This is a genomic window from Paenibacillus sp. SEL3, assembly GCF_054602585.1.
In genome coordinates, this window is record NZ_CM137725.1 from 1,673,186 (window position 1) to 1,788,528 (window position 115,343).

A 115,343-nucleotide genomic window follows, 5' to 3' on the forward strand; every position below is an offset into this window, starting at 1 on the left:
GGCTGATCGCTTCGGCCATCGCTTCGATGGTCGAGTGCCGGAACACATCGCGCAGCGGCAGGTCCACGCTCAGCTCCTTGTGCACCTTGCTGACCAGCGTCGTCGCCCGCAGGGAGTGCCCGCCGAGGTCGAAGAAGTTGTCCGTCACGCCAATCGTGACCGGCCCGAGCACGTCCTGCCAGATGGCGACCAGTTTCGCCTCCAGTTCGGTGCGCGGCGCCACGTATTCGCGGCCTGCGCTTGCTCCCCCTTCCGGCGCCGGCAGCGCCTTCCGGTCGATTTTCCCGTTCGGCGTCAGAGGCAGGCGCTCCAGCTCGACGAAGTACGACGGGATCATGTAACCCGGCAACTCGCTGGAGATCGCCCGTTTCAGGTCCGCCGCCGTCAAGCCTTCTTCCGCTGTATAATAAGCGCACAAAGCTTTCTGACCTTCTTGATCTTCCCTGACGACGACGACCGCTTCCTTCACGCCACCTACACTCAGCAGCTGCGACTCGATCTCGCCCGTCTCGATCCGGTACCCCCGGATTTTCGCCTGGTTGTCGATCCGGCCGATGAAGTCCACGTTCCCGTCCTCCATCCACCGCGCCAAGTCGCCCGTGCGGTACAGCCGCTCGCCCGCGGCGAACGGGCTGTCTACAAACTTCTCTTCCGTCAGCTCCGGACGGTTCAAGTACCCGCGCGCCACTCCGACTCCGCCGATGACCAGCTCGCCCAGCACCCCGACCGGCACCGGGTTCAGATGCGCGTCCACGATGTAGAATTTCGCATTCAGCCACGCTTTGCCGATCGGCACATGGCCTGTCTGCGGCAGCTTCGTCAGCGGCTCGTCGTAGAAGCTGGAGTCGATCGCCGCTTCCGTCACGCCGTATGCGTTGATGATCCGGAACAACGAGCCGAAGCGTTCCTGCAAGGTCCGGTAATCCCCCACGCTGCAGCTGTCCGAGCTCGTGATCAACAGCTCCATCCAGCTCATATCCAGTTGCTGCTCGTGCACGTACTCCAGGAACGGCACGATCAGCGCCGGCGTCGATTCAAAGATGGTGACCCGTTCCCGCTCCATCCAGTGGTGCAGACGAGACGGATCGATCCGGTCGTCCTTCGGCACAATCACCATCGTGCCTCCGTTGTACAGCGTCCGCGCGATATCTCCCACGAACACGTCGAACGAGAAGCTGGCCAGCTGCAGCAGCCGCACCGGGAACTGATCCAACCGGTATTCCCGCCGGTAGCCCGCCGCCGTGTTCACCAGGCTGCGGTGCTCGATCATCACGCCCTTCGGCTTGCCCGTCGTTCCCGACGTATAAATCACGTACGCCAGATCCTCCGGACGGGCTTCATGGAAGCTGTCGGCATTCGTCCGCTCCTCGCTGTACGACGCTTCGTCGTCCAGGTACAGCACCGCCGCCAGCGCCAGCTCCTCTTCGCCGAGCCAAGCTTCAGCACGCTCTCGCAGCGGCGTTTGCGTCAGCAGCACCTTCGCTCCGCTGTCTTCAAGCATGAACCGCACGCGCTCCGCCGGATAATCCGGGTCGAGCGGCACATACGCCCCGCCCGCTTTCCAGACGGCCAGCACGGCCACCAGCAAGTCCACCGAACGCTCGGCGAGAATGCCGACGATCGCCTCCCGGCCGATGCCGCTTGCGCGCAGCATAGCCGCCAAGCGGTTCGCCCGCTCGTTCAGCTCCGCATACGTCAGCCGGTCGTTCTCGTACACGACGGCCGCCTCTTCCGGCGTGCGCTCTGCCTGTTCCTCAAACAGCCGGTGGAATGCGACTGCAGGAGCCGCTTCCGGCTGCGCCGGGTTAAACGCGCCGAGAATTTGCTCTTTTTCCGCCGCCGTCAAAATGCCCAGCTCGGCAATAGTCGCCGACGGGTTGCGGAGAATGGATTCAAGCAGCTGCAAGTAGTGAGCGGCCAATTTCTCCACCGTTTCGGTTTTATAAAGAGCAGTGGCGTATTCAAACAGATATTCCAAGCCTTCCTCGATCTCCGTGACGTCCAAGCTGAGATCGAATTTAGAAACAATTTCTTCGCTGGCATACGTCGACAAATGGAGTCCGGGAAGCTGGATTTCCAAATTCTCTGTATTCTGCAAAGCAAACATCGTATCGAACAGCGGATTGCGGCTTAAATCGCGAGCTACGTTCACCTTATCCACCAGTTCCTCAAACGGATAATTCTGATGTTCAAAAGCGCCCAGCGTCGTCTCCTTGATTTCCTTCAAGTAGTCAAGGAACGTTTTACCGGCAGCCGGATAACTGCGGATGGCCAGGGTATTGACGAACATCCCAATCAGCGGCTGAACGTCGCTGTGATTTCTTCCCGCAATCGGCGTACCGACCACCACGTCTTCTTGCCCTGTATACTTATGCAATAATATTGTATAACCAGCAAGCAGAACCATGTAAAGCGTTGCGCCGTTCTCGGCTGCAAGCCGTTTCAGACCCTCGCTTTTCTCGCTATCCATAAACAATTGCAGCGTGCGGCCCTCGTAGCTCTGCATAGCCGGGCGCGGATAGTCCGTCGGCAATTCCAAAACCGGCAGCTCTCCGCGGAACATGTCGAGCCAGTAGGCTTCCTGCTTGGCAAGCTGAGCTTTCTGCTCGTCCGATTGCTGCCATACCGCATAATCTTTGTACTGAATGCGGAGCGGCTCCAACTGCTCCCCGCTGTACAAGCGGACGAACTCTTCGATCAGTACGTCAATCGAAACGCCGTCGGATACGATATGATGCGTATCGAACATTAGAATGTGCCGGTCCGGCGCCAGTTCGGCAAGGCCTACCCGCAGAAGTGGCGGCTTCGCTAGATCAAACGGACGAACGAATTGGCGCACCGTTTCTTCCGCCTGCTCCCCGCTGATCTGCACATATTCCACCTGGAAGGCAGCTTCTTCGTAAATCCGCTGAACCGCTTCGCCTTTTACCATCTCAAAGCCAGTACGCAGCGTTTCATGACGAGCTACGAGCCCGCGGAACGCTTCTTCAAACCGCTGCCGGTCGAGCTTTCCTTCGAGCAGCATAGCTCCCGGTATGTTATAGCTCAGCTCGGCTCCTTCCAGCTGGTTCAAGATATAGAGACGTTTCTGAGCGGAAGAGAGCGGATAATACTCGCTAGGTTCCGCAGCCGGAATAGCCGTGAACGAGCCGATCTCTAGCCGCTCCATAGCCGCGGCCATTTCCTCAACCGTCGAGTAGCGGAATACGTCGCGAAGCGGGAATTCAACACCTAGCTCCTTATGCATTTTGCTGACCAGCGTCGTCGCCCGCAGGGAATGACCGCCGAGGTCGAAGAAGTTGTCCGTTACGCCTACCGCCTTCTCCCGAACAAGCACATCCTGCCAAATGGCGGCCAGCTTCGCCTCCAGTTCGGTGCGCGGCGCCACGTATTCGCGGCCTTCGCCTGCTCCCCCTTCCGGTGCCGGCAGCGCCTTCCGGTCAATCTTTCCGTTCGGCGTCAGAGGCAGGCGCTCCAGCTCCACGAAGTACGACGGGATCATGTACCCCGGCAGCTCGCTGGCAATCGCCCGCTTCAGGTCCACCGCCGTCAAGCCTTCTTCCGCTGTATAATAAGCGCACAAAGCTTTCTGACCTTCTTGATCTTCCCTGACGACGACGACCGCTTCCTTCACGCCACCTACACTCAGCAGCTTCGCTTCGACTTCACCCGTCTCAATCCGGTACCCCCGGATTTTCGCCTGGTTATCGATCCGGCCGATGAAGTCCACGTTGCCGTCTTCCATCCACCGCGCCAAGTCTCCCGTGCGGTACAACCGCTCGCCCGCGGCGAACGGGCTGTCTACGAACTTCTCTTCCGTCAGCTCCGGACGGTTAAAGTACCCGCGCGCCACTCCGACTCCGCCGATGACCAGCTCGCCCAGCACCCCGACCGGCACCGGATTCAGGTGCGCATCCACGATGTAGAATTTCGCATTCAGCCACGCTTTGCCGATCGGCACATGGCCTGTCTGCGGCAGCTTCGCCAATTCCTCGTCGTAGAAGCTGGAGTCGATCGCCGCTTCCGTCACGCCGTAAGCATTGATGATCCGGAACAACGAGCCGAAGCGTTCCTGCAAGGTCCGGTAATCCGCCACACTGCAACTGTCCGAGCTCGTGATCAACAGCTCCATCCAGCTCATATCCAGTTGCTGCTCGTGCACGTACTCCAGGAACGGCACGATCAGCGCCGGCGTCGATTCGAAGATGGTGACCCGTTCCCGCTCCATCCAGTGGTGCAGACGAGACGGATCGATCCGGTCGTCCTTCGGCACAATCACCATCGTGCCTCCGTTGTACAGCGTCCGCGCGATATCTCCCACGAACACGTCGAACGAGAAGCTTGCGAGCTGCAACAGCCGCACCGGGAACTGATCTAACCGGTATTCCCGCCGGTAGCCCGCCGCCGTGTTCACCAGGCTGCGGTGCTCGATCATCACGCCCTTCGGCTTGCCCGTCGTTCCCGACGTGTAGATCACGTACGCCAGGTCCTCTGGACGGGCTTCATGGAAGCTGTCGGCATTCGTCCGCTCCTCGCTGTACGAGGTTTCGTCGTCGAGGTACAGCACCGCCGCCAGCGCCAGCTCCTCTTCGCCGAGCCAGGCTTCGGCGCGCTCTCGCAGCGCCGTTTGCGTCAGCAGCACCTTCGCTCCGCTGTCTTCGAGCATGAACCGCACGCGCTCCGCCGGATAATCCGGGTCGAGCGGCACATACGCCCCGCCCGCTTTCCAGACGGCCAGCACGGCCACCAGCAAATCCACCGAACGCTCGGCGAGAATGCCGACGATCGTCTCCCGGCCGATGCCGCTTGCGCGCAGCGTGGCCGCCAAGCGATTCGCCCGCTCGTTCAGCTCCGCATACGTCAGCCGGTCGTTCTCGTACACGACAGCTGCCGCTTCCGGCGTGCGTTCCGCCTGTTCCTCGAACAGCCGGTGGAATGCGGCCGCAGGAGCCGCTTCCGGCTGCGCCGGGTTAAACGCGCCGAGAATTTGCTCTTTTTCCGCCGCCGTCAAAAGCTCCAACTGATTCACGCGGATGTTCGGGTTAGCCGCAACCATCTCCAGTGCCCGGGCAAAATGACCGTGGATCAGCCTGATGTCTTCCTCTCTGAACGTCAGCGCATTGTACGTAAACCGCAGCAAAATATGCTCTTCCGGAATGACGGTAATGTCCAGGTCGTAGTTCGTTTGCTCCGGCGAATGGATATTAGCGATTTTCAGCGCTTCTTTGTCTCCGCCGACGACCTGCTCAATCTGTTCTTCCATCGGATAATTTTCAAAGACCATGATATGGTTGATCAAGTCGCGCTTTTGCTCGCTCAGCGACTGAATCTCGAACAGCGGGAACGTTTCGTAAGCTCCCGATGCCAGCGCTTGGTCCTGGGTTTTTCTCAAGATATCGGCTACCGTCTCCTCGGCTTTGCCTTGAATACGGACCGGGATCGTATTAATAAACAGGCCGATCATGCTTTCGATGCCCGGAATTTCCGCCGGACGCCCGGATACGACGGAGCCGAATACAACATCCTCGCTGTTGTTGTATACCTGCAGAACCAGTCCCCATACGGTCTGCATGAACGTATTGAGCGTCACCTGCTGCTGGCGCGCCACCCGCTCGATTTGCCCGGTCAGTTCCTTGCTGAGTTCCACATCGATTTCAGCTGCTTCAAAAGCGCCCTGCTTCAGCTGCGTTTTCTCCTGGGGCAGCTTGGTCTGCTGATCGTAACCCGCCAAATACTCGGACCAGTAACGCGAAGCTTTCGCGGCATCTTGAGCTTCCAGCCATTCGATATACCGGGAGTACGAGGTAACCGGAGGAAGCTCCAGCGTCCGCTTCTCGTGGAACGCGAAGTAGGTGTCGAACACTTCCTTGATCATGAAGGACATGCACCAGCCGTCCATCAAAATGTGATGGTGACTCCAGATCACATGGTAGGACTCGTCGCCCGTGCGCAAAACTGTCACGCGCATAAGAGAGCCTCGGGCAAAATCGAACTTGTTCGCTTTATCTGCGCTGACAAAATCGGCTATCGTCTTCTCCGGGTCTTCATCGCTTACCGAGCGAATATCTTTGAAGTACACTTCACACTTCCGCTCGCGGAATACCACTTGAAGCGGCTCGTCTCTCCAGCCAGTAATAAAGTTGGTCCGCAGCGCCTCATTCCGCTGCACCAGCGTATCCAATCCTTGGGTGAAGGCTTCGACATTCAGGCTTCCGTACAGATCGAAGGTCACCTGTTCGAAGTAAGCTTCCGAATCGGCATCCAGCAGGCTGTGGAACAACATCCCTTTTTGCAGCGGAGTCAAGGTGTATACATTCTCCAGTTCGCCGAGCGCCGCCGTATGTTCGGACAGCCGCTCCAGTTCTTCCACCGTCACATCTTGAAGCAGTACGTCGCTAGGCGTAAGCTCCGGCCGCTCTTTCGATACGCAATGGCTGATGACTTCACGCAAGCTCGATTGAAGCAGGGTGCCCAGGCGCTCTACCGTTTCCCGTTTATACTGGGTTTCCCCATAACGGATCGTGAGTTCCAGCACTCCTTCCGACACCATACCGTTAATATCGAGGACAAAATCCATCACTGCATTCGGGCTTGAATCGGAGCCCGGGCTGAACGGAGACGGCTGCGAGTCGCTGCTTTCGTAATCCTGGTCGAACTGACCCAAATAGTTAAAGCTGATCTCCGGCTCCAAAGCGAAGCGCTCGCCGTCACGCGACGCCGACAAATAACGCAGGATGCCGTAGCCGATTCCTTTGTTCGGAATGCGGCGCAAGCTTTCCTTAACCTGTTTCACCTGATGACCGAGCGCCTGGGCGTGACCCGGCTCCAGAACGACAGGGAATTGGCTTGTAAACCAGCCTACTGTGCGCGTAATGTCCACATCCGGCAAAATATCTTCCCGGCCGTGGCCTTCGAGATTCACCAGCACGCGTTCCCGGCCGCTCCAAGCTTGTACCGCGAGGCCAAGCGCAGCAAGCAGCAAATCGTTCATTTCCGTATGGTAAGCACGGTGTGCCTGCTTCAGCAGCTGTTCGGTTTCCTCTGCCGTCCAGCGAACGGTCACGAGCCCGCTGTCCTTCAGCTTGGATCTGCCTTGTTCAAAATCCTTCGGAAGCGGCTCATAGGTCAATTGCTCGATATGTTGCCAATACTCTCTCTCGCTTTCCATCGCCGGACCGTTCGCATAATCAGCGAGCTGTTTCGCCCACGTTTGGAATGAATCCGTTTTGAGCGGCAGACGGATCGGCTGCCCTTGCAGCGCCTGCTCATAGCCGGCAGCAAAATCCTCAAGCAGAACCCGCCAGGATACGCCGTCTACGACCAAGTGATGGATCGCGATGAGCAGGTGGTCGCCGTCGTCGCAGCGGAACAAGCCGAGCTTCACCAGCGGACCGTTTTCCAGATCGATGCTCGCTTGAATGTCATTCGCCTTAGCCTCTACCGCTTCTTTCACGTCGCCGACTCCTTTGAAATCGACAACTTCCAGATCGAACAGTGCTTCGTTCTCCCCGGCGCCACGGTTCCATGCGGTATAGCCGTTCTCGGTTTGGCGGTAAACCGTACGGAGAGCATCGTGATGCACAACAAGCTGACGCACCGCTTGGCGTAAAGCTTCTTCGTCAAAGCCTTGCTTGGAGAACTGCATGAACGCCTGGTTGCTGTGATGTACGTCAGCCGGATTTTGTTCAAAGAACCAGCGCTGAATCGGGGTCAAGATGACCTCTCCCGTCACTTCGGCCTGGCTTGCCGTTCTCTCCGCCGTTTGCAGATGCAAACTAAGGGCGGAAATCGTCGGGTAATGGAACAAATCTTTCATGACCAGCTTGTACCCCGTTTGCAAAAGACGGGACGATACCTGCAAGGCCTTGATCGAATCGCCGCCGAGCGCAAAGAAATTGTCCATCGTGCCGACCTGATCCACGCCCAGCACCGACTGCCAGACCGACGCAAGTGCTTGCTCGGCAGGAGTACGAGGCGCCGTGTATGCAGCCTCGGCACGAATGCTTCCTTCCGGCACAGGCAGCGCTTTACGGTCGATCTTCCCGTTCGGCGTAAGCGGCATTTGATCCAGGCGCATGATGCGCGAAGGCACCATATGGGAAGGCAGCGCGGCGTCCAGATGGGCCACAAGCCTTTCCAGATCGAAGCTGGAATCCGCTACGACATACCCGCACAAATATTTCTGCCCCCGCTCGTCCGTCCGGTCGATGACAAGCGCTTGACGCACGCCGGCAAAATTTTTCATGGCCGCTTCAATTTCACCAAGCTCGATCCGATAGCCGCGAATTTTAACCTGGTTGTCGATCCGGCCGATGAAGTCCACGTTGCCGTCTGGCATCCAGCGCGCCAGGTCGCCCGTCCGGTACAGCCGCTCCCCAGCGGCGAACGGGCTGTCTACGAATTTCTCCGCCGTCAAATCCTGGCGGTTCAAGTAACCGCGGGCCACACCCGCTCCGCCGATAACCAGCTCGCCCAACACCCCGATCGGCACCGGCTTCAGATTCGCATCCACGATGTAGAACTTGGCGTTCAGCCACGCTTTCCCGATCGGCACGCTGCCCGTCTTCGGCAGCTTCTCCAGCGGCTCGTCATAGAAGCTGGAGTCAATCGCCGCTTCCGTTACGCCGTAGCTGTTAATAATACGGAACTGCGAGCCGAAGCGCTCCTGCAAGGTGCAGTAATCCGCTACGCTGCACGCATCCGAGCTTGTGATCAGCAGCTGCATCGAGCTGAGGTCCAGACCCTCGGCATGCACATGCTCCATGAACGGCACGATCAACGCCGGAGTCGATTCGAACACCGTCACGGCGTAGTCGCGAATCCAGCCATAGAGGCGGATTGGATCAATTCGGTCGTCCTTCGGCACGATGACCATGGTGCCGCCGTTGTACAGCGTCCGCGCAATGTCGCCGACGAACACGTCGAACGAGAAGCTCGCGAGCTGCAGCAGCCGGATCGGGAACTGATCCAGGCGGTATTCCCGCCGGTAGCCCGCCGCCGTGTTCACCAGGCTGCGGTGCTCGATCATCACGCCCTTCGGCTTGCCCGTCGTACCAGAGGTGTAGATGACGTAAGCCAAATCGCGCGGCTTGTTCACATTCGCCGGATTCGATGCGAGATCCGCCGCTAGTACGTTCTTCTCGGCTTCTGCCGTGGCGGACATTTCGGCAGAAGCCGTTTCCGCTTGCGCCAAAGCCTCCGCCTCTGCGCCTGCTTCGCCCAAAGCTTGTACACCCACAGCCGCTCCGAGGCTGTACGTCGCGGCGTCGTCAAGCGCAAGCACCGTTTGCAGCACTAGAGCTCCTTCGCTGCGCCAAGCTTCCGCCTGCTCCAGCAGGCAGGTCTGCGTGAGCAGTACCGACGCCCCGCTGTCCGCGAGCATGTACTCGATCCGCTCCGTCGGATAGTCCGGGTCGAGCGGCACATAAGCGCCGCCCGCTTTCCATATGGCGAGCACCCCGATCAACAGCTCCGCCGAACGACCGGCCAGAATGCCGACCACCTGCTCCGGCTTCACCCCGCACGCCCGCAGTGCATACGCTAGACGATTCGCTTTGGCGTTCAGCTCCGCATACGTCAGCTTGCTGTCTTCGTAGACAACCGCCAGCGCTCCCGGAGTGCGCTCCGCCTGCTCCTCGAACAGCTCGTGGAAAGTTCTCTCTCTCCACGACTCATTCGCTTCCAAACCTGTACCCTCTGCGGCGGGTTGCTTCGCAAGAGCCGAAGACGACATGTCAAACCCGACCAGCAAATCATGCTTTTCGCTGTCCGTCAAGATATCCAAATCCGAAATCCGCGCACCCGGCTGAGCCAGGATCGACGCCAAAAGCTGCTCGTAATGACCCGCCAGCCGTTCCATCGTTTCCTGTCTAAACAACGAAGTAGCGTACTCAATCTTGCAAACCAGCTCGTTATCGGATTCCACGATATCAAGGCTAAGATCAAACTTTGCCGTCTTTTCCTCGATGTCGAACAGCGACCATTGCAAGCCTTCCAGGGTTAAATCCAAGCTTTCGTGCTTTTGCAAAGAAAACATGGTGTCAAACAGAGGATTCCGGCTTAAATCCCGGCTCACCTGAAGAGCTTCCACCAGCTCCTCGAACGGATAGTCTTGGTGCTCGTAGGCTCCAAGCGTCGTTTCCTTCACTTCCTGCAAGTAATCCAGGAACGTCCGCTCCGCCGCCGGACCCAAGCGAAGGGCCAGCGTATTGACGAACATACCGATAATCGGCTGCAGGTCGGCGTGAGAACGGGCGGCAATCGGAGTGCCGACCACTATATCTTCCTGTCCCGCGTATTTATGAAGCAATACGGAGTACGCAGCCAGCAGAAGCATGTACAGCGTTGCCCCCGAATCGCCGGCAAGCCGTTTGAGAGCTTCGCTTTTCTCCGCATCCAGCGTAAACGTGAGCGTTTGACCGTCAAACTGCTGAACGGCCGGGCGGGAGAAGTCGAGAGGCAGCTCAAGAACCGGAAGCTCGGAGCTGAATACCCCGCGCCAGTATTCCTCCTGCCGTTTGATGCGCTGGCGCTGCTCCTCGGATTGCTGCCAAACGGCGTAATCCTTGTATTGAATCCGCAGCTCCGGCAATTCTTCCCCATTGTAAAGCCGCACGAATTCGCGCAGCAGCACGTCCATGGAAAGGCCGTCGGAACCAATATGATGAATATCCAGCGCGAGCAGGAATTTCTCTTTCTCCAGTTCGATCAGCAGGGCGCGCAGCAAAGGCGGCTGGGTCAAGTCAAAAGGCTGAATGAAGCCTTCAAGAATGGCCGCAACCTGATCTTCGCTTGCTTGAAGCTTCTTGACCTTGAAAGCTACGAGCGGATGAATACGCTGAACCGGCTCCCCATTCACGATTTCAAAACCGGTGCGCAGCATATCGTGCCGGGCCACCAAAGTAGTCAGCGCCTTTTCCACTTTGACCTCGTTCAAAGCGCCTTCCAATTGCAAGGCGCTTGGGAGGTTATAATTCAGCTCCGAACTATCCAGCTGGTGCAGGACGTACAGCCTTTTTTGCGCGGAGGAAACCGGATAGTACGCTTTCTCTTCCGCTTTCGGAATCGAGCAGTGCCGCGTTTCTTCCAAGCTGGCAATAGCCCCGGCCATCGACTCTACCGTCGTATAGCGGAACACATCGCGCAGCGGAAGTTCGACGTTCATTTCCTTCTGAATCTTGCTGACAAGGTTCGTCGCCCGCAAGGAGTGGCCTCCGAGCTCGAAGAAATTGTCCAGGACTCCAATGCCGGAGTAGCCCAGTACTTCCTCCCAGATCTTCACAAGCTGGGACTCCGTCCGGTTACGCGGCGCTACGTATTCGACGCCCGTTTGTATGCCGCCTTGCGGCTCCGGCAGCGCTTTGCGGTCCACTTTACCGTTGGTCGTCAGCGGCATGCGCTCCAGCTGCACGAAGTACGACGGGATCATGTACCCCGGAATTTCCTGGGCCAGCGAGGTTCTCATTTCGCTGACCGTCAGCATCCGGTCCGCCACAAAGTAGGCGACAAGCGCCTTCTCGCCCCCGCCGTCCTGACGAGCGAGCACCACCGCTTCTTCCACGCCCTCGACGTTCAGAAGCTGCGTCTCGATTTCGTCCAACTCGATCCGGTACCCGCGGATTTTCACCTGGTGGTCGATCCGGCCCAGGTATTCGATGTTGCCGTCCGGCAGCCATGCCGCCAAGTCGCCCGAGCGGTACAGTTTCTCCCCCTCCGCAAACGGGGAATCGACGAACTTCTCCGCCGTCAGATCCGGGCGGTTCAGATATCCTCTCGCAAGGCCTTCCCCGGCCACGTACATTTCGCCCGCTACTCCAATCGGCACAGGGCGGCGGTTTTCATCCAGGACGTACACCCTCAGCGTCGGGATCGGCTTGCCGATATTGCTCTTCGCCGCCTCCATTTCGACCCACGTGATTTCCTTATACGTCACGTGAACCGTCGTCTCGGTAATGCCATACATATTGATCAGCTTCGTCTCCGGGTACTTCGTCTTGAAGCCCTTGAGCTGCAGCGGACTCAGCGCTTCGCCCCCGAAGATGACGTTGCGAATCCGCAGATCGTACGGATGGTCCGCCAAGACCTCACGCAGCAGCTGGTAGAAGTACGTTGGCGTCTGGTTCAAAATCGTGACCTGTTCGCGGCCCAGCAGCGCCAGGAAATCGGCCGGATTTTTCGCCGTCAGCGGCGGTACGATGACCAGCTTGCCTCCGTACAGCAGCGCTCCGTACATTTCCCAGACGGAGAAATCGAAGCAGAACGAGTGGAACAGCGTCCACGTGTCGGACGGCCCGAAGTCGAACAGGTTCTTGTCGTTGAACAGGAGGCGCACGACGTTCTTATGCTCGATCAGCGTTCCTTTCGGTCTGCCGGTCGTTCCCGACGTGTAGATGACATATGCCAGGTTGCTCGGCCCGGAAATCGGCTCCAGGTTCGAAGCGTCCAGCGCACCTTCGGAGTCCGCCCCTCTGTCGCCCCAAACGAAATCGTCCAATTCGAGGCGCGTTCCTGCGAAATCGGTCTTCTCGTGCAGATGCTTTTGAATCAGCAATAACGGCGCGCCCGAATCCTCGATCATGAAGCGGATACGCTCCTCCGGGTAGTCGGGATCGACAGGCACGTATGCTCCGCCCGCTTTGAGAATCGCCAGAATGCCAACGACCATATCGAGCGAGCGTTCGGCCAGAATCGCTACCAGCTGGTCCGCTTCTACTCCCGCCTCCCGCAGCTTCCGCGCAAGGCGGTTGGATCGCTCGTTCAGCTCGCGGTAGGTCAGCTGCCGCTCGTTCATGACGGCGGCCACGTTGTCCGGGTAAAGCTCCGCCTGTTCTTCGAACAAGCCGTGAATCGTCTGCTGCCGCGGGTAGTCCGCCTCCGAATCGTTGAAACCGCGCACCAGCTCGCGGATTTCCTCCTCCGTGAGCATTTCCAGCGAGGCAATATCCCCGTCCGGCGCTGCTGCGATGGTTTCGAGCAGCTTGTCATAATGTCTGGCGAACCGCTCCGCGGTCTCTTGTTTATACAAAGCCGTAGCGTACTCCAACCGGCATTCGAGCTGACCGTCCAGCTCCGAAATATCCAGGAGTAGCTCGAACTTGGATGTTTGGTTTTCCAGTGGATAAAACGATTGCTCCAGCCCCTCGATGACAATTTGCTCGCTCTCTGTATTTTGTAGGGAGAAGAACGTGTCAAAGAGCGGATTCCGGCCAGTCGCGCGCGGAATGTGAAGACTTTCTACCAAGTCTTCGAACAAATAATTTTGGTGCTCGAAAGCCCCGAGCGTGATGTCCTTGATTTCTTCCAGGTACGAAAGGTACGGCTTGGAACGCTCCGGACGGCTGCGAATGGCCAGCGTGTTGATAAACATCCCTACGATCGGCTGCACTTCTTCCTGCGTTCTTCCGGCAATCGGCGTTCCTACGATCAGATCTTCCTGACCCGAATATTTATGCATAAGGATGGTGTAAGCCGACAGCAGCACCATGTACAGGGTCGTCCCTGTCCGTGCCGCCAGCTCTTTCAGCTTCTCCGTCCGATCTTTCTCGATATAAAACTTCACGGTTCGGCCGTCAAAGCTTTGCACCGCAGGCCGCGGGAAGTCCGTCGGTAGCTCCAAGACCGGCAGCTCGCTCGACAGCTGTTCCAGCCAATACTCCTTCTGCGGCTGGAGCATCTGCCCATAAGCTTCGGAATGCTGCCAAACGGCATAATCTTTGTATTGAATGCGCAGCGGGGCCAGCTCCTCGCCCCGATACAGGCGGCTGAACTCATCGAAGAGCAGCGCTGTCGAAATGCCGTCCGAGACGATATGGTGCATATCGAACAGCAGAATGTGGCGATCCTCGGCGACTTCGATCAGGCCGATGCGGAGAAGTGGCGGCTTGGTCAGATCAAACGGGTGATAGTAAGCTTCCACCACTTGCTCCACTTCCCGCTCGCTCGCCTGGAAATAATCCACAGCAAACTCCACCTCGTCATAGATGCGCTGGACAAGCTCGCCTTGAACCTGCTCGATTCCGGTACGCAGCGTCTCATGGCGCTGAATCAGCGCACGGAACGCGTGCTCGACGCGCGTGCGGTCCAGCTTGCCTTCGAGAAGAAGCGCCGCCGACATATTGTAGCTGCGCTCGGCTCCGTCAAGCTGGCGCAGGACGTACAGACGCTTTTGTTCGGATGAAACCGGATAGTACTCGGCCTCAGCCGCCTTTGTAATCTCATACGTCTCCTGCTGCCTTAAACCGCCGATTCTTTGGGCCAACTGTTCGATCGTGGTGTAGCGGAAAACTTCCCGCAGCGGAACCTCGACTTGCAGATCTTTCCGAATCTTGGAAACCAGCGTGGAGGCCCGCAAGGAATGACCACCCAAGTCAAAGAAATCGTCTTGGACTCCAACTCGCGCAATACCCAGCACCTGCTGCCAAATGAGAGCAAGTCTTGTTTCCAGCGTTGTGCGAGGAGCCACATACTCACGGCCTGCTTCTACCTCTCCGGTCGGTTCAGGCAGCGCCTTACGGTCAATTTTACCGTTCGGCGTGAGCGGAAGCTTATCAAGAGACACCAGCCGGGCCGGGACCATATGGGCCGGCAGCTCTTGCTTCAATTGGGACAGCAGATCGCTCAGCTGCACGGAAGCATCCGCCGCCACGTAGCCGCACAAATACTTTTGCCCCTGCTCATCCGTACGGTCGGTCACCACAGCCTGCTTGACGCCCGGGAAACGCAGCAGGGCCGTTTCAATTTCGCCGAGTTCGATCCGGAACCCGCGAATTTTCACCTGATAGTCGATCCGGCCGATGAAGTCGACGTTGCCGTCTTCCAGCCAGCGGGCCAAATCGCCTGTCCGGTACAGACGTTCGCCCGGTACAAACGGGCTGTCCGCAAATTTCTCGGCGGTTAGGTCTGGACGGTTCCAGTACCCGCGCGCCACCCCGGCGCCGCCGATGACAAGCTCGCCCGGAACCCCTACAGGAACCGGCTTTAACGCGGCATCGACAATGTAAAACCGGGCGTTCAGCCAAGCTTTGCCGATCGGCACATGACCCGACGACGGCAGCTTATCCAGCGGCTCACCGTAAAAGCTGCTGTCAATGGCCGCTTCGGTAACTCCATAGCTGTTGATGATGCGGAATTGTCCGCCGAATCTTTCCTGCAGCAATCGGTAATCGGTGACACTGCAAGCATCCGAGCTGGTAATCAGCAACTGCATGGAGCTAACGTCCAGCCCTTCTTCATAAATATGCTGCATGAACGGCAGGATGAGCGCAGGCGTCGATTCGAATACCGTAATGTTTTGGTCCCGAATCCAGCCGTATAAGAGGTTCGGATCAATCCGGTCATCCTTCGGCACAATCACCATCGTGCCTCCGTTATACAGCGTCCGCGCGATGTCTCCGACGAACACGTCAAACGAGAAGCTGGCCAACTGCAGCAGCCGCACCGGAAACTGATCCAACCGGTACTCGCGACGGTACGCATCCGCCGTATTCACGAGACTGCCGTGCTCGATCATGACGCCTTTCGGGCGTCCCGTCGTACCCGAGGTGTAAATCACATAAGCCAAGTCTTGCGGGGCGCTGTTGGCAGATTGAAATTCCACGGCTAAGGCATCCCCGTTATAAATCTGTTCATCGTCCATGGCATAGACAGCTTGAAGCTTCAGCCGGTCATCGGCCAACCAACCTCCGGCCCGCTCCAACAGATGACGCTGCGTAAGCAGCACCGATGCATCGCTATCGCTGAGCATGTACTCAATCCGCTCCGCCGGATAATCGGGGTCCAGTGGTACATAGGCTCCGCCGGCTTTCCAAACGGCGAGCACCCCGACCAGCAGTTCCACCGAACGCTCCGCCCAGATCCCCGTAATCGTCTCCCTTCCCACGCCCTGTTCGCGAAGGAGAGAAGCCAGCCGCTCGGCGCGTTCGTTCAATTCGCCGTAGGTCAGCTGTTTGTCCATGTAGACGACTGCCGGATGATCTGGAATTTCTCGAGCAAACTTTTCAACATACCGATGAAACGCTTCTCCCTCGCTCAGCCCTGCCACCGGCGGGTTAAAAACGTTGAGAATGCGGTGTCTCTCCTCATCGCTCAGCAGAGAAATCTCGCGTACCGGCAGTTCGGGAGTCTGAAGAAACTGGTCCAGAACGGTTACATACTGTTCCATAATCCGATCAATCTCGGCCGTCTCGAACAAGCCGGTACGATAGGAAGCATGGAGAATGACATGTCCTTCATTCAGCATATGGTCGAAGCGCAGCAGCAAATCGTCCATCTCGTGCCTAGCGAAGTGAGCCTCCAGGCGTACCTTGATTTCTTCGTACTCCACGATTTTCAAAGGCAGATATTCCAGAGACGTGCGGAACAGCCCCGAAAGATCGTTGCGGCCGTGTTGTTCGCGTAAATCCTGGATCAATTGGTTATAAGGGTATTTCTGATACCGCAGATCCGCCGTATTTTCCTTGGAAACCGTTTGGATCAAGGAAAGCACGTTCCTGTCTGGATTCAGACGAATCCGCGTAGCCACGGTGCTGACGAACATGCCAATCGTTTCTTTTTCCTTCTTGCTGGTGCGATTGGCAAAAACCGTGCCGACCGGAACATCGGTGCTGTCGGTCAGCTTGTACAATAAGGCGTACATGGCGGACAGAAATAATGTATATAAGCTGACCTGATATTGTTCGCTGAAGGCCAGAATGCGTTCATACCGGGAACCGTCCAAAGTGATGGACAGTTTATTGGATTCGCTGCCGATCGAGAATGGCGGATACGATTTAATGCCGGTCGTTTCAGGCAAAGTGTTGTACTTCGTCAGCCAGTATTCCTTGCCTTTCTGATAACGCTGCGATTGCTCATATTCACGCTCCGCGGAAATATAATCTAGATAGGAAGGGGGCTGGTAACTGCTGGAGATGCCTTTGCGCAGTTCCAGGTATTTTTCCATCACCGCATGCAGCAAAGCATTGACGGACAAGCCGTCGGCGATAATATGGTTTACCGTCAAATTGAGCCATACTTGGCCGTTCGCAAAATGAATAATCGTAAATTCGTAGAGGTGTTCGTCGAACACGCTGGCCGGTTTTTCGCTTACTTCCTTCACCCAAGCATAGAATTGTTCGATTGTGCCTATTTCGAGGCGGCTTATCCTAGCTTGGACATTCTCCGGCTCTTCGAACCACTGCGTTGGATTTTGCAAATCCCCGCTAATGCGGATTCGGAAAACGTCATAGGTTTTGACGATCTCTGCCGCCGCTTGCTTCAGAAGCTGTGTGTTGATCTCGCCCGTAATCTGGTAGGTCGCGGAAAGCATCGTGATGGACGTTCCCGGATTCATAATTTCCATGAACCATATTCGGCGCTGGGCTTGCGTTAATCCATATTGCTCGTTGGTATTCTCTGTCACATCGACACACTCCCGGTTTAGAGATTCTTTATAGATAGGCTTTGTACCTAGATGTCACTTAGTCACTCTTAGAAGAACCGCGCAGGCCATTCCCGGAACGGCTCCATCGGACTCTTCCTCATTTTTCGTGTCTACGTTTTCTGGTAACTACCGGTTATAAAGTCATACCTTGGATTACTAAAAGACTCTGTCGCATTCGCGAGCAAGAAGCCGCCCGCCGTAAAGCGGGTCTAGCCGTACAGCCGGGCGTAAAAACCTCCGAGCGCCAGCAGGTCCTGATGGCGGCCCCGCTCGACGACCGTCCCTTGGTTCATGACGGTAATCAAATCCGCATGTTCCACGGTGCTGAGTCGGTGGGCGATCAGAATGGTGGTGCGCCCCTTCATCAATACGTTCAAGGCCTGCTGTACCCAATGCTGGGATTCGTTATCCAGCGCGGAAGTCGCTTCGTCCAGCAGCAGAATCGGGGCGTTTTTGAGAATCGCCCGTGCGATCGCAATTCGCTGCCTTTGTCCGCCCGACAACGACGCTCCTCTCTCTCCCACCGGCGTTTTATACTGTTCAGGAAGTTCCTGAATGAAATGGTGAGCGTACGCCGCTTTGGCCGCTTCGATCACTTCTTCATCCGTTGCATCCGGGTTGCCGTAGCGGATGTTTTCCTCAATCGTGCCGGTAAACAAGAATGGCTCCTGCGGAACGTATGCAATCTGCCTGCGGATTTCTTCCAGCGTGTAATGGCCGAACGGTTTGCCTTGGAGCAGGATTTCTCCGCTGTCCACAGGATAAAAGCCGAGCAGCAGCTTGATCAGCGTACTTTTGCCGCTGCCGCTGGTCCCCACGATAGCGGCGACCTGGCCGGGAAACACCTGCATGGAGATGTCGACAAGCACCTTTTTATCCGCCTGATAGGAAAATTCCACATCGCGAAACTCCACCGCAGCCTCCGACACGAGCTCGCTGTGAGGAGATCCCAAACGCTCCGGTTCCTCTTCCTCTCTTAGTACCTCTTGAATCCGATGAGCGCCCGCGAGCGAATTTTGGGTCATCGACAGAACCATCCCCAAGTTCAACAAGGCGTGCGTCAGATTCACTTGCAGAACCGCCAGGGCGGCGACGCTTCCCATTCCCATCAGTCCGTAGGCATAAAGAAGACTGCCGATGACGATGATGCCGCAGAACGTGACGTAGCTGATAAAATGATTCACCGCAGCCTGCATGCCATTCTTCTGCGCGGTTTGCCGAAGCGTCTGCGTCATTTGTTCGTTCAACGCCTCGTACTGGCCGTAAATCGTGCGGATGCGGAACAGCTTCACAATTTGAATGCCGCCCATAAAATCTTTGAATTTTTCGGTCATTTTACCGAGCGTTAGCAAGCCTTGTTCGGACAAGGCGCGAATATCCCGCGCAAATTTCAGGCTGACCACGGAGGACAGCAGCAGAATGACGAAGGATACGCCGGCAAACCGCCAATCGATCAACACCATGGAGACAATGGAGCCGATGCAAAAGACAACTTGAAGCAGCAAAACGAAGTAAACCTGCGAGAATGTAAACTCAACGGTCGTTACGTCGTTGTTCACCCGCGACAGCAAGTCCCCATGGTGCGTCTGCTCCAGGAATCTCGGCCGCACCCGGCACAGCTTGTCATAAAGACGTTCGCGGATATTCAGCACAGTCAGCTCGACACTGCGCTGGTTTAAGTAAATGAACCAGGGAGAAATCACATTTTCCAGGAACAAGACCGCGCCCAAAATAATAAAGGCTTCCACCATCAGGGACGTATCTCGGGACACGGCGAAATCAACCAAGTTATGTACGACCAAGCTGAAGGCGATCAGGAACAATGTCTGGGTGAGCGCCGTCACGGCCAGGCCAATGGCGTACTGGGTTTTGCGCTTGCGGTTCATAAACATCAGCAAGTAGCCGAGTTCTTTCACTTGCGAGAGCCATCCGCCCTTTTTCATGTGTACGCCACCTCCCTGCGTTCGGCAGACTCAGTAAATTCCTGATAGTACGACTGGGCGTACAGTCCCTTCATCTTCAACAATTGTTCATGAGTGCCCTTTTCAACAATACTCCCCTGTTCCATGACCCAAATTTCGTCGGCGTTTTGTACTGTAGAAAGCCGGTGGGCAATAACCATCGTCGTTCTCTGCTTCATCAATACGCCCAGCGCTTCCTGAACCGCGCTTTCCGACTCCGGATCAAGAGCCGACGTTGGCTCGTCCAGCAGCAGAACGGGAGCATCCTTCAGAAAAGCCCGGGCCATTGCAATGCGCTGGCGCTGCCCGCCGGACAAAAAGCCTCCGCGCTCTCCGACATACGTCTGGTAGCCGTCGGGAAGCTGCATAATGAAGGAATGCGCCTGAGCGGCTTTGGCGGCTTCGATAATCTCGTCCATCGACGCTACTTCCCGCCCGTAGCCGATATTTTCAGCGATCGTGCCGCTAAACAAATATGAATCCTGGGTTACCACGGAAAAATGCGACCGAAGCTGCTCCGGATCGGCGCCGTGGATCAGGCTGCCGAACACGCGGATCTCGCCCTGGTCCTCCGGAAGCGGATAAAAGCCGTATACAAGCTTAAACACCGTGCTCTTCCCTCCGCCGCTCGCTCCGACAAGCGCGATCGTCTTCCCTTCCGGCACAGAGAAGCTAACATTCCGCAGGATCGGGGATCTCTCCTCATACCCGAAGGTTACGTTCTGAAACTCGATGGGGGAGGCGCTCGCTTTCGGAAGCGAACGGCCATTTTCCGTTTCGGTCGGCTGCTCGACGATTTCGGAGACCCTTCTCAGGGCACCGGCCATTTCGAACGTCCGCGTGATGAGCTCGGGAATATGCTCCAGCGGCTCCAGACACAGATTCAGCAAGTACAGGAAGGCGATCAGCTCCCCCGCGCCTAGCTGCCCTTTGTAGATCAAATAGCTTCCGTAACTGACGGCGAAAATGATCGGGCTGATCATCAGCGTGGAAAGCAGCGGGTTGACCCAGGCTTCCCGCTTTTTCACGGCCAGCTTTTTTTGAGCCGTCAATTGCAGCAGCACTTGGTAGGAGCGAGATAACATGCCGGATAGCAGGTAGCTTTTTACAATAGGCATACCTCCAAGTGTATCCTGGAGGTTGACGTTCATTCGGCCCATGTTCGCCTGGGCTTCCTCCGTCAACCGCTCCAACTGCTTGCCGATCCATTGGGAAACCAGCAGCGCTACGGGAAATAACAGCAGGCTGTACAGCATCAGCTCCCATTGGAGGTAGATCAAATAAGTGAAACAGCCGATGAACAACAGCGGATGATAAAACCACTGGGCGAGGTCCCGAATCATAAACTGCTGGATGAGCTGCAGGTCGTTGTTGATCCGCGACAATACGTCGCCGGAGTGCTGCTTTTCCAAATAGGAGACCGGGAGTTTGCCGATATGACGCATGACATGGTTGCGGATATCCTGCACCGCAGAGGCGCTGCTTCGCTCCACGCCGAAGCTCATGAAAAACTTCGCCGGCACACCGATCAAGATGACCACAAAGACCGTGTACACGATTTGCAGAACGATTGGCCCCGCCCCCTTCTCGGCCTGGGTGGTCAGCTGCTCGATCAAACTTCCCGTCCATATCTCAATAACGGCGGCGGCAATCGCGGACAAGACACCGACGATCATCCAGCCTTTGTGACGGCTTACATAGGACATCAACCAGCGGAACGCTTTCCAGGCGGCGTAAGCGGTTTGACGCTTGGAAGGCGCCGCTGTGCCTTGTTCTAGAACAGACGGCTGGCGGTCAGCTTCCATGCAGTACCCCGGCCTCCGCTTCGATCTGCCGCTTGACTTGCTCTAAGATGTCCCGGATGACGACGGCCGTTTCTTCCACGCGCGCGAGTTCCAGCAATTCCTCGTGCGCACCCTCCAGCCGGTAATCGGCGTAAGCTTGCGTCGTTGCCCCCCGCCAGGAAGGCAATTGGTGCTCCAGGCGGAACGCTTCGCTGTCCTTCGCAATCAGTTCGTAAATCCGGGCCGGGATCGTGCCGGAATTAATAAGCTGCGCTTCGTACGCCAAGGTCGCTTTGACCTTCCGATGAACCCGCTCCCGCACGAGCGGGTTGCTCATTAATTCCTTCTCTTCTTCGTCGAAATCGGCAAGCATTTCTTCAAGCTCTTTCTCCGACGTTTCGGAAGACGTCAGCGTGTCCTTAATCCACGAGTCCACCATGAGCACGTCCGTTACGGAATAGCCTCTTTTCTCCATCGTTTTGGCTACCTCGAACGTCAGGTTGCCTCCAAAGCAGTAGCCGAGCAGCACGTAAGGTCCTTCCGGCTGGATGCGGACGATCTCGTCCACATAACGGTTCAGCATGGCCTCGTAATCGACGGCATCGTCGATAAAATCAATGCCGTAGAGCACGACCCCGCCGTCGAGCCTGCTTGCAAGCTCTCGATAACCGATGCCAAAGCCGCTGCCTGGAGGGAAGCAGAACACGTTCAGATCTCCTGCTTTATTCAACTTAATGAAGGAGTCTCCCCCTTTATCCAGGCCCTGATCCCCCTCTCCGAAAGCCATGGCCTCAACGGTTACATGATGGAATTGGCGGTTCAGCGGTATCTCAATGCCCGTTTCATCGTAAACGGCTTGAACGAGCCTCATCAGACTTAACGAATTGCCACCCAACTCAAAAAAGTTATCCTTTACGCCGACCTGCGGAACGCCAAGCGTATCCTGCCAGACGCGGGCGATCTTCATTTCGAGCAGCGTTCTCGGCGCGACATATTCCGCTCCTCCGGCCGCGGCTTCCTCCGGCGCGGGCAGCGCTTTGCGGTCGATTTTCCCGTTCGGGGTCAGCGGCATCCGCGAAAGCTGCACGAGGTACGAAGGAATCATATAACCCGGAAGCTGCTTGGCGAGCTCCTCTTTGAGTTCATTCGCCGCCAGCCTCGTTTCTGCGACGTAATAAGCGACAAGTTGCTTATGGCCGTTCGCGTCGTCGCAGTCGAGCACCTTGGCTTCTTGCACGGCGGCGATCTTCAGCAGCTGCGTCTCGATTTCGTCCAGCTCGATCCGGTACCCGCGGATTTTCACCTGGTGGTCGATCCGGCCCAGGTATTCGATGTTGCCGTCCGGCAGCCAAGCCGCCAAGTCACCCGAGCGGTACAGTTTCTCCCCCTCCGCAAACGGGGAATCGACGAACTTCTCCGCCGTCAGATCCGGACGGTTCAGGTATCCTCTCGCAAGGCCTTCCCCAGCCACGTACATTTCGCCCGCTACGCCGATCGGCACAGGGCGGCGGTTTTCATCAAGGATGTACACCCTCAGCGTCGGGATCGGCTTGCCGATATTGCTCTTCGCCGCCTCCATTTCGACCCACGTGATTTCCTTATACGTCACGTGAACCGTCGTCTCGGTAATGCCGTACATATTGATCAGCTTCGTCTCCGGGTACTTCGTCTTGAAGCCCTTGAGCTGCAGCGGACTCAGCGCTTCGCCCCCAAAGATGACGTTGCGAATCCGCAGATCGTACGGATGGTCCGCCAAGACCTTACGCAGCAGCTGATAGAAGTACGTTGGTGTCTGGTTCAAAATCGTGACCTGTTCGCGGCCCAGCAGCGCCAGGAAATCGGCCGGATTTTTCGCCGTGAGCGGCGGTACGATAACCAGCTTGCCTCCGTTCAGCAGCGCTCCGTACATTTCCCAGACAGAGAAATCGAAGCAGAACGAGTGGAACAGCGTCCACGTGTCGGACGGCCCGAAGTCGAACAGGTTCTTGTCGTTGAACAGGAGGCGCACGACGTTCTTATGCTCGATCAGCGTTCCTTTCGGTCTGCCGGTCGTTCCCGACGTGTAGATGACATATGCCAGGTTGCCCGGCCCGGAAATCGGCTCCAGGTTCGAAGCGTCCAGCGCATCGGCGGAGTCCGCCCCACTGTCGCCCCAAACGAAATCGTCCAATTCGAGGCGCGTTCCTGCGAAGTCGGTCTTCTCATGCAGATGCTTCTGAATCAGCAATAACGGCGCGCCCGAATCCTCGATCATGAAGCGGATGCGCTCCTCCGGGTAGTCGGGATCGACAGGCACGTATGCTCCGCCCGCTTTGAGAATCGCCAGAATGCCGACGACCATATCGAGCGATCGTTCGGCCAGAATCGCTACCAGCTGATCCGCTTCTACTCCCGTCTTTCGCAGCTTCCGCGCAAGGCGGTTGGATCGCTCGTTCAGCTCGCGGTAGGTCAGCTGCCGCTCGTTCATGACGGCGGCCACGTTGTCCGGGTAAAGCTCCGCCTGTTCTTCGAACAAGCCGTAAATCGTTTTCCCCCGCTCGTACCCGGTTTCGGTGTCATTAAATCGCTTCAGCAGCGTCTCCCTCTCGTCTGGGGACAGCACATCGGCTTGTCCGAGCTCCAGATCCGGCTGAAATAAAAGCACGGACAGCAGCCGAACAAGATGGTCGGCCGCCTGGTCCACAAATGCCCGCTCGTACCGCTGCCCGTCAAAGCTTATTTCCAGCTCAATGGAGTGGTTTTGACGGTCGAAGCGAAAAACTGTATCGGCCGCCACCCGGTTACCCAGCGGTTCCGGATGAATCGGGGCGAAGGATGCGACGGTGTTGACGACCGGGAGGCCGTCCCCCGTATAGTCCAGATGGAGCGGCTCCACCATTTTCCGAAAAGGCAGGTGTTGATGCTCCAGCACCTCGCCGATGGAAGCTTTGATGCCCCCGAGCAGCGTTTTCAGCGTAGTCTGGCGGCTTACGGACGTCTTGATCACCAAGATGTCATGCGGCGGCGGAGTCTCGTCGGGGTCTGCGCTATAAGAAGGCATGCCGACCAGCACTTGGTCCCGCCCGGTATATTTGAACAGCAGGCTTTTTACTCCTGCCAAAACAATCATGTACAAAGCCAAATCCGAACCGTTGGCGAGGCTAATGATTCTCTCCGAGAGTTCACTCGGCAGAGTACGGTGAAGCAAGCCCGGCTCGGCCGCAGCTTCCCCGTCGGCGGATAATTTGGAGGATTGACTGTAGGGAAGGAAGCTCAGGCTGTCATCGGCGTCAAACTTGCCGCTCCAGTACCGTTCTTCCTTTTCAAACAAAGATTTCATTTGTACCTCCCCTAAAAATGAAGTGACCGCATGCCCCGGCGCAGGTCCGAAAAAGCTTGCTTTCGGCCTGCGCGTTTACGGGCTTGGATGTTGTTCGCCGTCTTCCTTGGGATGCGCGCCGCTTTCACTTGACGGCGGAGGCGCGCTTGTAGGATTAGAACGCGAATTCGATCGTATCGACGGCACTCTTTGCGCCTGCCGCCGGTTTATGACATTCAATCCGGCTTAGCTCGAGTTGTGGATTTTCCGCAATTTGAGACAGTACCCGCAGGTAATCCTCGGTCAAGGTGCGGATCATCGCTTCTTTGAACAGCTTGGTGGCGTAGAAGAAGCCCCCGCTCAGCGCCCCGTTGTTTTCATACATAAACAGCGTCAGATCGAACTTCGCTTCTTCCAAATGGTCAAGCTCGTAAGTCTTCAGGCTGACCCCTTCCAGCTCGGCGTCTCGTTCTTCGATATTTTGCAAGTCGAAAACGGCATCGAACAGCGGGAAGCGGCCCGGCTCCCGCTTCACATTCAAACGCTCCACCAGATCCTCGAATGGATAATCCTGGTTCTCGAAAGCACCCAAAGCCGTTTCCTTCACTTCTTCCAGATAGGACAAGAACGTTTTGTCGCCCGACGGACGATTGCGGATCGCCAGCGTATTGACAAACATCCCGATGACCGGTTCCAAATCGGCGTTCGTTCTTCCCGCCACCGGGGTACCCACGACCAAGTCCTCCTGCCCGCTGTACTTGGACAGCAGCACGGTATAAGCCGCAAGCAGCACCATGAACAGCGTGCTTTCACGCTCGGCCGCCAATTCGCGCAGCCGCGCAGAGAGAGAAGCTTCGACGTCGAACTCCAGATGCGCGCCTTCGTAGCTGCGAGCCGCAGACCGTTCGTAGTCCATCGGCAGGTCCGCCGTCGGCAGCTCGCCTTCGAAGGTTTGCAGCCAGTACGCTTCCTGCCGCCCGATCCGCTCTCGGTGGGCCTTCGACTGCTGCCAAACGGCATAATCCTTGTATTGAATGCGCAGTGGCGGCAGTTCTTCCCCGGCGTAGAAACTCGAGAACTCATCGATCACAATCGCCATCGATACGCCGTCGGACACCATATGGTGCATGTCGAAAAGGAGAATATGCAGGTTCGGCTCCAGCTCGATGACCCCGGCGCGCAGCAGCGGCGGCTTGCCGAGATCAAACGGACGAACGAAGCTGCGGACGATCTGCTCGATTAGAGCCGCATCCTCTTTATCCGCTTGATGATGCTCGATAGTAAAATCGACCTGCGGGTAAATCCGCTGAACCGCTTCGCCCTTCACGATTTCAAAACCGGTGCGCAGCGATTCATGCCGTGTTATCAATTTCCGCAAGGCGGCTTCCAACCGGTCTAAGTCAAACTCGCCTTCCACCTGCACCAGCTCCGGCATGTTGTAAAGCTGATCCGCTCCATCCAGCGTGTGCTGAATGAACAGCCGTTTCTGCGCGGAGGACAGAGGGTAGTACTCTCTCTCCTCCGCTTGAGGAATGGCCTCATGCTCCCGCCGTTCCATCCGGGCGATCGCCTCGGCCATCGCCGCAATCGTCGAGTGACGGAATACGTCGCGCAGCGGCAGGTTGACGTTTAATTCCTTAAATACCTTGCCCGCCAGCGTCGTCGCCCGCAGGGAGTGGCCGCCGATGTCGAAGAAGTTGTCGTGAACGCCAATCTCCTTCGCAAGCCCCAGCACCTCCTGCCAAATCGCCGCCAGCTTCGTTTCCAGCTCATTGCGCGGTGCGATGTACTCCGTTCCGCTTCCCGCTTCCCCTTCCGGCGCCGGTAGCGCCTTCCGGTCAATCTTTCCGTTCGGCGTCAGAGGCAGGCGCTCCAGCTCCACGAAGTACGACGGGATCATGTACCCCGGCAGCTCCTGCGCCAGCGCGCCGCGCAGATCGTTCACTGCCAGCTCCGCTCCGGTATCCGGTGTGTAATACGCGCATAGCGCCTTCTGCCCGTTCGCGTCACTTCGAACCAGCACCACCGCTTCGCACACGCCTTCCACCCGCAGCAGCTGCGACTCGATCTCGCCCGTCTCGATCCGGTACCCCCGAATTTTCGCCTGGTTGTCGATCCGGCCGATGAAGTCCACGTTGCCGTCTTCCATCCACCGCGCCAAGTCTCCCGTGCGGTACAACCGCTCGCCCGCGGCGAACGGGCTGTCTACGAACTTCTCTTCTGTCAGCCCCGGACGGTTCAAGTACCCGCGAGCTACCCCGACTCCGCCGATAACCAGCTCGCCCAGCACCCCGACCGGCACCGGATTCAGGTGCGCATCCACGATGTAGAATTTCGCATTCAGCCACGCTTTGCCGATCGGCACATGGCCTGTCTGCGGCAGCTTCGTCAGCGGCTCGTCGTAGAAACTGGAGTCGATCGCCGCTTCCGTCACGCCGTAAGCGTTGATGATCCGGAACAACGAGCCGAAGCGTTCCTGCAACGTCCGGTAATCCCCCACGCTGCAGCTGTCCGAGCTCGTGATCAACAGCTCCATCCAGCTCATATCCAGCCGCTGCTCGTGCACGTACTCCAGGAACGGCACGATCAGCGCCGGCGTCGATTCGAAGATCGTCACTTGCTGCTGGCTGATCCAGTAGTGCAGACGAGACGGATCGATCCGGTCGTCCTTCGGTACAATCACCATCGTGCCTCCGTTGTACAGCGCCCGCGCGATATCTCCCACGAACACGTCGAACGAGAAGCTTGCGAGCTGCAGCAGCCGCACCGGGAACTGATCCAACCGGTATTCCCGCCGGTAGCCCGCCGCCGTGTTCACCAGGCTGCGGTGCTCGATCATCACGCCCTTCGGCTTGCCCGTCGTTCCCGACGTATAGATCACGTACGCCAGATCCTCCGGACGGGCTTCATGGAAGCTGTCGGTGCCAACATTCTGATGGCTCTCATCGCCGTCGTCCACAGTATCCGTCAGCTTGCCGGAGACTATGCCCGAGCCAATCGGCGCATTCGCCCGCTCCTCGCTGTACGACGCTTCGTCGTCCAGGTACAGCACCGCCGCCAGCGCCAGCTCCTCTTCGTCAAGCCAGGCTTCAGCACGCTCTCGCAGCGCCGTTTGCGTCAGCAGCACCTTCGCTCCGCTGTCTTCAAGCATGAACCGCACGCGCTCCGCCGGATAATCCGGGTCGAGCGGCACATACGCCCCGCCCGCTTTCCAGACGGCCAGCACGGCCACCAGCAAGTCCACCGAACGCTCGGCGAGAATGCCGACGATCGTCTCCCGGCCGATGCCGCTTGCGCGCAGCGTAGCCGCCAAGCGGTTCGCTCGCTCGTTCAGCTCCGCATACGTCAGCCGGTCGTTCTCGTACACGACGGCCGCCTCTTCCGGCGTGCGCTCCGCCTGTTCCTCAAACAGCCGGTGGAACGCGGCCGCAGGAGCCGCTTCCGGCTGCGCCGGGTTGAACGCGCCGAGAATTTGTTCTTTTTCCTCTGCCGTCAGCAAGTTCAGCTCGGCAATCTTCGCATCCGGACGGCTTACGATCGTTTCGAGCAGCTGCTCGTAATGTTTCGCCAGCCGTTCGATCGTCTCCCTTTTGTAGAGAGCCGTCGCATATTCGAAGCTGTAATCCAAGCCGCCGTTCTCCTCGCCCACATCCAAGCTGATATCAAACTTCGCGGTATCTAATACGCTCGGATAAGGAATCAGGCGAAGCCCTTCCAGCTCAAATTCCTCGTTTTCCGTATTCTGCATCGTAAACAGCGTGTCGAAGAGCGGATTGCGGCTTAAATCACGGGTGACTTGCACCTTGTCCACCAATTCTTCGAACGGATAGTTTTGATGCTCGAAGGCATGGAGGGTCGTTTCTTTGACTTCGTTCAGGTATGACAGGAATGTCTTTTCCGAAGCCGGATAACTGCGGATAGCCAGCGTGTTTAAGAAAATCCCGATCAACGGCTGCACATCTCCATGATTCCTTCCGGCAATCGGCGTACCGACGATCACGTCTTCCTGACCTGAATATTTATGCAGAAGGACGTTATACGCCGCAAGCAGCACCATAAACAGCGTCGTGCCCGTTTCCGAGGCCAGCTGCTTCAGGCCGTCGGTTTTCGAAGCGTCGAAGGAAAACTCCAGCGTTTGGCCTTCGTAGCTCTGCACGGCCGGACGCGGATAGTCGGCCGGCATTTCCAGCACCGGCAGCTCGCCTTGGAACATGTCCAGCCAGTACGCCTCCTGACGCTGAAGCCGTTCTTTCTGCTCCTGCGAATGCTGCCAAACGGTGTAGTCTTTGTACTGAATGCGCAGAGGCTCCAATTGCTCGCCGCCGTACAAGCGGACGAATTCTTCAACAAAGATTTCCATCGAGACGCCATCGGAAATAATATGATGCATGTCGTACATTAGAATATGACGTTCCGGAGCCAGCTCGACAAGGCCTACCCTCAGCAGCGGAGGCTTCGCCAAGTCAAACGGACGGACGAAACGGCGAACCATCTCTTCGGCCTCTTGCTCATCCACTCGATAGAACTCCACGGCAACATTCACGTCCTGGTAAATCCGCTGCGATGCTTCGCCGTCCACCATTTCGAACCCGGTGCGCAGCGTTTCATGCCGCGCCACGAGCTTACGGAACGCTTCTTCGAACCTTGCCCGGTCCAAAGCACCCTCCAGCAACATCGCTTCTGGCATGTTATAGCTAAGCTCCGCGCCTTCCAGTTGATTCAGGATAAAGAGACGTTTTTGAGCAAAAGATTGCGGGTACACCTCTCGGTCATCCGCCACCGGAATGGCAACGAATGTCTGCTCATCCAGCCGGGAAATGGCGGCGGCCATGCTCTCAATGGTGGAATGGCGGAACACGTCGCGCAGCGGCAGATCCACGCTCAATTCTTTATGAATCTTGCTGACCAGCGTCGTCGCCCGCAGGGAGTGACCACCGATGTCGAAGAAGTTGTCGTGAACGCCAATCTCCTTCGCAAGCCCCAGCACCTCCTGCCAAATCGCCGCCAGCTTCGTTTCCAGCTCATTGCGCGGTGCGACGTACTCCGTTCCGCTTCCCGCTTCCCCTTCCGGCGCTGGCAGCGCCTTCCGGTCAATCTTTCCGTTCTGCGTCAGAGGCAGGCGCTCCATCTCCACGAAGTACGACGGGATCATGTAGCCCGGCAGCTCCTGCGCCAGCGCGCCGCGCAGATCGTTCACTGCCAGCTCCGCTCCGGTATCCGGCGTGTAATACGCGCACAGCGCTTTCTGCCCGTTCGCGTCACTTCGAACCAGCACCACCGCTTCGCGCACGCCTTCCACCCGCAGCAGCTGCGACTCGATCTCGCCCGTCTCGATCCGGTAGCCCCGGATTTTCGCCTGGTTGTCGATCCGGCCGATGAAGTCCACGTTGCCGTCTTCCATCCACCGCGCCAAGTCTCCGGTGCGATACAGCCGCTCGCCCGCGGCGAACGGGCTGTCTACGAACTTCTCTTCCGTCAGCTCCGGACGGTTCAAGTACCCGCGCGCCACTCCGACTCCGCCGATGACCAGCTCGCCCAGCACCCCGACCGGCACCGGATTCAGGTGCGCATCCACGATGTAGAATTTCGCATTCAGCCACGCTTTGCCGATCGGCACATGGCCTGTCTGCGGCAGCTTCGTCAGCGGCTCGTCGTAGAAACTGGAGTCGATCGCCGCTTCCGTCACGCCGTATGCGTTGATGATCCGGAACAACGAGCCGAAGCGTTCCTGCAAGATCCGGTAATCCGCCACGCTGCAGCTGTCCGAGCTCGTGATCAACAGCTCCATCCAGCTCATATTCAGTTGCTGCTCGTGCACGTACTCCAGGAACGGCACGATCAGCGCCGGCGTCGATTCGAAGATGGTGACCCGCTCCCGCTCCATCCAGTGGTGCAGACGAGACGGATCGATCCGGTCTTCCTTCGGCACAATCACCATCGTGCCTCCGTTGTACAGCGTCCGCCCGATATCTCCCACGAACACGTCGAACGAGAAGCTTGCGAGCTGCAGCAGCCGCACCGGGAACTGATCCAGCCGATATTCCCGCCGGTAGCCCGCCGCCGTGTTCACCAGGCTGCGGTGCTCGATCATCACGCCCTTCGGCTTGCCCGTCGTTCCCGACGTGTAGATCACGTACGCCAGGTCCTCTGGACGGGCTTCATGGAAGCTGTCGGCATTCGTCCGCTCCTCGCTGTACGAGGTTTCGTCGTCGAGGTACAGCACCGCCGCCAGCGCCAGCTCCTCTTCGCCGAGCCAGGCTTCGGCGCGCTCTCGCAGCGCCGTTTGCGTCAGCAGCACCTTCGCTCCGCTGTCTTCGAGCATGAACCGCACGCGCTCCGCCGGATAATCCGGGTCGAGCGGCACATACGCCCCGCCCGCTTTCCAGACGGCCAGCACGGCCACCAGCAAGTCCACCGAACGCTCGGCCAGAATGCCGACGATCGTCTCCCGGCCGATGCCGCTTGCGCGCAGCGTAGCCGCCAAGCGGTTCGCCCGCTCGTTCAGCTCCGCATACGTCAGCCGGTCGTTCTCGTACACGACAGCTGCCGCTTTCGGCGTGCGCTCCGCCTGTTCCTCGAACAGCCGGTGGAACGCCGCCACAGGAGCCGCTTCCGGCTGCGCCGGGTTAAATGCGCCAAGAATTTGCTCTTTTTCCTCTGCCGTCAACAAGTTCAGCTCGGCAATCTTCGCATCCGGACGGCTTACGATCGCCGCAAGCAAATGTCCGAAATGAGTCGACAGCCGCCGGATCGTGCTTTCTTTATAAAGAGCTGTTGCGAATTCAAAGCTGCACTCCAGGCCGCCGTTTTCTTCCGTAACATCCACACTCAGGTCGAACTTGGCCGTGCCGTATTCGCTAGGGTACGGGGACAATTTCAGTCCTTCCAGCCCAAACTCTTTGTCCTCCAAGTTTTGCAGGGAGAACATCGTGTCAAACAGCGGGTTGCGGCTCAAATCCCGGCTGACCTGCGCTTTATCGACGAGCTCTTCGAACGGATAATTCTGATGCTCGTAAGCGCCTAAGGTCGTTTCTTTCACTTCTTCCAGATACGACAGGAAGGTCTTCTCCGAAGCCGGATAATTGCGGAGCGCCAGCGTATTAACGAACATTCCGATCAAAGGCTGCGTGTCTCCGTGCGTTCTGCCCGCAATCGACGTTCCGACGATCAAATCGTCCTGACCTGTGTATTTATGCAAAAGCACGGTATATGCCGCAAGCAGCACCATATACAGCGTCGTTCCTCTTTGGGCCGCCAGTTGCTTTAAGCCTTCGTTCGTTGCCTCGTCCACGAAGGACGTCAGCGTTTGTCCCTCAAAGCTCTGCACGGCAGGACGCGGATAGTCCGTCGGCATTTCCAGAACCGGCAGTTCGCCCCGGTAACGGTCCAGCCAGTAAGCTTCCTCGTGTTTCAACTGCACTTTTTGCTCGTCCGACTGCTGCCATACCGCATAGTCCTTGTATTGAATGCGCAAAGGCTCTAATGACTCGCCGCCGTACAGACGAACGAGTTCCTCGACTAACACGTCCATCGAAACACCGTCGGATACGATATGGTGCATGTCGAACATCAGCAAATAACGTTCGGCTGCCAGCTCTACAAGCTCCGCCCGCAGCAGCGGAGGCTTCGCCAAGTCGAAAGGCCGGATGAAGGCCTGCACGACTTCAGGCGCTTCTTCCTCGCTCGCATGACGGTACTCGACAGCAAAGTCGACGCTCTCGTAAATGCGCTGTATTGCTTCGCCTTGTACGATCTCAAAGCCGGTTCGCAGCGTTTCGTGCCGTGCGATCAGTCCCCGGAAAGCCTTCTCCAGCAGGCTCCGGTCAATCGATCCTTCCAGCAGCAGCACGCCCGGCATGTTGTAGCTCTGATCGGCCCCTTCCAGCTGATTCAGGATAAACAGCCGCTTCTGAGCCGAGGAAAGCGGATAATATGCTCTTGCGCCTGCCAGCGGAATCGACGAGAACGACTGCTCTCCGATCCGGGAGATGGCCAGAGCCATCTCTTCGATTGTCGAGTAGCGGAATACGTCGCGCAGAGGCAGCTCAACGTTCAGCTCCTGATGCACCTTGCTCACCAGTGTCGTCGCCCGCAGGGAATGGCCTCCCAGGTCGAAGAAATTGTCTAGGACTCCAATGCCGGAGTAGCCCAGTACTTCCTCCCAGATCTTCACAAGCTGGGACTCCGTCCGGTTACGCGGCGCTACGTATTCGACGCCCGTTTGTATGCCGCCCTGCGGCTCCGGCAGCGCTTTGCGGTCCACTTTGCCGTTGGTCGTCAGCGGCATGCGCTCCAACTGCACGAAGTACGACGGGATCATGTACCCCGGCATTCCCTGGGCCAGCGAGGTTCTCATTTCGCTGACCGTCAGCGTTCGGTCCGCCACAAAGTAGGCAACAAGCGCCTTCTCGCCCTCGCCGTCCTGACGGGCGAGCACCACCGCTTCTTCCACGCCCTCGACGTTCAGCAGCTGCGTCTCGATTTCGTCCAGCTCGATCCGGTACCCGCGGATTTTCACCTGATGATCGATCCGGCCCAGGTATTCGATGTTGCCGTCCGGCAGCCAAGCCGCCAAGTCGCCCGAGCGGTACAGTTTCTCCCCCTCCGCAAACGGGGAATCGACGAACTTCTCCGCCGTCAGATCCGGACGGTTCAGGTATCCTCTCGCAAGGCCTTCCCCGGCCACGTACATTTCGCCCGCTACGCCGATCGGCACAGGGCGGCGGTTTTCATCCAGGACGTACACCCTCAGCGTCGGGATCGGCTTGCCGATATTGCTCTTCGCCGCCTCCATTTCGACCCACGTGATTTCCTTATACGTCACGTGAACCGTCGTCTCGGTAATGCCATACATATTGATCAGCTTCGTCTCCGGGTACTTCGTCTTGAAGCCCTTGAGCTGCAGCGGACTCAGCGCTTCGCCCCCGAAGATGACGTTGCGAATCCGCAGATCGTACGGATGGTCCGCCAAGACCTCACGCAGCAGCTGGTAGAAGTACGTTGGCGTCTGGTTCAAAATCGTGACCTGTTCGCGGCCCAGCAGCGCCAGGAAATCGGCCGGATTTTTCGCCGTCAGCGGCGGTACGATGACCAGCTTGCCTCCGTACAGCAGCGCTCCGTACATTTCCCAGACAGAGAAATCGAAGCAGAACGAGTGGAACAGCGTCCACGTGTCAGACGGCCCGAAGTCGAACAGGTTCTTGTCGTTGAACAGGAGGCGTACGACGTTCTTATGCTCGATCAGCGTTCCTTTCGGTCTGCCGGTCGTTCCTGACGTGTAGATGACATATGCCAGGTTGCCCGGCCCGGAAATTGGCTCCAGGTTCGAAGCGTCCAACGCACCTTCGGAGTCCGCCCCTCTGTCGCCCCAAACGAAATCGTCCAATTCGAGGCGCGTTCCTGCGAAGTCGGTCTTCTCGTGCAGATGCTTTTGAATCAGCAATAACGGCGCGCCCGAATCCTCGATCATGAAGCGGATGCGCTCCTCCGGGTAGTCCGGATCGACAGGCACGTATGCTCCGCCCGCTTTGAGAATCGCCAGAATGCCGACGACCATATCGAGCGAGCGTTCGGCCAGAATCGCTACCAGTTGGTCCGCTTCTACTCCCGTCTCCCGCAGCTTCCGCGCAAGGCGGTTGGATCGCTCGTTCAGCTCGCGGTAAGCCAGCTGTCGCTCGTTCATGACGGCGGCCACGTTGTCCGGGTAAAGCTCCGCCTGTTCTTCGAACAATTGAACGAGCGTCTTCTCGCGCGGAAATTCCGTGGTGGTGTCGTTAAAACGTCCGAGAAGGTCGGCCTTTTCCGCCTCCGTCACAAGTTCCAGCTCGCCCACTGTAATTTCCGGGTTATCCGTCACCTGCTCCAGCAGATGGACGAGATGCCCCTTGAGCCGCTCGATGCTGTCTTTATCGAACACTTCGGCGTTAAAGTCAAACCGGATTTCGATTTCGACTCCCGGCACCACGGTCACGTTGAAGTTATAGTTCGTCTGCTCCTCCATCTGAACGTCAGCGATCGTCAGGTCGCCGTGCTGCTGGTCGCCCGCCTGCTCCATCTGCTCGTCCACCGGATAGTTCTCGAAAGCGATGATATGGTTGATCAGGTTCTGCTTTTGCACGCTGCGGGCTTGAATTTCATACAACGGATAGTAATCATAACGCCCGGACTCCAGCGCCCACTCTTGGAGCTTCGCCATCAGGTCGGCGAACACGGTGTCCGCTTCGCTCGTGACGCGGACCGGCACCGTATTGATGAACAGCCCGATCATGGACTCGATACCCGGGATTTCCGCCGGTCTTCCGGCCACGACGCTGCCGAATACGGCATCGTTTGTTCCGTTATATTTTTGCAGCATAACGCCCCAAGCGGCTTGCAGCAGCGTATTGACCGTAACTAGGCGCTGTTTCGCCACCCGGTCCATCCGCTCGCTCAAGTCCTTGCCCAGCTCGGCGGTGACGTGATCAGCCGTAAATCTGCCGTTCGGCGCTGGTTCCTTTTGTCCCGGGAGTACGGTTTGCCCTTCATAACCTGCCAGGAATGCCGTCCAATAGCCGTATGCCGCCTGATCGTCCTGTTTCTCCAACCATTCGATGTAAGCGCCATAATCCGATCCCTTATCTCCCGCTGGCTGCTTGCCGGATGCCAAGGCCGAGTACGTCTCAAACAGCTCCTGCGTCAGCTGCGGCAGGCACCAGCCGTCCATCAAAATATGCTGGAAACTCCACAGCACATGATAGCTTTGCTCTTCGGTGCGCAGGATCGTAACCCGAACGAGCGCGTCATGTTCCATGTCGAAGCCGCGAAGTTTGTCATCCTCGGCCTTTTTATCCAAATACGCTTGTTTCTCGTCCGCCTGCAAATGAAGCAGCTCTTCATATTCAAAGCCGACCGGCTTGTCGCGGTATATGATTTGCAGCGGCTCGCCCGCCGGTCCTTGCACAAAATTCGCCCGCAGCACCAAATGACGTTTCGCAAGTTCCGTCCAGCTCCTCTCGAAAAGCTGGACGTCGAGTACTCCCCTCATCGTAAATTGCGTCTGCTCGAAGTAAGCGGCCGTTTGCCGGTCAAGCGCGCTATGGAACCACATGCCCTTCTGCATCGGCGTAAGCGAGTAAATATTTTCGATTTCCCCGAGATGGCCCGAACGCTGGGCAATTTGCTCTAGTTCGGCGATGGTCAAGCCTTTAAATTGCACGTCGCTAGGCGTCAATTCGGTATTTTCTTTGCCTGCGCAGTGGATAATGAGCTCTCGTAGACTTTGCTCAAGCCGCTGAGCGAAGGCTTCCATCGTTACCTTGTGATACTGCTTCCGGCTGTAGCTAAGATCAAGCGATAAAGCGCCGTCCAGCACCATGCCGTTGATATCCAGCACAAAGCTGCGGGCCTGCCGGTCGCTGGCCGGGCTGCCGCCGGAATAAGAAGATATACCGATCTCGTCCTGGTTGACATCATCGTCGAACTGGCCGAGGTAATTAAAATTAATTTCCGGCTCTGCGCCCCAAACAAAGCCATCCTCCGATTTGGAGAGATAGCGGCATATGCCGTACCCAAGCCCTTTGTTCGGAATGCGGCGCAAACTTTCCTTGACCTGTTTAATCTGATAGGCCAAATCCCGGTCGGTTTCCGGCTCTAGGACGACCGGAAACTTGGTCGTAAACCAGCCGACTGTGCGCGTGATGTCGATATCCGTTCCGATCGATTCGCGTCCGTGTCCTTCGAGATTGATCCGCACCCGTTCGTGTCCCGTCCACTTGCGAACGGCTATGCCGAGCGCCGTTACCAAAATATCGTTCATTTCGGTGTTGTAGGCCCGGTGAACCCGCTTCAGCAGCAGCTCCGTTTCTTCGGGAGTCAAACGCACGAACAGCGATTCGCTGTCCTGCTGCGTCGTAACGTCCGCCTCCAGATCCTTCGGCACGGCCGGAACCGCAATTTGTTCCACGGCCTGCCAATAGGCCCGTTCCTTCGCCATCTCCGCGCTTTGCGCGTAAGCGGCCAGCTGCTCGGACCAAGTGCGGTACGCATCCGTTTTGGCCGGGAAACGAATTTCCTCGCTTTTGCCGGCCTGCTCGTAACCCAGAGCGAAATCCTCCATCAAAATGCGCCAAGACACGCCGTCCACCACGGCATGATGAACCGCAAGCAGCAAATGATCGTCGTCCGCGCACCGGAACAGTCCCGCCTTCACGAGGGGCCCGTTCTCCAGATCGATGCCCGCTTGAATGTCCGTTGCCTTCGCTTCCACAGCCTGCGCGGTATTCTCCGCATCCTTGAAGTCGAACACGTCCAGCGTGAACAGCCCGCCTTCCTGAATCGCGCGGGTCCGCGCGCTAAACCCTTGTTCCGTCTTGCGGAACACCATCCGCAAGGCGTCATGATGCTCGGCCAGCTTTTGCAGCACCTGACGCACCGTCTCTTCGTCGAAGCGTTCCTTCCGGTACAGCATCACCGACTGGTTGAAATGATGCGGGTCCGCAAAGGAGCTCTCGAAAAACCAATGCTGAATCGGCGTCAGCGCCATTTCACCCGTTATTTCGCCTTGATCGATGGTACGTCCGATCGGTTTCACATGCAGGCTGAGCTGTGAGATAGTCGGATATTTGAACAAATCCCGGATTTCCAGCTTGTACCCGGCTTGATGAAGCCGCGAAGATACTTGAATGGACTTGATCGAGTCTCCGCCCAGCTCGAAGAAATGATCCGTTACCCCAACGCGATCGGCGTTCAATACCGCCTGCCACACATCGGCAAGCGTCCGCTCCGCTTCATTGCGGGGAGCTACGTACGCGCCGCCGGTCAGTGCGTTTCCTTCCGGGGCGGGCAAAGCCTTGCGGTCGATTTTGTCGTTCGGCGTGAGCGGCATCCGCGGAAGCTGAACAAAATGCGCCGGAATCATGTAATTCGGCAATTTTTGCGCCAGCTCGCTTCTCAGCTCGCCGAGCGTAAGCGGGCGGCCCGCGACCAGGTAAGCGCACAGTTCTTGCCCGCTTTTGCCTTCCCGTGCGATTACGATCGTCTCCTGCACGGAGTCGATCTTCAGAAGCTGCTCTTCAATCTCGCCGATCTCGATCCGGAATCCACGGATTTTCACCTGATGGTCAATCCGGCCCAAGTACTCAATATTTCCGTCCGGCAGCCAGCGGGCCAAGTCGCCCGTCCGGTACAGTCTCTCTCCGGGCTCAAACGGGTGTTCGATGAATTTCTCCGCCGTCAGATCCGGCCGGTTCCAATATCCCCGGGCGAGGCCGACGCCTGCGATGCATAATTCTCCCTCCACTCCGATAGGCGCTAGCTGATTCTGTGCGCCCAGTATATACAAGCGATGGTTCCAGATCGGACGTCCGATCGGTATCGCTCTGCGTTCGGTGTCATACGTAGACGCCGCCCACACGGATGTGGCGATCGAGGCTTCCGTCGGACCGTACGCGTTATAGTACTGTACCTTGTCTTTCCACTGCTGCACGAATTCGGCTGAAACGGCGGAGCCCGCCGTGATGAGCCTGCTCAGACTCGGCAGGCGGTCTGAATTCAAATAAGCCGCATAAGTTGGCGGCAAAGTGGCGATCGTAATTGCATGCTCGTTCATGAAACGTTCGAACAGCTGATCATCCAAAACCGTCTCGGTTGACGGTATATATAAGGTCGCCCCGAAATACAGGGCGTTGAACATCTCCCAGCACGACGCATCGAACGATAGGCTGGCGAATTGCAGCACTCGATCCTGTTCGGTCGTGTGAAGCGTATGGGCAAACGTCAGTTTCAAGCTGACCAGCCCGCGATGCTCCAGCATGACCCCTTTGGGTTTGCCCGTCGTACCTGATGTATAGATGACATAAGCCAGATCGTTCGGACCGCTGGCCGGCTCCAGGTTCGAGCCATCGTCGCTGTAGGCCTGCTCGTCATCCAGCGCCACCACGGTCCCTTCGAACGGCACCTGCAGCAGCAGCTCCCTTTGAGTCAGCAGCAACTGCGCGTTCGAGTTCTCCAGAATGTAGCGGATGCGTTCTTCCGGGTATTCCGGGTCGATCGGCACGTAGGCACCGCCAGCTTTCAGAACCGCCAGAATGCCAACGACCGTCTCCAGCGATCTCCTGGCCATCAAGCCTACTAGCTGATTGGGCAGCACGCCGACCGATCTCAGCGTCCGCGCCAGCCGGTTCGCCCGTTCATTCAGCTCCGCATACGAAAGCCGCCGCCCCTCAAAGACAACCGCCGTCGCTTCGGGCACCCGCTTCGCCTGCTCCTCCACGAGCTGATGAATCGTCCGATCACGGGGATAGTCCTTCTCGGTATCGTTAAAGCTTTGCAGCAATTGAAATTTCTCGTCCTCCGACAGCATGTCCGCCCGCACGATGTCCAGCTCCAACTCGTGGAGCCCCACGGCCAGCAGGCGATTCAGATGACCGACGACCCGAGTCATGAACTCGGAGTCATATAAGTGCTCGTTATATGACAGCGCTAGCTGTATCGTCCCACCGGTTAAGCTGAATTCAAAGGAACAATCCGTGACCACGTTTTGCCCGATTTCGTCCAGATGCAGCTCCTTAAGAGATACTAGCGTATGGATGACGGGTATCCCGTCTGCATATTGCAGGTCCAGCTTCTCCGCCATTTTCAAGAACGGAATATGTTGGTGCTGAATCGCTTCCGGCAAGGAAGTCCTCAGCTCGCTCAGAAGCGTTTTAAAAGTCGCACCCACCGAAAGCGAGTTTTTCAAAATGACCGTATGATTAACGGATCGGCGCGTCTCCGTCGGTTTCCGTACAACCGGCATGCCGACCAGAATGTCAGAAGCGCCTGTATATTTATGCAAGAGCGACTGAACACCGGCGAGCAAAATCATAAAAGTGGCCAGCGGAGCGCCCTTGCTCATTTGAAGGACGCGCTGCGCCACTTCCTCCGAAAGCGAACCGCCGACGGTTGTCATAATGGGCGCCAGGGAGCTTGGAGCTTTGCTGTAAGGCAGACGCGTCAAGGTATAATCGTCGCTACCGAATTTTTCGTTCCAAAACAACGTTTCTTTTTCAAAAGCCATCTGGATCGTTCCCCTTTCTTCATCGGCAAAAGCAATCCGGCGGAGCATATGCCGCAGCAACGCTCCAGCCTCGCTCCCCGCCTTTTCAAACATGTGACAACAATGTCAATGGCTCTCGCCAAGTCACCGCTTCGCTTGCCCGGTTGATCGCATGCGGCAATCCTCTGCCTAGCAGCTGTCCCGCTCGGCTCCCATGCGTGAAAGACAACAAAGAGCATCGTTCTATGCAAGAGATGCGGCTGCTTTCGGCTCCTCTGCTTCAATATGCTTGCTGCGGACGAGCCGCCCGAAGACGGGCTTTGGTTTAACATTGGGTTCGGAATTGGATTTGGGGGTGGACAAGGGATGTTCCTCCCATCGATGTAAGACTTGCTGTAGGGTTCCGGCCGGCCAGCACAAAGTCGGCCGTACCTCCGGATTCGGCACCGGAGCTGCCTTTGTCGAAGCTTATGTTTAAGGATATTGATACACTCTATGTACAATTTGTGTATTCCCCCGCCTGGTGTGGATAAGTAAAGATCCGGCTGCGGGGTAGTGAGCCTTTCCTGACGATTAGATGTGACGATGGTGCTGCATGAGGCTCAAAGAATGCTCCGTATGGCATGAACGGGACAGCCCTTGGATTGGCGGTGAATTCCAGCTTTTCAAAAATGCTCACGCGCTTCATCTTCCATCGGAATTGGGATAAGGTTGGCTTCATCCTTTCTGAACCTTCTGACGTCATGGAGCAACATATTCTCGACTGTCATTTTCCACAATTGTCGGTCTCCGCATGCCAGCTTGCTGGGTTGCCAGTGGACTGGTCTCTCGCGGCACAGCTTGGACAGGTATAAAAACCATCCAATTCTATTTTCTATCATAATTGGAAGGTTGACCTAGGTAGAATTATATCAAAATTTCCAATAATGTATAGTAAAACTTTAGTTAAATTGGGTCTTCCCAACATAAAGTGTTAATATTTTGCCTAAAAAGAGCGAATGGAGAAGAAACACTGGGAATGGCTTGCCATCAATCGGGGAATTCGACGCGTGTCGACACTGAGGCGGGGTGCCGGCCAATTTGGGAGATCTTCCCTGTATACATTCTCTGCTGGTGCTCCGAATCCTTGCGCTTGCGTCTATTTTCTAAAATAATCATGGATTGTAGAGTAGGCTGTATTAGATGAGTCATATCCAGTACCCACTTGGTAAACCAAATAATTCATCTTGTTCTCTTGTAACTTTCGCAAATGGTTTTTCACTTTGTTGAATAGCATAATAGAGATTATCTTCGAGACTATTTATATGGTGATTTGACAACTTATCGTTGTTTTTAGCATTATGAAGCCATTCGACATTCCTGAATAAATTGTAGTTTATCTGCCTTTCCGTAATAAGTGCCCACTCTATCTTTTGGTCTTTAAAGAACTCTTTTTCAATCTGTAATTTCTCTACAACTCGTTTTGTCAACTTGTTAGAAGGTTTGATAGAATGTGCAATAAATTTTATACTTTTTTCTTGTTTTACTGTAAGTAACATATCTGTAGTCATAATGATGGGAAGCTTATTCTTGGGGTCAGTTGGATGTTTAACTTTTATGCAATATAGAGGGTTTTATCTAGGGGTAATAAAGGAAATTGTTCGCGAATATCAATCACTTGCTCTGACCACTTCCATTTGGCAATGATGTGCCAATTCAAAGTGTTCAGACAGATAATGGTGAAGTCGACCACTTTTCCAACCAAGAATTCGAGTAACTATCCCTATTGAAGGTACATCATGTACCGTCAACCAAGGTTTATATTCCGAAAAGTGGCCTTGACCTCTTCCTTCTTTGATTTTCCGTTGAATAGATGCTATAGAGTTACTTGATCGAATTTTGCTCATTATTCACCTTCTTTTTAGAACTACTAAATCAGAGTAAAGTTCAGTTATCTTTTTCTACTCCTAAGATATATTTTAGTTTTACTTCAAAATACAAATGTAGAATATAACAACTCACAGCTTTATACAATAGCAAAGTAATATTTTTTAGCTATATTTTACTTCGTAGCCTATTCATAGGCTACTCGTAGGGTACAGTAGGGTATGAATAAGCTATAATATGGGCTATAAGTAAGTATAATTAGTAAGCAGATGGGTCGGGTAAAAGCTATTTGATTTTCTCAATAGAGATGAATTCATGAATACTTTGGAACAGCGATGTAAAAATTCGAGACTACTCCATGAATGGATACAAAAGGAAATTTCTAATAAAATCGGGGTAACTAAACAGGTTGTTTCTAATTGGGAGCGAAACGTAGCACGGCCTAAAATTAATCATTTAATATCTTTAGCAAAGGTTTTTGACGTTACAACTGATTATTTACTTTGTATTGCTAATCGAATGACGTTCCCTACTGTGTGGGCTCAATTGATACAGGTGTATCTCCAAAGATTAACCATTCTATATGGGAATTGAAGCTTTCCTTAATTGCTATAATTAAATCAAGAGAGGGTCTATATTTATCTTGCTCCAGCTCACTCAACGTTCCTTGAGAAATTCCAATTATACTTGCAAACTTTATTTAATTTAAGTTGTTTGTTTTTCTAATAGTTCGAATTCGTTGGCCTATTGTAGACATAATTGCCCTCCTAAGCTAAAAAGATCCCGATATATCATCGGGATCTTTCTTGATGTTTGTAAAATGACCAGTTCCAGACTTTTTTTACTGGTTCCGTACTTTTTTATCACCAGACAATTAATGTCGGGTGATAAAAAAGTACGGAACCAATTTTGTTGGTTTTATTGGGTTTGCCGCGGCACGTGATAAACACGAGAAATAAAAAGTCTGGAACCACCACAAATTACCATGAAAAGAAAGTTGGAAACCGACTCCCAAATGCGGTCTTCCGCTTAGTTTATTCCATAATCCGCTGGTTCGCTTACATCATTATAAAGTTTAAACCCACAAACTGTCTTACCCAATTTAAGTAATGCTCTCCCTTATTAAGTTGTGAGGAGAAGAATATTTTATATCGTGATAAAGAAAAGGAGTGTCGTTTCTGCATCAAAACAAGTTTTTTTGATTATTTTGATATCGTGTAATTGGCATTATTAAATCTTCTTCATAAATTTGTTGTAGAAGATTGCCGACTGGTTTTTGATATGCTTGACGAAATTAGCAAGCTCGTCCATATTTTCAGAATCATATTCAAGCACATCCTCCCGCCGTATAAGGACTATGTCGTATCTAAAGGAGATGCTTCATTGATTCACCCTGCCTACCGCTGCGGCGGTAGGTTCTTGCTGCTCTTCACTTCCATCATAAGATATATGCTTCCTGTTCATCGTAGCCGAAGCGGGTGAGGGAATTAGTGTAGCAATAAACAAGCAACTACGAAACCTCTCAAGAGATATCATACAGAACGACAAACGCCCGATGTGTTAGCCCAAACTTTTGAATGCAGTCTTTTACAGGATGATATAAACGATTTCTCCTTTCGAGATATTTCCCCTTATATGGTAGACACTCTATAGGTAGGAATCACACACAGAAGCATAGGGCGATTATTTAATTTTGAATATGTCCATCGGAATAATATATCAATTCAATCTTAGCAGGAGTAAGAATAATCGAATTTGCTTGGCTTCGTTATCTAACGCCTGCTTAATCCAAGGAACATATCATCAAGTGGTTAGGTAGAACTCTTTACGTAATTTTCTACACTGGCAAAGTAAAAATTACCTCAAGTGGATCTTTACCTGCGAAAAAATCTTCATACAATTTTCTAACTTCCATCGAATCTAATTCTTTTTCCTGCTTATTGATTAACCTATCCAACTCTTCTAAAATACTTACTTCCTTTGATGACAGCACCTTTGACTTAATAAGCGTGTCTTTCATATTGGGAAGTAACCCTCTTGGCCAGCAATCCTCATACACACCTCTGTATGAATCGTATAAGAATGTGATCTGACTTATTCCCGCATATTTCCGAACGTGTGGATGCACTAATAATAAAAATTGAGCGATAATTCCAGAACGCTGGATTAAATAATAAGCTTCTTGTACTTCCTTCATCAAGTAAGATTTGGCTTCTACAGAATTAGCAAGAAAATTGATGTACATTTTTGAGAGTACGTTTATTAAGTGTTCTTTCTCTAAATTCTCTTCCAACTTCTTAATTATTTCTTTTTCACTAATTCCCGCTTGTATAAACCCTATTAAACAAGCTGACATTCCTTTCACATTAACAGCTTTTTCAGCTACACATAACATATATTTATCAAAGATTTCCTTAAGGTAGTTTTCACTAAATGTGTAAATGTCTAAACATTCAATGATTGTTTCTATTACTGAAGCTTGATCATACTTATCTTCTATACGCGGGAGAAGGTCTATCAAATGTTCAACAAATTCTTCTCCGTAATATTCTAGCAAGCTAGGATTATATTTTACTTTTTCTAGTAGAGCAAAAAACGTTTGATATTCTTTTGTATCATTATTTTGTGTTAGATATTTGAATAGCTCATTAATATATTTAACTTTCTCGTCCACTAGACTTTCTCCCTTTCTATTGTTAGTGTTACTTAATTTAACTTTTTACACGACTTTATATCAGATTAATGGCAATAAAAGCAATTCTACCATAGAAAGCCTAGTGCCATTGTACTACATGCCACTCAATCCCTTTAGGAGTTTGCTTATAAATAATTCGCATTACACCATTGTTTCCATGTTCATCTCGTATATATACAGAATTCCACCCTGCGTAATTCTGCCCATTACGCCTATTATCAAGAACATGATCGTTTAATGCCTCTAAACGCGCTTTAGCGCTTTTGTCACCCCGAGCTTGCGCTGAAATATCATCAAGAATTTGATTAGCTAAATTTCTCTCATGTTTAGTTAAATGACGACTTTCTGTTTTTCCTGATATACCGCCTCTTACTGGAATTTTTTGATTTAAAGAATCTCTTGGATTTAGTATATTTGCATGTTCAATTCCTAATAATTTCTCAGGCGGTATAGATTCTGGCCCCTCAGAGAGATGATCATCCTTCTTATGCGATCCTCCTGGTGAAGCACCGTCATCTTTGGAATGTTTCTTTCCTTCCTTTCCTTTCTTTCCTTTCCTTCCAACTACAAACGCAAATGCTGCTTCTACTAACAGATGGGCATTTTCTTGTTTGGAGCTATTTTTTGCTTTTTCATAAACAGCCTCTGGTTGCGTTATGACTTTAACAATTTTATCTGCTACGTCTTGTTTTCCTTTAAAGTTATCGACTACCATTTGGCTAATATCTAGATTAGGAAAGTTACGTATTCGCTCCCATGTTGCCTCTAGATATTCATGAGAGGAGTTTTTGATTTCACTCAACACAATCCGCTCAGTCTTATCCAGATCTTTCATAAAAGGACTTTCCCTAAACGGCCCATACTCTTTTCTATAATCGTCAATTGAATTCAGAAAATCAATCAAATATTTTTTCTGTTCCGTCGTGTATCCTTTCATATCGTCCCGATACTTGGAACTCATCAAAGCTCTGTCACTATATCGAAAATGGTTGTCTGTCTGCCGCTGATGCTCCATTAATGCAATTATATCTGTGGAGAGATCCTGATTATTATAATAAGCATCCAGCGCATCCTCAAACTGTTGATCCACATTTCTTTGATACCAGCGTTCCCGTATATCAGAAGGAATATCACTATAGGCTTGGACGGAAGCCTGATTGACTCCTTTTACATAGTTGATGAAATCCGATATGGATTGTACTCCTCCATATCCTCTGGCACTCGTCCACACCTTGCCCAGGAAATCCATCATCGCATGTTGTTCACGCGCCCTCTGTTCCTCCGCATGCGCCTGTAAGGTTTGGGCAGCAACCTTGGCGGTCTTCCCCAACACCACTCCCCAACCATGGGAAGGTACACTGGCGATCATGGACAAGCCTGCTGCCGCATATTTAACTATGGATGACGGTCCGGAGGAAGCGACCTCGGAACGAATCGAAGCTATTTTTTGACTTGCTGCTTTTGGAATGGCTCCCAAGACAGGAATAGACCCAGCCACATCACATACTTTCTGGGCTAGTCCCAATACACCATCCAGTAGACTGGCCTTCGGTGAGCTGGGAGTGTTTACGGCTGACTTAACGGCTCCCTCATCTTTCGATGTAGCGCCTGAATTGGAGCTTCCTCCTGTACTGCTGCTTGCTGTACTTTTCGCCGCCTGCGCCTCTGCATAGGCTTTTACAGACATTAATGGCGGTTCCCAGACCGGAGCCAGTTCGGCTACAAAAACCGGTTTTTTAACCGTCCCTTCCAGTTGAACTTTAGCGGATCGGATATCCGTTTCACCGTCCAGCATCAAACTGCTGCTGCCTGCTTTGAAATAGATGGCCTCGGCAGCTTGAATATTTAGTTCCCCATCTGCATGCAATGAAAGTGTATTGCCCGCCGACAATGACAATTCATGCTCACTGACGACCTGAACACCCGATGCATTCAATTGAATGTAAACCTGCTCCGACTTGGCCGTCATCTTCAACTCACTGGCACTTAGCTTGATATCCTTGTCATGAGGTGTCCCCCAATACTTGGTGGCTGGGTCAGCGAGCTTTGGCGAGTTTCTCCTTGTCGTATGGAGCTTGCCGCATATCCATCCGCCTCCTGCTCTGTAGGGAACCGGACGGATACCCTATCTCCTCGTTCCGGCATGACGTACAAACCGCTATTCCCTTCGGCTGTATAACTGCTAGCATATGGAAACCACCATGCCGTTTCCCGATCCTGCTTTTCATCCACTGTAAGATGAACACGTATTCGGCCTGACTGGACCTCTAATACATGCCCTTCCAGTGAGGCTCCGGTGAGGTTCGAGTACAAAATCTCTGTTTGCTGAATCCCCTGTTCGTGAACCAGTTCATACTCGTGTAGCAGTACTCCTTTTTGCAATTCAGAAGTGACTTCCGCTACCATCCATTGCTCGCCATTCCAATCCGTCAGATCCCCGGGCCGGGCAAGCTTTTCACTCTGCAGCAAGTAGCTAAATTTTGTTTTGCTGTTGGGATCAAAACTGCGCCGAGTACGGTAAACGGGATGCTTCATTTCAACGTATTGTCCCTCCGGCATACCCAACCAGAATTTGGGCCCGTTTAGTGAAATTTCCGGGACCAGCATAGCTCCAAATCGGGAAGCGACCCGTTTGAGAAAGGCCCAATCCGTCTCCTGATACTGTAAAGTAAATGCATGCAGGGTAGCACCATTTGTTACGTTATCAATAACATCGGCCTGGCTGTACTTCTGTATGATTTGCTTGATCAAATTTCCGTAGGGCATTAAAGTATCCTGATAAGAACGAGTTACAGGTGTGATATCCAACTGAATTGTATGAGATACGGCTTCAAGCTCCACATAATAGATGCCACGCACCATCCGTGTTTCTGCATGGACCAGTAAACCATGGAACAAAATGCGTTCAGGCTGATCATTTTCTGTTTTGGTACGGATAATGACCGGTTCGTTATCCTGATCCTGTTCTATGTAATGATCTCTCTGTTCCTCATCTATCCATCCACTGATCTTTAACCGGACGTGGTCATTTAGTTTTCGTTCGATACGCAGTTCGTTTATCGTTTGAAGAGGATATGGACCTGTACATTCCAGTTCCTTATACGTTAACATCGTTTGTATGTGATCCAACTTGTACCTCCTTACTCCAGCGTCTGGCCATCGTCTGTAATCCGAATCATTCCCCCGTATAGGCACGCATTCGAGCATTGGTCCAGCAAGGCCGGTTCTCCTTCCACAAGCACATCGCTTTTGCCCCCGATCCAGGGTCCGGTGATCACCGGAACACAGTTCGCTTTTTTGACCCCATAAATATCGACCATGTCACTGCTTTTGACCGCTGGATTGGCTGGGCAGGAGCAACGGCCAAAATTGCTGATATTGGTGCCGGGCAAGTAATCTCCAACATTCATTTGGGCTTTCTCCTTCACATATACGCCGTGACTGAACGGTCGTTTGAGCCGTGTCGGCTGCGTACCAAAGCTGCAGCTCAAGATGGCCCCGGCAACTACGTAGCCCTGCTTGCTTCCCCGTCCAGCCTGAATAGTTTCCTCTTCCGAATGAGATTTTTTTGCCATTCTTCTCTTCCCCTTCCCCATGTCCTTTCTTAGTTTGTTTTCACTTCGCTACCCAGAACATTGGTTATTCCACCCAACGATACGGTACTGCCTTTGCTCGTCATTTGAATTTCATCCCCGGCCGTGATTTTCACTTTACTGCCGGAATGAAGGGAGATATTCCCTCCTGCTGAAAATTGAATCTGTTTATCGCTTACAATGTGAATTCCATTTTTCTCATTTAACTGGATATACATCGTCCCCTCTTTACTGGTGATGATAATTTCATCAGGGGTTAATTTGATTTCCTTGCCGTGCGCGGTACGAAACAATTTGATGTCAGGATGTGCAAGAGCGTGTTGCCCCGCACTCCGATTCTTTTCGCGCAAAGATGTACTTGCCATGCCCTCTTCTTCTCGATGGGTAGGGAAATAGAGCAGAACGGTATCCCCGAGCTCAGGCATTACGTACCATCCGCTATGTCCTTCTGCAGTATAAGGAGAAACATAGGTAAACCAGTGGGCCTTTGTAGGGTCCTGCGCAGCATCGATATGTAAATGTAGTTTGATACGATCTCGCTCTACCTGAATGACTTTACCAGGTAAAGACAGACCGATAAGCTGCTCGTTTAACACCTCTTGGTGTCTCAATCCCTTGTGGGAAGTCAGGGTATACACGTGCTGCATCATTCCTTTTTGCATATGAGTGTCTACCTTGTACACATACAGATTTTTACCCTTAAAGGTAACGGTGCTGCCGAGCTCTAATACCTGCTCCGCCTCAACCCGGTAATCAATAAAATCATGCTCGTTTACATGTGCTGTATCATTGCCGTTAAAATAACGATAATCTCCAACTCGCTTGCTGACGGTATAATGATAATTGGTTAAGTCCAGTCCAGACTGGGTTTCCTCGACTCCAAAATAGCACTTTGGCACATCAAATACCGACGCAGGTGTGAGTGAAGTATGGTAACGCGAAGCGATCCGCTTGAGGAACTCCCAATCGGTTTCACGATATTGGACTGCTATACGGCCTAAAGCCGCTCCCCCTGTAGCGGAATCAATGATATCAAAACCGGGATAATCTGCTCCTACAGCCCGCAGCAATTCCTCAACCTTCATATTTTTGTCCTGAAACGACCTGTTCTTTTTATGAATATCCAGTTTATACGTGTGTGATATCGCCTCAACCTCCAGGTAATACACATCTCTGACCACTTTGACTTCCATATGGAGCACCGTTCCGTTAAATAGCGGTGTTGGAGTGCCTGCTTCATCTAGTTGCGACACACAAACCGGGGAATCGGCTTCGATCAACTGGACATAGCTGTCCTGTAATTCTTCAGGTAAAATAGCGGTAAAAGAGAGCCGGGTGTGCTCATTCAGCCGCTTGGTCATATGGAGTTCCTGAATGCTAACCAATTCAAATGGTGTAATTTGCAACCGATCATATGTAATGTGGGTTAATGTCATAAGAGTTGATTTTCCTTTCGCTCAGACTCTATTTTCAACGTTAGCAGCATACTGCGGGCTATTGGCTGCCAGGTTGCCATCTCTTCATCCGTACAGTTAAAAGTACACATTAGCGCACGTCCTTCCAGCACCGTAAAGAAGGATAAATTATATACACGTGCGTTCCATACTGGTGTCATAAATTCGCAGTATCCAATCCGACACTCTTCGTTCTCCAGCACTTCATGGCCAAACCATTCAGTCAACTTCTGGGTTTGCTTTACCACCTGAGCCATCTCATCCGTAAAGTACTCCAACTCTTCGGTTTGTAATGGACTCTCGGTATGCTTGAAGGTTAAGTTAATCGTGCCTGTGTTATTGGTAAAAATAAAATCCGGACGATGATGAGAAGGATATTTTAATCGTTGCTCGTGCATGGGCATATCCCGAAAGCTATTTGGCATCGTAATACAAATGCGTTCATCCAACAAATGTCGCTGAGCAAAGACCAGTCTTTCTCCGCCAATTTGCATAAGTGTTTGTAGCGGCTGTCCAAACGGCTCCTTCCCGTGAGCGTGATTCAACCCTTCATGCTCAATTAAAGATTGATCATTTTCGATATTTTCTACAGCTACTGTGTGTAGCATCGAGACTATTTTCTGATCCAGATGTTCCATACATTATCCACTCCCATCTTTATTACTGCATGACGACTTCCTGAAAGGTGATGCCACTTGTCCCCCTCCGCAGCAGACTTTCCGCCAAGGTCAGATTGACCAACGTGCAGGTTTCACGCAACCCTTGAACTTGCAATAGGGATTTCCCCTCGGTACGTTTTCGATCTACGACTAGCTTCATCAATGTTCCTCCAGGATGAAATTGACTTTGCTCACCCAAACAATCCACTAACGGGGGTTGAGTCATCCAATACAACTTTTGCTGCGAACGTTCCATATCCCGAAGCAAAGCCATGCGGCTAAACAAGCCCGGCACAAAGACCTGTAACAATTTATGCACAGCATCAGATACCATCATCCTGGAACCCATTAGAATATCAGGGTAAATTGTATAATCGTGACCATTAACCTTAAACTGTGCAGCATAAGATAGAGGCCAATTCGTCCAGCCATTTAGGTCCATCATCTCTGCATTTGCCTCTTCATCCCACACGGGTACAGCAGCATTCAACATCCGATCATCCTGCTGACAAAGGAAATACTCCACTATGCCACGCTCCCTCCATTCCCTTTCCGTTTGTCCCACATTGTGTTATCCAAATTAAGTTAGACTCTGAACGGCTGGATGCATACCTAAACTAAACCGGCTTCCATCCAGCACCGCTCCTTTGAAGCAGGCTCCCTCAAACGTTGCACCCATAAAGTCAGCCCCCTGCAATATGGCCCCGGTGAAATCTGCATCCTTCAAGTAGGCTCCCTGAAATTGAGCTCCTGTAAGATCCGCTCCTGCAAAACTTACGGGTTGAAAACCGGGTCTTTCCCATCGTTTAGACTGGTAAATTCCAGGTACAGCTATTGCATCCCGGAAAGATGCTCCCTTTAAGTTGGCTTGTTCAAAACGGGCTTCCTGAATCAAACAACCGCTAAAATCCGCTTCTTGTAAACAGGCTTTATTCCAACGGGAACCGATCAGATTTCCTCCTGTAAAAACACTATTGTTAAAAGAACTTTCACTCAAATCGGCATATTGCAGACGTATTCCCTCATAATCTCCTCGAGATCCGTCAATTCCCCGAAAAACTTCATGTATGTAGTCATATGGCTTCTTTTCCTCAAGCCAATCTTTCGTCACCGTCGAATCTTTGACACGCACATCCCGTTTATAAACGACTTCACTTTGGTCCCAATATTCTCCGACTCTCAGCTCGAACACATCTTCCAACTGTATTTCATGAGCAAACTGTATTTCATCCAACCATTCTTCTGTGATACTAAAACGCGCCAAAGCAATGATATATTGGTGAATATGTATTGCCGCGCGCAATTTCATCCTTTGAATATCATCCAAGCCGATTCTTCCACCATATTTCTTAGCATGCTTACTTAATTCCGTCTCCCACTCGTCCAAATAGCGAAAGGCCCATTCTGCATCATAAGTATTTCGGCAAGGATGGCGATCCATAAACCACGTCTTGTCCATGGCCTCCACCAAATAGGTCGCCCTTCCGTTTGCTAATTCGGTACGAAGCATGGAGTAAGATATATATCCCAACGCCTGCTTGGTACCTTCTCGCTGCATCTGCTTGACTTTCCCGAGTAGTTGCTCCAGTGAATTACGAAATGTCTTCACCAAAGCATGCTTACGATTTTGAAAAGAGGCTTCCAACGTAAATAACATTTGATGCTTTAACGGTTCGTGGACCTCATTTGCAAAATGTTGAAGAATTTCCTCACGATTCACGTTCCATCTCCTTTCTGGTTGCTGCATTTATATACTACCGTACATATTAAAATAGCTGGTTATCTTAAACCGAAATCTAATATAAATGATATGTGAAATCATAATTTTCAAGGGTATATTTAACAATAAAACATCCTTATGTATGTATCGGACAGATTAGTGATTTTGTTTACAGAAAGAACCATAATAAGTGTTATTTTCAATGTAAACAATAAAGACTTGCTATACAACTAATCTATCAAATCGTATATCTTAGGAGAGTGAGTAAATATAATTAATTCCCCCCATCTTTCCTCGTTTCATATGATGTTTACAAATCATAGTGAACCTTTAAGACTTAATAATCTCATTTCTATACTCTACTCAATAAAAAGCAAAAACCCGCTCAGAGAGCAGGATGAGCAGGTAGAGCAACGGGAGTCAAACCTCTTCCAAGAGGCAAAGAAACAGATTCTGCGGGTGTAGTGACAGGCTTCCCTTTCCCTGTCACTGAATAACTTCGAGTCTCCAGCTAGCCGCACTAGGAATCCCCCTTTGGAGACAGACGTTTGAGAATGACGTCTCTTTTGTTCATTTTATTGAATTAGCTCCGACACTTGATAAACACGAGAAAAAAAGTCTGGAAACACCAAAAATCGCCATACAAAGAAAGTTGGAAACTACTCCATTAGTGGATTTCACCAGTTAACTCAATAAGGTATAGATCAACGTTTGAATAGTACTTCTATCTGTATCCTATAATGGTTACTTCAAAATAATTCCATTTGTAACGCCTGATCTTGCGCGTCGTGCTTTTTGTCAATTGACCGTTATTACAATAGGGATTTGTACTCCAAAGTAAGAGAGCTCGTTTGTGACTTGTATGTACCAAAATTAAAATGAGTATTTCTAAGACATATCATTAAGGAGCTCTCGTGAAAGATTAGTACCGAACAATCTTCAGTTTTATAAAATCAATAATTTTATCTCTATCTTCTTTAGTAAGTTCTCGAAACAAAGAAATAAGTTCTAATTCCTGAGCTTCAATGGCTAAATTAAAAATAGCGTTTTTTGATACAGGCGTATCTCCAAAGATTAACTACTCTATATGGGAATTGAAGTTTTCTTTAATTGCTATAATTATATCAAGAGAGGGTCTGTATTTATCTTGCTCCAGCTCACTCAACGTTCTTTGAGAAATGCCAATTATATTTGCAAACTTTATTTGATTTAAGTTGTTGTTTTTCTAATAGTTCGAATTCGTTGGCCTATTGTAGACATAATTGCCCTCCTAAGCTAAAAAGATCCCGATATATCATCGGGATCTTTCTTGATGTTTGTAAAATGACTAGTTCCAGACTTTTTTTACTGGTTCCACAGTTTTTTTATTGGTTCCGTACATCTTTTACTGGTTCCACACTCTTTTATCACCAGACAATTATGTGTACATACAATAAAGTTGTGTACTAGCTCCCCTTGGTGTATCAACATTTTTTCCGATTTTCCGATTTTGTAATATACAATAAAGTTGTGTACTAACGAGTAAAATGCAACTTTTTTCACCTGTACGATATACAATAAAGTTGTGTACTGAAGTCCAGTATTTGTAATTTATTCTTCAAAAAAATAGTACTAATAATATTATTAAAGTACCTGATTTTAATTTCATTTTTTATTAATAAGTGCGTCCGTCTTTATATTTTCTAATATCTCTTTTGAATACAATTTTTTTAATAGAAGTTCTAAACCTAGGTCTTCGTACTTTTTAAGTTCTTTTTCTATCCAATAAAAAGTAGTACCTAAAATTTCTTTCATGTCATCAAAAGATATATCTTCTCTATAAAGGAGTTCCTTAAATTTTGCTTCCCACAAATGACCTTTAGATATAATATCTAAAGTCCCTAAATTGTCTCCATCACATTCGGAGTAGGCATACCCGCATGTAGGACACATAAAATAGCCATAAATATCACCAGATATCATTTCACTATTCACCAATTGAACGACTAGTTGTTTATAATTAGGACACACTTTATTAGGGCATGGCCAAGATTTCATATTTTTCCACGGTAGATATTTATCCTCATGTACAAAGTTAGTTATTGAGCCTGAGAAATATATCATGTACAGTACATAGAATATAGGGTGAATAGATTGTTTTTTCCATATGGAATTAATTTTCAAACTTTGAATGGAATCTTCAATTCGTTTCACATATTCCTCACTAAATTTAGCCTGGAATTTTTGGTTTACTTTTATATTCCTTGATGTATGTTTATTCGAAATATGCTCTTTGTAGAGTAATATTCCCTTCATTTTCTCTTCAATTTCTATGACATCAAGATTCACTTTTTCGTCTAGTAACAAACGATTTTCACATGCAATTGTTAAGAGGATTTTGTTTTGGTTAGGAATAACACATTCAAGGGAATGTCCGGAGGAGCAAAATAAAGAAGGAACCTTAGGGATTTTCTCCGTACTTGTCGCCAGTACTTCACCACATACAGGGCATTCAGATAGGAGCATAATATTGTGGGTGTCGCACACGAGGGTACCCGCTAATTGATGTGATCTATGCCAATAAGGATCACCATATTTATGCATGTCTTCAATGAAACAAAGGGGACATAGGCACAGATCTGGGTTAGTTATTTTAAAGCCCATGCTGTTTTCTAGATTGGTTAGACGATCATTCATGATCGTATTTTTAATTTCCTTCTTTTTGTGATTTGGAATAAAATGATTAAAATAGGGATGGAGCGTGTGCGTTTGTAGCAAATACGCAGCATCTATTAACGATTTTGATGGAGTTATGGGTCGCATTAAATGACACATATCTAGCAAAGTCGAATATGATTTGATTAATCTAGAAGCACTTCTTAGTTGTGTACCTAGATAAAAATGAAATCGCGCGCAGATACTATAGATATACTCATCAGGATACAAATTGATAATCAATATGTCTCCCCCTCACCCTGCATAAAGGATCATTCACTAAAAGTTATCAATGTAATTATCCGATTTGCTTTTCGCAATTTAAACATGCAATTTGCTCAAAGATATAATCATCTAGAGTTCTGAAATTAGAATTGTTCATCCCTGCTTTCTTAAGTATAACCCACTTCTTTAGCGTCACTTTGTTATTTACACATTGTTGGATCGCCCAATGGATCTTCCTTTTTTGATATTGTTGAATAGGCTCTACATGCTTTGCAAGTGTCGCCTTACAGCAAGGTAATTTATCTAGATGCTTCTCCAACAGTCCAGAATACCCTATTATTCTTCCTACTCGAGTCTTGGTTATCCTTATAGGTTTGTCCTTACTATTCTGTAACTGATGAATGGCATGTAGCATTCGGTCGTTTATTTCCAAATCCCGTCGTTTCCAATCGACTCTATCATAAGATAGTGGTAAATTCTCTTTGCAGGTAAGAGGCTTTATTTTCTGTTTTCTTCTTGAATGATTTTCAGGCATCGGGTCAACCTTATTTTCCTCAGCATTTCTTTTGAGTTTGTAATTCATGACTGTTTTAGAGTCGCATTTCATCAAACGAGCAATTGCTCTTACGCTTAACGAATCCTCCTCTAATAAAACATTTAATTGGTTTTCCCAAACAAAACCGAAATTTCTGATGGTGCTTATTTCACTTACATGCTCTTTCTTTCTGTCTGGTCCTTTTCTGGAGTAAGTAAATCCACAAATAGGGCATTCAAAAATACCTACTGGTTTTCGGGTTTTTGAACATGCCGTTATTTTCACCTTGTTTATGGACTCAACATATTCATGATCGGATACCTTGTTTAAACATGGCCAGGGGCCTGTGCCAAAAGGTGAGCTACTCTCTTCCTGCAATAAGTCCTCCGGTTGATCCCATAGTAATTGAATACATAGTATATATAAAAGAGGATGTTGTGATTGTCTTGGTTTTCGAAGAATAGTGGATAACCAACTAAATTCGTTTGATATTGGAAGGGGTACCCCTATGCGACTTAAAAATGTACTATTATATTTACTAAAAAATCGCTCTCTTACTTCCCTTTGCCTCACCCTTCCAGCTACTGTACATAAGTCTAAACGGTGTAATTGGTTCATAATTCGACTATACATTAACGTATGATTAAGCTGACTATATCCCCCGTGTAGGATAAACCTACTTGTCTTTGCGAGTTGTAAAATATCCATATCTTTCTCGGGACATATAAAATGAGCTAAGGAATGTTGATTTTTACAAAATCTATTCAGTAACGTTGGATACTGAATACGGTGATCCAAAAAGTCATCACCACATTTAAAACATTTGTCGATCAGTACGCAGTGATGTGTAGGACAAGCCCATACGCCTGGAAGTTGGTGAACTCGATGCCAATAGGGTTCTCCATACCTTTGTTCATCCTGTTGTATACATAAAGGACACAGCTTGAGTTGCTTATGGGTTTTAATTACACTGGCCATTACTCCTGAAACTAGGTGCGTAATCTGACTTTTATCGGATAACATCTCTTTTTTTACACGCATTCTTTGCTGTTCTGACCAAAAAGGTTGGTAATAAGGATATAATGTGTGGGAATAAATTAATTCCTCCACACTACATTTAAACTTGAATTTTTGCATGAATGTCATCAATCCACTGGGTAAATCATGAACTGGTCTACCTGCTCTTAATTCAAGCAAGTTATTGTATGTAGCCCGGATGCTTTTATGACCTCTTGTCCAATGCATTCTAGCCATAAAACTACTGATTAATTCATCAGGATAGATCTCCATGCTCATGAGTTTCACTCCAATTTCAAAAAATTGAATGGATCTTGAATATAACCCGCTTCTTTTAAAATATCATAACTGGTACTAGTGGCTTTTTTCTTTTTGTGCTTGTTTAGGACTGAGACCAGACCTACTTGTCGCACTTGTTTTTTTTCTCTTTTTTGAGGCCGAACAGCATTAACTTTATCGTTTTGCTCATTTTTCGTAGGTAATATCGCCTCCTGAAACGAAGCAGCTCTCCACTTGTCTTTATCTTCGCATTTACTTTTCTCTGCTACTTTTCTAGCCACATCTTCTGTGATACCGGCATCCATTAACCATGTTACAATTTCATCTAAATCATTCTCTTCCTCTTGCTCAGAAAGAAGCGTATCCAAATCCATAGAAAATTGTTTCTCAAATTCTTTTTTGTCCGACAATGATATTACTCGTTTCGGGGAATCACTAAGGAATATATCCAGAAATTTAACCAACTCTCTCTTTTTTCCACTTCGCAGAGCATTAAGTGCGGGCTGTAATATTTTAAATTGCTTCTGTGCCACAGAACTTATGATGGAAGGAGTTAATTTTTCTCCCTCTTCAATCGCTTTCTTTTGAGACTCAATATATATCTTCACGGCAACGTCTGGAATTCCCTGACTTTCTTCATACATAATCCTATTGAATTCTTCTGTTAGTTCCACTTCAATCTGTGTCCATTGATGTTTCCATAGTTGCGACAAAAAAATAGTCCAGTCTGTACTGTCCATTTGAAGTCGATCCCAATAAATGCTGCCCTGATTGGTCACTCGCTTGGTGTTTCTGAATTCCTTTGCAAAAATATCTTTGGCTTTTGGCGTACCTATTAAAACAACCGGGACTCCAATCGTATTAATTAGTGTATTAAAAAAATTTAACATCAGCGCTGCGCCACCACTTCTTGCTTCATTTAAATATTGTATTTCGTCTATAACCAGAACGCCCAAATGATATCGCATCGCTAATGAAGCCAACAAAACAATTAACTCATCCGTTCGATATCGGGCATAATTTTCATAGTGTACCTCGCCAAATAGGTCACCCATCTCTTTAATTAATCCAAGACAAAGTTGCTTAACGGTACCAGTGACGGGACAATCAACTTTTACCCACACGAGTTGCTTTTCTTCATATTCAGGATGAATAATGATCTGTGGATACAAGTTCAGGACTCTATTGATTCCTGTCGTTTTGCCCGCACCTGAAATACCAATAACAGCAATACCGGAAGAGGTAGCCGCAGGAACAAAAAATCTTTTTTTCTCAAGATTAGCTATAGCCTCGTTTTTAAACCCCATCATCACATTTCGCATGCGACGAATATCATCATTCGTTCTTAAATTTCGTGATACATACCCTTGCCTAATCAGTTCGGAAATATCCTGCTGTAAATCAATATGATAGCTTAACGGTACCACAAAGCTTCTTAAACGCTCGATACAATGTCTTCTTTTACTCGGACTCAACAACCGTTCATCTGGGTTGAATTTCCTGATGTTCTTTATCATCCGGATTGCCTCCTCGTCCTCTAAAATAGGAGGAAGACATTCAATGAGCGGATGTCCTTGATAATCCTGTATCCCTGTATCATGATATTCAGCGACTTCAACTCTTCCTCGAAAAGGATGTCTGGTGTTCACTCCTCTTCATCCTCCTCCAAAATCTTTTGAAGTAAACGACTTTTATCTGTGTGAGGCACGTCGTGGGAGGCACCATGCAAAGGAATCACATTGCCCCCCTTCCTTTTGGTATCCCCACTACGATCTGTCCAGCTCTTTTCCTGTCTTTCCTGTTCTTTATCATTTGAACGATTTTCCCGCATATTCTTCAGTCTTGCATGAGGGGTTATTCCCTTCATAGCTTCGTTTGTTTTCAATTTAGCTTCTTCTACAATGGCTGCATTTTTGGTACGAAGAATAATCCGTTCCTGAATGTTTTCATCTTGACCCACCCTGGATTCTCGTTCTTCATACGCTTTTTTGTCTATTTCTTCTTCATAACGATAGTTATTCGACGTTTGTTTTTGTTCATACTGATCGTCCAATCGGTAACATTCTTCGAAGCGACCATTTTCATGTCTTAAAAAAATGACAGAAATATCTCTTGGATCATAACTATATTCAATCTCAATGACTTCCTGATTCTTTGCCCGAAACCTCCAAGATTCTGTCTCGGCGGTGACGCAAGTATAAGAATGTCCCGCGAAACGAATCCCTTTGGCAGTATAACGTCCTTTTTGGGAAGGCAGGAGATTCATCCGAAGTTCTTCTTTAGTCGCCCACCGTAGTGAACCATGCCCCTTACGAACACCCCAATTCCATAAATGTAAAGGAGTTGCTTTGACTTCGTCCTCAATCATCGGCTGGGAACGCTCATAAGAAGGTAAAAAACGTTTATTATGATAACGCACACACTCAATTAAGATCATTTCGAATTCATGAATATCAAGAACAGCTTTAGAACGATAGTCGGATTCGCCTCTTTCTTTTTCTCGTTCAAGAACAGCACCTGGAGTCCATTTTATAGCCATTCCCTGAATTAAATCGAAGGTTTTTTCTACTACCGGTTTCCAATCGGGACGATATGGAGGTAACGCTTCCAATTCTACATTTAATGTTCTTTTTAAATGCTTAGGATACTGGCTGGTATATTCCGTTCCTCGATCTGTTGATAAAATCTCTGGTAATCCAATAGCCGGCCATTCTCCTTCTGTAAGTTCAATGCCAAACCGCCTGCAGTACTCCGCTTTATCTGAAGCAGCATTCTCTAAAGCAAGCATCGCACCAACCCAACTGGGACCTTCTAAGCCCACATATATTCCTGCAATCAAAGAACTGAATGAATCAGATACAATATATATCACCGGTCTGCCGATCACCCACTTTCGATTAATGCGACTAACCACATAAATATCAGCGACTGTAGAATCGATCTGATATACAGAACCAGGCCCAAAATTGCGATGCTTTAAACTACCTTCTACTGCTCTGTATCTGATGTTATATCTTCTTCTACCTTCACGGTTTAAGATCATATCCTTGGGGTTGTTCTCTTTCTGGTAAAAATATTGAAATTGACGATGAGTTGGTCTTTCATGGCTAGGTTTAAGGATGGGAACCTGTTTCCCTTCAATGAGTTCAAACCCATCATTAAAAAATCGGGCTAGCATGAGTTCGTAGACTTCCTGAAACGTTCGTTTTTCACGTTTATGATACCATCTCGCAATGGAGACTCTAAAAATATGTTTGACTTCATCCGTAACATTAATTCCCACTACATCCTCGTCAAGCCGGCTTTGCATATTCGGTCTGCCCAGCTTCTGATTTGTACCCGCACGCTCCTTACCCTTTCCACCACAGCGATCATAATCAGGCAGTAATGTATTTTCGACCATCCCGCGTTGCCAGTACCTTCTAAGAATGCGCCAGATCAGGACTTTAGATATTCCTGTTTGCTTATGCAAGTTAGATACAATACAACCACGTTCATGTTTGTAAAATATATGGGGTACATTCTCCTTACTTACTAACCTGTTCAAATAACTCCACCTTTGATTCCGGATTTGTTTGTCCTTAGGGCTCAGTTGGTGCTCCAGGTAATGGATTCTAGGAATAGATATAACCGTCTTTTCTATATTGCCAGCCTTCATCTCTTCCTGAATCATAGAATATGAAAACATTTCAGGATACGGGTTATACCCCTTTTCTTCTTTCGTATTGATCATAATCACCAAGTCTTCGTTGCGCTGCACCCAAAGGACACGGTATAAATCAGGATCATCACGTTCTTCCTCTTCTTCTTCCGTTTCACCTTGCCATACCACCAAAACTGTATTTACGTAAATTTCATTATGCATGACGCATTCCCCCTTGTTGGCTGGAATTATCATAATTGAAACCTACTATCTCCAAGGGGCGATTAGGATCTATTCTTGTCTTCATATTCACTTTCCATTGTTTAGTCATAATCAAGTGCCTTACAATGACTAGACTGTTTCCAGGTTTTAGTCCTAACGCATCATCTACTTGATCGGTTATATCAGTTAATTTGTGAGATAGATCTGTAATCCTTTGTTCCATTAACGCTCTAGCCTTCATTACATGCTGATCTGTAATATGGTACGGAGCTAGATTATGAGCTTTATGAACGTATTGAATATTCATTGCGTAGGGCACAGGGATATCTTTATTGGTTACTAAACTCCATCCTACATTCCGTGCTTCCCAGTACTGTCTTTCAATTTCCATCTTCTCCACTTCACGTAATGTAATCTTATTGGCTGGTTTAATATTCACAACATCAACAGGGTTATCTTCCTGGTCAATTACAAAATCTGTAGTCATCACCTTCAGCTCGCGTTTCTGCGGATCAATGGGATGATCAACACCGAGGTTTTCCGCAATCTGAATCGTTTCTTCTATGGGCAAGAGTGGATATTGTTCACGATACCCTTCTATGACATCAGACCATTCCAATAAATAAAAGTAATACCATTCTAGATCCGAAAGAAGTAAGTGCTCTCTTCCTGATTTAATTCCTTTTGCGGTATGCGTCCGTCCTTGTGAAGGTACCTGCCTTGCTGTAAACCAAGGTACATAATGTTTTCCCATGCCCTGACCTTTACCTTGTTTTATCCATTTTTCTATCGTGGTGGGAATTGGATATGCTTGAGCCATAGTGCCCCTCCATTCACCTCGTAGTAAATGCAAAAAAAGCCCCACTGTAAAAACAAGGTGCCTGACTTTTAGATGTGTGATATCTAATTTTTCTAGAGAGATTTCTGGACTACTCCAGCTTTTTAGTAATATAACTTTCGACAAAATAGCGTAAATTATAAAGGTTGCGTATTTGGTGAGATTATACCACCCAATCTCTCTGAAAAACAACACTGCTGTAGATAATGTCGTGTTAGAGTTATCTTAAATTAGGTTGCTTTCATTCTTATGTTGTATTAATGTAACTGAAAACACCTGCAACAGAACAGACCTCATTATTCGTGAATATCCGCAAGCTATCAGTCGTCTATGATTTCCATAAACTTTCTTGACTAAGTTGTGATAATCGAAGTTGCTTTCTATGAAGAAATTCATGCATCCATTCGTCTTTCTCCAGCTTGGTCAGTATATATTTACTCGTTATATTTTTTAACTGACGCAACCGATCGATCTCAGACTTTTTAAAGAAACCTTTTGCAGCATAGTCCATCACTAGCTCGTAATTAATACGTCCAGCACAAACTAAAGAATCCACACTTAATTGATCCAGTGCATCGATGACTTTAAGCTGCGGACTTGGGATCACTACATTCAAACTTCCAAAAGAAAGCTCTATTCGTTGAATTCCCTTGTTTATTTCTCGTACCGTGCCTTTCCGCAACGCATTCCACCGTTGTAATTCCTGATCATAAAAGAGGCGGATTCTTTTCCACTCCTCAATCAGCTGTACAATGTCTAGTTGTTTAATGGCTGTCTCAAAATCCCTTAACTCCCCAGCATCGATCCATAATGATTTTTTAGGTGAAAAACGTAAGTAAGGCTGTTTTAGAGTTGAAGGCTGTTCAAGCTTCTTTTGTTCCTCGGGTAGAAGTTTGTCCCATGAAATGTTTAAAACCAGAGGAAGCAATCCATAGCTATTCAAAAAATCGAACAGATTTCTCTTGTCTTCTTCATAGGTATGTACCGAGCAAAACGTTCCGACAACTCTCTGCTCTAACCATACCATGCGTTTCAAACCTAGACTCTCTTGATGATTCATCACACTATTACGTAATATCGCCAGCTTCTTTTCTCCCCGTTTTAGATTTTTATAGTTCCCCTCCTTAATAAACCGCTCAAGTTGATCTAAATACACTGGTACATCGCTCCTTGTATAAATGCATATCTGCGGTTATCAATTACTTGCTCTACAAAAAATGGGACCCTACTCGTTATTTTTTATGATCTGCTTAGCTAGTTTCATCAGTTGGACACTCTGTACATACTCATCCAAGTTAAGACCTTGCAATGACTCTCTTACAACAATTCTGCATTCTTCAAGCTCTTCAGAATCCGTTTCTAGGTAAATATGCTTCAAGTCAGTTGGGGTATATTGAATGCGAATATTCCACCCCCCGTCTCTTTGAGCAATCTCAAACCAACGTTCTCGTATGGCCTTGGAACACGTGTAATAAAGATGCTGATATTGGATACCCAAAGGTGTCACTGAAGCAAAATCATACATTTTCAAAGAATCTGATATCAGGGCCATCATCATTCCTCCCTTTAGCTTATATCTTTATTTATTGACAATAAGATTTTTTATATTCATTGCATAACTAAATATCCTAATGTCAATAATGTTGAATAGACTTCACCTTAGAAACGTACTCAACACTTCATTCAGGTAGAGTCAGCTTTCACACTGAGTTTCGTCTTTTAACCGAGTTTTGCGTATGATAAAACAACATTCCAAAAGGAGGAACTCCGGATTGTACTATTCAATCGTTCATAACAGTAGATACTGTGTGGTGTTAAGAGATGGGGTCGCTGAAGCATTAATCATGGAGCTTCCAACTGAAGCACTTGCGGACGAAGTCGCTTTTCAACTCCAAATAGCGTGGTACGATGGAGAGTCTTGTGGAAAGGATAAGATGAAAAAACAACTTGATCCAGATGGCTATCATTTAGAAATCAGTAACGCCATTAAACACATTAAGAATAAGAGTCAACGTGAGCGGAAACAACATCATGACGACATGGAAGAACAACGTAGATCGCAGCAAAAGGAAGTCAGACAACAAGTATTACGTTTGAAGAGATAATTTCCTATTGGGTCCGTCATTAAATCTCGAATGCTAAAAATAGCATTAATACATGCTTCTTGAAAGAAAATAAGGACAATCTCCCTTAGGAAATTGTCCCTGTACTGTATCGATTAAATTACTTGGATGGATAAAAACCTTTCAACACATCACGCATTTCTTGCTTGATATTGATATCCGGACGTTTTTCTTTGGCCAAGGCTTCCGCCTCTTCCACTGTGGTAGCCAAACCCAGCTCAAGTAACACTCCAGTTGCTACGGTTCCTGTACGATTCCGTCCACCGGCGCAATGGAAATACACGGTCTTCCCGCTGTTCACCGCTTCTTTAACAGCCTGAATAGCGGCTTGCACAGAAGCCTCCTGGCCAGTCTCATCTTCCACAATCGGATAATGATGACGCGTTACCTTTGCCGGAAATCCTTCTGCCTCTGTGCCGTTATCTCTCAGATCAAAAACATCTGAGATCTCTTGCTCTTGAAGTGCTTGGACCAATGCACTCTCTCCACCAATATATACTTTGTTTTCAACAAGCGTATGATAATTCGCCATCATCGTTGTCCTCCTATCGGCTTAACAGCAGCTGCTGCCGCCACTCATCGTTAGTCCTGCACCTTGCTCATCTTGAATGTATCCAAGGGTAAGTCCACTGACCTGGTCAGCCACCTGTGGGTCAACCGCCACCTCGACCTCATTGACTAGACTTACCGCATCGTTCTCTTGTGGCTTCTCAAGGGACAACTGGTAGCTGGGCCCACAGCATCCTGCTCCGGCATATCCAATACGCAAGGTAGACACTCCAGCTTCCTTCATCATCTTTTCAATAAATTCTCTCGCTTCATCGGTAATTGTCATTCTAGTACCTCCGGTATCTATTCCAAATTTGCTTCTCCGAGGGCTTTGAGCTGTTCATATCCTGTAATCTCATGGGGTACCCAGGGAATAATAACGGCATGTGCATCTGACATGTGGTTCACGCGGTTAATCCATTCCAGCTCCGCTTGGGCCCGTCCGTTCAGGACTGGATCTGTCGTTCCAGCAGCCGCCAAGCTTTGATTGATCGTCCACCACTTGACTGGAATCCCTGCCCGGTCCAGATCGCTCTCCAACCGTGACGCTTCATGCACTGGCGTTGCCTCCGCCAACGTTACAATAACGACACTCGTCTCCTTGGGATCACGCAGCCGGGGCAGCAGATGCTGCACAGAGGCCGGAATGACACCGGAAGAACGGGAGATTTCCTTGTGATACTCCTCTGTCGCATCCAGCAGTAACAGTGTGTGTCCGGTCGGAGCCGTATCAATCACTACGATCTCTTCTTCGGCTCGTTCTACTAGATCAGCAAATGCCCGAAATATGGCAATTTCTTCTGTACAAGGTGAACGCAAATCCTCTTCCAGGAAGGCTATCCCTTCCTCATCCAGAGCATCCGCATTCTCGCTCATCACCTGCGCCTGGTATCTCTCCAGTTCCAGCTTCGGATCTACCCGGCTAAGCGAGATCCGTTCAGTGGCTTCACCGAAAACATACTCCAAATGAGCGGCCGGATCTGTCGTGCTCAGATGGACACGGTGTCCCCGTTCAGCCAGCCCAACCGCAATGGCAGATGCGACCGTAGACTTCCCTACGCCCCCTTTGCCCATGGTGAAGATGACCCGGATGTTATCTGCCTCCAGATCCTGAATTAAGATGTCCAGTGGGGCCATCGCAAGCTTCTGATCTGCGGAAGCCGTAGCGGCAACAGCCGTACCTGAAGGGGACGATTGGAAAAACTCTCGCAAATGCTCAATCCCAGTCACGTTAAACGGAGCAAGAGGGATGGAGTAACTCGGAAGCTCTTGTAGTTCTTTAGGCATTCGCTCTAGCGCCTGCGCCTGCCTGTTATAGAAAGCTACCGCTACCCTATCTTCCACGGAATAGTGGGTCAATAAGCCGTTAATGACGAGCAGTTGATTCGCAATCCCCGTTCCTCTGAGTTCCGATGATGCACGTCCTGCTTCCACTAAAGGAGAGGCTTCCGGACGGGTGACCAAAATAAGTGTGGTCTGTTCTCCATCTGACAGCGTTTGAACCGCATCCCCATACAAAGCCTGCTTGGACTCCAAACCGGCCAGCGGTCCAAGACACGAGGCGCCGTGAGTGCTCTCCTCCAGGAACCCGCTCCAGGCCGAAGGCAATTGAAGCAGACGCAGCGTATGACCCGTAGGTGCGGTGTCAAACAGGATATGGTCGTACTGAGCTCTTACCTCTTTGTTTGTCAGCAAGGATGTGAATTCATCAAAGGCAGCAATCTCCACCGTACAGGCACCAGATAGCTGCTCCTCCATGGTTTGAATCACTGCATCTGGCAGAACGCCTCGGTAAGGATTGATAACCTTATCCTTATATTCTGCCGCAGCGGTTTCAGGGTCCAGATTGGCTACATCCAGATGAGGCACTCCCTCAATGGAGACGGGATGATTGGAAAGCTTCATATCAAAAACGTCCTGCAAATTGGAGGCAGGGTCGGTGCTCACAAGTAACACACGTTTGCCAGAGTCAGCCAGTGCTACTGCCGCTGCGCAAGCTGTTGACGTCTTGCCGACACCCCCCTTTCCTGTAAAGAATAGATAAGGTGTACGCAAGATCGTATGTGGATCGAACGGGATAGACATATTAGCCCTTCTTTCCATTATTATAATTTCGTCTTTATCTCCAGGCGTATCCGGGGCTTGGCGGTCAGTTCAGAAACAGCGATTCCTGTCCACTGCTCCCATTCTTCATTGGTAGGATAGCTTTGCTTCTTAACCACTTGTCCGTCTACAACAATAACAGGTAGGACCTTCGGTCCTTCATCGGTCAATAATTGTCTGACTATGACGTTCGATACAAAGGCGTCTGGCTCACTGGCCAGATTATATCTAGATACGCTCACTTCTTGCTTCTGCAAGTTATGAACGACTGAGGACGTGCGAATTAATTCAGGATCAACACCGGGCCCACATACGCCTGAGGAGCAGCACATGGCTGGATCATAGATCTCAATAGATTTCATACATAAGATCTCCTTCCTTGCACTCTTTTTAGAAAATAAGCCGGGATGGCTCCCGGCTGGACATTCTATTATTCGCCGGTTTCCGCAAATTGTTTAATGCGTTCCCCCACCTGATTACGAACCCGCTGGAAGACGGCCCACTTTTCTTCTTCCGTTCCCTCTGCTTTGGCCGGATCATCAAATCCCCAATGCTCACGGCGAACTTGTGGAGGTGTGATGGGACATTTATCGGCAGCATCTCCGCACAAGGTCACAACTAAATCGGCGCTGTTCAGCAAGACTGGATCTATAATATCCGAAGTTTGACTAGAAATATTGATACCTACTTCATTCATTGCTTGCACCGCTTTAGGATTAAGACCATGCGCTTCAATGCCCGCACTGTACACATTCCAACGGTCTCCCAAGTATTTTTTGGCCCATCCTTCTGCCATTTGACTCCGACAAGAATTACCAGTGCACAAAAAGTAAATTGTCTTTTTTTCCATCATAAACGTCTCCTTTAATGTTCAATTATGAAATAGCTAACCACAGATATAAGCCCAACAGGGTAATAAAAAGTGTAGGAATCGTTAAAACAATGCCTGTTTTAAAATAAGTTCCCCAAGAAATTTTCACGTTTTTTGAACTGAGCACATGTAGCCACAACAATGTGGCTAATGAACCGATCGGAGTTATTTTGGGTCCCAGATCCGATCCAATCACGTTAGCATATATCAATGCCTCTTTGACCATACCGGTTGTATGAGTGGCATCAATGGCAAGTGCATCAATCATGACCGTAGGCATGTTATTCATCACTGACGAGATAACCGCAGCGATAAAACCCATGCCCATGGTAGCCACAAACATACCTTGATCGGCAGCTGCTTGAATCACATGAGCCAGAAGATCCGTCAAACCGGCATTACGCAGGCCATACACCACAACATACATCCCGATGGAGAAAAATACGATAGCCCATGGAGCGCCCTTAATGACTTCTTTCATGGGTACCGCAGGGCTTCTTCTCGCCATCAATAAGAAAAAGATTGCAATAATGCCGGCTACCACGGAAACGGGAATGTTAAAAAATTCGCATGCAAAGTAGCCAACCAGCAGAATTGCGAGAACGATCCAGGACATGCGGAACATCTTTGGATCTTTAATCGCTTCTGCAGGCGTTATTAATTGTGCCGCATCAAACGTTTTTGGAATCCTTTTGCGGAAAAAAAGATACAGTACCCCTATACTAGCTGCTAAGGAAAACAAATTAGGGACGATCATGCGACTCGCATATTCCATAAAGGTGATCCCAAAAAAATCGGCTGATACAATATTCACCAGGTTGCTGACTACAAGTGGAAGCGACGTCGTGTCCGCAATAAATCCGCTCGCTATGATGAAAGGGAAAACCATTTTCTCATTAAATTTCAGTGCCCGAACCATCGCTAGAACAATCGGTGTCAAAATTAGGGCCGCTCCGTCATTCGCAAAAAAAGCAGCAACAACGGCGCCAAGAATGCTCACGTAAACAAACATCCGAGTCCCGCTTCCCCGCGCAGCTCGTGCCATGTGAAGCGCCGCCCATTCGAAGAAGCCGATTTTATCGAGCACTAACGAAATCAGAATGATGGCCACAAAAGCCAGTGTCGCATTCCAGACAATCTGAGTAACTTCCCAAACATCATGCAAATCGACTACACCCACCAGCAAGGCGAGTATTGCTCCGCCGCAGGCCGACCAGCCGATAGACAGATTTTTAGGCTGCCAGATCACCAACACTAAAGTAGCCAAAAATATAATGCATGCCAACAAAACCAATGATCAAAACCTCCATTACCCATGATATCCCTAGTGCTCCATCTTCTCGTTTTGCTACTTCCTCCCTTTCCACCTATCACCTTATAAACATGTACTTATATAAAGAAAACATTTATCCCCGCAAGGAGATAAACTGAACAACCTTTAGGAGGAGCAAGCTGGGGAATCCGGTCCACAAGATGCTATGGGTTCCTCTTTATTCATCCATTTTAATATTTGCTTAGAATCTGGCATACACTCAAGCACAGCTTGAATATGGGGCTTGTCGTCTACGTTTAAAGAATAGTATACCCACTGACTTCGTCTTTCTTCTTTTACGATCCCTTGCGACTTTAATTTTCTCAAATGTTGGCTAATGGCAGGCTGCGACATATCGAAGATATCTACAAATTCGCAAACACACCATTCTCTTTCTCTTAGAAGGGAAAGCATGGCCAAGCGGGTTTTATCCCCCAGTAGCTTTAAATGATCGGCTACATAACCAAGTTGCTCCAATGTGTAACCCCCTTTCGATTATATAAATGTATGCTTATATACTAATTGAGCTCCATTCTAAAATCAAGAATGAATATTACTTGCATTTTGCAAATATATAATGTATAACTAAGGCATGAGGTGAAATATACATGGAAAATACACGAGAGTTATTTCAAAACATGACACGCCGTTTAGGCTTACTAAACAAAAACTGTTGTACCGTGGGTGGACACGACATTTCACCAGTTCAAAGCCATATACTTTATGAAATTGACCGTCAGCATAAACCTTCCATGCAGCAAATTGCTGAAACCCTTGGAACAGACATCACAACATTCAGTAGACAGGTTCAGAGCTTGACCAAGATCAATCTGGTTGAGAAAACGCCGGACCCTAGCGATCGTAGAGTCTATACCCTGTCCCTCACCGTGGAAGGTAAATATGTAGCAACCACCATTGATGCACAAATGAATGAATACTTAAACGAAGTTTTTTCGTATTTGACTGATTTTGAAAAAGAAACCGTGATTCGATCTGTGAAACTTTTTAACGATGCCATGGCCCAATCCAGCAAATGTTGTTTTCCGGTAACAGGATAATACTCTCTTTCAATACTTGCATTTTACAAATTTAAATCCAATCATATGGAGGTTCTAATAATGTACGAAAACATTTACGCTGCGGAATACTTGATGAAAGCTCGCGAATTGGAAAAACAGCACCAATCTCAATCCGTATGGAAATGGTCAAATCCTAATCCTAAAAAAGGCCGTCGGTTGTCTTTTGACTTTTTTCTTCCCAATCCAGGGCAAACCTCTATCTGCTGCGCGCCTTGCTGCTAACTTAAACATAAGAGCTGTTCAATCCACCTATCCCATCCAATTAAAGGAGTGTTTTGATATGAATAAACTAACAAATGACCAAATCCGCCAAAATGTACGGAACCACTACCAACAGATTGCTGTTAAGGAAGTCAACCCCCCCGTAGCAGGCAGCTGCTGTGGATCTCCGTCAGATGCGGATAGCCTCTCATCGCAAATGGGTTATTCGACTGAGGAGTTAACAGCTGTACCTCAAGGAGCAAATCTCGGACTTGGCTGTGGTAACCCGCAAGCTATTGCAGAACTGAAAGCAGGAGAAGTTGTTCTTGATCTGGGCAGCGGCGGCGGATTTGATTGTTTTTTGGCTTCTCGCCAAGTAGGGAACACTGGCAAGGTCATCGGGGTTGATATGACTCCGGATATGATCAGCCGCGCCCGCAGTAACGCAGTCAAAGGAAATTTCACAAATACCGACTTTCGTCTAGGTGAAATCGAGCATCTACCAGTTGCGGATGGTAAAGTAAATGTTATTATTTCCAACTGCGTGATTAACCTTTCACCGGATAAACAGCAGGTGTTCAATGAAGCCTTTCGTGTTTTGCAATCTGGCGGCAGATTAGCGATTTCCGATATCATTACAACCACAGAACTTCCTCCTGAAATAAAAAACGATCTAAATGAGTTGTATTCCGGCTGTATTTCCGGCGCCTCCTCATTGGAAGAAGTAAAATCCATGCTGCAACAAAGTGGATTTACGAGTATTAGTATCGAACCTAAAGATGAATCCAAATCATTCATCAAGGATTGGGTGCCTGGCGCAAACGTGGACGATTATATTGTTTCCGCAGTTATAAAAGCCAAGAAAGCCTAATGTTTATGAGCGGGAGATCAGTATGCCAATATTAAACGTTCGAACAGCAACCTCAGAGGATTTAAACCGTATTCTGGACATTTACAATCAAGGAATTGAAGATCGGATAGCTACACTAGAGGCGGAAGCCAAGGACCTCGACTACATGGTTGACTGGTTTAGAGAACATCAAAATCGTTATACCATTTTGGTCGCAGAATCCGACGGGGTCGTGGTTGGCTGGGCTTCTTTGAATCGCTATTCTCATCGTTGTGCTTATGATGGCGTTGCAGACCTTTCAATTTACGTAGACCGAACCTTCCGCAGTAAAGGCGTTGGTAGTGCGCTTCATTCGGAATTAGAGAAAGAGGCCAAGAAAAACAATTTTTATAAGATCGTCCTGTTCACTTTCCCCTTTAATGAAAACGGTCAGATGCTTTATCGGAAGATCGGTTACCGTGAAGTCGGCGTTTTTGAAAAGCAAGGGGTTATGGACGGCCAATATATAGACGTTATGATTATGGAAAAATTGCTCTAGACTATAAAGATAGCAAGACCCGCTCAAAAAGGTCTTGCTATCTTTTCTTTAACAAAACATTGTGCGTTACCTAAAATGGAGCAAACAGTAATAATTTTAATTAGCGGTCATTCGTAAACGAGGAATATAACTTTATTGGGGTAGTACCAGCGAAGCTGACACACCCGCAAAGTAAATGGTAATTAAATGGGGAATTTATTTATGGCCTCATTGTACTTATGCTGGTCATCGGTGATTGCCAGTTTGGAATAGACTTTCAACTTTTCAACGACTTACGGCTATCGTGACCCGAATAAGGCTGTATGAGTGCGTCATCGACGTCCTGCTTTTTAAGCCAGGTCAACAGGAAATGTCTTAGCTTATGCGGCGACAGATTTTGTACAAGACCGGCTTCCTCCGAATATTTGGCTAATATCTTTCGTATTCCCCGATCCGTATATTTTTTCTTCCATGATGATTCGAACAGGTAAACCGCCTGGTTCTTTTTCATTGAATCATCGGCGTGCATGGCCAGCATTTCCTTGAACGATTGAGGGAAAGGGACAATGCGATCCTTGCTACCCTTGCCCTTATTAATCCGGATTTGGTAGTCGTGGAAATCAACATCGGGTAATTTGATATTGATCAGCTCGCTTACCCGAACGCCTATATATAGCAGCGTCTTGACGATCATCATGTCTTGAAAGTTCTTCGCTTGCCAAACCACATTGTAGTAACGCTTAAGCTCCTCTTCTGTGGGTACATAGGGGAGCTTCTTCGCTATTTTTTGAACCTCTACCTCCAGCTCTGCCCGAAGATGCTGAAACAGGCTTTTGAGATAGGCATAATCTGGCCGTTCTCCCCGCAGATACTTGGCCAACTCCTTGCTTTGCGACAGTCGTTTTCCCCTGTGACTACTACGCTGGTATTATCAGTTAAGCCTACCTGGGTTCCGGGCCGGGACGAAATAAAGTTTTTAATTAGATTTATCTATCTTTCAGCAGACATGGCACTTTCTTTTGTTTGATGAACTGTACCAAATGGATGCTCAGGCGGTGCGTAGATAACGTATATTTTAAGGGGTGTATTTCCTGTGTTAGTTAGATTATGCCATTTCCCAGCAGGTATCATAATTGCATAGTCATCATAGGCCATCATTTGAAAATCTAATTTGTCTTTCCTATTACCCATTTGAACAAGTCCCTGACCTTCTTCAATGCGTATGAATTGATCAGTTGTCGGATGGACTTCTAAACCGATATCATCGCCAACATTAATTCTCATCAGAGTCACTTGAAAATATTTCCCTGTCCATAAAGCGGTACGGTAAGTTTTGTTTTGCTTTGCTGCATGGTCAATATTCACTACAAATGGACTTTGGCCATAATCTCTTAATATTATTCTTCCATCGAGATTACTGGCGTTATTATACCAATTGTAATAATGAGGATTATAACCCCGATAGTTGTAGTTCCAGCTATTATACATAGGACAATGCCATTGATAATGATGGCATGATTTATGGTACATACCCATTCTCCTCTTATGATCAGTATTTACTTTTACCATATGCAACTGCCTATATAGGAGCGCAAAACCCTCAACAATGGGCAAGAGCCTAAATGATGACAAGACAAAAATACTTACAAACGGTTTCGTCCTTCGCTTAGCACTTCAAATTACTTTTAATTCCATCCACCTTGCGGGTGGTGTCAGCTTCGCTGGTACTACCCCTTATTGGGAGGAGATGATGAAAATTTAACAGAAGCCGATGACCCACTGCCTGGCAAGAAAGGCTTCGTCAGTTGAAAGTGATGGGAGTTACGTACCGGGAGAAGATACTAAACGTAAGTCGTGTTGAATCAGCGTATTTGGTGTTGCGAAATATGCCGGGAACATGATATTGTTGATGTGTACCATCATTAATGGAATGGAAATAACTAAATATATGTAATAAATGGAGGAGCCTGCACACAGCGGGCTCTTTTTGTCTTTTTTTGGGCACTCTAATCTTGTTCGTATTTACTACTCTCAAGGAGGTATTACATGTTTTTTTTTGACGATTCTCATCATTCTGCTTGCAACCAAAATTGCCGCAGATCTCAGCGTACGATTTGGACAGCCAGCTGTAGTCGGAAAACTGTTAATTGGGGTTGTGATCGGTCCTGCCATGTTGGGCGTGATTGAAACTTCAGAAATCATTGATGAAATGAGTGAAATAGGAGTTTTACTTTTAATGTTTATTGCCGGTCTGGAGACTGATATAGACGAGCTAAAACGTCCGTTCAAATCTTCAACAGCCGTCGCTTTAGGTGGCATCATCCTTCCCTTTTCAGGTGGGTACCTGGTTGGTATGGCCATTGGAATGGAGACCTCACACGCCATTTTTTTAGGATTGCTACTGTCCGCAACATCAGTCAGTATATCAGTTCAATCCTTAAAGGAACTCAAAATGCTGAAGAGCAGGGAAAGCACCACCATATTAGGCGCGGCGATCCTTGACGGACATAATAGTAGTAATTCTGCTTGCGTTCGTCATGAGTATTTATGGGGGAGAAGAACTCAACCTGACTCTTGTAATCAGCAAGAAATTTGTCTTCTTCGTCGTCGCTGGTTTGATGATCTGGAAGGGTGCAAAATGGTTTATGAAATGGTTGGCGCCGCTTCGTGTGACAGAGTCGGTGATAAGCGCTTGATTAATCGTCTGCTTTTTCTTGGCCTTTGTTGCTGAGAAGTTTGGTGTTGCCGGAATTATCTAAATAAATGAAATTTAACACTCGACTTATCAGATCATCATATCGTTCCAGCTAAGAGTGATAAACACGCCATGTCAGACACGATTCAGGGCTTAGCATATGTTTTTGTTAAAGTGTTGGCGGAGCCCCAAATAGGTGTTGGCAGTTGTTTGAGTAAATAAGGAATCCCACCAATATGATCTTAATGGCCATGAGTCAGGAACAATGCCTTAATGTTTTTTCGCTTTTGGAGAAGGTAACTTAAATCCGAAACAATATAATCAACGCCACTCATGTCCAAGTCCGGAAATTTGAGACCCGCATCAATGATAATGATTTTGATAATCAACTTAAAAAAACGAGACCTAAGCCAAAGGCCTAGATCCTGCTTAATTCAGTGTTTACTTTACAACCATTACTGGGCATTGAGCTCTCTTCACCACTTTATGACTGACACTTCCTAACACAAACTCTTGCAATGAGTTAAGACCGCGGCTCCCTATAATGAGTAAATCTACCTTTTTCTTTATCGAATACTCAACAATGGTTGGTCCAGGGTCACCGATCACAATAGTGATGTGATAATTCACATTTTTGTTTGCAAGTTCGGCTACCTTGTTACGACTTCACCCAATCATCTACCCCACCTTCGGCGGCTGGCTCCCTTGCGGGTTACCCCACCGACTTCGGGTGTTGTAAACTCTCGTGGTGTGACGGGCGGTGTGTACAAGACCCGGGAACGTATTCACCGCGGCATGCTGATCCGCGATTACTAGCAATTCCGACTTCATGTAGGCGAGTTGCAGCCTACAATCCGAACTGAGACCGGCTTTTCTAGGATTGGCTCCACCTCGCGGCTTCGCTTCCCGTTGTACCGGCCATTGTAGTACGTGTGTAGCCCAGGTCATAAGGGGCATGATGATTTGACGTCATCCCCACCTTCCTCCGGTTTGTCACCGGCAGTCTGCTTAGAGTGCCCAGCTTGACCTGCTGGCAACTAAGCATAAGGGTTGCGCTCGTTGCGGGACTTAACCCAACATCTCACGACACGAGCTGACGACAACCATGCACCACCTGTCTCCTCTGTCCCGAAGGAAAGCCATATCTCTACAGCGGTCAGAGGGATGTCAAGACCTGGTAAGGTTCTTCGCGTTGCTTCGAATTAAACCACATACTCCACTGCTTGTGCGGGTCCCCGTCAATTCCTTTGAGTTTCAGTCTTGCGACCGTACTCCCCAGGCGGAATGCTTAATGTGTTAACTTCGGCACCAAGGGTATCGAAACCCCTAACACCTAGCATTCATCGTTTACGGCGTGGACTACCAGGGTATCTAATCCTGTTTGCTCCCCACGCTTTCGCGCCTCAGCGTCAGTTACAGCCCAGAGAGTCGCCTTCGCCACTGGTGTTCCTCCACATCTCTACGCATTTCACCGCTACACGTGGAATTCCACTCTCCTCTTCTGCACTCAAGCTCCCCAGTTTCCAGTGCGACCCGAAGTTGAGCCTCGGGATTAAACACCAGACTTAAAAAGCCGCCTGCGCGCGCTTTACGCCCAATAATTCCGGACAACGCTTGCCCCCTACGTATTACCGCGGCTGCTGGCACGTAGTTAGCCGGGGCTTTCTTCTCAGGTACCGTCACTCTTGTAGCAGTTACTCTACAAGACGTTCTTCCCTGGCAACAGAGCTTTACGATCCGAAAACCTTCATCACTCACGCGGCGTTGCTCCGTCAGGCTTTCGCCCATTGCGGAAGATTCCCTACTGCTGCCTCCCGTAGGAGTCTGGGCCGTGTCTCAGTCCCAGTGTGGCCGATCACCCTCTCAGGTCGGCTACGCATCGTCGCCTTGGTAGGCCTTTACCCCACCAACTAGCTAATGCGCCGCAGGCCCATCCACAAGTGACAGATTGCTCCGTCTTTCCTCCCTCTCCCATGCAGGAAAAGGATATATCGGGTATTAGCTACCGTTTCCGGTAGTTATCCCTGTCTTGTGGGCAGGTTGCCTACGTGTTACTCACCCGTCCGCCGCTAGGTTGTGTAGAAGCAAGCTTCTACACAACCCCGCTCGACTTGCATGTATTAGGCACGCCGCCAGCGTTCGTCCTGAGCCAGGATCAAACTCTCCATTAAAGACCAACCGAAGCTGGTTTATAGAAAGAGCGATAAGCTCATGTTGAAACTGACGAGATAAAAATATCTCTTGTTTGATTTTGCGAACAAAATCGTTTTACTCACTCGTTGTTCAGTTTTCAAAGATCAAACCTACATCATATCTCACTTTGTTTCACCACCGCATCTCAGCGGCGACTTAAATAATATATCATGTTTCCCGCGTCTTTGCAACACTTTTTTTTAAGAGAATTTTATAATCAACTCTGCTTTGTTTTCGTATTGCTAACTATCTTGTAAAAGACAGCTATAAGAATATACCACATATATAAGCTTAGTAGCAACACCTTTTTTTAAAATTATTTTCTCATCTTTAAAATCACTGCATTTAAATAAAGAGACCATTATTCCCTCAAGCAGAATAACAGTCTCTTTAACATTCATTTCTTTCTCTTAATGACTAATAAAGCCGGGGCATTACTAGGAGTCTCTCTTCTTTTACTTTTTACTTTTAGCCACGTCAGTCCCTAATCCATGGATTTTTACGCGAACGAGCACTAAAGGATGAGGAACGAGTTTCTCCTCCAGTTGAATTACGGGATTTTTGCTTCTTATGAGTAGCATTTTTACTGGAAACCTTGACTTTGGACGTCTCTTCTTTGGATGTGCTGCCAGAGCTGTCTTTTGATTTACCTTTACTCACGCTACGATCCTTTGTTTTAGAAGAAGAATCAATTTCATTTTGGGATGCTATAGTCAGATTGTTACCTACCTCCTGCGTTCCTGGAATTGCTGGTGCCGACTGGACGTTCTCTTCCCGGCATCCACAGTCTGGCATAAACATATAGGGTGTTGTATATCCCTCTAATGGATACATAGGTGCATTCCCATGCGCAAACGGATGATAAGGGTAATTCGCAGATTGTTGCCCTTGTAGTTGGCTATAGTCGGATACGTGTCCAGCCGCAGGCAAACCATATGGAGGTCCTCCCCATGCCTGGCTCCATTGACTGCTCTGGACTGTACTCTCTGAATACTGCGGCGGATGCCCTTGATGGATAAATGGAGGATAGACAGGATAGGATGCATTTTCAGACGCTTCATGGCTCGGATAATATCCGGGGGCGCAGCAATCTGAATAGGCAGGATAAGGTGTTGGATAGGCATTTATAATTGGTGTCTGCACAGGCCCCCAGCACCATGGATGCTCACAGTCATGATGATAGCCCTGATCAGAAACTACAGTAGGAGAGGCATATTCTGCTAAGGAGGTATTTATAGGCGCTTGAGGAGACCCAATCCCCGGATACCACGAGTTCGGCATTGCATTTATTTGTGGGCTATAATCAGATGTCGGCTGTTGTATCGACCACTCGGAATTTACCATCGACTCCGATTTTGTGCAGCCGCAAAACTTTTCAGCTACAGGTTGCTTCACAACAGTTGTAGGAAGCTGTGGCTTAGATGCAATCGGTTGGGTAATCATAGGTTGCATTTGAGGTGGAGCAGGTGGTGTAACTATAGGCTGCATTTGAGGTGGAGCGGGATTTACGGGTGCCATAGGGACTTCAGGCAGTTTTAATTCAGGAAGCTTAGGAGGATTCACTGTTTCTTTCGGCTGTGTCATCTCCTCTTTAGGGCTAGGCATATTCTCCGGCTCAGGCTGTGTCATCTCTGCCTTGGGCTGGGTAAGTTCTTGCTTAGTGGGGGATTCAGGTTTAGGCTGTGTCATCTCTTCTTTGACTGCGGTATTTTTTTTATTCTCAGTAAAATCAGAATTCTCTTCTTTGTAGTGTGGAATATTAACTGTTTCTCCAACCAGTAGTGCGTTCGGGTTTTTAAGCTGGGAATTGGCATCAATAATTAGCTTGAGCGGTACATTCCACGCCTTAGACAACTTCCACAATGAGTCTCCTTGCTTAACCTTGTGTTGATATACCGTTGACGGCTGTGTTTCCATCGTGACAGGCTCTGTTGGAATTTTAATTTTCTCGCCGATACTCAACTGATTAGGGTCTGCCAATTGGGGATTGGCGGCAATAACTTTCTCCAGCGTCACATTATACTTCTGTGCCAGCAAGTACAGAGTGTCACCTTTTTTGACGATGTGTATTTTCACAGGTCACAAACCTCCTAGACTTTCGTTCGGGCGGGATAAACGCCCGGCTTCTGTTATTACATCCTATGCACCTCCCGGGCGAATGACCCCATACAAACAAAAAAATCCTTTTAACTGAATACTCTCGCGAGCATTCAATTAAAAGGATTCGGTTTTATTTTAGTCCTGCCACACTTTGTAGCCATCCTGATCCACGATCTTCCGGAACTCAGCCAGGAGCTCCAAAGTTACTGGGCCAGCAACGCCAGAGCCGATCGTACGACCATCCACTTCATAAGCTGCAATAACTTCTGCCGCAGTTCCTGTAAAAAACACCTCGTCCGCAACATATACATCATGCAGTGTAAAAGGTTGTTCCTTAAGGGAATACCCAAGCTTAGCACACAAATCGATAATAGCGTTACGAGTGATCCCTTCAAGCGCCCCCAAATAGCAAGGAGGTGTATACAACACTCCGTTTTTGACAATGAAAATGTTGTCTGCAGAGCCCTCCGTCACATACCCTTGGGAATTGAGCATAATAGCCTCACCTACACCAGCATAGTTAGACTGGATCTTCACGAGGATATTGTTGAGATAGTTCAATGATTTAATCTTCGGATTCAAAGCATCCGGGATGTTGCGACGCTGAGAGACAGAAATTGTCTTCAGGCCAGTCAAGTAAGCTTCTTCCGGGTAAATGGCGAGCTGCTCCACGATAATGATGACACTCGCCTTCGCACAACGAAGAGGATCTAAACCTAGATTTCCTGCACCTCGGGATACAATCAGACGGATATATCCGTTACGCATTTCATTAAGACGAATCGTTTCAGCCATTGCTTCCAACATTTCATCAGGAGACAACGGAATGTTTAACTGAATGGATTTCGCAGAATCATACAGACGCTCCAAGTGCTCCTTACATTTAAAAATATTCCCGTTATAGATACGAATGCCCTCAAATATACCGTCTCCGTACAAGAATCCATGATCATATACGGAAACCTTTGCGTTTTCCTTAGTCACATGCTGCCCATCCAGATAGATCCATTGTTCTGCCATTAAAACCACACCTCCGATTAATGTTCCTTTAAAATAGGTTCGATCGCTGCTTCAACATACTTGTAGCTTGGATAAGAGCCAAGAACACGTACATGGCACCCCAAAGCCTCGATCTCTGCAAAGGCTGCCGGAAGTAGCACGGAATGCAGAGATTCCAAAACTTCAATGTAAAAATAGTAATTCCCCAATTGCTTTTTGGTCGGACGCGATTCAATACGGGACAGATTTAACCTGCGCCATGCAAATGCGGATAAAACCTGATGCAGCGCTCCCGGGAAATCCTGCGGCGGCGTGACCAAAATACTGGTTCGCTGACCTTCAGGCGTACCCGGGAGACTTATAGGTTGATGACCGATCAAGACAAAGCGGGTAAAGTTGTTATCGTGATCCGTCACTTTGCTGGCCAAAATATCCAATCCGTGTTTGGCAGCCGCAAGCTTGGTTCCGAGAGCGGTCCAGCCTTTACCGGGGTTATGTTTAACAATTTCGACAGCTTCCGCCGTACTTCCTGCACTCTCCAACTCGGCCTGAGGAGCGGAAGCCTGTATGAATTCTTTACACTGGGGAAGCGCCACAGGATGAGACATAATTTTGACCACTTTGCTCAAATCTAGCTTGTCCAAATCCTTCGTAAATTCACTGCGATGACCAATAAGATTTTGAATTGAAGGATATACCCATTCCGCCTGCATTTGAATGTCTACTTCATGTACAAGCCAATCCATATGCAAACTTACAGAGCCATCAATCGTATTTTCAATGGGAATTACACTATAGTCTGCCTGACCCTTGTCTACTGCCTGAAATACGTCCGCGATATGTTTGTAAAAAAGTAATTCATGGGACGTATCTCCTAACAAATACTTAATCGCTTCATGAGAAACAGTCCCCTCAGGAAGAAGTGCAATTCGTTTCATATCGTAAGTTCCCCTTTAATCATATCCATAAAAGGGAGAGTATTCCCTTCTGTATATACTTTAACTCCTTCATTCTCAGGGCGCAATTTTAAAACAGAAGCAGTGATCCCCTCTTTGTTCATGGTATCCGTTAAATACTGCTCCAGCTCTGCTTTCCGATTTTCCCGCCGATCTGTCAATGCCAGCAACGTTGGTCCAGCCCCACTTAGAGCCACACCCAAAGCACCATAATGGTGCGCATCCTGCAAGATCTCTGTCATACCTGGCACAAGTGCCGCGCGGTAAGGCTGATGAAGCTGATCACGCATCGCTTCAGCGATTAAGTCGGTTCGCCCTGATGCCAATGCTGCTACCAACATGGAAGCATGACTTATATTATATACAGCATCCTTCAATGATACTTGTGCGGGTAGAACCTCTCTGGCTTTCGACGTGGACAGCTGAAAATCTGGAATAACTACCATAACCTCCAGATTGGTATCCGGTTCAAGTCGTAAATGCCTAGCACGCTCACCGTCCCACATCGCTGTAATAATACCGCCAAACAGAGAAGCTCCAACATTATCCGGATGTTTTTCAATGGCGCTTGCCATATCGAACAACTTGGAATCCGGCAGAGGCGAGCCAATCAACGTATTTGCAGCGACCAAGGCGCCCACAATGGCGGAAGCACTGCTGCCCAAACCACGAGTGAGTGGAATATCTGAGTACATCGAAATATCGAGCTCAGGAACTGATACACCCGCTTCCCGAAAAACCATTTGTGCTACCTTGAAAATCAGATTAGTTTTATCTTGGGGAACACCATTCATTTCATCTCCGTATAAATGAAAAGCCGTCTGTTCGGCCTCCTTCATTTCAATCCATGCATATAAGGACAACGCCATGCCCAATGTATCAAAGCCCGGACCCAAGTTGGCCGTACTCGCGGGCACACGCACTCTTACTGTTTTTAAAACGGTCATACAGACAATTCCTCCTGCTTTTATTGACTATCCCTCTACTCGATATACGCTCTTGATGCGACGGATGACGTCCAAAGTTTCAAAATGCTCCAAAACCTTTTTCATACTTGCTTTACTGGCTAAATGAGTCACGATAATAATTTCAGCATCGGGGTTAACCTCATTCGGTTGCTGCACAACAGATGCCAGACTGACATCAAATTCAGCAAATACTTGCGTAATCCGTGCCAACACCCCTGCTTTATCATCCACATGCAGAAGCACGAAGTTTTTGAAATACACATCTTCGTCGTTACTAATTTTTTTAGGGTTGTAAGGAACGATGGCTTTAAGCCCATTGACACCAAGTTTGAGATTTTTCACTACAGCAACTAAATCGGCTACAACTGATGTTGCCGTCGGCATTTCACCTGCACCCGCACCATAAAACATGGTTTCACCCACTGCTTCACCATGCACATACACCGCGTTGAATACCCCGTTCACCGAAGCCAATGGATGTTGCTTGCGTACCATGGTCGGCTGAACGTTAATCGTAAATTCATCACCCTGGCGCTCTGCAATGCCTAGCAATTTCATTTCATATCCTAGTTTTTTAGCAAAAGCAATATCTTCACTGGTTACCTTTGAAATGCCGCTGACACTTACATCCTTGAGCTCTACATTAGAGCGGAAACCCAGCGTGCCGAGAATTGCCATTTTACGGGCTGCATCCAGTCCTTCCACATCTGAGGTCGGATCGGATTCAGCATACCCAAGCTCCTGTGCTTCCTTGAGAACTTCCTCGTACGAGGCCCCTTCCTGACTCATTTTGGTTAAAATAAAGTTTGTCGTACCGTTCACAATCCCCATAATGCGGGTAATGCGGTCGGAGGAGAAACCTTCAATTAGTGTACGAATGATCGGGATACCACCCGCTACACTCGCTTCATAAAAAATATCACACTGCTTTTCCTGCGCCTTTGCTAATACTTCAGAACCGTGCAAAGCCATTAAGTCCTTATTTGCCGTTACGATGTGTTTACCCCGCTCCAGCGCTTCAAGAATGTACTCCTTCGTCTGATCAACGCCGCCCATGACTTCGATAATTACATCAATTTCAGGGTCCCGAATAACTTCCCATGGGTCCTCAGTAAGTTTGCTCGTCTCCACTTCAATGGAACGATATTTTTCTATGTTTTTTACAGCTATTTTTTCAATGATGATCGGTGAACCGACTTGTCTGCTCAAGTCTTCCTGATTGCCTTCTACGATTCGAACGACCCCCGTTCCTACCGTCCCCAAACCTAACAATCCTACTTTGACCGGTTTCATCCATTCCCCTCCTGATAACTTTTATCTAATGAACTGTATTGCCTTAACCTTGCCCAATCAGGCGAACACGTTTGACTCCAGAGATATCTTCCAAGCCCTCCAGTAGAACACCCAACTCTTCACTGAGTCTGGACATTTCTACCGAGATGACTACGTTGGCTCTGCCTTGCAGTGGAATACTTTGCTGAATCGTCAGCACATTGCCTCCGAAATCTGCCACTCTGCCAAGTACCCTGGACAACATTCCGGATTGATGTTCCAAATCAATAGAGATATTAACAATTCGCTCACGCTCCAGCTGGTTAACCAAATGTATGCCATCCTTATATTTATAAAAGGCGCTTCGGCTTAGCCCAACTTGCTCCACGGCATCATGCACGGTTTTAACATCTCCTGAAGCCAGCAGCAGTTTCACCTGTATGGTCTTAACAATAGCTTCAGGCAAAATATCTTCCCGTACCAAGTAATAGCGCTCTTTCAAGAACGTCCTCTCCTCAAAGACTTATGTTTTTGTATAGAGGACATTATATCGAAACTCATGAAAATCGGCAAGCAAACAATGCAAAAAACGGCTACTGCCTTCTATAGAGTTTCCTATAGTACAGTAACCGTTCAGGTTTTAGACCTTTATTTGAAATTTAGTAGTAGCTGCTGCCTTCAACAAATTCGAACTCGAAATCAGCAATGCGTACAGATGTACCATCTTTGGCGCCACGCTTGCGTAACTCAGCATCCACACCCATGTGACGTAACGTTCTTGCTAATTTCAAAATGGCATCATGCGAGTTCAACTGCATGCGCTTCATCATGCGCTCAATTTTAGGGCTCTGCACCACGAATGTGTCGTTTTCACGTACAATTGTAAAGCCCTCGTCTTCTGCTGTATCCAGCTTAAATACCTTACGTTCATTAACTTCTGCTACTTCCTCAACAACCGGCTCGTCCGGTATTTGATCCAGCAAATCAGCAGCCCGGTAGAGCAGTTCCTTCACACCTTGACGTGTCAGTGAGGAAATAGGCATGATTTCAAGATCAGGACGTATAGAAGCAATCTGCTCTTTGAAGTGAGCCAGGTTTTCTTCAGCTTCCGGCATATCCATTTTATTGGCCGCCACAATTTGCGGACGCTCAGCCAATGCTGCATTATATTGCTTCAATTCGTCGTTAATTTTAGTCCAATCTTCAAACGGGTCACGTCCTTCGGAGCCCGCCATATCCACGACATGAATAATAATACGCGTCCGCTCAATGTGCCGCAGAAATTCATGTCCCAGCCCAATACCTTCATGAGCCCCTTCAATCAAACCAGGCAAATCCGCCATCACAAAATTACGATGATCACCCACATCCACAACGCCCAAATTCGGAGTAATCGTTGTAAAGTGGTAGGCCCCAATTTTCGGTTTTGCGGAAGATACAACCGACAACAAGGTAGACTTTCCTACACTAGGGAACCCGACCAAACCTACGTCAGCCATTACTTTTAACTCAAGCGTGATATAACGTTCTTGTCCCTCAGCGCCGTTCTCAGCCAACTCAGGCGCTGGATTACTCGGCGTAGCAAAACGGATGTTCCCGCGTCCTCCGCGTCCTCCTTTAGCTACGACGACTTGTTGACCATGACGTGTCATATCTGCTACTACTTCACCAGTATCATCATCTATGATGACCGTTCCCGGTGGTATACGTACGATCATGTGCTCCGCATTGGCTCCGTGTTGGCTTTTGTTGCGACCTTTTACTCCACGCTGGGCTTTAAAATGCCGTTGGTACCGAAAATCCATCAAGGTACGCAAACCCTCATCTACACGGAAAATTACATCTCCACCGTTCCCTCCGTCACCACCACCTGGGCCACCTTCAGGAACGTATTTCTCACGACGAAACGCAATTAATCCGTCTCCGCCGTCTCCGCCTTTAACAAAAATCTTCGCTTTATCTACAAACATGGTTACACCTTCCTTATGTCTGGCACTGCATCCGAATTTGAAGCATTTCGCCCGTAGGGAGCTTCTCTGTTCGAATGCGTTCACTTCCGGGTACGGATCTGACCCGCTTAAGGATATTCAAATCCGCAGGTATGTCACTTCCTTCAAAACGGACGATAACATCATTCTGATCCATACCGAAATAAAGTGTCAATCTGCGCACTTCTCCCCAGGACGACCGGCCCCCGCCATATTGATACGCACGCACCGTTTCTATGACGGCCGAGGCAAGCGACTCGCCGTCTTCGGGAGACATGACAGCGTCTAACTTTAACTGCTCCTCAACCTGTACCGACAACTGTAAATTACCGGCGTTCACCCGAAAAGACTGTAAATAAAACACCAATGAGGGAATACCCAACTTAGATATTTTACTGTCTTCCGCCACGCGCCCTTTTATTGTTTCCACATAATCAACAGATTTATCATGCTTATTCATGCGAATATATCCATAAAGCACCTGCAAGTCATTCATCCAGTCATGCCGATGATGGTTAAGCATTGCAATCGCTGTACGTTCAAAAGAACGCAAAGCAGCTTTCCGCTCATACTCAACCTGTCTATTCGTATACCACATACCAAAACATGCAGCAACTACAGACCATACTGCTAATAAGATAATCGTTAATACTTCGGGATAGAGCAGTGAAAAAACCAAAGGAATCAGAATGGAACCCAACGCCAGATAAGGCGCTCTTATCCGCTGGAACATGGCTTCTCTCCGTTCTGCGATAATTAAATGGATTATTAAAGAACCTTAATCCAGTATAGCACAGACTAACTTTCCAGTTCATTACCATCATGCAAAAAAGCCTCCGACAAAAGTGCCGGAGGCTTTTCAGCGTGTCTAAGCCGCTATTAAGCTTCTACAGTAGCTGCTACTGGAGCAACGTCGATCGGGTAGATGCTCACCTTTTTGCGATCACGGCCCCAACGTTCGAACTTCACAACGCCGTCCACTTTCGCGAACAGGGTGTCGTCCTTACCGATGCCCACGTTCGTGCCCGGGTGAATTTTCGTTCCGCGTTGACGAACCAGGATGCTACCGCCGGTAACTGCTTGACCGTCAGCACGTTTCACTCCAAGACGTTTCGATTTACTGTCACGTCCGTTTTTTGTGGAACCTACACCTTTTTTCGATGCGAATAATTGAAGATCCAATGTCAATTTCAACATGATGTCTACCTCCTTCTTTGATTATTTTCTATTTGAATATACTTACCGTATGATTCAGCAATACTTGTCAGCATAATCACCATGGACTCCAACAACAGTTGAACCTGTGCGTTCGCATCATGATAACTTTCAGGAGAAAGATACGCGCTTAAAAAGCCGTTTTCCATTTCCGTTTCCATCTCAACGTCCGTAAGAGCTCCAATCGAATTGACAGTTCCTACTGTTACCGCCGAAACGCCAGCACATACGATATCCTCGCCAGATTTAGCGAAATTTGCATGTCCTTTAACGGAAAACCCCTGTATGCTGCCATCCTCCAGTCGTGTAATACGCACGATAATCACTTATCGCACCCTCTTACGCTTGGATTTTTTCAATCGTCACTTTCGTGTACGGTTGACGATGACCTTGCTTCACATGGTAGTTCTTTTTAGGTTTGTATTTGTATACGATGACCTTTTGACCTTGACCATGCTTCTCAACTTTAGCTGTTACAGAAGCTCCAGAAAGAAGCGGTGTACCTGCTGTCAAGCCATTGTCGCCGGACACTGCCAGAACACGATCGAACGTTACAGTTTCACCATCATTAGCTTCCAGCTTCTCGATGAACAATACGTCGCCCTCTTGAACTTTGTATTGCTTACCACCTGTTTCGATAATTGCGTACATTTGCTTGCACCTCCTTATGTCTCAGACTCGCCTAATTGCAGGTGGCAGATTCCCTTAGGATACTGCACTTCAGTACCTGATTGGAGCGGTTACAGCATGTGCAGCCAATCTTACGCATCACACATACTAAATGATTGTAGCACAAGCTTTATACACATTCAACCTTTAGTTTTAAAATGATTTTGGGTTACGCATCGCTCTACACGAGCGTCTTTTCTTCACGCACTTTTTTGCGGGTCATTTCCAGCAAACCTAACCGCGTCCAACCGACAACATAAGATTTGGTCCGATCCTTCTTCAATCTTGCTTCCAGCACAGAGGATACTTCCCGACGGTTCTCCTCTTGTTCCATGTCAATAAAATCAATGATGATGATACCACCAATATCACGAACACGTACCAGGCGAGCAATCTCTTTAGCTGCTTCAATGTTAGTCCGGGTCACCGTCTCTTCCAGATTACTGCCTCCCGTAAACTTTCCCGTATTCACATCAATAACGGTTAATGCCTCTGTATGATCAATGACAATGTATCCACCGCCCTGCAGCCATACCTTTCGCGCAAAATCGCGTTCCAGCTGCTCATGAATGCCATAAGCTTTAAAAATCGTTTCTTCTGCACCACGAAATATACTTACATGAGCTTTCGCAGGACCAATCTGTTGCAGCATGATTTCTGCATCCTTTGCTTGCTCTTCACTGTCAATAACCAGTTCATCCTGCTCAGGTGTAAACACATCCCGAATCAATCGCTGAACAATACTTAAATCCCGGTGTAATTCACACGGAGCCGAGTATTCACCCGCTTTACGCTGAATAGCCGTCCACTGCTTACGCAGTTGATTCAGATCATTTTCAATCGCATCTATACTCATGTCCTCCGAAACGGTACGGATTATGAGTCCTTCCTCACTTGTGCGTAGCTGCTCTCCCATTGCTTTCAAACGGGTGCGCTCGCCCTCACGTTCGATCTTCTTGGATACGGCCACATAATCAGCACGGGGCATATATACGATCCAGCGACCCGGAAGTGAAAAATGAGTGGTGACCCTGGCTCCTTTGCTACCAACTGCCTCTTTTAATACCTGTACTACAATTTCCTGCCCCACCTTTAACACTTCAGAAATGGATGGCTTTACCTCCGGCTGCTTGTCCAAATGAGCATGAAGTACGTCATCTACGTACAAAAAGGCATTCTTTCGCTGTCCAATGTCAACAAAGGCGGCTTGCATACCTGGTAGCACATTGACCACCCTCGCTTTGAAAAAAGAACCTAGAATCCCCCGTTTTCGCGGTAGTTCAGCCGCATATTCAACCAATCGTCCCTCTTCCAACAGCGCCATTTGGGTCATCTGCTGCTGGCATTGTACAATCATTTGCTTCATGGTTTTTCAACCTCTCTGGATACAGCCTCTTTCTTACTCATAAAACATTATTTAGGCTTGGGTTCTCCACCATCTGGCGGGCGTGTCGCAAAATAAGAGCGAATAAGGCGTTGCTCCGGCAGTACGGCTACAATTCGTCCCTGTTCATTCATAACATAAACCATATGATACCGATCTCTTCTGAAAAGACGCAAAATAGGCTCCAAATGTTTCATTGGCAGGGATACAATAGGTAAGGCAATACTTCCCTTAGCTATTTCGCGGTAAAAAAGCTCGTCCCTCCCCAGCAAAAACCGTATAAAACGGTAAGGGATATTCCGATAATCCACAATATTAGAATAAAGCAAAAAAATCCCTACCGCCAGCAGATTTAAATGCATAGGCCCATTTTGCCTTAACAACGGTGAAATACCATACATACAAAATAGCAGACTCGTTACGATACTGGCCCTAAAGGTCCACACTAATGTGCGGTGATAAGAAAAGGATAAACTAATCATTGCCTGCAATATTTTCCCACCATCAAGTGGTAAAATGGGCAGCAAATTAAACAGTGCAATAACTGCATTCCCCTGAATGATATAATTTACATAATCATACTCCGGTCCACTCACATTTCTGAACCATAAAAGGATGATGATCATGATTCCGTTTTGCAGGGGCCCCGCTAGCGCAATGACAATCTCCTTCCACGCATTGAGCTTCCCCTGATCTTCAATGACCGCCACTCCTCCAAAGGGTAACATCTGTATGGAAAGCACCCGCGCGCCTAACAACGAAGCAGCTGTCGCATGACCTAGCTCATGAATAAACACCAATGTAAATAAAGTAATGATCTCGATAAAATGTCCCGTTATTATAGAGGTCAGCATAACCAATACAAACAGTGGATGTAGTGATAAGGTCACCCCTCGGACATTAATCAAGGGCTACCACTTCCGACGGGTCAATGTAGTGATCCCCTCTCTGAACTGCCAAAAATAAAGTTGCCGCCTCGCTGCCGCTGCGACTTGCTGGCAGCACACCGATCTCATCTCCCTCCTGAACCCAGTCGTTCACTTTTAAGGTAGAGCGGGAAAGCCTCCCGTAAGTTGCTGTGATACCGCCAGTGTGTCGAACTGTAACCGAAATCCCGCTTTTGGGATGATTTAATATGTCTAATACTCGTCCTGCATCTATACTTTTAACAGCGATTGGCCCGTTGTCAGTGACATTCGGCGTAATTTCTACCCCTTTCAGGCTCAGTACAAAAGGCTGTGTTATAGTGCCTTCGATCGGTGGAGAGCCCTTTCGATTTGCGGCTACCTTGTGCGTTTCATGCTCCTCGCCAAAAATCGGCAAAAAGGAAGGAGCTCCGTCAAAATAAGTTTCATACCATTGTCCGACGGCTGCAAAATCCATATCCTTATTCAAGGCATCCGCAATAAACATTCTCAAATTCACTGCATAGGGAATATCCCAACGAAACATTCCCCATACCATTCCAAATAACACCGTTGCTATGACTGATCTTCGCCAAAAGGAAGTCCAAAAAGACGGAGCACGATTCGCCCCAAAAGATTGCTGCCAGTGTTGCCGCTCATTTTTCCACTCCGTTTCTGGGTCTCTGGACGAGTTGGCACTGACTATAGGCATCGACCTCATATCTTTATCCCCGTGCCTGTACTGATATATGCCAGAGGGATACGTCTCCGCTTTGCTTCCCGCGATTAGCTGCTGTATACGTTCTTCTCTGCGCTGCTTGATTCCGGAATTTTTATTCATCCTGTTCAGCCCCCTCAGCGAGGTATGTTTGATACATCTTATGAGGACGGGCTTCAACTTATGTTGTCCCGTTCGGGAATAAGTACCTAAAAATCAAAAAAAACCGGCGCTAACGCACCGGATTTGTTTTGTATTTATAATATTTATGTAGTGACCCTAAATTTTGTGAAGCCGTATTATAGGAATTTAAAAAGACAAACCAAAAACACTTAAATAAGATTATTACTTATTTAAGTGTCTAGTATTACAAATGAATACTACTACAGCTCCTACCTTAGAACCAATGGAAAATCACTTAGGAAGTGTGGAAGCAATTTACCAGCCATAACTTCCGGTTTTCCTCATCCACCCATACCAAAAAACTTCTTAAAACGTGTCATCACGCTTTTCTTCTGGTCTAGCTGCATGAGGGGCACTGTATCGCCCAAAATCCGTCTCGCAATGTTACGGTAAGCAATCGCGGCCTGTGAATCTGGATTCATAACGGTAGGCTCCCCTGTATTAGCTGCTTTAATTACCATTTCATCATCCGGCACAATCCCAATAAGGTCTATGCTAAGCACTTGTAAAATCCCATCAATATCCAACATATCTCCGGATTTAACCATGCTATTGCGAATGCGGTTAACCACCAACTTGGGTGATATCACATGTGAGCTTTCCAGTAAACCAATTACCCGGTCTGCATCGCGTACGGCTGCATTTTCCGGAGTAGTCACAACAATAGCCTGATCCGCCCCAGCAATGGCATTTTTAAAGCCTTGCTCAATACCCGCAGGGCAATCGATCAATATATATTCAAAATCCTTTTTAAGCTCCAAAATAATATCCTTAACCTGCTCCGGCGTAACAGCACTCTTGTCCTTGGTTTGAGCGGCTGGCAGCATATACAGCTCCTCAAAACGCTTGTCCTTAACCAGTGCCTGATTTAAACGGCAACGACCTTCCGCTACATCAACAAGGTCGTAAATAATTCGGTTTTCCAGACCCATCACAACGTCTAGATTACGCAAACCGATATCCGTATCCACCAAACATACCTTTTTGCCGAGCAGTGCAAGCGCTGTTCCTATATTGGCTGACGTCGTCGTTTTGCCGACGCCGCCTTTTCCTGAAGTGACGACGATAGCCTCTCCCATGTGCTACACCCCTTTGAACACGTTAAAATCGCGGCCCAGACGCACAATATTGCTCATTTTATCTATTTGCATAGCGCCATCCTTGAGATACGCAAATTCCATACCGGATTCACGTGTCTCCCATTCGTCTGGTGGACGGCTGATCATTTCGGAAATTCGCAGCTGTGTCGGTGCAAAATAGGAAGCCGCTATAATCGCTTCACTATTTCCCTCCATCCCTGCATGCGCCATGCCTCGCAGAGCGCCGAGGACATAAATATCACCAGTACATGTTATAATTCCACCCGGGTTTACATCTCCCAAAAAGAGTAGGTTCCCATTGTGATGAAGCACTTGACCAGATCGGATAATCCCTGTCACCGTGTGAATAGGGGGCTTTCCCTGCACTTCCACAGGCAGTCCAGGTGATTCTACAGACCTGATGAGCAGATTCCCCTTTTGCTTCAAAATCTCCAGAATACTTTCCTTCTGTTCCTCTGTCACTTCTCGGCTTCCCAGCTTAATATCCACATGAATGATCGGGCCTGTTAAAATATTTTGATGACTGTGCTCCAGCTTAAAACGCAGCTCACCCAGCAAATTCTCAAACTCGCATTGATCGTCCAGCAGGAATACCAGGCCATCTTTGATGCCTTTAATCGTGACATGATTCGATTTCACCGCCATTAGCCTGTCCCTCCTATCTCAATCATTTCGTCCCCGGGACGTCAAATCCCTGCTAACCCGGACAAAATGTGTGTAAAAAGACCTAGACAGCCTCTTCCTTTTTCACACGGATACCCAAACGCTGCAACTGCTTGCGAACTGGGACATAAATGATGAGGGCGAACAGAAAATGGATAAATAAATCAGGAATTATATACTGAGCAAGTGCCCAATTGAAAGTCTGATGATTCAGCTGGAACAGCTGGTCAATGGCAAAAAGCATAGAATCCAAGAGGAAACTACCAATCAACACGGCTGCCATCATAATGGGCATCTGCGCACGTCGAGCTGTAAAAACAAGCCCCAATAAGTATGCAGACAACCCCATTGCAAAAGAATAAGGCCCAATGATAAACCCATAGAACACTACATCATGAATAAGTCCAAAAACAATACCTAGCACCAATGCTGTATGACGGCTGTAATACACAGACACAAACAAAATCACGACATACACAAAATTCGGAACCATTCTTGAATGCCAACTATCCGGAAGAAGCCATGGAAGAATCGTCCCTTCAGCTATAAACAGTACAAACAGCAGCAGTATTAGAACCTGACCGCGCATCTTCATTATTCCGGTACCTCAGGAGTGTAGAGGATGAGCAGTTCTTTCCAATCCACAAAGCTGGCTGCCGGTTTAATAATCGCTGTCCGTGTTTTGCCAAACTCCCCAACCTGAATCTTCTCTACCGTTCCAACCATTAGGTTTTTGCGGAATTTACCACCTGCGCCAGATGTAATAATCTGATCACCCTTTGCGATTGGATCTTTTTCCTCAATGCGAGTCATTTGAAATCTGTTCGTACCCGGATCATAGCTTTCAATCATACCAAACGATTGATTTTCCTTGCCCAAGACTGTCGCTGCAATAGCATAAGAATTCGGATTTTTAGGATCCAATGTAGTCAATAGGGTAACGGTGGACGTAAAATTCCCCGTTTGACTAATGACTCCTACAAATCCTTCAAGCGAACTGACTTCCTGACCAACCTTCGCTCCGTCCTTCTCACCAATATCGATCACAAGCGTTTTGGAATCATTGCTGACGCTGTTCACTTGAGCAACACGATAATCATAATTATTTTTCGCCTTTTGCGTTTGGGTGAACTTCAGTTCATTCTGCAGTCTGGCATTTGTTTCAACATAATTATGGGTCTGAATTTGGTCACGAGTCAGCTTTGCCACAGCAATTTTTAACCGTTCATTTTCTTCGTAGATACTGCGCATATTCCCGATATCTTCAAAGAAGCCCGCTATTGCAGAAGCGGGCCTGTAAAAGATACCTTGCACAAAGCCAATCGAGTCTCTGGCGAACTTCTCGGGCCAGGTTAAGGAATTCCTCTGTCCAAGTGTAATCCCCATAAGGGCAATAAACAGAACGATTCCAATCAATAGAACAAATAGTCTTTTATTGCCAAGCAGCTTAAACAGTTCCTACACCCCCGATTCAACGTTTGGAACGGACGGCAGAACTGCTGCGCGATTTGAACAAATGAATATTTTCCAACGCTCTGCCTGTGCCGATTGCCACACAATCTAGAGGATTTTCTGCTACGATCACCGGCATTCCGGTTTCACCTGCCAACAGCTTGTCCAGGTTACGTAGAAGTGCTCCACCGCCAGTAAGTACAATACCTCTATCCATGATATCCGCTGCCAATTCGGGAGGGCATTTTTCCAGTGTTACTTTAACCGCATCCACGATTGCATTGACTGTATCCGATAATGCTTCACTAATTTCATCAGAAGTAATCGTGATCGTCTTTGGCAAACCTGTTACCAGATCACGTCCGCGGATTTCCGAGGTTTCCACTTGCTCTAATGGCATAGCTGAACCCACTTCCATTTTCAGTTGCTCTGAAGTCCGTTCACCAATCATCAGATTGTATTGGCGCTTCACGTATTGGATGATGGACTCGTCCATTTCATCGCCAGCGACACGCACGGAGCGGCTTGTTACAATCCCACCCAGGGAAATGACTGCCACCTCGGTTGTACCTCCACCGATATCGACAACCATACTGCCTGTAGGCTCCCATACAGGAAGATCAGCGCCAATTGCTGCTGCAAACGGCTCTTCTATCGTATATGCCTCTCTTGCGCCTGCTTGCTTCGTCGCATCTTCAACGGCACGCTGCTCCACCGCAGTAATGCCCGAAGGCACACAAACCATCACGTTCGGATGGCGTGGAAACAAAGAGCGTTGGGCTTGCGCCTGACGGATAAAATATTTGATCATCGTTGCTGTCGTATCAAAATCAGCAATGACACCGTCCTTCATCGGACGAATCGCACGGATATTTCCCGGTGTGCGACCGATCATTTTTTTCGCAGATTCACCAACAGCCTCAATGGTTTTTGTATCTGTACGCAAAGCGACTACAGATGGTTCACGAACCACAATTCCTTTACCTCTTACGTATACAAGCGTGTTTGCCGTCCCCAAATCTATTCCCAAATCTTTTGTAAAGCCACCCAGCATGATGTAATCTCCTTTTCTCTTCCCTGAAATCTGTTATCCAATGTATAAGCGGTTTATTCAGGCCGGATTATCCGGTCGTGTTTAAATGTTTGATTTAAATATTATATTATATCAGACCTTGTTCCTTCAAACTTACAAAGATCCCGTCCCCGATCACTATATGATCAAGCACGTCGATACCCACGATGTTGCCCGCTTCCATCAGGCGGCGAGTCAACTGGACATCTTCGGGGCTTGGCTTCGGATCACCGCTCGGATGGTTATGAGCGCAAATTATTGAAGCACTGCTGCATTTGATTGCTGCCCGAAATACTTCACGTGGATGCACGATGGCAGAATTCAGGCTACCCATAGATAGTGTTTCCTGAGCAATGACATGATTTTTAGTGTTAAGGAACAAGCATACAAAATGCTCTTTCTGCAAATAACGAAGCTGCTCAAACAACAGATCTGCCACATCCCGCGGGCAACTAATCACCGGGGTCTCCAAATGGCGAGACAAAGCTAATCGGCGCCCCAGTTCGATACCCGCTTTTAACTGTATCGCTTTAGCATCCCCAATGCCCTTAATCTGGGTCAACTCGCTCAAGCTCATATCCACCAGTTGACGCAAATTTCCTGCCTGCTGCAAAATACGCTGCGCTAAATGCACCGAAGACTCATTTTGCGTTCCTGTACGCAGCAATATTGCCAGCAACTCCGCGTTGCTTAAGGCATCCGCCCCATATGTCATCATGCGCTCTCTTGGTCGTTCTTCATGGGGGAGGTCGCGAAGCATCAGTATTGGCGACTCCAGCATATGTTTATCCCCTTTATGGACGCAACACATTCACTCCAAAATCGGACAGCATGTCCGACAGCAAGGAAAGCGGCAATCCTACGACGTTAAAATAACAACCCTGAATAGATTCCACCAGCGTAGCACCCATGCCTTGAATGCCATACGCTCCTGCCTTGTCAGACGGTTCACCAGTATTCACGTATGCCACAATTTGCTTTTGACTCAGAGGCTTCATTGTAACCTCCGTTTGGCGATGTCTGACAAGCACTTCGCCGGTTCCGGTATGTATGCAGGCTACCCCGGTGTACACCCGGTGTGTCCTTCCCTGCAATGCAGTCAGCATGCGAACTGCGTCCGCATGGTCGGCTGGCTTGCCCAATACCGAACCATCCAGCACGACAATGGTATCACTGCCAATCACCAGTCCGGCTTCCTTCGACTGAGTGACGGTGTTCACGACCGCTTGGGCTTTGCGTGCCGCAAGGGTCTCCACGATTTGCTGAGGCGTCCAGCTCTCAGGCGTGCTCTCATCCGCATGACTTGGCACCACCTCAAAGGGGAGTCTCAAAAATGCGAGCAATTCCTTCCTTCTTGGTGAAGTCGATGCCAAAATAATGCGGGGCGTAATTTTCCCGTCCATAAGGGAAGCTCCTTTTCATCAGTTAGAGCCTGCGGTACAGCCAGAACGCGGCAATGATGCCGATCAGACTAAGCAGGCTCAATTCAAAATTTATTGTTATGTTGTAGCTGATAATATCCAGGTCCGCTCTCGGCGACCAAGATATCCTAGTGGGGTGGGTCAGAAAAGAAAGGAATTTGATCGATTGAAGGGCTTTGGCAATCCATGCACCCAAGAGCCAACCGAGCAATAAAAACAGTATAAGCATTCCTACATTTTTTTTCATCTGATCTTCCCTCGCCATTTTTTGACACCTTCATTATTATACGGTGATTTGTACTGCAATACAAACAGAAATCCGGCATGGGGAACTATTTCCAGTTCCTTGCCGGAAAATATGGTTAGCCTATTGTTTTATGAATTGGATAAATTCCCTCTCACGCAAAACATATTCCATCATGGAGGACTGAATCTCCCAAATGTGTTCCTTGGCTGAATTCTTATTATATTCCCCAAGTGCAGAGATCGCGCTGTTCATCGCCTTTTCAAGTGAGGTTGCGGAGGCAACCGCTTCCTTCGGAAGACCACTGGGAAGTACAGTGATATTTTGTGTCCACTGCTGATGCAGGTCGTTCAGCTCCTTCATGTCGGAGGCTGGCACCGTATTCGGACCTCCTTCTCCGAGCAAGTTTGAGGAAAGTCCGCTCAACTTACCCACCAATGAGCTACTTAACTGAAAAAAGCTAGTGAGTTTATCACCTTCGCCTCCGTAAGCCGCTTTTTCAAATCCAGGCAATTCAAGCTCACGAACATACAATTCGACTCCTTGTGTTTTCAACTGATTGCTGAGCAACTTGGCTTGCTCCCTATCCGGTGATATTCCTGCATATACCCGGTTTTGGTCCTCGGTATCCCCTCCTGCTGCAATACCTGCCTTTAACAGTTCTTCTTTTGCTTGTAAGGCCCGTTCTGGTGTGCTGAAAACCCCATATTGCAACAAATAGTAGGTTTGAGGTGGTACCTGAGCCTCTATGACAGTGACAGGGACAGAATTCTCTTTTGCAGATATTGCATCCACACCAACAGATTCTTTAAAGACCGGTACAGCCTCCTCTACTGAAGGATCTGATCCCGGAACCATGCCTCCTCCGTTAAACAGTAACAACATAATATATCCAAACATGCCTCCGGTCACCAGTGCGCTGGCTACAGAGCCAACCAGTTTCCATCTAGAAGGGTGGGGCGGACGTCTTCTGTACTCTTGACCAGAATGATAAGCTTCCTCATCCTCTTCCAGGCTATCCGGTAGAACTTCCGCATCTGACCAGGAAGCCGCCGAACGACCAAAGGGGTCATCCCATCCCTCTTGTACTCTTAATGTCGGAGCAAAACGCCGACTTGAAATGCGTTTATTCCGATTCTCAGGTTCTTTGATCTTTGATTCTTGCGTAGTTGCAGTATTTTTCTCCATTCCTCTGTTCCGTTCCGTTTCTTTATGCGGGTTATCAGTTTCACGCTGTTCGTTCGTAATCGACTCGTTTTTGTACGGAAGCACCTGTAGCTTATCCTCCCGGCTTGTCTCCGGCAACTGTTGGTCGAACCGGAATGTCATCTTGGTCTTGTTCATGGATGCACTCCCTCCTTGTCCCATACTTCCTCATAGTCTGTTGTATGAGTCAAGCTAAGAATATATGCCCCAGCATTACAAAAAAGGGTATCCCGAAACACAGTCGTGTTCGGAATACCCTTAAATAATTGTAATTCATTGGTGCAACAGCTCATTATTATACGGTTTACACTTGCTGTCCGCGAAGATGGCGCGCTAACGCGTCACCTGCTTTCCAGATATCTCCCGCTCCCATCGTCAGCACAAGATCACCCGGCTGTAATCGATCTTTCAACTCCTCGATCACAGCTTCTTTGGTCGGCAAGTAGATTGCATTAGCATTGCTGTTTTGGACGATTAAATCCACGAGCTTGGAAGAATGCACGCCTTCAATCTGTTTTTCTCCCGCTGGTGAGTAAATATCGGTAATGATGACTTCACTAGCCTCGCTAAACGCGCGGCTGAACGCATCGAGCAGGAAAAAGGTGCGGCTATAGCGTTGCGGCTGGAATACAGCAATAATACGCTTGCCCGTCGCTCTCGCTGCGCTAATCGTAGCCTCAATCTCTGTTGGGTGATGCGCATAGTCATCAATAATCAGTATGTCATTGCTTTCACCTAGTACTTGAAACCGACGCTTCGCTCCGTGAAATTCCACAATTGTAGCAGCGATTTGATCGAATGGAATCCCTGCTTCCAAACATGAAATTACAGTCGCCATCGCATTATACATGTTATGTTTACCCGGCACTGATAGTTCGATTGTTCCGAGTGCTGTTCCCTTACGGCTCATAGTGAAGCTTAATCGACGGTCACCTAATTGGATATCTGTCGCCATATAATCCGCTTCATGCTCCACTCCATAAGTAATGACCCGAGTCTGGAGTTGAGGCAGCATTTCCCGGATGTTCTGATCATCTGCGCATACAATAGCCGCTCCATCCGGTCGAATTTGACTCAAAAACTGTACATAAGCACTTTTCAGACGATTAAAGTCGCCATCGTAATTTTCCAAATGATCTGCTTCAATATTGGTTACGATGCCTTGCCAAGGATGATATTGCAGGAAAGAACCATCACTCTCATCCGCCTCAGCAACGACAAACTCGCTTTTACCTGCTTTGGCATTCGTCCCCAAATTCGTGATTTCGCCGCCAATAATATACGTTGGATCAACGTTACATCTCTCCATAACCAGAGCGATCATGGAAGAGGTTGTCGTTTTACCGTGCGCACCCGCAACAGCTATTCCCTTACGTTCGTTAAGCAAGCGAGCCAGCATCTGCGAACGGTGCAGAGTTGGAATATTCAATTCCTCCGCTGCCACCCGCTCCACATTGTCACGTGACAATGCTGTTGAATAGACGACGATATCCGCGCCTGCAATATGCTCAGGCGTGTGTCCAATATATATTTTTGCGCCTTTTGCCGCCAGTTTTTCTGTCAGCTCCTGTGATGCCACATCTGAGCCAGTCACGGTATAACCCATCTCCAGCATGACCCGAGCAATCGCGCTCATCCCGTAGCCGCCGATACCGATAAAATGAACATGTTCCGAAGTAATCAACAAATTTCACCAACCTTTTTCCGAATCGGTTTGATACATAAGGGTAGCCCGTACATCCGCAATAAGGTACAGCGTGCCGGACACCACCCCCAGATCTTCCGCTTCCGTATGTGATTGAAACAGGCCAAGAGCCTTTTTCCAGTCACCTTCTACAATTATTTTTAAATCCGTTTTGGCATAAGACGGCCGCAGCTTCTCCACGAGATGAGCCAATTCAGCGGCATTCATTTTGCGCCGAAAATCGGGCTCGGTCAGGATAAGCGTATCCACTAGTGGCAGTATATGCTGCAAGTATGCTTCATGATGCTTGTTTGACAGCATCCCCATCATTAAAACCAATTTTTTGTACGAATACACTTGAGGAAGACTCTTGGCCAGCGTCTGTGCTCCTTCTGGATTATGAGCCCCGTCAAGAACAATTCTCGGTGATGTACTGACTTGTTCGAGACGCCCTGCCCAGGCAGTTTGCCTAAAGCCCTCCAGCAGTTCTGCATCATCCAACACAAAAGCCATATACTGACGTAGGACCTCAAGTGCCATCATAGCTCCTGCCGCATTAGAACATTGGTGCTCGCCTAACAACGTGATGTCAATTTCCATATGTCGGAAGGGCCCCGCGAATGAAAAGGTTTGAGCTGTTTCATCTCCGTTTAGCCGTTCATACGTAAATTGTTCTCCTGCCAGGTACAAGGTAGCTCCTTGCTTTGTCGCCGTTTCACGTATGACCTGAATAGCCTCGGGTTGGGAAACACAACTGACGACAGGTACACCCGGTTTGATGATACCGGCTTTTTCCCTTGCAATCTGTTCGAGCGTATCTCCCAAAATATCCGTATGGTCATAGCCGACATTTGTAATAACCGAGAGGATTGGATTCACGATATTAGTTACATCCATCCTTCCCCCAAGACCTGTCTCCCATACCACAACATCTGGGAAAGATACCGTAGCATAGTATAAAATAGCCAACGCTGTCGATACCTCAAACATTGTAGGTGATCCCAATTCACTATCTGCGATTTCTTTCACCAACGGATACAAGCGATTGGCAAGCAAAACCAGCGTTTCATCGGGAATATCGGTCCCATTGAATTGAAAGCGGTTCGTAAATCGGGTGATGTACGGAGACGTAAAAGTCCCGACATCGTACCCACATTTAAGTAGCACAGAGGTCAGAAAGGCACAAGTCGAGCCTTTACCGTTGGTTCCCGCAATATGCACAAATTTCAGATGTCGTTGCGGATCACCCAATTTACTCATTAGTTGTTCAATTCGTTCCAGTCCAGGTCTGATACCAAACGGAATCAAGCCGTTAATCCATTCCACTGCCTCATCATAGCTTTGTAAAGGAGCCGTATCTCCGCCCCTGATCGTATCTGACATCCTCTTCACCTTCAGGTCATTTTATTGTGAGTGAAATTATCCCTTGAGTTCTTCAATACGTGCGATAACTTTAGCGCGCTTATCTGAGTAATCGGCTTGCTTGGCCTTCTCTTCCTCGATGACTTTAGCTGGTGCCTTCGCCACAAAGCCTTGGTTAGATAACTTTTTCTCCACGCGCTCCACTTCACTGTTCAAATGCTGAAGTTCTTTTTCCAGTCTGCTAATTTCCTGGGCAATATCAAGCAGTCCGGCCAGCGGCAGGTACAACTCTGCGCCGCTAACTATAGATGTCATCGCTTTATCTGGAACGGTGAACTCTAATCCCGCGTCGAATTCAGACGTATTACAGAATCTACGCACATATTCCCCATTGCGGTTAATGATATCGAGAACGGCTTGATCGCCGGGTTTTATGAGCAACTCAATTTTTTTACTCATCGGCACATTGACTTCAGCACGGATATTGCGCACAGCGCGAATTACGTCGATCAGCAAATTCATTTCTGCAACTGCATCCTTATCCTCAAAAGCCGGATCATAAACAGGCCAAGCGGCCAGTGTAATCGTTTCTCCCTCATGTGGAAGATGCTGCCATATTTCCTCAGAGATAAACGGCATGAACGGATGAATCATGCGCAGCGTCCGGTCCAATACATATGCAAGTACGGACTGCGTTTTCTTTTTCGCATCTGCGTTGTCGCCATATAGGGAAAGCTTCGCAAACTCAATGTACCAGTCGCACAAATCATCCCAAATAAAGTTATACAGAAGGCGGCCTGTCTCGCCAAATTCATAAGCATCTATTAGACGCGTGATGTCGCGTGAAGTTTCGTTTAGACGATGCAGAATCCAACGATCAGCGGTGCTCAGGTCACCAGTAATGTCTATATCTGCCGAAGTGACGCCTTCCAGATTCATCAGCGCAAAGCGTGACGCATTCCAGATTTTATTGGCAAAGTTGCGGGCCTGCTCCACCCGCTCCCAGCGGAAACGAAGGTCTTGCCCAGGCGTGCTACTGGTGGAAATCATATAACGCATGGCATCGGTACCATATTGGTCAATCACGTCGAGCGGATCAACACCGTTGCCGAGGGATTTGGACATTTTTCTACCGTCCGCATCACGAACCAACCCGTGCATAAGTACGTCCTTGAACGGAATCTCTTCCGTAAACTCGAGTGCTGTAAAAATCATACGCGATACCCAGAAATAAATAATGTCATAGCCTGTAACCAAGACATTAGTCGGATAGTAGCGTTTGAGGTCCTCTGTCTGCTCAGGCCAGCCCAGTGTCGAAAACGGCCACAAAGCCGAGCTGAACCAAGTATCCAGCACATCCTCATCCTGTTTTAGCTTTCTGCCAGCATACTCAGGCAAAGTTGTAGGGTCCTCCGCCGATACAATCACTTCTCCGGTATCCTCATCGTACCAAGCCGGAATACGGTGTCCCCACCATAATTGACGGGAAATACACCAGTCACGCACATTTTCAATCCAATGCAGATAAGTACGTTCAAAGCGATCCGGTACAAAGTTTACCCCGTTGCCAGCCTTCTGCACTTCAATGGCTTTAGCTGCCAGAGGCTTCATTTCCACAAACCATTGTGTGGACAGATAAGGTTCTACAACTACACCTGTACGCTCGCTGTGGCCTACTTGATGTACGTGCTCTTCAATACGAATCAGTACGCCCTGCTCTTTCAGATCAGCGACGATTTGCTTACGGCAATCGCTACGATCAAGGCCCTGATATTTGCCTGCTTCGGCATTCATCGTTCCCGTTTCGTCCATCACTGTAATTTGTGGCAGCTGGTGACGTTGTCCCATTTCAAAGTCATTCGGATCGTGAGCCGGTGTAATTTTAACCGCGCCGCTACCGAAATCTTTATCAACATAATCATCCGCAATGACCGGAATTTCCCGTCCGATGATTGGGAGCACAAGCGTTTTGCCGATCATTTGCTTGTAGCGTTCATCTTCCGGGTGTACAGCTACAGCTGTATCGCCCAGCATCGTTTCAGGACGTGTAGTGGCTACCGTAATAAATCCGCTACCGTCTTTCAGTGGATATTGCAGGTGATACAGATTTCCGTTCACCTCTTTGTATTCCACCTCAATGTCCGATAATGCAGTACGTGCAGCAGGGTCCCAGTTTATGATGCGTTTACCGCGATAAATCAGACCCTTCTTGTACAGTTTAACGAATACCTCGCGTACCGCTTGGGACAGTCCCTCATCCAGCGTAAAACGCTCACGAGAATAATCGAGAGAAAAGCCCATCTTTTCCCATTGGTTATGGATATTATCTAGGTAAAGATCCTTCCACTCCCACACTTTCTCCAAAAACTTCTCGCGGCCCAAATCATAACGTGTCAGGCCTTCTTCACGCAGCTTTTGCTCTACCTTTGTTTGGGTAGCAATACCCGCATGGTCTGCCCCTGGCAGCCACAAGGCATCATAGCCCTGCATCCGCTTGGCGCGAATAATAATATCCTGCAAAGTAAAGTCAAGAGCATGTCCAATATGCAACATACCTGTAACATTCGGTGGTGGAATAACGATTGTAAAAGGCTCTGCCTCTGGATGTTGCCCAGCGCGGAAATAGCCCTTCTCCATCCACGTTTTGTACCATTTTTGTTCTGCTGATTTTGGATCGTACGTTGTTGGCATTTCCAAGGTTGTCTTGTTGTCTTGTTCTGACATATCAGGATACCTCCATGATTTTTCAATTGGCAAATAAAAAAAGCCCTTCATCCTCAAAGGACGAAAGGCTGTTCTCTCGCGGTACCACCTTTGTTTCACCCCTAGTGTATGTATCCACTGATCCATTACACATGGTGTGACACTTTATGCAGATAACGGTTGCGGACCGGCCTTATTCTACCGTGAACCTCTTATCTTCCGTAGGAATTAAATGAGGAACCGTTCAAACAGGCGACTCCCGGGTGACTTCGGCCAGTAGCTTCCTGCGGAACCTCACAGCGCTGCAATTCCACTCTCTGAAGGGCTTGCTGCCTACTCTTCCCGATCTCAGTCTTTCAATAACTATACCACATCATACATTTCCCATTGACTATAGTCAACACCCGCTGTGCATTTTTCAGCAACCGGATCAAGGGATGTACAATACCTGTCCTTCTTCCACATGATGCTCCGCCAATCTGTTATACAGTTGAAGCTCACGCGTGCTGAGCTGATAACGGTCAGCTATGGTTTCCAGTGTATCCTCGCGCTGTACTATGCATAACCGCACCTTACGAAAAGGTGTTTCATCTTGTGTATGAAAAAAAAGGTTCTTCCACTTGGCATTCTCCCGCTCTTCTTCGGCTTTCTGATCCTGCGGCTCCTGCTCCAATTGCTGCTGGTATTCCGCTTCTTTCACCGAACGGCTGGATTGGAGCAATGATGAGTAGACAACCGGGTCTGGCTCGTCTGCCTCTTCATCCTTTTTACTGTTAAGCGCCACACGCATCTCTGGCTTATCCTCAGTAAAAGTGTCATGGGCCTCGTGATTCACCTGTTCTGACGCTTCAGGCCTGAAGTCGAAGCTATCTACTTGACTCGCTTCCAACTGTGGCTCCAGATAGACCTCGGACTCCGTAGCAGGATGCGGTTCAGACAGCAAAGGGTCATAATTTACATTAGGAGATGCGGAAGATACTTTGGACTCATTTCCCCCTGCCCATGCTTCCTTTTGCTGAAATCCCCACACTTCCGGAGACCCATGCTCATGTTTGACCTCGGGAGAGTTATCTTCAACTGCTTTGCCCGTCCAAGGCTCATAGAATCGGTTAGGATCTACTGCTGGCTCATAAGCTTGCTGTTCCGACGATGATTGCTGTTCCCCTTGGTCCTCAGACAGCTGTTCCCAGGAAATGGACTCCTGTTGTACTGGCACACTGTAGGAGGTTTCAGGATCTGTAACGTAATCAGAGGTCGAGTCATTGGTAGAATAGGCCTCTGCCTGACGATACTCTTCATCGGCGGAAAGGGATTGAACCGGATGCTCAGGTGCATGCACTACGGTAAATTCTTCATCCAACCAGACCGCCGTCTCTTCCGCGTGCGAGCTTTCCACACCATGCAAAGAAAGAACGCCTGTAATGTTTAGACTACGTAAAGAAAGCAGGTCCACATCAAAATTTTCAATCTCGACAGAGATATCTTCCAATCTCCCTACGCGGTTTAGCGGAATGGTAATTTCCACAGGGATCAAATGATGAAGCTCGCTCGTGAACTGTTCAGGTGTGCGGTACACGCCCTCCAGCAGCAAATGCCCTCGCAAAGCGGCATGGTCGCCGTGGGTTACAACCTGAATGCGTGGCAGAAGCTCGATTTCCTCCAACTCAGCAATCCCGGCAGCTTCCTCCGTCAAATGAATGCGTTCATAAATATCAAAACGCAAGCCTTGCGGCTGATCATTCTGTTGTTTGTTCAAGGATGGCATCCTCCTTTGGGCAGTCTCCGCACATCCTCTGACTTCTGGTCAGGCGCACGGAAACTCCATATTGCAAACCGTTTCTAGGTTCAAGTATATGCGCCAAAATAGAAGGCATGCCATCTTTTATAGCTGTTTGTGCAGCTTTTGAAAATCATCCGGCCAAGCATCCTCCACAGTAATCGTTTCGCCACTCAGCGGATGACAGAAGGTAAGACGCTCTCCGTGTAGCGCCTGCCTGCCAAAATCAGTAGCACGCCCCCCGTATAATACATCCCCAAGCAACGGGTAGCCAGCATGACTAAGATGTACGCGAATCTGGTGCGTCCGTCCTGTCTCCAGCGTCAGATATACGAGACTCACTGCACTTGAACCGCTTCCCCATACTTCCCCGAGTTCAATATGGGTAACCGCCTTCTGCCCAGTCGGAGATACACGACGGCGCTGCTTATGATGCCTGTCCTTGCCAATCGGCCAATCCAACGTTCGCAGCGATGGAGGTACTTCCCCTCGTACCAAAGCTACATACCGGCGGTCGATATCCTTAGCTCTCATTTGCTCGTCCAGCTTGAGCAACGCAAACTCATTTTTGGCATATAGCACCGGGCCCGTCGTATCCACATCCAGACGATGTACATGCCGTACCACCGCATGAATGCCATTCATCTCATAGTAGGATGCGACAGCATGATCCAACGTCAGCGGACCATCCTGCACACCACCGTCCGGATGTACTGCCATACCTGCTGGTTTATGTACTACCAGACAAAAATCATCTTCATACAGTACCTTCAAATCATACCAGCGAGGGGTGATGCCAAGGTTCATTACAGGAAAAAGGGCCAGCCGTAGCCGGTCCCCTGTAAGTTCAATCTCTTTATCATGGCGCAGTCTGCGCCACAGCTTTTCCGGTAATTCCAAACGATTCAGCAACCACTGATCTACAGCATCAGCGCTGTTTTTTTCCTCGTCTGTGATTTCCCGTCCTGGCGTGACTTCCAGCCACGGTCCTCTTCTTTTCCAGCCACCTTGCCAGCTCATAGACGTTTGAGCGCGCGATAGTTCGCCTCAATGGTGGCATCAATATCCTCTACCGTATGCACGCCCGATACAAACATACCCTCAAATTGAGATGGTGCTACACTGACTCCCTCATTCACCATTTCAGTAAAGTAACGACGGAAGTGGTCCTGATTACTCGTTTTAGCTGTATCAAAATTGACAACCTTTTCTTCTGTAAAAAATGGACAAACCATGGAACCCACGCGATTGATCATGACAGGGATACCTAGCTCGTTCGCATTACGTTCGAATCCGGCTTGAAGTCGTGCTGCCCGCTCTTCCAAGCGATCGTATACTTCTGGCGTCAGCAATTTAAGTGTCGAATAACCTGCTGCCATAGCCAGCGGATTTCCGCTAAGCGTACCCGCTTGATAAATGGGCCCCGATGGAGCAATCCGCTCCAGAATATCACGACGTCCGCCGTAAGCACCTACAGGGAGTCCACCACCAATCACTTTACCCAAACAGGTAAGATCCGGTGTCACACCAAAGCGACCTTGAGCCGAATGAAGTCCAACCCGGAATCCAGTCATCACTTCATCAAAAATCAGCAGACTTCCGTACTGCTGGGTTACCTCACGCAAACCTTCCAAAAATCCAGGCTGTGGCGGTACAACTCCCATATTGCCTGCTACTGGCTCGACAATAATTGCGGCAATCTCTTCGCCAAATTTCTCAAAAGCTAGCTTCACCGAAGCTAGATCATTATAAGGGACAGTGATTGTATGGGTGGCCACAACTTCAGGCACACCGGGACTATCGGGCAAGCCTAATGTGGCAACACCAGAGCCTGCTTTAATCAGCAAGCTGTCCGCATGACCGTGATATGATCCCTCAAATTTAAGGATTTTACTACGGCTCGTAAATCCGCGTGCGAGTCGAATCGCACTCATAGTCGCCTCAGTTCCGGAGTTAACCATACGTACAATGTCCATAGAAGGAACACGCTCACATACGAGCTTGGCCATTTCGGTTTCTGCCAACGTTGGTGCGCCGAAGCTGGTTCCTTTTACAACAGCAGCCTGTAAAGCTTTAACCACTTCGGGATGTGCATGGCCCATAATAAGCGGTCCCCATGAACATACATAGTCTAAATAGGATTGACCATCAATATCATATACGCGCGATCCTTCGCCATGGTCGATATACACAGGTGTAATTCCAACAGATTTAAAAGCCCGTACCGGGCTGTTTACGCCACCCGGAATGTATTGTTTTGCCTCATCAAAGGCTACTTTGGAGTTCGTATCCTTGCGCACTGTTCGTTGTTCGTCGATCATTCTGACCACTCCTATCTTCTGAAAATAGACTTATTGCTTCAACCATCTTGCCGCATCCTTGGCCGAATAGGTAATAATCATATCTGCACCCGCACGCTTCATACTTGTCAAAATCTCTAGCACCATTGCTTTTTCATCAATCCAGCCTTGAAGAGCCGCTGCCTTGACCATGGCATATTCACCACTAACGTTGTAAGCCACCATAGGCAGATCAAATTGATCCTTAATCGTGCGCATTACGTCAAGATAAGAAAGGGAAGGCTTCACCATCAGCATATCTGCCCCCTCCAGCACATCAGATTCTGCTTCTCGCAATGCTTCACGTGCATTAGCAGGATCCATCTGATAGGATTTGCGGTCACCAAACTGCGGCGCAGAATCTGCGGCCTCCCGGAAAGGACCGTAAAAAGCAGACGCATATTTGACGGAATACGACATAATTGGAATATGTGAAAAGCCTTCTAGATCCAACCCCTGCCGAATCGCCTGTACAAAACCGTCCATCATATTAGATGGCGCGATAATATCTGCACCAGCTCTGGCCTGAGATACAGCTGTACGTACCAGCACCTCCAGAGATTCATCATTCAATACCTCACCGCATACCTCACCATCATGCTCATGCATGTGCACCATACCGCAGTGTCCATGGTCCGTAAACTCACACAAACAAGTGTCAGCCACAACCAGCAGTTCGGGATAACGCGACTTGATCAGACGAGTAGCTTCCTGAACAATACCATCGTCCACAAAAGCCGAAGTCCCTACGCTGTCTTTGGTTTCTGGGATGCCAAATAGGAGCACAGCGGGAATGCCGAGCTCACTAATCTCTTTCAGTTCTTCCTCCAGCCGATCCAGAGAAAAACGGTATACACCTGGCATAGAGCTAATTTCCTGTTTCACCCCAGTGCCAAATGTTACGTAGATCGGTTGGATAAAATCAGTGGGATTCAATACGGTCTCACGCACCATACTGCGGATTGCAGCCGACTGGCGCAAACGGCGATGTCTGGTAAAAGGAACACTCATGATTACAAACCTCCATTTTTTATACATTCATTAGTAAAAACAAAAAAATTATAATGTCATAACAGTACTTGAACGTTTCCACTCACACAACGATTGGATCAGACTTTCAATGGTCGCCTTCTCTGACATAAAACTTACAGTCAAGCCGGCTTGGGTAGCTGTCTCACCGGTCAAAGGACCTATCACAGCAATCGTAACTCCCTCCAGCAGCGACACCGGATCATGGATCCCCATTTGTCTGAGGGCTTCTAAGAAAAAGGTTACAGTTGAGGAACTGGTAAACGTAATCGCATGAATGGCACGCTCCTGAAGCAGCTTGAGAAGTTCATCATCCTGTGTGTTGGCTGCTAGCACCGTTTGATACAAATCAGCCTCGGTCACATGAAGTCCCATCTCCCTCAGCTTTTCTGGCAGCCACGGCCGAGCTAGATCACCTCTTGGGAGAAATACGTTCTGCCCTGCCTGCAAATCCTGCTCAAATCCTTCGAGCAAGCCCTCTGCCTGAAATGGGCCCTCGATCTGTTCTGCCACAATTCCGTGCGTCCGAAGCGCGGCTGCTGTAGCCGGTCCGACTGCGGCAATACGCGCTTTGAACAGCATACGTACGTCCTTGCCCTGTTCCTTTAAGTGCGTGAAAAAGTATTCCACTCCATTAACGCTGGTAAAAAACACCCAATCATATTCTGGCAGTCGCGCAAATGCCTCTTTAATTTCCTGTTTGGTTGGCTCGTCCGAAGGGGCGACCGTCTGAATAACTGGAAATTCATAAGGCTCGCCACCAAGCTCTTCTATCCGATGGACCAGACTGCTGGCCTGCGCACGCGCGCGAGTAACCAAAATTCGCTTGCCAAACAAAGGCATGTCCTCAGCCCATTTTAACTGTTCACGTTGATTGACCACTTCTCCGACAACGATGACGGCGGGAGGCTGAAAATTCGCAGCCTTCACCTTAGCTTCAATATCCGCAAGCGTACCCACCAGCGTATCCTGCTCGGCACGGGTTCCCCAGCGGATCAAGGCAACAGGAGTATTTGATGGCTTGCCGTGTTTTATCAGCTGTTCACTGATATAGCCAATCTTTGCTACACCCATCATAAAGATCAGTGTGCCCGTTGCGTTCGTCACTTTATCCCAATGAATACTTTTGTCGAGTTTATCCGGACTTTCATGACCTGTAATGATAGATAGCGATGAGGCCATATCCCGGTGTGTGACTGGAATCCCCGCATAGGCGGGCACACTGATTGCTGATGTGATGCCGGGTATAATTTCATAGGAAATACCATGTTTACGCAGTAGCCCGGCTTCCTCGCCGACTCGTCCAAATATAGTAGGGTCTCCCCCTTTAAGACGAACAACTGTTTTTCCTTCCAAGGCCAAATCCACCAACAGCTGATTAATTTCCTCTTGCTTCATAGTGTGACGATCTGGCAACTTTCCAACATATATTTTTTGGGCCTCTGGCTTCATCAATCCCAAAAGGCGCGGGCTTGCCAGTCTGTCGTACACAATGACATCGCCCAATTGAATGCATTCCCAACCCTTGACCGTAATTAATCTTGCGTCTCCGGGTCCTGCACCTACCAAATATACTTTTCCTGCCATGCTATCATCCCCTCACCTGCGCCAGAATCTGTTCTGCTCCTTTGGCTATCAAACTGGCCGCCACCGCTTCTCCCAGCTTTTGCGGATCATTTCCCTGGAGCGTTTCCTTCAAAATAACCTCGCCATCTGGCGAGCCTACCATGCCCGTAAGGCTGATTTCTTGACCAGCCCAGACGGCATGAGCCCCGATCGGCACTTGGCACCCCCCATTTAACACGCCCAAAAAGGTTCGTTCTGCCGCAACGGTAGCCGAGGTATCCCGGTCGTTGTAAAGGCGCAGCAAGGCCAATAGCTCTTCATCACTCGCGCGACATTCAATACCCAGCGCTCCCTGCCCAACCGCCGGCAAACAGTCTTCTTCCGGTATATAGGATGTAATTCGATCTTTCCAGCCCATCCGATGCAAACCTGCTGCCGCCAAAATGATAGCGTCAAAACCTTCCGTCTCCAGCTTTTTCAGACGGGAATCAATATTCCCACGCACAGGCTCCAATTGTAGATCAGGTCGCATGGACTTGATTTGACTGGCTCTGCGCAGGCTACTCGTGCCCACCTTTGCCCCTTGAGGCAATTCCTCCAGGCTCTCGGCGCCCAATGTGATCAGGCAATCACGTGGATCCTCACGACGCGGTACAGCGCCGTTGACAAGCCCTTCCGGCAATTCGGAAGGCATATCCTTCATACTATGTACTGCCATATCAATCTCACCAGCCAGCATGGCCTGTTCAATCTCTTTGACAAAAAGCCCTTTGCCACCCACTTTGGACAAGGTTACATCCAATATTCGATCACCCTTGGTCAGGATTTTCTTTACGACAAATTGCAAATCCATTCCATGCTCCGCGCATAGCGCGTTCAAATCTTCAATGACATGCCCGGTCTGAGTTAACGCCAGCGCACTCTGTCTGCTGCCTACCACAATTGTTCGCATGTTATTCCTCCTGATTTTGCGCAATCCACAGGTCTATTTGTTGTTCGGTCCAAGCCATAAATTCATGACGGCGTATTTGATCCAAAATTCCGCTACTCGCCAAGCGCCTCAGTAGTTTAGTCCTTTGCTGTGGGGAACTTATCTTACGTTTGATGATCTGTCGCATATCGTGCATGAAATCCAGATATGGCTCGTATTCGCTACCAAACAACGTATCCAAGGCTGATGTAATATCAGCGGTCACAGCGGGGCCTGCCCCTTCTGTAGAGATACTAATCGTCAGTCTCCCTCGTCGGATGATGCCCGGCGTTATAAAATCTCCCTCTTCCGAGCGATCCGCCACATTTACCAGTATACCCCTTTGTCTGGCCTCATGCGCAACCTTATTATTCACTTCTCTCTGGTTCGTAGCGGCATATACAAGAAAGGCTCCCTGGAGGTCACCCTCGCGATATACGCGATTTACCCAGTGGAGCTGCTTGTGATCGGCCAGGACCTGTAAATCCGGCGTTATATTCGGGCTAATGAGGGTAATGGACGCCCCACTTTCCATCATCCCCTTAACCTTTCGTTCCGCAATCCTGCCGCCGCCTACAATACAACAGATCTTATTGTTACAATTCAACGAAATCGGGACAAAATGCTGCAAATGGCTTTTCACTCTCCCGTCCACTGATGAAATACAGACCAGGAATTCAGCAAAAAATTAAGAATCAATAGCGTGTAGCCCACCAATGCCCACTTTGCCATCACAAGCCCTGAACGCTGATTCAATCTTTTGCTCACTAAAAATATAATATACACACACAGGGCAATCGCTGTCATCAGCACCTTGGTATCTAGCAAGAAAAGCCAGCGTTCCTCAGCAATAATAGAAATAACGGCAACTACAATAGAGACTCCCAGCAAAGGAGTACCAATCAACAGCGCCATATGCGTATACCGATCCATCATTTCCAGACTCGGCAGGCGTCTGATCGTGTCATTCCATTTCTTTACTTTCAATTTACGATGCAAAAACAGATATAACCCCGAAAATACAGCTGCTACCGTCATCGCTACAAAACCAAGATTAGCCAGCGCAATATGAATCAGGAGCAGCCCATGCACGGTATGCCAATTTCCAAGTGGATTGTCGAGAGGCTCCATCCATATATTGTTGAGCACCAGCACTGCAAAACTAATAATATTAAGCAGCAATACCGCAAATTCGGAACGCTGATAACGTGTCAAAATCAAAGAAATCAGCACTAAAATAACTGAAAACAGAAATAGAAAATCGTAGGTCACGAAAATAGGAAGGTGCCCTTCATTCCAGGTTCTTATCCCCATATAAGCAAGCTGGAGCACCAGAACGACAACAAGAAGCCCTGTACCTGTCCGTTTAGCATTCGCATTGCGACGAATCCCATCCGAGAATACAAACAGAAGGCTCAGGGCAAAAACATAAATCATTGAATCATATATAAGCATGCCTGAAGCCACGTCTGTTCACCCACTTTTACAGGCTGGCCGGCGCAAACGACGCTGGCAAAGCCTGAGCCTGAACGGTTTTTTCATGAACACCGGCTTCCGGTTTTATTAACGCAGATGCATCGCTTTTATCTACTTTCTGAGCGGCGTCATCCAAACGATCCTCCAGAGCAAAAATGTGGCTAAACATGTCTAGGGCCTCATTCCCCTGTTTTTGGACAGCCAGTTCCTTTACCCGATTGATCGGATCATGCATCATCTGGTTCAGCATGCTCTTCGTCAAACGGCTAATCACTTTGCGTTGCCGTTCATCCAGCTCGGGAAGCTTATTGAACAAGCTTTCCAACGTATCCTGATGTACAGACTCCGCTTTTTCCTGTAATGCACGAATCACCGGACGCACTCCCATCGTTTTCAACCATTGATAAAACTCGCTAAGCTCATCTTCGATCATATGCTCGATTTTTGTAGCTTCGGTACGGCGCATTTCCAAATTGCTCTCCACGATCCCTTCCAGATCATCAATATCGTACAGGAAAACATTCTGTAATTCACCAATAGCCGGGTCGAGATCACGCGGAACCGCAATATCAATCATAAACAAAGGACGGGACTGTCGACGTTTCATACTTGCTTCAACCCGAGCCCGATCCAGAATATACCCCTGGGCACCTGTCGAGCTAATAACAATATCCACGTCCGCCAACCGATTCATGCCTTCCTCCATCGTAACCGGCGTTCCATGGAACTTGGAGGCAAGGTCTTCCGCACGGGACAAGGTTCGGTTGGCTACAATAACCTCGGCTGCTCCGCCGCTGTACAAATGCTTAACCGTAAGTTCACTCATTTTACCAGCACCGAGAATCAGTACCTTTTTATCGGTAAACATCCCGAAAATCCGTTTGCCTAGCTCAACTGCTGCATAGCTGACAGATACGGCACTTTCTCCAATAGATGTCTCTGAATGGGCACGCTTGCCCAATGTGACGGCCTGCTTAAACAACATATTAAACCACGTTGCCGTAATTTTCTGGGATTGAGCCTGAAGAAAAGCGTTCTTTACCTGTCCCAAAATTTGTGTTTCTCCGATTACCATAGAATCAAGACCACAAGTCACACGGAACAAATGCCGAATCGCCTGCTCGTCCTCATATATATATAAATGTTGTGTAAATTGATCACGCGGAATGCCAAACCATTGCTCCATAAAACTGCGTATAAAATAGCCGCACATGTGAAGGCGGTCCACTACAACATATATTTCAGTCCGATTGCAGGTTGCGACAACTACGCCCTCCAACACACTTTTGGTAAGTTTGAGTTGCTCCAGCGCTTTTGGCAAATCTTGTTCTGCAAATGTAAAACGCTCTCTGACTTCCACAGGCGCCGTACGATAATTCAACCCAACAACGACGATGTGCATTGCAAATTCACCTGCCTAAACTGTAATAAGAATAACCACTGTTATCATAAACTATGTTAATTATATCACAGAAGTCCGAATCTCCTCCGGCTGTTTTATGAATTGTTTATGAAAATTGAATAGCTTTCATGAAACCAGCACGTTCTGTATGATTTGATTTAGTGTAGACCACTTTTAAAACAAATAACCACGGAAATGTTCCATGGCTATAATATAGGACGCACAAACGGCTCCATAAAAAACGATTTACACTAACTCAGCCAGCTTGCACTCTGGTGATTCCACCTGAAGTTCTCCCAAGCCGCGAATCAGCTTTTTCGCATATGTTTTTTTCGGTTTTAGAACGGATACCAGGTAATCAATAGCCAGCTGCGGATCGACAGTCTCACCGCAAGTATAACAATCAATAGCGGCAAACCCTCTCTCAGGATACGTATGAATAGAGAGATGACTCTCCGACAACAGTACAAGCACGGTAGCTCCCTGTGGTTCGAACTGCTTGGATTGAACGGACATCACCGTTGCTCCGCAAGCTTCAGCTGCTTCAACTAATTGAGCCTCCAAAAACTGCGCATCATTCAGTAATTCAAACTCAACACCCCAAGTATCTACGGCAACGTGTCTTCCGAAAGTTGAGTACTCCAATTCCATCTTTCGGTTCCCCCTTCCTAGGAATAAAATGTTTGGAAAAATTTCATCCGCTAGGACCTACGTCATTCACTTCCCGAGGGAATAACCTCTCGCAACATTCAATGTCCTGAGTGAATCCTGGTTCCTACATTTCATTTTCAACGAGATTAAAAATAACATCTATGTGCAGCAAATGCAATCATTTTTTAAGAATAAAAAAGCCTATTTCGGTAAAGAAAGGGACTACACGGCATAACGATTCATTCCATATATTCATGCCTTATTAAGCTTCCAGTGCAAATAATTTTGAGCAACTCATTCGAAGCTTGTGGTCAATCTGTTCCAACTCCGAGAAAGTACGCGCCAAATTCCGCTGGTCAAGCAACGAATTAATGAGATGATATACGTCAGATATTTCATTTTCGACGTTCTGATGCTGAAAAAGCTGTTGCAATTCCTGCACCGTATTTTTATATTCGAATACCAGCCTGGAGCCTCCGGCATTCTTCTCCATAATTTTACGAACCGTACCTTCATTATAAAAATACACCATAGTGAATCCTTGATACATTCGGTAAACGATGCCTTCGCCCTTAAAACGAACAAAAAGTTTGCGTATAAACAGGGTTAGTTGCGGATGAATTAAGCGACAAGTCAATTCACACACAAACGCTCCCTCTTTGGCTTCAAAAAACAAATGAACTTCCTCACCCGCACTATGCTCCAGAACGATTTCCTGTCTTCCGTTATCTAGAACTTTAATATAGTAATGCACCTGGGGATCATCCACTGCCCGCAAAAATTCGTCCATTTGGGTTTCCGACAAGGTCAAAGTGGTTTTAACATACTCTGTGGCTAACCGCTGAGCCATACCCATCTCCTCAATTCTTTCCTGAACCTATAAGTTTAAGCTTTAAATTTATTATACATCAGACCTAAAGTGCTTTTCTTGCACATCAAATCATAAATTCCCGCCATACATCGGAAATAAACGCAAAATGATGGGGTTGAGACTGCATTATCCCCCATATACTCACTTTTCGGCTTAAAATCCACGAGTTCTTTTTGTTATTATATATTATTCCCACCTATTTAGTAAGTTTATTTTTTTGAAGCCCGAACCATGAAAAAAGGACGTCCTCAAGGACGTCCCTAGCCTTACAATTCCGTCTGCTCTTCTTCGTCATTCTCTATATAGCTGGAGATGACAGACCACAGCTCTTCCTTGCCCATACCTTCTTCGGATGAAAAGGGGATAAACAATCCCCCGGGAAGTATTCCGAGTTCCTGCTTGATTACCTTGTAATGCTTTTCTCGCCGCGTTTTAGGGATTTTATCTGCCTTCGTGCCTACAACACATACGGGAAGCCCGTTATGACGTAGCCAATCATACATCATGATATCGTCCTTGGACGGCGGATGGCGCAAATCTACCATTTGAAGCACCAGTTTGAGTGGCTCACGCTCCAGCAAATAAGACTCAATCATCTGCCCCCAAGCCTTGCGGGACGTTTTGGATACCTTGGCGTAACCGTAACCGGGAAAATCGACAAAATAGAGATCATCATTAATCCGGTAATAATTGAGTTGCTGGGTTTTACCTGGCGTAGAACTGGTACGCGCCAAATTTTTACGGTTAATCAACCGATTAATCAATGAAGACTTTCCTACATTGGAGCGCCCCGCCAGAGCAATCTCTGGCAAAGCGTCCACAGGAAACTGATCGGGACCAACCGCACTTATTATAAATTCTGCTTTTGTTACTTTCATTGTGTCCTTAATTCCTCTCTAATGTACCCTTGCCTGCTCAACCAAAGCATGCTTTAGCACCTGATCCATATGGGCAACGGGGACAAATTCAACATCCTGCCGGATACTGTCGGGAATATCCTTTAAATCCCGTTCATTATCTTTGGGAAGCAGAATTTTTTTGTAGCCTGCCCGGTGGGCAGCCAGCGACTTCTCTTTTAAACCACCAATCGGCAATACACGGCCGCGCAGAGTAATTTCGCCCGTCATAGCCACATCCTTGGATACATGACGGTTGGTCAAAGCTGAAATTAACGCGGTAGCAATAGTAATTCCCGCAGATGGACCATCCTTCGGAATCGCACCCTCAGGAATATGAATGTGGATATCATTTTTCTCATAAAAGTCTAGTTCAATGCCCAGATCAACTGCTTTGGAACGGGTGTAGCTGAATGCCGCCTGTGCAGATTCCTTCATAACGTCTCCCAGTTTACCCGTAAGAATCAGTTTACCACTACCAGGTACGACCGTCACTTCAATCATCAGTGTTTCACCACCGACCTCTGTCCATGCCAAGCCTGTAACCGTACCGATCTGATCCTCCAGTTCTGCAACACCGTAACGGAATTTAGCGATACCCAGATAATCCTTCAGATTATCCGGTGTGATTTGAATTGGTCCTTCGCCACCAGATACAACGGACTTCGCCGCCTTGCGGCACAGAGAAGCCATTTGC

General features: G+C 48.9%; 79 protein-coding genes, 1 rRNA gene, 1 pseudogene and 1 other annotated feature (2 of these 82 running past the window's edge). Of the genes and pseudogenes, 8 read left to right on the forward strand and 73 right to left on the reverse strand.

Annotated elements, in window-relative coordinates; translation table 11 throughout:
• From ACYCS5_RS07960 to ACYCS5_RS07985, 6 genes are all read right to left on the reverse strand, one after another.
• On the reverse strand, positions 1–17,395 hold the 5' portion of the coding sequence (locus tag ACYCS5_RS07960) for a non-ribosomal peptide synthetase (RefSeq protein ID WP_459761038.1). The gene continues 1,373 nt to the left of window position 1, outside the view; only the first 17,395 of its 18,768 coding nucleotides appear in the window; the start codon lies at positions 17,393–17,395; its stop codon lies off the left edge, out of view.
• 230 nt (positions 17,396–17,625) lie between these two features.
• A complete protein-coding gene (locus tag ACYCS5_RS07965; RefSeq protein WP_029517531.1) occupies positions 17,626–19,359 on the reverse strand; it encodes an ABC transporter ATP-binding protein in 1,734 nt (577 codons plus the stop codon).
• Entirely contained in the window at positions 19,356–21,182 is a 1,827-nt protein-coding gene (locus tag ACYCS5_RS07970) for an ABC transporter ATP-binding protein (RefSeq protein ID WP_029517530.1), read from the reverse strand. Before ACYCS5_RS07970 ends, ACYCS5_RS07965 begins: the two co-directional genes overlap by 4 nt.
• Positions 21,172–24,480, reverse strand: coding sequence for a non-ribosomal peptide synthetase (locus ACYCS5_RS07975; RefSeq protein WP_459761039.1), 3,309 nt, complete (start codon positions 24,478–24,480; stop codon positions 21,172–21,174). The genes ACYCS5_RS07970 and ACYCS5_RS07975 overlap by 11 nt, the downstream gene beginning before the upstream one ends.
• A 154-nt stretch (positions 24,481–24,634) precedes the next feature.
• A complete protein-coding gene (locus ACYCS5_RS07980) occupies positions 24,635–39,586 on the reverse strand; it encodes an amino acid adenylation domain-containing protein (RefSeq protein ID WP_459761040.1) in 14,952 nt (4,983 codons plus the stop codon).
• Entirely contained in the window at positions 39,579–39,704 is a 126-nt protein-coding gene (locus ACYCS5_RS07985) for a hypothetical protein (protein ID WP_340886507.1), read from the reverse strand. Before ACYCS5_RS07985 ends, ACYCS5_RS07980 begins: the two co-directional genes overlap by 8 nt.
• 391 nt (positions 39,705–40,095) lie before the next feature.
• Between ACYCS5_RS07985 and ACYCS5_RS07990 the strand changes: the two genes are divergently transcribed.
• Positions 40,096–40,326: a hypothetical protein gene (locus ACYCS5_RS07990; RefSeq protein ID WP_340956976.1), complete on the forward strand. Its 231-nt coding sequence runs from the start codon at positions 40,096–40,098 to the stop codon at positions 40,324–40,326.
• Positions 40,327–40,659: 333 nt separating this feature from the next.
• Here the strand turns inward: ACYCS5_RS07990 and ACYCS5_RS07995 are convergent, their stop codons facing one another.
• Positions 40,660–41,022 (reverse strand): TnsA endonuclease N-terminal domain-containing protein, encoded by a 363-nt coding sequence (locus ACYCS5_RS07995; protein ID WP_230585215.1) that lies wholly within the window; start codon positions 41,020–41,022, stop codon positions 40,660–40,662.
• Positions 41,023–41,653: 631 nt separating this feature from the next.
• Here ACYCS5_RS07995 and ACYCS5_RS08000 point away from each other — a divergent pair.
• The gene (locus ACYCS5_RS08000; RefSeq protein ID WP_069012438.1) at positions 41,654–41,932 is read left to right on the forward strand and encodes a helix-turn-helix domain-containing protein; all 279 of its coding nucleotides are present in this window, start codon (positions 41,654–41,656) and stop codon (positions 41,930–41,932) included.
• A gap of 1,243 nt (positions 41,933–43,175) precedes the next feature.
• Here ACYCS5_RS08000 and ACYCS5_RS08005 read toward each other — a convergent pair.
• From ACYCS5_RS08005 to ACYCS5_RS08080, 16 genes are all read right to left on the reverse strand, one after another.
• Positions 43,176–44,012 carry a hypothetical protein gene (locus tag ACYCS5_RS08005; protein ID WP_341163034.1) on the reverse strand — a complete coding sequence of 279 codons (837 nt, stop codon included), beginning with the start codon at positions 44,010–44,012 and terminating at the stop codon, positions 43,176–43,178.
• Positions 44,013–44,112: 100 nt separating this feature from the next.
• Positions 44,113–46,002, reverse strand: coding sequence for a hypothetical protein (locus ACYCS5_RS08010; RefSeq protein ID WP_459761041.1), 1,890 nt, complete (start codon positions 46,000–46,002; stop codon positions 44,113–44,115).
• 17 nt (positions 46,003–46,019) lie between these two features.
• On the reverse strand, positions 46,020–47,162 hold the full coding sequence (locus ACYCS5_RS08015; protein ID WP_459761042.1) for a phage baseplate assembly protein V: 1,143 nt from the start codon (positions 47,160–47,162) through the stop codon (positions 46,020–46,022).
• A gap of 11 nt (positions 47,163–47,173) precedes the next feature.
• Complete coding sequence (locus tag ACYCS5_RS08020; RefSeq protein ID WP_094153718.1) at positions 47,174–47,608, reverse strand: DUF4280 domain-containing protein; 435 nt, start codon at positions 47,606–47,608, stop codon at positions 47,174–47,176.
• A 29-nt stretch (positions 47,609–47,637) separates the two neighbouring features.
• Positions 47,638–49,062 (reverse strand): phage baseplate assembly protein V, encoded by a 1,425-nt coding sequence (locus ACYCS5_RS08025; protein ID WP_069012442.1) that lies wholly within the window; start codon positions 49,060–49,062, stop codon positions 47,638–47,640.
• The gene (locus ACYCS5_RS08030; RefSeq protein WP_069012443.1) at positions 49,059–49,718 is read right to left on the reverse strand and encodes a hypothetical protein; all 660 of its coding nucleotides are present in this window, start codon (positions 49,716–49,718) and stop codon (positions 49,059–49,061) included. Before ACYCS5_RS08030 ends, ACYCS5_RS08025 begins: the two co-directional genes overlap by 4 nt.
• Positions 49,719–49,740: 22 nt before the next feature.
• Positions 49,741–50,265 carry a hypothetical protein gene (locus ACYCS5_RS08035; RefSeq protein ID WP_256026119.1) on the reverse strand — a complete coding sequence of 175 codons (525 nt, stop codon included), beginning with the start codon at positions 50,263–50,265 and terminating at the stop codon, positions 49,741–49,743.
• A gap of 54 nt (positions 50,266–50,319) precedes the next feature.
• Positions 50,320–51,459, reverse strand: a complete 1,140-nt coding sequence (locus tag ACYCS5_RS08040; RefSeq protein WP_459761043.1) for a pentapeptide repeat-containing protein — start codon at positions 51,457–51,459, stop codon at positions 50,320–50,322.
• A 1,078-nt stretch (positions 51,460–52,537) separates the two neighbouring features.
• The gene (locus ACYCS5_RS08045; protein ID WP_459761307.1) at positions 52,538–52,624 is read right to left on the reverse strand and encodes a hypothetical protein; all 87 of its coding nucleotides are present in this window, start codon (positions 52,622–52,624) and stop codon (positions 52,538–52,540) included.
• 479 nt (positions 52,625–53,103) lie between these two features.
• Positions 53,104–54,396 (reverse strand): TnsD family Tn7-like transposition protein, encoded by a 1,293-nt coding sequence (locus tag ACYCS5_RS08050; RefSeq protein ID WP_459761044.1) that lies wholly within the window; start codon positions 54,394–54,396, stop codon positions 53,104–53,106.
• A gap of 55 nt (positions 54,397–54,451) precedes the next feature.
• Complete coding sequence (locus ACYCS5_RS08055) at positions 54,452–56,209, reverse strand: TnsD family Tn7-like transposition protein (protein ID WP_459761045.1); 1,758 nt, start codon at positions 56,207–56,209, stop codon at positions 54,452–54,454.
• Positions 56,210–56,214: 5 nt separating this feature from the next.
• On the reverse strand, positions 56,215–57,858 hold the full coding sequence (locus ACYCS5_RS08060; RefSeq protein WP_459761046.1) for an ATP-binding protein: 1,644 nt from the start codon (positions 57,856–57,858) through the stop codon (positions 56,215–56,217).
• Positions 57,855–60,074 carry a Mu transposase C-terminal domain-containing protein gene (locus tag ACYCS5_RS08065; protein WP_459761047.1) on the reverse strand — a complete coding sequence of 740 codons (2,220 nt, stop codon included), beginning with the start codon at positions 60,072–60,074 and terminating at the stop codon, positions 57,855–57,857. The genes ACYCS5_RS08060 and ACYCS5_RS08065 overlap by 4 nt, the downstream gene beginning before the upstream one ends.
• The gene (locus ACYCS5_RS08070) at positions 60,067–60,894 is read right to left on the reverse strand and encodes a TnsA endonuclease C-terminal domain-containing protein (RefSeq protein WP_459761048.1); all 828 of its coding nucleotides are present in this window, start codon (positions 60,892–60,894) and stop codon (positions 60,067–60,069) included. The genes ACYCS5_RS08065 and ACYCS5_RS08070 overlap by 8 nt, the downstream gene beginning before the upstream one ends.
• Before the next feature lie 346 nt (positions 60,895–61,240).
• The gene (locus ACYCS5_RS08075; protein ID WP_459761049.1) at positions 61,241–62,068 is read right to left on the reverse strand and encodes a hypothetical protein; all 828 of its coding nucleotides are present in this window, start codon (positions 62,066–62,068) and stop codon (positions 61,241–61,243) included.
• Between the two features lie 69 nt (positions 62,069–62,137).
• Positions 62,138–62,464 carry a hypothetical protein gene (locus ACYCS5_RS08080; RefSeq protein WP_459761050.1) on the reverse strand — a complete coding sequence of 109 codons (327 nt, stop codon included), beginning with the start codon at positions 62,462–62,464 and terminating at the stop codon, positions 62,138–62,140.
• Positions 62,465–62,684: 220 nt separating this feature from the next.
• On the opposite strand from ACYCS5_RS08080, the gene ACYCS5_RS08085 reads away from it, so the two are divergent.
• Entirely contained in the window at positions 62,685–63,017 is a 333-nt protein-coding gene (locus ACYCS5_RS08085) for a hypothetical protein (protein ID WP_459761051.1), read from the forward strand.
• Positions 63,018–63,135: 118 nt separating this feature from the next.
• On the opposite strand, the gene ACYCS5_RS08090 is transcribed toward ACYCS5_RS08085, so the two are convergent.
• From ACYCS5_RS08090 to ACYCS5_RS08120, 7 genes are all read right to left on the reverse strand, one after another.
• Complete coding sequence (locus tag ACYCS5_RS08090) at positions 63,136–63,567, reverse strand: protein-tyrosine phosphatase family protein (protein ID WP_459761308.1); 432 nt, start codon at positions 63,565–63,567, stop codon at positions 63,136–63,138.
• Positions 63,568–63,588: 21 nt separating this feature from the next.
• Entirely contained in the window at positions 63,589–63,870 is a 282-nt protein-coding gene (locus tag ACYCS5_RS08095; RefSeq protein ID WP_134912428.1) for a HesB/IscA family protein, read from the reverse strand.
• 17 nt (positions 63,871–63,887) lie between these two features.
• A complete protein-coding gene (gene arsA, locus ACYCS5_RS08100; RefSeq protein WP_459761052.1) occupies positions 63,888–65,669 on the reverse strand; it encodes an arsenical pump-driving ATPase in 1,782 nt (593 codons plus the stop codon).
• 20 nt (positions 65,670–65,689) lie between these two features.
• Complete coding sequence (arsD, locus tag ACYCS5_RS08105; protein ID WP_459761053.1) at positions 65,690–66,049, reverse strand: arsenite efflux transporter metallochaperone ArsD; 360 nt, start codon at positions 66,047–66,049, stop codon at positions 65,690–65,692.
• Positions 66,050–66,117: 68 nt separating this feature from the next.
• Positions 66,118–66,537, reverse strand: coding sequence for an arsenate reductase (thioredoxin) (gene arsC / locus ACYCS5_RS08110; RefSeq protein WP_459761054.1), 420 nt, complete (start codon positions 66,535–66,537; stop codon positions 66,118–66,120).
• Between the two features lie 25 nt (positions 66,538–66,562).
• Positions 66,563–67,852, reverse strand: coding sequence for an arsenic transporter (locus tag ACYCS5_RS08115; protein WP_459761055.1), 1,290 nt, complete (start codon positions 67,850–67,852; stop codon positions 66,563–66,565).
• Positions 67,853–67,996: 144 nt separating this feature from the next.
• Positions 67,997–68,347: an ArsR/SmtB family transcription factor gene (locus ACYCS5_RS08120; RefSeq protein ID WP_134912418.1), complete on the reverse strand. Its 351-nt coding sequence runs from the start codon at positions 68,345–68,347 to the stop codon at positions 67,997–67,999.
• 131 nt (positions 68,348–68,478) lie between these two features.
• On the opposite strand from ACYCS5_RS08120, the gene ACYCS5_RS08125 reads away from it, so the two are divergent.
• From ACYCS5_RS08125 to ACYCS5_RS08140, 4 genes are read left to right on the forward strand one after another with little or no spacing between them, the layout of a single operon-like run.
• Positions 68,479–68,928: a MarR family winged helix-turn-helix transcriptional regulator gene (locus tag ACYCS5_RS08125; protein ID WP_459761056.1), complete on the forward strand. Its 450-nt coding sequence runs from the start codon at positions 68,479–68,481 to the stop codon at positions 68,926–68,928.
• A 60-nt stretch (positions 68,929–68,988) separates the two neighbouring features.
• Positions 68,989–69,171 (forward strand): hypothetical protein, encoded by a 183-nt coding sequence (locus tag ACYCS5_RS08130; protein WP_459761057.1) that lies wholly within the window; start codon positions 68,989–68,991, stop codon positions 69,169–69,171.
• Between the two features lie 58 nt (positions 69,172–69,229).
• Entirely contained in the window at positions 69,230–70,021 is a 792-nt protein-coding gene (locus ACYCS5_RS08135) for an arsenite methyltransferase (protein WP_459761058.1), read from the forward strand.
• A gap of 22 nt (positions 70,022–70,043) precedes the next feature.
• On the forward strand, positions 70,044–70,538 hold the full coding sequence (locus ACYCS5_RS08140) for an arsinothricin resistance N-acetyltransferase ArsN1 family A (protein ID WP_459761059.1): 495 nt from the start codon (positions 70,044–70,046) through the stop codon (positions 70,536–70,538).
• Positions 70,539–70,794: 256 nt separating this feature from the next.
• Here the strand turns inward: ACYCS5_RS08140 and ACYCS5_RS08145 are convergent, their stop codons facing one another.
• Both ACYCS5_RS08145 and ACYCS5_RS08150 read right to left on the reverse strand, forming a co-directional pair.
• On the reverse strand, positions 70,795–71,397 hold the full coding sequence (locus tag ACYCS5_RS08145; RefSeq protein WP_459761060.1) for a tyrosine-type recombinase/integrase: 603 nt from the start codon (positions 71,395–71,397) through the stop codon (positions 70,795–70,797).
• A 110-nt stretch (positions 71,398–71,507) separates the two neighbouring features.
• A complete protein-coding gene (locus ACYCS5_RS08150; protein WP_459761309.1) occupies positions 71,508–72,047 on the reverse strand; it encodes a cupin domain-containing protein in 540 nt (179 codons plus the stop codon).
• A gap of 427 nt (positions 72,048–72,474) precedes the next feature.
• Here ACYCS5_RS08150 and ACYCS5_RS08155 point away from each other — a divergent pair.
• Positions 72,475–73,273, forward strand: a pseudogene (locus ACYCS5_RS08155) (cation:proton antiporter); the annotation flags it as partial.
• Positions 73,274–73,653: 380 nt separating this feature from the next.
• On the opposite strand, the gene ACYCS5_RS08160 reads toward ACYCS5_RS08155, so the two are convergent.
• The 41 genes from ACYCS5_RS08160 to lon all read right to left on the reverse strand — a co-directional run.
• Positions 73,654–73,821: a universal stress protein gene (locus tag ACYCS5_RS08160; protein WP_459761061.1), complete on the reverse strand. Its 168-nt coding sequence runs from the start codon at positions 73,819–73,821 to the stop codon at positions 73,654–73,656.
• 5 nt (positions 73,822–73,826) lie between these two features.
• Positions 73,827–75,383 (reverse strand): 16S ribosomal RNA (locus ACYCS5_RS08165).
• 499 nt (positions 75,384–75,882) lie between these two features.
• Positions 75,883–77,481 carry a LysM peptidoglycan-binding domain-containing protein gene (locus ACYCS5_RS08170; protein WP_459760914.1) on the reverse strand — a complete coding sequence of 533 codons (1,599 nt, stop codon included), beginning with the start codon at positions 77,479–77,481 and terminating at the stop codon, positions 75,883–75,885.
• A 159-nt stretch (positions 77,482–77,640) separates the two neighbouring features.
• The gene (ilvE, locus tag ACYCS5_RS08175) at positions 77,641–78,525 is read right to left on the reverse strand and encodes a branched-chain-amino-acid transaminase (protein WP_029518432.1); all 885 of its coding nucleotides are present in this window, start codon (positions 78,523–78,525) and stop codon (positions 77,641–77,643) included.
• 17 nt (positions 78,526–78,542) lie between these two features.
• On the reverse strand, positions 78,543–79,442 hold the full coding sequence (gene pheA, locus ACYCS5_RS08180) for a prephenate dehydratase (RefSeq protein WP_029518431.1): 900 nt from the start codon (positions 79,440–79,442) through the stop codon (positions 78,543–78,545).
• Positions 79,439–80,407 carry a homoserine kinase gene (gene thrB, locus ACYCS5_RS08185; protein WP_342434401.1) on the reverse strand — a complete coding sequence of 323 codons (969 nt, stop codon included), beginning with the start codon at positions 80,405–80,407 and terminating at the stop codon, positions 79,439–79,441. Before thrB ends, pheA begins: the two co-directional genes overlap by 4 nt.
• A gap of 27 nt (positions 80,408–80,434) precedes the next feature.
• Positions 80,435–81,721, reverse strand: a complete 1,287-nt coding sequence (locus tag ACYCS5_RS08190) for a homoserine dehydrogenase (protein WP_029518429.1) — start codon at positions 81,719–81,721, stop codon at positions 80,435–80,437.
• Between the two features lie 43 nt (positions 81,722–81,764).
• Positions 81,765–82,202: an ACT domain-containing protein gene (locus tag ACYCS5_RS08195; protein WP_013311587.1), complete on the reverse strand. Its 438-nt coding sequence runs from the start codon at positions 82,200–82,202 to the stop codon at positions 81,765–81,767.
• A gap of 157 nt (positions 82,203–82,359) precedes the next feature.
• Positions 82,360–83,670, reverse strand: coding sequence for a GTPase ObgE (obgE, locus tag ACYCS5_RS08200; RefSeq protein WP_039272573.1), 1,311 nt, complete (start codon positions 83,668–83,670; stop codon positions 82,360–82,362).
• A 13-nt stretch (positions 83,671–83,683) separates the two neighbouring features.
• Positions 83,684–84,421, reverse strand: a complete 738-nt coding sequence (locus tag ACYCS5_RS08205) for a Spo0B domain-containing protein (RefSeq protein WP_459760915.1) — start codon at positions 84,419–84,421, stop codon at positions 83,684–83,686.
• A 146-nt stretch (positions 84,422–84,567) separates the two neighbouring features.
• On the reverse strand, positions 84,568–84,885 hold the full coding sequence (gene rpmA, locus ACYCS5_RS08210; protein WP_039272574.1) for a 50S ribosomal protein L27: 318 nt from the start codon (positions 84,883–84,885) through the stop codon (positions 84,568–84,570).
• Positions 84,886–84,890: 5 nt separating this feature from the next.
• On the reverse strand, positions 84,891–85,229 hold the full coding sequence (locus tag ACYCS5_RS08215) for a ribosomal-processing cysteine protease Prp (protein ID WP_013311591.1): 339 nt from the start codon (positions 85,227–85,229) through the stop codon (positions 84,891–84,893).
• A 13-nt stretch (positions 85,230–85,242) separates the two neighbouring features.
• The gene (gene rplU / locus ACYCS5_RS08220; RefSeq protein ID WP_013311592.1) at positions 85,243–85,554 is read right to left on the reverse strand and encodes a 50S ribosomal protein L21; all 312 of its coding nucleotides are present in this window, start codon (positions 85,552–85,554) and stop codon (positions 85,243–85,245) included.
• A gap of 13 nt (positions 85,555–85,567) precedes the next feature.
• Positions 85,568–85,655: a sequence feature (ribosomal protein L21 leader region), on the reverse strand.
• A 98-nt stretch (positions 85,656–85,753) separates the two neighbouring features.
• On the reverse strand, positions 85,754–86,938 hold the full coding sequence (locus ACYCS5_RS08225; protein WP_459760916.1) for an Rne/Rng family ribonuclease: 1,185 nt from the start codon (positions 86,936–86,938) through the stop codon (positions 85,754–85,756).
• A gap of 47 nt (positions 86,939–86,985) precedes the next feature.
• Positions 86,986–87,864 carry a M50 family metallopeptidase gene (locus tag ACYCS5_RS08230; protein WP_459760917.1) on the reverse strand — a complete coding sequence of 293 codons (879 nt, stop codon included), beginning with the start codon at positions 87,862–87,864 and terminating at the stop codon, positions 86,986–86,988.
• Positions 87,857–88,702 carry a peptidoglycan DD-metalloendopeptidase family protein gene (locus ACYCS5_RS08235; protein WP_459760918.1) on the reverse strand — a complete coding sequence of 282 codons (846 nt, stop codon included), beginning with the start codon at positions 88,700–88,702 and terminating at the stop codon, positions 87,857–87,859. Before ACYCS5_RS08235 ends, ACYCS5_RS08230 begins: the two co-directional genes overlap by 8 nt.
• A gap of 341 nt (positions 88,703–89,043) precedes the next feature.
• A complete protein-coding gene (gene minD, locus ACYCS5_RS08240) occupies positions 89,044–89,841 on the reverse strand; it encodes a septum site-determining protein MinD (protein WP_013311596.1) in 798 nt (265 codons plus the stop codon).
• Between the two features lie 3 nt (positions 89,842–89,844).
• Positions 89,845–90,507: a septum site-determining protein MinC gene (locus ACYCS5_RS08245; protein WP_029518422.1), complete on the reverse strand. Its 663-nt coding sequence runs from the start codon at positions 90,505–90,507 to the stop codon at positions 89,845–89,847.
• An 82-nt stretch (positions 90,508–90,589) separates the two neighbouring features.
• Entirely contained in the window at positions 90,590–91,120 is a 531-nt protein-coding gene (gene mreD, locus ACYCS5_RS08250; protein WP_459760919.1) for a rod shape-determining protein MreD, read from the reverse strand.
• A complete protein-coding gene (gene mreC / locus ACYCS5_RS08255; RefSeq protein ID WP_029518420.1) occupies positions 91,120–91,941 on the reverse strand; it encodes a rod shape-determining protein MreC in 822 nt (273 codons plus the stop codon). The genes mreD and mreC overlap by 1 nt, the downstream gene beginning before the upstream one ends.
• A gap of 55 nt (positions 91,942–91,996) precedes the next feature.
• Entirely contained in the window at positions 91,997–93,031 is a 1,035-nt protein-coding gene (locus tag ACYCS5_RS08260; protein WP_013311600.1) for a rod shape-determining protein, read from the reverse strand.
• Between the two features lie 106 nt (positions 93,032–93,137).
• Positions 93,138–93,830 (reverse strand): RadC family protein, encoded by a 693-nt coding sequence (gene radC, locus ACYCS5_RS08265; RefSeq protein WP_340886238.1) that lies wholly within the window; start codon positions 93,828–93,830, stop codon positions 93,138–93,140.
• A 13-nt stretch (positions 93,831–93,843) separates the two neighbouring features.
• Complete coding sequence (locus ACYCS5_RS08270; protein WP_459760920.1) at positions 93,844–94,452, reverse strand: Maf family protein; 609 nt, start codon at positions 94,450–94,452, stop codon at positions 93,844–93,846.
• A 22-nt stretch (positions 94,453–94,474) separates the two neighbouring features.
• Positions 94,475–94,717 carry a DUF4321 domain-containing protein gene (locus ACYCS5_RS08275; protein ID WP_023989955.1) on the reverse strand — a complete coding sequence of 81 codons (243 nt, stop codon included), beginning with the start codon at positions 94,715–94,717 and terminating at the stop codon, positions 94,475–94,477.
• Between the two features lie 120 nt (positions 94,718–94,837).
• Complete coding sequence (locus ACYCS5_RS08280; RefSeq protein ID WP_459760921.1) at positions 94,838–96,058, reverse strand: SPOR domain-containing protein; 1,221 nt, start codon at positions 96,056–96,058, stop codon at positions 94,838–94,840.
• Positions 96,059–96,224: 166 nt separating this feature from the next.
• The gene (gene murC / locus ACYCS5_RS08285; protein ID WP_013311605.1) at positions 96,225–97,604 is read right to left on the reverse strand and encodes a UDP-N-acetylmuramate--L-alanine ligase; all 1,380 of its coding nucleotides are present in this window, start codon (positions 97,602–97,604) and stop codon (positions 96,225–96,227) included.
• Between the two features lie 6 nt (positions 97,605–97,610).
• Entirely contained in the window at positions 97,611–98,987 is a 1,377-nt protein-coding gene (locus tag ACYCS5_RS08290; protein WP_029518417.1) for a bifunctional folylpolyglutamate synthase/dihydrofolate synthase, read from the reverse strand.
• 36 nt (positions 98,988–99,023) lie between these two features.
• Entirely contained in the window at positions 99,024–101,690 is a 2,667-nt protein-coding gene (locus ACYCS5_RS08295) for a valine--tRNA ligase (RefSeq protein ID WP_029518416.1), read from the reverse strand.
• A 409-nt stretch (positions 101,691–102,099) separates the two neighbouring features.
• Positions 102,100–103,425, reverse strand: a complete 1,326-nt coding sequence (locus tag ACYCS5_RS08300; RefSeq protein WP_069011265.1) for a LysM peptidoglycan-binding domain-containing protein — start codon at positions 103,423–103,425, stop codon at positions 102,100–102,102.
• A gap of 126 nt (positions 103,426–103,551) precedes the next feature.
• Positions 103,552–104,466 (reverse strand): RluA family pseudouridine synthase, encoded by a 915-nt coding sequence (locus ACYCS5_RS08305; protein ID WP_340932990.1) that lies wholly within the window; start codon positions 104,464–104,466, stop codon positions 103,552–103,554.
• Complete coding sequence (gene hemL / locus ACYCS5_RS08310) at positions 104,463–105,767, reverse strand: glutamate-1-semialdehyde 2,1-aminomutase (RefSeq protein ID WP_165148793.1); 1,305 nt, start codon at positions 105,765–105,767, stop codon at positions 104,463–104,465. Before hemL ends, ACYCS5_RS08305 begins: the two co-directional genes overlap by 4 nt.
• 30 nt (positions 105,768–105,797) lie before the next feature.
• Positions 105,798–106,796, reverse strand: coding sequence for a porphobilinogen synthase (hemB, locus tag ACYCS5_RS08315; RefSeq protein WP_069011262.1), 999 nt, complete (start codon positions 106,794–106,796; stop codon positions 105,798–105,800).
• A 48-nt stretch (positions 106,797–106,844) separates the two neighbouring features.
• Positions 106,845–108,401, reverse strand: a complete 1,557-nt coding sequence (cobA, locus tag ACYCS5_RS08320) for a uroporphyrinogen-III C-methyltransferase (protein WP_342425154.1) — start codon at positions 108,399–108,401, stop codon at positions 106,845–106,847.
• Between the two features lie 4 nt (positions 108,402–108,405).
• A complete protein-coding gene (hemC, locus tag ACYCS5_RS08325) occupies positions 108,406–109,332 on the reverse strand; it encodes a hydroxymethylbilane synthase (RefSeq protein ID WP_029518410.1) in 927 nt (308 codons plus the stop codon).
• 1 nt (position 109,333) lies between these two features.
• Positions 109,334–109,981, reverse strand: coding sequence for a precorrin-2 dehydrogenase/sirohydrochlorin ferrochelatase family protein (locus tag ACYCS5_RS08330; protein ID WP_069011260.1), 648 nt, complete (start codon positions 109,979–109,981; stop codon positions 109,334–109,336).
• An 8-nt stretch (positions 109,982–109,989) separates the two neighbouring features.
• The gene (gene ccsA / locus ACYCS5_RS08335) at positions 109,990–110,817 is read right to left on the reverse strand and encodes a cytochrome c biogenesis protein CcsA (RefSeq protein ID WP_459760922.1); all 828 of its coding nucleotides are present in this window, start codon (positions 110,815–110,817) and stop codon (positions 109,990–109,992) included.
• A gap of 16 nt (positions 110,818–110,833) precedes the next feature.
• Positions 110,834–112,228: a glutamyl-tRNA reductase gene (gene hemA, locus ACYCS5_RS08340; RefSeq protein ID WP_459760923.1), complete on the reverse strand. Its 1,395-nt coding sequence runs from the start codon at positions 112,226–112,228 to the stop codon at positions 110,834–110,836.
• A 246-nt stretch (positions 112,229–112,474) separates the two neighbouring features.
• Positions 112,475–112,873 (reverse strand): adenosylmethionine decarboxylase, encoded by a 399-nt coding sequence (gene speD / locus ACYCS5_RS08345; RefSeq protein ID WP_025365654.1) that lies wholly within the window; start codon positions 112,871–112,873, stop codon positions 112,475–112,477.
• 268 nt (positions 112,874–113,141) lie between these two features.
• Positions 113,142–113,729 (reverse strand): hypothetical protein, encoded by a 588-nt coding sequence (locus tag ACYCS5_RS08350; protein ID WP_029518406.1) that lies wholly within the window; start codon positions 113,727–113,729, stop codon positions 113,142–113,144.
• A gap of 287 nt (positions 113,730–114,016) precedes the next feature.
• Positions 114,017–114,628 carry a ribosome biogenesis GTP-binding protein YihA/YsxC gene (gene yihA, locus ACYCS5_RS08355; protein ID WP_029518405.1) on the reverse strand — a complete coding sequence of 204 codons (612 nt, stop codon included), beginning with the start codon at positions 114,626–114,628 and terminating at the stop codon, positions 114,017–114,019.
• Positions 114,629–114,646: 18 nt separating this feature from the next.
• Positions 114,647–115,343, reverse strand: the end of a protein-coding gene (lon, locus tag ACYCS5_RS08360; RefSeq protein ID WP_023989969.1) for an endopeptidase La. Its footprint extends 1,640 nt past the window's final position; only the last 697 of its 2,337 coding nucleotides appear in the window; its start codon lies off the right edge, out of view; the stop codon is at positions 114,647–114,649.

What these genes read in the sequence shown, in the direction of transcription:
- rplU (WP_013311592.1), bottom strand. Translation starts at nt 85,554, where the DNA reads ATGTACGCAATTATCGAAACAGGTGGTAAGCAATACAAAGTTCAAGAG.
- ilvE (WP_029518432.1), bottom strand. Translation starts at nt 78,525, where the DNA reads ATGGCAGAACAATGGATCTATCTGGATGGGCAGCATGTGACTAAGGAA.
- pheA (WP_029518431.1), bottom strand. Translation starts at nt 79,442, where the DNA reads ATGAAACGAATTGCACTTCTTCCTGAGGGGACTGTTTCTCATGAAGCG.
- ACYCS5_RS07970 (WP_029517530.1), bottom strand. Translation starts at nt 21,182, where the DNA reads ATGGAAGCTGACCGCCAGCCGTCTGTTCTAGAACAAGGCACAGCGGCG.
- ACYCS5_RS08125 (WP_459761056.1), top strand. Translation starts at nt 68,479, where the DNA reads ATGGAAAATACACGAGAGTTATTTCAAAACATGACACGCCGTTTAGGC.
- hemB (WP_069011262.1), bottom strand. Translation starts at nt 106,796, where the DNA reads ATGAGTGTTCCTTTTACCAGACATCGCCGTTTGCGCCAGTCGGCTGCA.
- cobA (WP_342425154.1), bottom strand. Translation starts at nt 108,401, where the DNA reads ATGGCAGGAAAAGTATATTTGGTAGGTGCAGGACCCGGAGACGCAAGA.
- ACYCS5_RS08235 (WP_459760918.1), bottom strand. Translation starts at nt 88,702, where the DNA reads ATGAATAAAAATTCCGGAATCAAGCAGCGCAGAGAAGAACGTATACAG.
- ACYCS5_RS08305 (WP_340932990.1), bottom strand. Translation starts at nt 104,466, where the DNA reads ATGAGCTGGCAAGGTGGCTGGAAAAGAAGAGGACCGTGGCTGGAAGTC.
- arsA (WP_459761052.1), bottom strand. Translation starts at nt 65,669, where the DNA reads ATGTCTATCCCGTTCGATCCACATACGATCTTGCGTACACCTTATCTA.
- ACYCS5_RS08290 (WP_029518417.1), bottom strand. Translation starts at nt 98,987, where the DNA reads ATGTCAGATACGATCAGGGGCGGAGATACGGCTCCTTTACAAAGCTAT.
- ACYCS5_RS08010 (WP_459761041.1), bottom strand. Translation starts at nt 46,002, where the DNA reads ATGACGGCCAAGTCGGAGCAGGTTTACATTCAATTGAATGCATCGGGT.
- thrB (WP_342434401.1), bottom strand. Translation starts at nt 80,407, where the DNA reads ATGACCGTTTTAAAAACAGTAAGAGTGCGTGTGCCCGCGAGTACGGCC.
- ACYCS5_RS08150 (WP_459761309.1), bottom strand. Translation starts at nt 72,047, where the DNA reads ATGTACCATAAATCATGCCATCATTATCAATGGCATTGTCCTATGTAT.
- ACYCS5_RS08205 (WP_459760915.1), bottom strand. Translation starts at nt 84,421, where the DNA reads ATGTTCCAGCGGATAAGAGCGCCTTATCTGGCGTTGGGTTCCATTCTG.
- arsD (WP_459761053.1), bottom strand. Translation starts at nt 66,049, where the DNA reads ATGAAATCTATTGAGATCTATGATCCAGCCATGTGCTGCTCCTCAGGC.
- mreD (WP_459760919.1), bottom strand. Translation starts at nt 91,120, where the DNA reads ATGAAGATGCGCGGTCAGGTTCTAATACTGCTGCTGTTTGTACTGTTT.
- ACYCS5_RS07965 (WP_029517531.1), bottom strand. Translation starts at nt 19,359, where the DNA reads ATGAAAAAGGGCGGATGGCTCTCGCAAGTGAAAGAACTCGGCTACTTG.
- ACYCS5_RS07990 (WP_340956976.1), top strand. Translation starts at nt 40,096, where the DNA reads ATGAACGGGACAGCCCTTGGATTGGCGGTGAATTCCAGCTTTTCAAAA.
- ACYCS5_RS08135 (WP_459761058.1), top strand. Translation starts at nt 69,230, where the DNA reads ATGAATAAACTAACAAATGACCAAATCCGCCAAAATGTACGGAACCAC.
- obgE (WP_039272573.1), bottom strand. Translation starts at nt 83,670, where the DNA reads ATGTTTGTAGATAAAGCGAAGATTTTTGTTAAAGGCGGAGACGGCGGA.
- ACYCS5_RS08280 (WP_459760921.1), bottom strand. Translation starts at nt 96,058, where the DNA reads ATGAACAAGACCAAGATGACATTCCGGTTCGACCAACAGTTGCCGGAG.
- ACYCS5_RS08130 (WP_459761057.1), top strand. Translation starts at nt 68,989, where the DNA reads ATGTACGAAAACATTTACGCTGCGGAATACTTGATGAAAGCTCGCGAA.
- ACYCS5_RS08245 (WP_029518422.1), bottom strand. Translation starts at nt 90,507, where the DNA reads ATGGCGGTGAAATCGAATCATGTCACGATTAAAGGCATCAAAGATGGC.
- ACYCS5_RS08065 (WP_459761047.1), bottom strand. Translation starts at nt 60,074, where the DNA reads ATGCATAATGAAATTTACGTAAATACAGTTTTGGTGGTATGGCAAGGT.
- ACYCS5_RS08030 (WP_069012443.1), bottom strand. Translation starts at nt 49,718, where the DNA reads ATGGAACATCTGGATCAGAAAATAGTCTCGATGCTACACACAGTAGCT.
- ACYCS5_RS07995 (WP_230585215.1), bottom strand. Translation starts at nt 41,022, where the DNA reads ATGACTACAGATATGTTACTTACAGTAAAACAAGAAAAAAGTATAAAA.
- radC (WP_340886238.1), bottom strand. Translation starts at nt 93,830, where the DNA reads ATGCTGGAGTCGCCAATACTGATGCTTCGCGACCTCCCCCATGAAGAA.
- ACYCS5_RS08270 (WP_459760920.1), bottom strand. Translation starts at nt 94,452, where the DNA reads ATGGACGGGAAAATTACGCCCCGCATTATTTTGGCATCGACTTCACCA.
- ACYCS5_RS08000 (WP_069012438.1), top strand. Translation starts at nt 41,654, where the DNA reads ATGAATACTTTGGAACAGCGATGTAAAAATTCGAGACTACTCCATGAA.
- ACYCS5_RS08055 (WP_459761045.1), bottom strand. Translation starts at nt 56,209, where the DNA reads ATGAGCATGGAGATCTATCCTGATGAATTAATCAGTAGTTTTATGGCT.
- arsC (WP_459761054.1), bottom strand. Translation starts at nt 66,537, where the DNA reads ATGGAAAAAAAGACAATTTACTTTTTGTGCACTGGTAATTCTTGTCGG.
- ACYCS5_RS08020 (WP_094153718.1), bottom strand. Translation starts at nt 47,608, where the DNA reads ATGGCAAAAAAATCTCATTCGGAAGAGGAAACTATTCAGGCTGGACGG.
- ACYCS5_RS08275 (WP_023989955.1), bottom strand. Translation starts at nt 94,717, where the DNA reads ATGAAAAAAAATGTAGGAATGCTTATACTGTTTTTATTGCTCGGTTGG.
- ACYCS5_RS08260 (WP_013311600.1), bottom strand. Translation starts at nt 93,031, where the DNA reads ATGCTGGGTGGCTTTACAAAAGATTTGGGAATAGATTTGGGGACGGCA.
- ACYCS5_RS07975 (WP_459761039.1), bottom strand. Translation starts at nt 24,480, where the DNA reads ATGAAATCTTTGTTTGAAAAGGAAGAACGGTACTGGAGCGGCAAGTTT.
- rpmA (WP_039272574.1), bottom strand. Translation starts at nt 84,885, where the DNA reads ATGTTGAAATTGACATTGGATCTTCAATTATTCGCATCGAAAAAAGGT.
- ACYCS5_RS08225 (WP_459760916.1), bottom strand. Translation starts at nt 86,938, where the DNA reads ATGAAGCAAATGATTGTACAATGCCAGCAGCAGATGACCCAAATGGCG.
- ACYCS5_RS08025 (WP_069012442.1), bottom strand. Translation starts at nt 49,062, where the DNA reads ATGACATTAACCCACATTACATATGATCGGTTGCAAATTACACCATTT.
- ACYCS5_RS08190 (WP_029518429.1), bottom strand. Translation starts at nt 81,721, where the DNA reads ATGAAACCGGTCAAAGTAGGATTGTTAGGTTTGGGGACGGTAGGAACG.
- minD (WP_013311596.1), bottom strand. Translation starts at nt 89,841, where the DNA reads ATGGGAGAGGCTATCGTCGTCACTTCAGGAAAAGGCGGCGTCGGCAAA.
- ACYCS5_RS07980 (WP_459761040.1), bottom strand. Translation starts at nt 39,586, where the DNA reads ATGTTTGAAAAGGCGGGGAGCGAGGCTGGAGCGTTGCTGCGGCATATG.
- ACYCS5_RS08295 (WP_029518416.1), bottom strand. Translation starts at nt 101,690, where the DNA reads ATGTCAGAACAAGACAACAAGACAACCTTGGAAATGCCAACAACGTAC.
- ACYCS5_RS08140 (WP_459761059.1), top strand. Translation starts at nt 70,044, where the DNA reads ATGCCAATATTAAACGTTCGAACAGCAACCTCAGAGGATTTAAACCGT.
- ACYCS5_RS08070 (WP_459761048.1), bottom strand. Translation starts at nt 60,894, where the DNA reads ATGGCTCAAGCATATCCAATTCCCACCACGATAGAAAAATGGATAAAA.
- hemL (WP_165148793.1), bottom strand. Translation starts at nt 105,767, where the DNA reads ATGATCGACGAACAACGAACAGTGCGCAAGGATACGAACTCCAAAGTA.
- ACYCS5_RS08350 (WP_029518406.1), bottom strand. Translation starts at nt 113,729, where the DNA reads ATGGCTCAGCGGTTAGCCACAGAGTATGTTAAAACCACTTTGACCTTG.
- ACYCS5_RS08095 (WP_134912428.1), bottom strand. Translation starts at nt 63,870, where the DNA reads ATGACAATTACCGATGAAGCGAGAGAATTTATTGAAAAGATGATGAAG.
- yihA (WP_029518405.1), bottom strand. Translation starts at nt 114,628, where the DNA reads ATGAAAGTAACAAAAGCAGAATTTATAATAAGTGCGGTTGGTCCCGAT.
- hemC (WP_029518410.1), bottom strand. Translation starts at nt 109,332, where the DNA reads ATGCGAACAATTGTGGTAGGCAGCAGACAGAGTGCGCTGGCGTTAACT.
- ACYCS5_RS08090 (WP_459761308.1), bottom strand. Translation starts at nt 63,567, where the DNA reads ATGGCGAATTATCATACGCTTGTTGAAAACAAAGTATATATTGGTGGA.
- ACYCS5_RS08080 (WP_459761050.1), bottom strand. Translation starts at nt 62,464, where the DNA reads ATGGCCCTGATATCAGATTCTTTGAAAATGTATGATTTTGCTTCAGTG.
- hemA (WP_459760923.1), bottom strand. Translation starts at nt 112,228, where the DNA reads ATGCACATCGTCGTTGTTGGGTTGAATTATCGTACGGCGCCTGTGGAA.